Source organism: Bacillus sp. S/N-304-OC-R1, assembly GCF_019749375.1.
In the GTDB taxonomy this organism is placed as follows: Bacteria; Bacillota; Bacilli; order Bacillales; family Cytobacillaceae; genus Cytobacillus.
In genome coordinates this window covers 634387-749729 of record NZ_JACWFE010000001.1, presented here as the reverse complement: position 1 = coordinate 749729, position 115343 = coordinate 634387, and the positions used below count along the sequence as shown (strand labels likewise).

117 protein-coding genes, 1 tRNA gene, 1 pseudogene and 1 other annotated feature (2 of these 120 only partly in view) are annotated in these 115343 nt (G+C 36.2%); of the genes and pseudogenes, 86 read left to right on the top strand and 33 right to left on the bottom strand.

Going from position 1 to position 115343, the window contains the following annotated elements; genetic code table 11:
- The 4 genes and pseudogenes from H0173_RS03710 to H0173_RS22605 all read left to right on the top strand — a co-directional run.
- Positions 1–276: the 3' portion of a metal-sulfur cluster assembly factor gene (locus H0173_RS03710; RefSeq protein ID WP_221844622.1), read on the top strand. It extends 33 nt beyond the left edge of the window; 276 of the gene's 309 nt are visible here — the last part of the coding sequence; the start codon falls outside the window, past its left edge; it ends in the stop codon at positions 274–276.
- 12 nt (positions 277–288) lie between these two features.
- A complete protein-coding gene (locus H0173_RS03705; RefSeq protein WP_221844620.1) occupies positions 289–627 on the top strand; it encodes a DsrE family protein in 339 nt (112 codons plus the stop codon).
- A gap of 213 nt (positions 628–840) precedes the next feature.
- A pseudogene (locus H0173_RS22610) lies at positions 841–1116 on the top strand (radical SAM protein); the annotation flags it as partial.
- Between the two features lie 56 nt (positions 1117–1172).
- On the top strand, positions 1173–1316 hold the full coding sequence (locus H0173_RS22605; RefSeq protein WP_221844616.1) for a hypothetical protein: 144 nt from the start codon (positions 1173–1175) through the stop codon (positions 1314–1316).
- A gap of 34 nt (positions 1317–1350) precedes the next feature.
- Here H0173_RS22605 and ric read toward each other — a convergent pair whose 3' ends face one another.
- Entirely contained in the window at positions 1351–2046 is a 696-nt protein-coding gene (gene ric / locus H0173_RS03690) for an iron-sulfur cluster repair di-iron protein (protein WP_221844614.1), read from the bottom strand.
- Between the two features lie 187 nt (positions 2047–2233).
- On the opposite strand from ric, the gene H0173_RS03685 reads away from it, so the two are divergent.
- A complete protein-coding gene (locus tag H0173_RS03685) occupies positions 2234–3499 on the top strand; it encodes a molybdopterin molybdotransferase MoeA (RefSeq protein WP_221844607.1) in 1266 nt (421 codons plus the stop codon).
- Positions 3487–4017 (top strand): molybdopterin-guanine dinucleotide biosynthesis protein B, encoded by a 531-nt coding sequence (mobB, locus tag H0173_RS03680; protein ID WP_221844605.1) that lies wholly within the window; start codon positions 3487–3489, stop codon positions 4015–4017. The genes H0173_RS03685 and mobB overlap by 13 nt, the downstream gene beginning before the upstream one ends.
- Positions 4018–4075: 58 nt before the next feature.
- On the opposite strand, the gene H0173_RS03675 is transcribed toward mobB, so the two are convergent.
- Complete coding sequence (locus tag H0173_RS03675) at positions 4076–4768, bottom strand: Crp/Fnr family transcriptional regulator (RefSeq protein ID WP_221844603.1); 693 nt, start codon at positions 4766–4768, stop codon at positions 4076–4078.
- A gap of 228 nt (positions 4769–4996) precedes the next feature.
- On the opposite strand from H0173_RS03675, the gene argC reads away from it, so the two are divergent.
- From argC to clpB, 7 genes are all read left to right on the top strand, one after another.
- Positions 4997–6028 (top strand): N-acetyl-gamma-glutamyl-phosphate reductase, encoded by a 1032-nt coding sequence (gene argC / locus H0173_RS03670; RefSeq protein WP_221844601.1) that lies wholly within the window; start codon positions 4997–4999, stop codon positions 6026–6028.
- Positions 6029–6041: 13 nt separating this feature from the next.
- Positions 6042–7274, top strand: a complete 1233-nt coding sequence (gene argJ / locus H0173_RS03665) for a bifunctional ornithine acetyltransferase/N-acetylglutamate synthase (RefSeq protein ID WP_221844599.1) — start codon at positions 6042–6044, stop codon at positions 7272–7274.
- Positions 7275–7286: 12 nt separating this feature from the next.
- A complete protein-coding gene (gene argB / locus H0173_RS03660) occupies positions 7287–8060 on the top strand; it encodes an acetylglutamate kinase (protein ID WP_221844597.1) in 774 nt (257 codons plus the stop codon).
- Entirely contained in the window at positions 8057–9214 is a 1158-nt protein-coding gene (locus H0173_RS03655; RefSeq protein WP_221844595.1) for an acetylornithine transaminase, read from the top strand. The genes argB and H0173_RS03655 overlap by 4 nt, the downstream gene beginning before the upstream one ends.
- A 175-nt stretch (positions 9215–9389) precedes the next feature.
- A complete protein-coding gene (gene argF / locus H0173_RS03650; protein WP_221844829.1) occupies positions 9390–10343 on the top strand; it encodes an ornithine carbamoyltransferase in 954 nt (317 codons plus the stop codon).
- Between the two features lie 253 nt (positions 10344–10596).
- Entirely contained in the window at positions 10597–10776 is a 180-nt protein-coding gene (locus tag H0173_RS03645) for a YjzC family protein (protein ID WP_221844593.1), read from the top strand.
- A 102-nt stretch (positions 10777–10878) separates the two neighbouring features.
- Complete coding sequence (gene clpB, locus H0173_RS03640) at positions 10879–13494, top strand: ATP-dependent chaperone ClpB (RefSeq protein WP_221844591.1); 2616 nt, start codon at positions 10879–10881, stop codon at positions 13492–13494.
- A 16-nt stretch (positions 13495–13510) separates the two neighbouring features.
- Here clpB and H0173_RS03635 read toward each other — a convergent pair whose 3' ends face one another.
- A complete protein-coding gene (locus H0173_RS03635; RefSeq protein WP_221844589.1) occupies positions 13511–13702 on the bottom strand; it encodes a DUF2929 family protein in 192 nt (63 codons plus the stop codon).
- Positions 13703–13922: 220 nt separating this feature from the next.
- Between H0173_RS03635 and H0173_RS03630 the strand changes: the two genes are divergently transcribed.
- The 4 genes from H0173_RS03630 to H0173_RS03615 all read left to right on the top strand — a co-directional run bounded on the left by H0173_RS03630 (position 13923) and on the right by H0173_RS03615 (position 16884).
- Positions 13923–14663: a lipase family protein gene (locus H0173_RS03630; RefSeq protein WP_221844587.1), complete on the top strand. Its 741-nt coding sequence runs from the start codon at positions 13923–13925 to the stop codon at positions 14661–14663.
- An 84-nt stretch (positions 14664–14747) separates the two neighbouring features.
- The gene (locus tag H0173_RS03625) at positions 14748–15569 is read left to right on the top strand and encodes a Rossmann-fold NAD(P)-binding domain-containing protein (protein ID WP_221844586.1); all 822 of its coding nucleotides are present in this window, start codon (positions 14748–14750) and stop codon (positions 15567–15569) included.
- A 139-nt stretch (positions 15570–15708) separates the two neighbouring features.
- Positions 15709–16668, top strand: a complete 960-nt coding sequence (locus H0173_RS03620) for a BMP family ABC transporter substrate-binding protein (RefSeq protein ID WP_221844584.1) — start codon at positions 15709–15711, stop codon at positions 16666–16668.
- A 24-nt stretch (positions 16669–16692) separates the two neighbouring features.
- Positions 16693–16884: a ComZ family protein gene (locus tag H0173_RS03615; protein WP_221844582.1), complete on the top strand. Its 192-nt coding sequence runs from the start codon at positions 16693–16695 to the stop codon at positions 16882–16884.
- 43 nt (positions 16885–16927) lie between these two features.
- Here H0173_RS03615 and H0173_RS03610 read toward each other — a convergent pair whose 3' ends face one another.
- Complete coding sequence (locus H0173_RS03610; protein ID WP_221844580.1) at positions 16928–17284, bottom strand: hypothetical protein; 357 nt, start codon at positions 17282–17284, stop codon at positions 16928–16930.
- A gap of 308 nt (positions 17285–17592) precedes the next feature.
- Here H0173_RS03610 and H0173_RS03605 point away from each other — a divergent pair, with 308 nt between their 5' ends.
- The 9 genes from H0173_RS03605 (at position 17593) to H0173_RS03565 (ending at position 28035) form a co-directional block, all read left to right on the top strand.
- A complete protein-coding gene (locus tag H0173_RS03605; protein WP_221844578.1) occupies positions 17593–18525 on the top strand; it encodes a beta-ketoacyl-ACP synthase III in 933 nt (310 codons plus the stop codon).
- A gap of 147 nt (positions 18526–18672) precedes the next feature.
- Positions 18673–19911 (top strand): beta-ketoacyl-ACP synthase II, encoded by a 1239-nt coding sequence (gene fabF, locus H0173_RS03600; RefSeq protein WP_221844576.1) that lies wholly within the window; start codon positions 18673–18675, stop codon positions 19909–19911.
- Positions 19912–20072: 161 nt separating this feature from the next.
- On the top strand, positions 20073–20852 hold the full coding sequence (locus H0173_RS03595) for a DUF2268 domain-containing putative Zn-dependent protease (protein ID WP_221844574.1): 780 nt from the start codon (positions 20073–20075) through the stop codon (positions 20850–20852).
- A 450-nt stretch (positions 20853–21302) separates the two neighbouring features.
- Entirely contained in the window at positions 21303–22286 is a 984-nt protein-coding gene (locus H0173_RS03590; RefSeq protein ID WP_221844572.1) for an ABC transporter ATP-binding protein, read from the top strand.
- Positions 22283–23305: an ABC transporter ATP-binding protein gene (locus H0173_RS03585; RefSeq protein ID WP_221844570.1), complete on the top strand. Its 1023-nt coding sequence runs from the start codon at positions 22283–22285 to the stop codon at positions 23303–23305. The genes H0173_RS03590 and H0173_RS03585 overlap by 4 nt, the downstream gene beginning before the upstream one ends.
- A 141-nt stretch (positions 23306–23446) precedes the next feature.
- The gene (locus H0173_RS03580; protein ID WP_221844567.1) at positions 23447–25120 is read left to right on the top strand and encodes a peptide-binding protein; all 1674 of its coding nucleotides are present in this window, start codon (positions 23447–23449) and stop codon (positions 25118–25120) included.
- A gap of 142 nt (positions 25121–25262) precedes the next feature.
- Positions 25263–26213 (top strand): ABC transporter permease, encoded by a 951-nt coding sequence (locus tag H0173_RS03575; RefSeq protein WP_221844559.1) that lies wholly within the window; start codon positions 25263–25265, stop codon positions 26211–26213.
- A 12-nt stretch (positions 26214–26225) separates the two neighbouring features.
- The gene (opp4C, locus tag H0173_RS03570) at positions 26226–27140 is read left to right on the top strand and encodes an oligopeptide ABC transporter permease (protein ID WP_221844557.1); all 915 of its coding nucleotides are present in this window, start codon (positions 26226–26228) and stop codon (positions 27138–27140) included.
- Positions 27141–27288: 148 nt separating this feature from the next.
- Entirely contained in the window at positions 27289–28035 is a 747-nt protein-coding gene (locus H0173_RS03565) for a YjbA family protein (RefSeq protein ID WP_221844555.1), read from the top strand.
- 43 nt (positions 28036–28078) lie between these two features.
- Here the strand turns inward: H0173_RS03565 and trpS are convergent, their stop codons facing one another.
- On the bottom strand, positions 28079–29068 hold the full coding sequence (gene trpS / locus H0173_RS03560) for a tryptophan--tRNA ligase (protein WP_221844554.1): 990 nt from the start codon (positions 29066–29068) through the stop codon (positions 28079–28081).
- 110 nt (positions 29069–29178) lie between these two features.
- Positions 29179–29390: a binding site (T-box leader), on the bottom strand.
- 600 nt (positions 29391–29990) lie between these two features.
- On the opposite strand from trpS, the gene H0173_RS03555 reads away from it, so the two are divergent.
- The 5 genes from H0173_RS03555 (at position 29991) to H0173_RS03535 (ending at position 35781) form a co-directional block, all read left to right on the top strand.
- Complete coding sequence (locus H0173_RS03555) at positions 29991–31637, top strand: peptide ABC transporter substrate-binding protein (RefSeq protein WP_221844552.1); 1647 nt, start codon at positions 29991–29993, stop codon at positions 31635–31637.
- A 145-nt stretch (positions 31638–31782) separates the two neighbouring features.
- Positions 31783–32718 carry an ABC transporter permease gene (locus H0173_RS03550; RefSeq protein ID WP_221844549.1) on the top strand — a complete coding sequence of 312 codons (936 nt, stop codon included), beginning with the start codon at positions 31783–31785 and terminating at the stop codon, positions 32716–32718.
- A 3-nt stretch (positions 32719–32721) separates the two neighbouring features.
- The gene (locus tag H0173_RS03545; protein ID WP_221844547.1) at positions 32722–33636 is read left to right on the top strand and encodes an ABC transporter permease; all 915 of its coding nucleotides are present in this window, start codon (positions 32722–32724) and stop codon (positions 33634–33636) included.
- Between the two features lie 140 nt (positions 33637–33776).
- A complete protein-coding gene (locus tag H0173_RS03540; protein ID WP_221844545.1) occupies positions 33777–34844 on the top strand; it encodes an ABC transporter ATP-binding protein in 1068 nt (355 codons plus the stop codon).
- Position 34845: 1 nt separating this feature from the next.
- Positions 34846–35781 (top strand): ABC transporter ATP-binding protein, encoded by a 936-nt coding sequence (locus H0173_RS03535; protein WP_221844543.1) that lies wholly within the window; start codon positions 34846–34848, stop codon positions 35779–35781.
- Between the two features lie 208 nt (positions 35782–35989).
- Here the strand turns inward: H0173_RS03535 and H0173_RS03530 are convergent, their stop codons facing one another.
- Positions 35990–36175 (bottom strand): hypothetical protein, encoded by a 186-nt coding sequence (locus H0173_RS03530; RefSeq protein ID WP_221844540.1) that lies wholly within the window; start codon positions 36173–36175, stop codon positions 35990–35992.
- A 496-nt stretch (positions 36176–36671) separates the two neighbouring features.
- Here H0173_RS03530 and spxA point away from each other — a divergent pair, with 496 nt between their 5' ends.
- The 5 genes from spxA to pepF all read left to right on the top strand — a co-directional run bounded on the left by spxA (position 36672) and on the right by pepF (position 43116).
- A complete protein-coding gene (spxA, locus tag H0173_RS03525; RefSeq protein ID WP_221844538.1) occupies positions 36672–37067 on the top strand; it encodes a transcriptional regulator SpxA in 396 nt (131 codons plus the stop codon).
- A 342-nt stretch (positions 37068–37409) separates the two neighbouring features.
- A complete protein-coding gene (mecA, locus tag H0173_RS03520) occupies positions 37410–38072 on the top strand; it encodes an adaptor protein MecA (protein ID WP_221844536.1) in 663 nt (220 codons plus the stop codon).
- A 161-nt stretch (positions 38073–38233) separates the two neighbouring features.
- Positions 38234–39751, top strand: coding sequence for a cardiolipin synthase (cls, locus tag H0173_RS03515; protein ID WP_221844535.1), 1518 nt, complete (start codon positions 38234–38236; stop codon positions 39749–39751).
- Between the two features lie 116 nt (positions 39752–39867).
- Positions 39868–41061, top strand: coding sequence for a competence protein CoiA (locus H0173_RS03510; protein ID WP_221844533.1), 1194 nt, complete (start codon positions 39868–39870; stop codon positions 41059–41061).
- Positions 41062–41298: 237 nt separating this feature from the next.
- Positions 41299–43116, top strand: coding sequence for an oligoendopeptidase F (pepF, locus tag H0173_RS03505; RefSeq protein ID WP_221844531.1), 1818 nt, complete (start codon positions 41299–41301; stop codon positions 43114–43116).
- 54 nt (positions 43117–43170) lie between these two features.
- Here pepF and H0173_RS22600 read toward each other — a convergent pair whose 3' ends face one another.
- From H0173_RS22600 to H0173_RS03485, 5 genes are all read right to left on the bottom strand, one after another.
- Positions 43171–43335 (bottom strand): hypothetical protein, encoded by a 165-nt coding sequence (locus tag H0173_RS22600; RefSeq protein WP_396021176.1) that lies wholly within the window; start codon positions 43333–43335, stop codon positions 43171–43173.
- A 316-nt stretch (positions 43336–43651) separates the two neighbouring features.
- Positions 43652–44533, bottom strand: coding sequence for a ClpXP adapter SpxH family protein (locus H0173_RS03500; protein WP_221844523.1), 882 nt, complete (start codon positions 44531–44533; stop codon positions 43652–43654).
- Complete coding sequence (locus H0173_RS03495) at positions 44533–44937, bottom strand: globin domain-containing protein (protein ID WP_221844521.1); 405 nt, start codon at positions 44935–44937, stop codon at positions 44533–44535. The genes H0173_RS03500 and H0173_RS03495 overlap by 1 nt, the downstream gene beginning before the upstream one ends.
- A 262-nt stretch (positions 44938–45199) precedes the next feature.
- A complete protein-coding gene (locus tag H0173_RS03490; protein WP_221844519.1) occupies positions 45200–45844 on the bottom strand; it encodes a lytic transglycosylase domain-containing protein in 645 nt (214 codons plus the stop codon).
- Between the two features lie 15 nt (positions 45845–45859).
- Positions 45860–46450, bottom strand: a complete 591-nt coding sequence (locus tag H0173_RS03485) for a CYTH domain-containing protein (RefSeq protein ID WP_221844827.1) — start codon at positions 46448–46450, stop codon at positions 45860–45862.
- Positions 46451–46636: 186 nt separating this feature from the next.
- Here H0173_RS03485 and H0173_RS03480 point away from each other — a divergent pair, with 186 nt between their 5' ends.
- From H0173_RS03480 to H0173_RS03465, 4 genes are all read left to right on the top strand, one after another.
- The gene (locus H0173_RS03480; RefSeq protein ID WP_221844517.1) at positions 46637–47008 is read left to right on the top strand and encodes a UPF0738 family protein; all 372 of its coding nucleotides are present in this window, start codon (positions 46637–46639) and stop codon (positions 47006–47008) included.
- A gap of 98 nt (positions 47009–47106) precedes the next feature.
- A complete protein-coding gene (yjbM, locus tag H0173_RS03475) occupies positions 47107–47736 on the top strand; it encodes a GTP diphosphokinase (protein ID WP_221844515.1) in 630 nt (209 codons plus the stop codon).
- A 68-nt stretch (positions 47737–47804) separates the two neighbouring features.
- Positions 47805–48599, top strand: a complete 795-nt coding sequence (locus H0173_RS03470) for an NAD kinase (RefSeq protein WP_221844513.1) — start codon at positions 47805–47807, stop codon at positions 48597–48599.
- A 40-nt stretch (positions 48600–48639) separates the two neighbouring features.
- Entirely contained in the window at positions 48640–49536 is an 897-nt protein-coding gene (locus tag H0173_RS03465) for an RluA family pseudouridine synthase (RefSeq protein ID WP_221844512.1), read from the top strand.
- 43 nt (positions 49537–49579) lie between these two features.
- Here the strand turns inward: H0173_RS03465 and prpE are convergent, their stop codons facing one another.
- Positions 49580–50314, bottom strand: coding sequence for a bis(5'-nucleosyl)-tetraphosphatase PrpE (gene prpE, locus H0173_RS03460; RefSeq protein WP_221844509.1), 735 nt, complete (start codon positions 50312–50314; stop codon positions 49580–49582).
- 273 nt (positions 50315–50587) lie between these two features.
- Here prpE and mgtE point away from each other — a divergent pair, with 273 nt between their 5' ends.
- From mgtE to H0173_RS03445, 3 genes are all read left to right on the top strand, one after another.
- Complete coding sequence (gene mgtE, locus H0173_RS03455) at positions 50588–51967, top strand: magnesium transporter (RefSeq protein WP_221844508.1); 1380 nt, start codon at positions 50588–50590, stop codon at positions 51965–51967.
- Between the two features lie 25 nt (positions 51968–51992).
- Complete coding sequence (locus H0173_RS03450; RefSeq protein WP_221844507.1) at positions 51993–53855, top strand: monovalent cation:proton antiporter family protein; 1863 nt, start codon at positions 51993–51995, stop codon at positions 53853–53855.
- 166 nt (positions 53856–54021) lie between these two features.
- Positions 54022–54579, top strand: coding sequence for a CotO family spore coat protein (locus H0173_RS03445; RefSeq protein ID WP_221844506.1), 558 nt, complete (start codon positions 54022–54024; stop codon positions 54577–54579).
- A 45-nt stretch (positions 54580–54624) separates the two neighbouring features.
- Here H0173_RS03445 and H0173_RS03440 read toward each other — a convergent pair whose 3' ends face one another.
- The gene (locus tag H0173_RS03440) at positions 54625–55125 is read right to left on the bottom strand and encodes a CotY/CotZ family spore coat protein (RefSeq protein ID WP_221844505.1); all 501 of its coding nucleotides are present in this window, start codon (positions 55123–55125) and stop codon (positions 54625–54627) included.
- A 133-nt stretch (positions 55126–55258) separates the two neighbouring features.
- Here H0173_RS03440 and H0173_RS03435 point away from each other — a divergent pair, with 133 nt between their 5' ends.
- The 7 genes from H0173_RS03435 to spoVIF all read left to right on the top strand — a co-directional run bounded on the left by H0173_RS03435 (position 55259) and on the right by spoVIF (position 59023).
- Entirely contained in the window at positions 55259–55615 is a 357-nt protein-coding gene (locus tag H0173_RS03435; RefSeq protein ID WP_221844504.1) for a DUF1360 domain-containing protein, read from the top strand.
- Between the two features lie 426 nt (positions 55616–56041).
- On the top strand, positions 56042–56518 hold the full coding sequence (locus H0173_RS03430) for a YhcN/YlaJ family sporulation lipoprotein (RefSeq protein ID WP_221844503.1): 477 nt from the start codon (positions 56042–56044) through the stop codon (positions 56516–56518).
- Between the two features lie 12 nt (positions 56519–56530).
- On the top strand, positions 56531–57010 hold the full coding sequence (gene spoVAC / locus H0173_RS03425; RefSeq protein WP_221844502.1) for a stage V sporulation protein AC: 480 nt from the start codon (positions 56531–56533) through the stop codon (positions 57008–57010).
- Positions 57010–58026, top strand: coding sequence for a stage V sporulation protein AD (gene spoVAD, locus H0173_RS03420; protein ID WP_221844501.1), 1017 nt, complete (start codon positions 57010–57012; stop codon positions 58024–58026). The genes spoVAC and spoVAD overlap by 1 nt, the downstream gene beginning before the upstream one ends.
- 18 nt (positions 58027–58044) lie before the next feature.
- On the top strand, positions 58045–58401 hold the full coding sequence (gene spoVAE / locus H0173_RS03415) for a stage V sporulation protein AE (RefSeq protein WP_221844500.1): 357 nt from the start codon (positions 58045–58047) through the stop codon (positions 58399–58401).
- A 122-nt stretch (positions 58402–58523) separates the two neighbouring features.
- On the top strand, positions 58524–58652 hold the full coding sequence (locus H0173_RS03410; RefSeq protein ID WP_221844499.1) for a YjcZ family sporulation protein: 129 nt from the start codon (positions 58524–58526) through the stop codon (positions 58650–58652).
- A gap of 116 nt (positions 58653–58768) precedes the next feature.
- Positions 58769–59023, top strand: a complete 255-nt coding sequence (gene spoVIF / locus H0173_RS03405) for a sporulation-specific transcription regulator SpoVIF (RefSeq protein WP_221844498.1) — start codon at positions 58769–58771, stop codon at positions 59021–59023.
- Positions 59024–59078: 55 nt separating this feature from the next.
- On the opposite strand, the gene H0173_RS03400 is transcribed toward spoVIF, so the two are convergent.
- Positions 59079–61379: a UvrD-helicase domain-containing protein gene (locus H0173_RS03400; RefSeq protein ID WP_221844497.1), complete on the bottom strand. Its 2301-nt coding sequence runs from the start codon at positions 61377–61379 to the stop codon at positions 59079–59081.
- A gap of 148 nt (positions 61380–61527) precedes the next feature.
- Here H0173_RS03400 and H0173_RS03395 point away from each other — a divergent pair, with 148 nt between their 5' ends.
- Positions 61528–61797, top strand: a complete 270-nt coding sequence (locus H0173_RS03395) for a hypothetical protein (protein WP_221844496.1) — start codon at positions 61528–61530, stop codon at positions 61795–61797.
- A gap of 32 nt (positions 61798–61829) precedes the next feature.
- Here the strand turns inward: H0173_RS03395 and H0173_RS03390 are convergent, their stop codons facing one another.
- From H0173_RS03390 to H0173_RS03380, 3 genes are all read right to left on the bottom strand, one after another.
- Entirely contained in the window at positions 61830–62252 is a 423-nt protein-coding gene (locus tag H0173_RS03390; protein WP_221844495.1) for a GNAT family N-acetyltransferase, read from the bottom strand.
- 9 nt (positions 62253–62261) lie between these two features.
- The gene (locus tag H0173_RS03385; protein WP_221844494.1) at positions 62262–62774 is read right to left on the bottom strand and encodes a YjcG family protein; all 513 of its coding nucleotides are present in this window, start codon (positions 62772–62774) and stop codon (positions 62262–62264) included.
- Positions 62775–62924: 150 nt separating this feature from the next.
- A complete protein-coding gene (locus H0173_RS03380) occupies positions 62925–63650 on the bottom strand; it encodes an alpha/beta hydrolase (protein WP_221844493.1) in 726 nt (241 codons plus the stop codon).
- A gap of 386 nt (positions 63651–64036) precedes the next feature.
- On the opposite strand from H0173_RS03380, the gene H0173_RS03375 reads away from it, so the two are divergent.
- The 4 genes from H0173_RS03375 (at position 64037) to H0173_RS03360 (ending at position 67882) form a co-directional block, all read left to right on the top strand.
- Positions 64037–65050, top strand: coding sequence for a TAXI family TRAP transporter solute-binding subunit (locus tag H0173_RS03375; protein WP_221844492.1), 1014 nt, complete (start codon positions 64037–64039; stop codon positions 65048–65050).
- 168 nt (positions 65051–65218) lie between these two features.
- Positions 65219–65740 (top strand): DUF1850 domain-containing protein, encoded by a 522-nt coding sequence (locus tag H0173_RS03370; RefSeq protein WP_221844491.1) that lies wholly within the window; start codon positions 65219–65221, stop codon positions 65738–65740.
- Positions 65727–67679 carry a TRAP transporter permease gene (locus tag H0173_RS03365; RefSeq protein ID WP_221844490.1) on the top strand — a complete coding sequence of 651 codons (1953 nt, stop codon included), beginning with the start codon at positions 65727–65729 and terminating at the stop codon, positions 67677–67679. The genes H0173_RS03370 and H0173_RS03365 overlap by 14 nt, the downstream gene beginning before the upstream one ends.
- 131 nt (positions 67680–67810) lie before the next feature.
- Positions 67811–67882 (top strand) — tRNA-Val (locus H0173_RS03360).
- Between the two features lie 125 nt (positions 67883–68007).
- Here H0173_RS03360 and H0173_RS03355 read toward each other — a convergent pair.
- Positions 68008–68832, bottom strand: coding sequence for an aldo/keto reductase (locus H0173_RS03355; protein ID WP_221844489.1), 825 nt, complete (start codon positions 68830–68832; stop codon positions 68008–68010).
- 239 nt (positions 68833–69071) lie between these two features.
- Between H0173_RS03355 and H0173_RS03350 the strand changes: the two genes are divergently transcribed.
- Positions 69072–69623, top strand: a complete 552-nt coding sequence (locus H0173_RS03350) for a cysteine hydrolase family protein (RefSeq protein WP_221844488.1) — start codon at positions 69072–69074, stop codon at positions 69621–69623.
- Between the two features lie 54 nt (positions 69624–69677).
- Here the strand turns inward: H0173_RS03350 and H0173_RS03345 are convergent, their stop codons facing one another.
- Positions 69678–69830, bottom strand: a complete 153-nt coding sequence (locus tag H0173_RS03345; RefSeq protein WP_221844487.1) for a YpzG family protein — start codon at positions 69828–69830, stop codon at positions 69678–69680.
- A gap of 375 nt (positions 69831–70205) precedes the next feature.
- Between H0173_RS03345 and H0173_RS03340 the strand changes: the two genes are divergently transcribed.
- The 5 genes from H0173_RS03340 to H0173_RS03320 all read left to right on the top strand — a co-directional run bounded on the left by H0173_RS03340 (position 70206) and on the right by H0173_RS03320 (position 76524).
- The gene (locus tag H0173_RS03340; RefSeq protein ID WP_221844486.1) at positions 70206–71759 is read left to right on the top strand and encodes an ATP-binding protein; all 1554 of its coding nucleotides are present in this window, start codon (positions 70206–70208) and stop codon (positions 71757–71759) included.
- A gap of 163 nt (positions 71760–71922) precedes the next feature.
- Entirely contained in the window at positions 71923–73284 is a 1362-nt protein-coding gene (locus tag H0173_RS03335) for an alkaline phosphatase family protein (protein ID WP_221844485.1), read from the top strand.
- Between the two features lies 1 nt (position 73285).
- Complete coding sequence (locus H0173_RS03330; protein WP_221844484.1) at positions 73286–74578, top strand: MFS transporter; 1293 nt, start codon at positions 73286–73288, stop codon at positions 74576–74578.
- Between the two features lie 285 nt (positions 74579–74863).
- Complete coding sequence (locus H0173_RS03325; RefSeq protein ID WP_221844483.1) at positions 74864–75292, top strand: helical membrane plugin domain-containing protein; 429 nt, start codon at positions 74864–74866, stop codon at positions 75290–75292.
- Between the two features lie 50 nt (positions 75293–75342).
- Positions 75343–76524, top strand: a complete 1182-nt coding sequence (locus H0173_RS03320; RefSeq protein WP_221844482.1) for an NAD(P)/FAD-dependent oxidoreductase — start codon at positions 75343–75345, stop codon at positions 76522–76524.
- 42 nt (positions 76525–76566) lie between these two features.
- Here the strand turns inward: H0173_RS03320 and pepT are convergent, their stop codons facing one another.
- Positions 76567–77802, bottom strand: a complete 1236-nt coding sequence (gene pepT / locus H0173_RS03315; RefSeq protein ID WP_221844481.1) for a peptidase T — start codon at positions 77800–77802, stop codon at positions 76567–76569.
- A 185-nt stretch (positions 77803–77987) separates the two neighbouring features.
- On the opposite strand from pepT, the gene H0173_RS03310 reads away from it, so the two are divergent.
- Positions 77988–79127 carry an amidohydrolase gene (locus tag H0173_RS03310; RefSeq protein WP_221844480.1) on the top strand — a complete coding sequence of 380 codons (1140 nt, stop codon included), beginning with the start codon at positions 77988–77990 and terminating at the stop codon, positions 79125–79127.
- 91 nt (positions 79128–79218) lie between these two features.
- On the opposite strand, the gene H0173_RS03305 is transcribed toward H0173_RS03310, so the two are convergent.
- The 5 genes from H0173_RS03305 to H0173_RS03285 form a co-directional block, all read right to left on the bottom strand.
- Positions 79219–80310 carry a GerAB/ArcD/ProY family transporter gene (locus H0173_RS03305; protein ID WP_260630983.1) on the bottom strand — a complete coding sequence of 364 codons (1092 nt, stop codon included), beginning with the start codon at positions 80308–80310 and terminating at the stop codon, positions 79219–79221.
- Between the two features lie 20 nt (positions 80311–80330).
- Entirely contained in the window at positions 80331–80564 is a 234-nt protein-coding gene (locus H0173_RS03300) for a hypothetical protein (protein WP_221844479.1), read from the bottom strand.
- A complete protein-coding gene (locus H0173_RS03295; protein ID WP_221844478.1) occupies positions 80564–81769 on the bottom strand; it encodes a Ger(x)C family spore germination protein in 1206 nt (401 codons plus the stop codon). Before H0173_RS03295 ends, H0173_RS03300 begins: the two co-directional genes overlap by 1 nt.
- A 25-nt stretch (positions 81770–81794) precedes the next feature.
- Entirely contained in the window at positions 81795–83312 is a 1518-nt protein-coding gene (locus H0173_RS03290) for a spore germination protein (RefSeq protein WP_221844822.1), read from the bottom strand.
- Between the two features lie 85 nt (positions 83313–83397).
- Positions 83398–84135 (bottom strand): YqjF family protein, encoded by a 738-nt coding sequence (locus H0173_RS03285; RefSeq protein ID WP_221844477.1) that lies wholly within the window; start codon positions 84133–84135, stop codon positions 83398–83400.
- A gap of 141 nt (positions 84136–84276) precedes the next feature.
- On the opposite strand from H0173_RS03285, the gene H0173_RS03280 reads away from it, so the two are divergent.
- Positions 84277–85689, top strand: a complete 1413-nt coding sequence (locus tag H0173_RS03280; protein ID WP_221844476.1) for an FMN-binding glutamate synthase family protein — start codon at positions 84277–84279, stop codon at positions 85687–85689.
- 23 nt (positions 85690–85712) lie between these two features.
- Here H0173_RS03280 and H0173_RS03275 read toward each other — a convergent pair whose 3' ends face one another.
- Both H0173_RS03275 and H0173_RS03270 read right to left on the bottom strand, forming a co-directional pair.
- Entirely contained in the window at positions 85713–85904 is a 192-nt protein-coding gene (locus tag H0173_RS03275) for an alpha/beta-type small acid-soluble spore protein (RefSeq protein ID WP_221844475.1), read from the bottom strand.
- A 408-nt stretch (positions 85905–86312) separates the two neighbouring features.
- A complete protein-coding gene (locus tag H0173_RS03270; protein ID WP_221844819.1) occupies positions 86313–86549 on the bottom strand; it encodes a helix-turn-helix domain-containing protein in 237 nt (78 codons plus the stop codon).
- A 164-nt stretch (positions 86550–86713) separates the two neighbouring features.
- On the opposite strand from H0173_RS03270, the gene H0173_RS03265 reads away from it, so the two are divergent.
- Both H0173_RS03265 and H0173_RS03260 read left to right on the top strand, forming a co-directional pair.
- Complete coding sequence (locus H0173_RS03265; RefSeq protein ID WP_221844474.1) at positions 86714–87448, top strand: protein-glutamine gamma-glutamyltransferase; 735 nt, start codon at positions 86714–86716, stop codon at positions 87446–87448.
- A gap of 144 nt (positions 87449–87592) precedes the next feature.
- Positions 87593–87838, top strand: coding sequence for a spore coat protein (locus H0173_RS03260; protein ID WP_221844811.1), 246 nt, complete (start codon positions 87593–87595; stop codon positions 87836–87838).
- Positions 87839–87907: 69 nt separating this feature from the next.
- On the opposite strand, the gene H0173_RS03255 is transcribed toward H0173_RS03260, so the two are convergent.
- The gene (locus tag H0173_RS03255; protein ID WP_221844473.1) at positions 87908–88213 is read right to left on the bottom strand and encodes a hypothetical protein; all 306 of its coding nucleotides are present in this window, start codon (positions 88211–88213) and stop codon (positions 87908–87910) included.
- Between the two features lie 338 nt (positions 88214–88551).
- Between H0173_RS03255 and H0173_RS03250 the strand changes: the two genes are divergently transcribed.
- The 5 genes from H0173_RS03250 to H0173_RS03230 all read left to right on the top strand — a co-directional run bounded on the left by H0173_RS03250 (position 88552) and on the right by H0173_RS03230 (position 91896).
- Positions 88552–89076 carry an NfeD family membrane protein gene (locus H0173_RS03250; protein ID WP_483862190.1) on the top strand — a complete coding sequence of 175 codons (525 nt, stop codon included), beginning with the start codon at positions 88552–88554 and terminating at the stop codon, positions 89074–89076.
- Positions 89077–89091: 15 nt separating this feature from the next.
- A complete protein-coding gene (locus H0173_RS03245) occupies positions 89092–90615 on the top strand; it encodes a flotillin lipid rafts scaffold protein FloT (protein WP_221844471.1) in 1524 nt (507 codons plus the stop codon).
- Positions 90616–90793: 178 nt separating this feature from the next.
- On the top strand, positions 90794–90901 hold the full coding sequence (locus H0173_RS03240; RefSeq protein ID WP_221844470.1) for a YjcZ family sporulation protein: 108 nt from the start codon (positions 90794–90796) through the stop codon (positions 90899–90901).
- Between the two features lie 30 nt (positions 90902–90931).
- Positions 90932–91069: a YjcZ family sporulation protein gene (locus tag H0173_RS03235; RefSeq protein ID WP_221844469.1), complete on the top strand. Its 138-nt coding sequence runs from the start codon at positions 90932–90934 to the stop codon at positions 91067–91069.
- A gap of 224 nt (positions 91070–91293) precedes the next feature.
- Complete coding sequence (locus tag H0173_RS03230) at positions 91294–91896, top strand: cell wall hydrolase (protein WP_221844468.1); 603 nt, start codon at positions 91294–91296, stop codon at positions 91894–91896.
- A gap of 103 nt (positions 91897–91999) precedes the next feature.
- Here the strand turns inward: H0173_RS03230 and H0173_RS03225 are convergent, their stop codons facing one another.
- Both H0173_RS03225 and H0173_RS03220 read right to left on the bottom strand, forming a co-directional pair.
- Entirely contained in the window at positions 92000–92398 is a 399-nt protein-coding gene (locus tag H0173_RS03225) for a YkvA family protein (RefSeq protein ID WP_221844467.1), read from the bottom strand.
- 73 nt (positions 92399–92471) lie between these two features.
- Positions 92472–93347, bottom strand: coding sequence for a metal-dependent hydrolase (locus H0173_RS03220; protein WP_221844466.1), 876 nt, complete (start codon positions 93345–93347; stop codon positions 92472–92474).
- A gap of 193 nt (positions 93348–93540) precedes the next feature.
- Between H0173_RS03220 and H0173_RS03215 the strand changes: the two genes are divergently transcribed.
- The 7 genes from H0173_RS03215 (at position 93541) to H0173_RS03185 (ending at position 104084) form a co-directional block, all read left to right on the top strand.
- Positions 93541–95121, top strand: a complete 1581-nt coding sequence (locus H0173_RS03215) for a peptide chain release factor 3 (RefSeq protein ID WP_221844465.1) — start codon at positions 93541–93543, stop codon at positions 95119–95121.
- A 256-nt stretch (positions 95122–95377) separates the two neighbouring features.
- Positions 95378–96757, top strand: coding sequence for a Na+/H+ antiporter NhaC (gene nhaC / locus H0173_RS03210; RefSeq protein ID WP_221844464.1), 1380 nt, complete (start codon positions 95378–95380; stop codon positions 96755–96757).
- A gap of 148 nt (positions 96758–96905) precedes the next feature.
- Entirely contained in the window at positions 96906–99980 is a 3075-nt protein-coding gene (locus H0173_RS03205) for an efflux RND transporter permease subunit (protein ID WP_221844463.1), read from the top strand.
- 155 nt (positions 99981–100135) lie between these two features.
- Entirely contained in the window at positions 100136–100609 is a 474-nt protein-coding gene (locus H0173_RS03200) for a hypothetical protein (RefSeq protein ID WP_221844462.1), read from the top strand.
- Positions 100610–100784: 175 nt separating this feature from the next.
- Positions 100785–102035 carry a DUF5667 domain-containing protein gene (locus H0173_RS03195; protein ID WP_221844461.1) on the top strand — a complete coding sequence of 417 codons (1251 nt, stop codon included), beginning with the start codon at positions 100785–100787 and terminating at the stop codon, positions 102033–102035.
- Positions 102036–102159: 124 nt separating this feature from the next.
- Entirely contained in the window at positions 102160–102915 is a 756-nt protein-coding gene (gene sigI / locus H0173_RS03190; RefSeq protein ID WP_313770603.1) for an RNA polymerase sigma factor SigI, read from the top strand.
- On the top strand, positions 102912–104084 hold the full coding sequence (locus tag H0173_RS03185; RefSeq protein WP_221844459.1) for an anti-sigma factor domain-containing protein: 1173 nt from the start codon (positions 102912–102914) through the stop codon (positions 104082–104084). Before sigI ends, H0173_RS03185 begins: the two co-directional genes overlap by 4 nt.
- A 73-nt stretch (positions 104085–104157) precedes the next feature.
- Here the strand turns inward: H0173_RS03185 and H0173_RS03180 are convergent, their stop codons facing one another.
- Complete coding sequence (locus H0173_RS03180) at positions 104158–104355, bottom strand: alpha/beta-type small acid-soluble spore protein (protein ID WP_221844458.1); 198 nt, start codon at positions 104353–104355, stop codon at positions 104158–104160.
- Between the two features lie 248 nt (positions 104356–104603).
- On the opposite strand from H0173_RS03180, the gene H0173_RS03175 reads away from it, so the two are divergent.
- A complete protein-coding gene (locus tag H0173_RS03175; RefSeq protein WP_221844457.1) occupies positions 104604–105968 on the top strand; it encodes a TrkH family potassium uptake protein in 1365 nt (454 codons plus the stop codon).
- A gap of 45 nt (positions 105969–106013) precedes the next feature.
- Here the strand turns inward: H0173_RS03175 and H0173_RS03170 are convergent, their stop codons facing one another.
- The gene (locus tag H0173_RS03170; protein ID WP_221844456.1) at positions 106014–106364 is read right to left on the bottom strand and encodes a DUF3905 domain-containing protein; all 351 of its coding nucleotides are present in this window, start codon (positions 106362–106364) and stop codon (positions 106014–106016) included.
- A 171-nt stretch (positions 106365–106535) separates the two neighbouring features.
- On the opposite strand from H0173_RS03170, the gene H0173_RS03165 reads away from it, so the two are divergent.
- Both H0173_RS03165 and H0173_RS03160 read left to right on the top strand, forming a co-directional pair.
- Entirely contained in the window at positions 106536–106697 is a 162-nt protein-coding gene (locus tag H0173_RS03165) for a hypothetical protein (RefSeq protein ID WP_221844455.1), read from the top strand.
- Positions 106697–106834, top strand: coding sequence for a hypothetical protein (locus H0173_RS03160; RefSeq protein ID WP_221844454.1), 138 nt, complete (start codon positions 106697–106699; stop codon positions 106832–106834). The genes H0173_RS03165 and H0173_RS03160 overlap by 1 nt, the downstream gene beginning before the upstream one ends.
- Positions 106835–106874: 40 nt before the next feature.
- Here the strand turns inward: H0173_RS03160 and H0173_RS03155 are convergent, their stop codons facing one another.
- The gene (locus H0173_RS03155) at positions 106875–108623 is read right to left on the bottom strand and encodes a B12-binding domain-containing radical SAM protein (RefSeq protein WP_221844453.1); all 1749 of its coding nucleotides are present in this window, start codon (positions 108621–108623) and stop codon (positions 106875–106877) included.
- 245 nt (positions 108624–108868) lie between these two features.
- Here H0173_RS03155 and ccpN point away from each other — a divergent pair, with 245 nt between their 5' ends.
- From ccpN to H0173_RS03125, 6 genes are all read left to right on the top strand, one after another.
- Complete coding sequence (ccpN, locus tag H0173_RS03150) at positions 108869–109501, top strand: transcriptional regulator CcpN (protein ID WP_313770592.1); 633 nt, start codon at positions 108869–108871, stop codon at positions 109499–109501.
- A 22-nt stretch (positions 109502–109523) separates the two neighbouring features.
- Complete coding sequence (locus tag H0173_RS03145) at positions 109524–110339, top strand: pyruvate, water dikinase regulatory protein (protein WP_221844451.1); 816 nt, start codon at positions 109524–109526, stop codon at positions 110337–110339.
- A gap of 3 nt (positions 110340–110342) precedes the next feature.
- The gene (ppdK, locus tag H0173_RS03140; RefSeq protein WP_221844450.1) at positions 110343–113012 is read left to right on the top strand and encodes a pyruvate, phosphate dikinase; all 2670 of its coding nucleotides are present in this window, start codon (positions 110343–110345) and stop codon (positions 113010–113012) included.
- A 129-nt stretch (positions 113013–113141) separates the two neighbouring features.
- The gene (locus tag H0173_RS03135) at positions 113142–113858 is read left to right on the top strand and encodes a (Fe-S)-binding protein (RefSeq protein WP_221844449.1); all 717 of its coding nucleotides are present in this window, start codon (positions 113142–113144) and stop codon (positions 113856–113858) included.
- A 17-nt stretch (positions 113859–113875) separates the two neighbouring features.
- Positions 113876–115297, top strand: coding sequence for a LutB/LldF family L-lactate oxidation iron-sulfur protein (locus H0173_RS03130; protein WP_221844448.1), 1422 nt, complete (start codon positions 113876–113878; stop codon positions 115295–115297).
- Positions 115297–115343, top strand: the start of a protein-coding gene (locus tag H0173_RS03125; protein ID WP_221844447.1) for a LutC/YkgG family protein. The gene runs 673 nt beyond the window's last position; the window shows 47 of its 720 coding nt (coding positions 1–47); the start codon lies at positions 115297–115299; the stop codon falls past the right edge of the window. Before H0173_RS03130 ends, H0173_RS03125 begins: the two co-directional genes overlap by 1 nt.

Below are 115343 nucleotides of genomic sequence, written 5' to 3'. Positions count from 1 at the left end.
GCACTTGAGCTCGTTGTTGACCCTGAACTTGGTGTGGATATCGTAAATCTTGGATTAGTTTACGATGTAAAAATGGATGACGCTGGAACAGTAACTATCGATATGACACTAACATCAATGGGCTGTCCTCTAGCTGGAACAATTGTTGATAATGTTAAGAGTGCTTTGGCTGATATTCCGGAAGTAAAGGATACGGAAGTTAATATTGTTTGGAATCCGCCATGGTCCAAGGATAGAATGTCCCGATATGCGAAGATTGCATTAGGGGTTCGGTAGAGGTGAATACTGTTGAAGAATAAAGTCATTCTTGTAAGCTCAGATCAGCTTGGCAAAGGTGATAAAGAACTAGGTGAAGGAGTTCTTGAAACTTTCTTTACTTTACTTAAGCAGAGAGAGGAATTGCCTGTGGCTATCTTCTGCATGAACAGCGGTGTTCTTACATTAACTGAAAAATCTTTTGTTTCTGTTCACTTGAAAGAACTTGAGGAAAAGGGCGTAGATGTAATTGCTTGTAAAACATGTGTTGATTATTACGATGTTGAAAATCAATTAATCGCCGGCAAAATTAGCGGGATGCCTGTATTCCTCGATTTGGCAGCGAAATATGAAGTGATCACAATTTCTTAGACAGCAGGGGCTCAAATGTCCTGCTGTTTTTTGTTTCATATTAGCTTTTGGAAAACAATAGTGAAAAATCTCACTATTGTTCTCGAATATTTCACTTATAATACGTTATAAGAGCGATTTAACAGTATTGCCTTCTAATTAGGGCATACTAAAAGCAGGAAATAAATTAGTTAGATTGCTTATAATGGTCACTCTTAATTTGGAGCTGATTGGATGGAAAAAACAATGATAAAAGATCAATTAAACAGGACACTAAGAAATTTACGGATTTCTGTAATAGATCGCTGTAACTTTCGATGCACGTACTGTATGCCTGCTGAAAAATTTGGTCCTGATTTTGCATTTTTGCCGAAAGGCGAGCTTTTAACATATGAAGAAATTGAACAGCTTGCGAAAGTATTTGTGGAGCTTGGTGTAGAGAAAATTAGACTTACTGGCGGTGAACCGCTTCTTCGTAAGGATTTGCCTACTCTAGTTAAAAAGCTGGCAGATGGAAAATTTTCACCTGCTTATTTAATGGGGAAGGTCATGATATAAAAGGGTTTATGAGAAATGGAGCTACAGAGAATGACATAAAACAGAGAATAATTGATATTTGGAGCAAGCGAAATGATCGCTATTCAGATGAACGTACCGAGGAAACGGCACAAAATCGAAAGAAAATTGAGATGTCCTATATTGGCGGATAGTTGCCTCAGTTTGGCTCAGAGTTTCGTATTTAATCTATATATACCTAGGAAATAATATATTATTTTCTAAATGTACATGCATAAATGTTTGTTCCTCCAGCATTTCAAGTCGCTTATAAACAAGAGTATAAGTACCACAAGAAGCGTAAGGAAGCTTATAGTCAGAAGTAACCGATCTAAGAGCTTTTAATAGTTCACCAGCATGGTCATGTTCATTTTCGAGTTCTTTAATATATCGGATCATCTCGTCTGCATTATCAATCGTAGAGTCTTCTAATTTTTTTAACATTGGAAAGACAATGTCCTCTTCTTTTGATGTATGCTCAATCATTTCTTTTTTGAATTCAAAAAATAATTCATTTACCTTGATTAATTCGGGATGGAGGTCTCCATGTACTTTTGTCACCTTGGTCACATAAGGACTAAGCTGAGCAAGTTCATCTAATAGAGGACGGTGATAATGCTCCTTCACATGATTAATAATTTCTTCTGTAGAACTATCAGTCCACACTTCTACATCATCCTTTTGATTTTCCTCTTTATGATATATCCCTTGTAAATCTGCCATCAATTTCTCAATATTAACAGACTGGGCAGCGACAGCTGTAATTAAAGGTGTGTTACCACCACAGCAAAAATCTATCCGATAGCGTTTAAAAACATCACTTGTTTTAGGCTGTATATTAACGATATCCTTGACTAATGTTGTTTCAGAAAAAGGTAAGCTCATGTAAATAATCCCCCTTCAATTAATTTGTAAACTTACAATATAATCATAATGAATTTCTTGATAAGACATGGTGACCGGCATCACACTTTTAGATTTTTTTTAGTAAAACATGAGCACCTTATTTTGTTGAATCATTTTCCATACACCTATAATATAAAGATAGAGTAGTCCTTAGGAGCTGATCAAATTGGTTGAGAGAAGAACGCCAATTCCTGTTGGAGAAGCTGTTCAGCGGGTAATGAAATTTCAAAAAACAGGCCAAACAGAATACGTTTCAATAAATGACAGCTTTGGCCGGTATTTAGCGAAGGATATTACAGCAACAAATGATGTGCCTCATTTTAATCGGTCCCCATATGATGGGTTTGCTGTGAGGGCAATTGACACGAAGGAAGCCTCACAGAATCATCCTGTTGAGTTTGAAGTGATTGATCACATCGGTGCTGGTTCAGTTACAGGGAAAAAGGTTGAGGCCTTTCAGGCAGTTAGAATTATGACTGGAGCACAAATGCCAGAAGAATGTGACGCTGTTGTGATGCTAGAATTAACTAATGGGTATGAAAAAGACGGAAAACCATATATGTCGATTAAACGTTCATTTAATTCGGGGGATAATATTTCGTTCCGAGGTGAGGACGCTAAAGAAGGCGATATCCTTATTACAAAGGGAACGAAGATCAATCCTGGCGTCCAAGCGATTCTTGCGACTTTTGGCTATGCAAAAGTACCGGTTGCCAAAAAGCCTCTTGTTGGATTATTTGCAACAGGTACAGAGCTGCTAGATGTGGATGATCCTTTGGAGCCAGGGAAAATTAGAAATAGTAACTCCTATATGATTGCTGCACAAATTGAACGTGCAGGTGCAGAAGTTCAATATTTTGGTAAACTTCCAGATGAATTCGAAACTTGCTTTAGCGCACTTAAAACGGCTTTAAGCAAGGTAGATATGTTAATTACGACCGGCGGGGTGTCAGTGGGGGATTTTGATTATCTTCCAGCCATTTATGAGAAATTGAATGCAGAAGTTCTATTTAATAAAGTGGCAATGCGGCCAGGCAGTGTAACGACAGTAGCGCAGCTGAATGGCAAGCTATTATTTGGCTTATCAGGCAATCCATCAGCATGCTATGTTGGTTTTGAGCTTTTTTCAAGACCAATCATTAGAAAAATGCTGTTTGCAAATAAACCTCATTTACGGAAAGAAACGGCAGTACTTATGGCTGATTTCCCAAAGGCGAATCCATTTACTCGTTTCGTGAGAAGCGCTTTAACAATTAAAGATGGAAAAATAATTGTTGCTCCAAGCGGAGTGGATAAATCCAATATTGTGATGAGCCTTGCGGGAGCTAATTCGCTCATGGTTCTTCCTGGTGGAACAAGAGGCTTCGAAACGGGCAATGAAGTAGATGTTTTGCTTCTTGAGGATTTTGATGGCAGCGAATGGCCATGGTAAAAGCCCCTTTTGTGTATCAAGTAGTCGGGTATCAAAATAGCGGCAAAACGACAATTGTAAATAAACTTATTCAACACTTAGCTTCACATAAATTGCAAGTTGCAACAATAAAACATCATGGACATGGGGGAAGGCCGGAATTAATTGAATCGAAGGATTCCAGTCAGCATATCTCCTCTGGAGCACTTGCATCAATTGTTGAAGGGGACGGCAGATTGCTTCTTCAAGCGGAAAAAAATCATTGGACGCTTCAAGAGCATATCGCCATTTTATATCAATTTAATCCAGATATTATTCTAATTGAAGGCTTTAAACAAGCTGATTTTCCGAAGACTGTCATTTTGAAGGATCACAAAAGCAAAACGCTTTTAACGTCATTAACGAACATAAAATCCATTTTGTATTGGGATGAAGCAACAATTAGGGAAATACAAACTTCAATCCCTTGCTTCAATATTCATGATCATTCAGGTGAAAACTGGGTGACAAATTATATCATGAGCGAGTATAGCAAATAAATATATAGGTAAAACCGCTTAGAAAAAAACTCTCTAAGCGGTTTATCATGTTTTATAATCATTCAATATTACAAACTTCAACAGGGCAGTTTTCACAGTCTATTTCATTTTTTAAATACGCTAGGTTATGAATCGTAATAATTCCCTTCTCAACAGAAACGATTTCTTTTCTTCGAAGCTCACCTAGCATTCGATTAACAACCTCTCTGGAAGTACCGCAAAAATTAGCAAGCTCTTGATTAGTCAAAGGAATGTTAATTGTTATTCCTAGTTCGGAAAACTCTCCATAACTATTTGATAATCTAATTAGAGTTGAATATAATGCTCCCTTTTTTCCGTGGAGAATGAGGTCTCTAAATTTTGTTTGGGCTTTCCGATATTGAAGACTTGTCCATTTCATTAACTCAATTGCCAGCTGATGCTCTTTCTTTAATCTTTCCTCGAGTTCATATTGTGAAATGACAGTAACCTCTCCGCTTTCCATAACTTTTGCGTTCAGCATATATTTTGGTGATGAACAAAAAAGAGCTAATTCACCAATTAAATCCCCATTAGAACACATTCTCAAAGTAAGCTCCCTGCCATCAGGAACTATTTTGCTAATTTGAATTAACCCGCTTTCGATAATAAATAGTTCATTAGCTTTCATTCCTTCCTGAAAAAGGAAAGTGCCTTTTTCTACTTTACGTTTATGATTTTCAGTCAACAATAACGCTTGTAGTTCATTAGAAAACTCTGACAAGGCCTCCATATGTTAATAAACCACCTTTTCCCGTATTCTCTGTCCGTGGGAAAAACGAACTAATTATGTTCATTATAAAGCAATCTAAAGGGATAATATCACTATTATTTTGTAAAGTTTAAAAACTTCAAGAAAAACAGTTGATTTTATTTTCTTAACTTTCTATAATAAGAGAAATAAAATTTATATTTATAAATAAAAATGATTAAATATACAAAGATGAATGAGGGAGAAGCGATGAAGGTTTCGATTATTGGAACAACGGGGTATGGAGGAGCAGAGCTGCTGAGAATATTGCAGCGTCATCCTGAATTTCATATACAATCTATACATTCAACTAAAGAAGATATTCCAATATGGACGGAATATCCTCACCTTTATGACATTATTGATCACAATCTACAAAACATAAATACAAGCAAAATAGCTGAAAGCTCAGATATTGTTTTTCTTGCTACCCCTTCAGGAATATCCGGAAAATTAGCTGCTGAATTTGTAAATGAGGATATGACCGCTATTGATCTATCGGGAGATTTAAGATTACCTGCAGATACATATGAAACCTGGTACAAACACGAACCAGTCAATACAGAACTATATGAAAGGGCAGTGTATGGACTATCTGAATGGTATAAGGAAGAAATTAAAGGTGCTAAGCTTATCGCTAATCCTGGCTGTTACCCGACCGCCGCGCTGCTTGGTCTTGCCCCAGTCGTTAAAGAAAAACTCATCAATCCATCCAGTATTATCATTGATGCAAAATCAGGAGTTTCCGGTGCAGGAAGATCATTAACACGGAATACGAGCTTTGCAGAAGCAAATGAGAATTTAAGAGTGTATAAAGTAAATGAACATCAGCATACACCCGAAATCGAGAGTCAGCTTCTTAAATGGAATGAACAGATTAATCCAATTACTTTTACAACACATCTGCTCCCGATTACAAGGGGAATTATGACAACTGCGTACGTTCAGGTACCAGAAGAACTGAATACCGCTCAAGTGCTTGAGCTATATAAAGAAACTTACAAGGATAAACCATTTATTCGCATCAGACCAGAAAGTCACTATCCTTCGATTAAGGAAGTTTCGGGTTCTAATTACTGTGATATTGGATTGCATGTCGATTCACGAACTGGAAGATTAACAATTGTCACAGTCATTGATAATTTAATGAAGGGTGCAGCTGGGCAGGCTGTGCAAAATGCAAATATTATATGTGGGTTTAATGAAACGACAGGTTTAGATTTTATTCCGATGTATCCATAAGGGGGAAACAAAAATGCAAGTAATTTCTCAAACTGTACCCATTAAAGAAGATAAAGAAGGAAGTATTATTTCTCCAAAAGGCTTTTTAACTGATGGGGTTCATGCAGGGCTACGATATTCAAAAAAAGATATAGGAGTTATTATTAGCGAAATTCCAACAAATTGTGCAGCGGTTTATACAACTAGCCATTTTCAGGCAGCACCGTTAAAAGTGACTCAAGAAAGTATAGCAGTTGAGAAAAAGCTGCAGGCAGTCGTTGTGAACAGTGCATGTGCAAATGCTTGTACTGGGGAAAAAGGAATAAAAGATGCTTTTCAAATGCGAAAGTGGACAGCAGATAAATTTGGATTAAAGGAGCATTATGTGGCAGTAGCTTCTACAGGGGTAATTGGCGAATATTTGCCAATGGATAAAATCGAATCAGGAATTGAAAATCTTCACCCAGACAGAGATTCCGTACATTCTAATAGCTTCCAGACAGCTATATTAACAACTGATATTGTAATGAAAAATTGCTGTTATTCTACTGTAATCGATGGATTGACTGTAATGATGGGCGGAGCAGCAAAAGGCTCAGGTATGATTAACCCAAATATGGCAACGATGCTTGGATTCATAACGACAGATGCAAATATTGAGAGTGAGCATTTGCAAGCTGCTTTAGCACAAGTAACAGAAACGACATTTAACCAAATTACAGTGGATGGAGATACTTCAACAAACGATATGGTCCTTGTAATGGCGAATGGCTTAAGTGGCAACCAGTCTCTATCACCTGAGCACCCTGAATGGGATGCATTTCTTCAATTACTAGGAAAAACATGTGAAAGTCTTGCTAAGCAAATTGCAAAGGATGGAGAAGGTGCAACTAAGCTAATTGAAGTAGAAGTAAAAGGTGCTGCTAGTGATCTTGATGCAAGAAAGGTTGCAAAGCAAATTGTCGGTTCAAACTTAGTGAAAACAGCTGTGTATGGAGAAGATGCGAACTGGGGAAGAATTATCGGAGCAATAGGACAATCAGACGTATGTGTGAACCCTAACTCTGTTGATATTGCCATAGGCCCAATAACAATGCTAAAGAACAGTGAACCGCAAATGTTTTCAGAGGAAGTGGCTAGCGAATATCTTCGAAATCATACAATCCAAATTTTTGTTGATCTTCATCAGGGTGATGGAATCGGGATGGCATGGGGCTGTGATCTAAGCTATGATTACGTCAAAATTAACGCAAGCTATCGGTCATAGGGGGAATTACTCATGAAAACCATTGTCATTAAATGTGGCGGAAGTGTCATGGATGAGTTAACCCCTGCATTTTTTGAAAGCTTAGTAGAATTAGAGAATCAAGGCTATCGGCTAATATTTGTACATGGCGGTGGGCCAGATATTAATCGGATGCTTGATCTTTTTCAAGTGCCACATGAATTTGTTGATGGGCTCCGAAAAACAACAGCTCAAGCGATGGAAGTAGTTGAAATGGTTTTATCTGGCCAAACGAATAGGAAGCTTGTTGCAAAGCTTGAGTCTTATGGATTAAAGAGCTTTGGTTTGAATGGAAGCGACGGCGGTTTTTTGCATGCAGATTTTATTGATGAAGATAAGCTGGGCTTTGTAGGCAATGTGACAAAAGTGAATAAGGATGTTATTACAATGCTTTTACAAGAAAAATTTACACCAGTCATAACCCCTATTGCTATCACACAAAATGGAGTCAAATTAAATATTAATGCAGACTTTGCTGCTGCTGCTGTTGCAAATGCCCTTGAAGTGGAACACTGTATTTTTGTTACAGATGTAGATGGAATATTAATTGACGGTAAGCTCGTCCACCAAACTGATATAAGTGAAATTGATAAATATATCGAAGAGGAAAAGATTACGGGTGGTATGATCCCAAAAGTAAAATCTGCTATGGCATCCATCGAAAAAGGAATTAGCAGCGTCATGATCGTTTCGGGTAAGAAAAAGTTCTTCAATGGATTACAATGGATCGGTACTGAAATCAATGGTAAAGAGAGGGTTTTAAAATGAGCCACTTATTTCCGACATATGCCCGATGGGAGGTTGAGCCAGAAAAGGCTGAGGGCTGTTTTATTATTGGAAAAGACGGAAAACAATATTTGGATTTTACATCTGGAATTGGTGTATGTAACCTAGGTCATCGGCCAGAGGCTGTGCAAAAGGCGATATCTAGTCAACTAAATCGTTTCTGGCATGTTTCCAATCTATTTATTCAGGGGGAACAAGAAAAAGCTGCAGAATTATTGGCAAACGCTGCTAAAATGGATTTTGTGTTTTTTGCGAATAGTGGAGCTGAAGCTAATGAAGGGGCAATTAAGCTTGCTCGAAAGACTACGGGCAGGAAGAAAATTATTACTTTTACGAACTCATTCCATGGGCGAACTTTTGCAACTATGTCGGCAACGGGGCAGGACAAAATTAAAACAGGCTTTGGGCCAATGCTTGAAACATTTATTTACTTGCCTTTCAATGATTTAGACGCATTGAAGAAAGCAATCGATCACGAAACAGCTGCTGTCATGCTTGAAATTATCCAGGGTGAAGGTGGCATTTATGTAGGGAAACCAGAATTTTTAGAAGGAATTCAACAATTGTGCAAACAGTTTGGAGCACTGTTAATAATAGATGAAATTCAGACCGGGATTGGTCGTACTGGTGCACCTTTTGCATTCCAGCATTTCAATTTATCTCCTGACATTGTCACTTCTGCCAAGGGGTTAGGAAATGGGTTGCCTATTGGTGCTGTAATTGGTACAAAACAACTTGAAAAAGTTTTTGGACCAGGAAGCCATGGATCAACATTCGGGGGAAATCCTCTTTCGATAGCAGCAGCTATTGCGACGATGGAAACGGTTTTCCAAGAAGGGTTTTTAGAGAATGTCGAGACTGTCAGCCACTACTTAATTGAAAAATTGAATAATACAATTGGTGCACTGCCGGAAATTATTGAAATTAGAAATGTAGGATTAATGATTGGAATAGAGACAACGATTGAGTTGCCTCTATTATTAAAGAAACTTAGAGAAGGTGGCTTATTAGCATTACCTGCAGGTAATAATGTCTTGAGGCTGCTGCCTCCATTAACTGTGTCAGAAGCAGAAATTGATCAAGCAGCAGAAATCATTCAATCAGTTGTAAAAAGTTTTTCAAAAACAGCCGTCTAGGCTGATTCTTTTTAAAGTATAATGCATAAAAATGAATATACTTAAATAAATATTCATATATATTAGCATTTTTCTTTAAGAATCACGTGTTTTTATTGATCTATTTATGAAAAGATTGCTTGGGAAATAATTTGTTGTAAAAAATTGTAAAAGAAAAGGAGTGATTGAATTGGCTATTTCAATTCAAACAGCAGATAAAAAACTAAATATTAAAGGAAATGATTTTCTAGCATTAGCAGATTTTTCACCGGAAGTAATTAGCGGACTGCTTTTAAAAGCAAAAAAGCTTAAAAATGCAGCATTGCTTGGCGAACATATTGCTCCCTTACAGGGTAAAATTTTGGGAATGATCTTTGAGAAATCTTCAACACGCACAAGAGTATCCTTTGAAGCAGGAATGATTCAGCTTGGTGGCCAGGCATTATATTTAAATAGTCAAGACCTTCAATTGGGGAGAGGAGAAACGATTGCAGATACAGCAAAGGTTTTATCTCATTATGTAGATGGTATTATGATTCGTACATTTTCTCATAATACAATCGAGGAACTCGCTCATCACGCAACTATTCCGGTGATCAATGGGCTGACAGATTTATTTCACCCGTGCCAGGCGTTGGCTGACTTACTAACATTACAGGAAACAAAGGGTGAATTACGCGGATTAAATCTAGCGTATGTAGGGGATGGAAATAATGTGGCTCATTCACTTATGATTGGTGCAGCGAAATTAGGTGTAAATATTGCTATTGCCACCCCTTCAGGATATGAGCCAAATGAAGAAATTGTGAAAAGAGCAAAGGAATTTGCAGCATTTAGTGGATCGAAAATTATTATTACAAATAATCCTGTCGAAGCAGTAGAAGGTGCAGATTCCATTTATACAGATGTCTGGACCAGCATGGGGCAGGAAGCTGAAAATGAAAAAAGACTAAAAGCATTTTCAAGCTTTCAAGTTAATGATGGACTTGTTCAAAACGCAAAGAAAGACTTTACATTCCTTCACTGTTTACCTGCGCATAGAGGGGAAGAAGTGTCAGCTGAAGTGATTGATGGTCCAAATTCTGCTGTATTCCAGCAAGCAGGAAACCGCCTCCATGTACAAAAAGCACTGCTCTCAGAAATATTATAAGAATTGAGGCTCACCGTTTGCCCCGCGGAAAGCGAAGCGTCTGGAACGGAAATCAACGAAACATGTTAATAAGGCCAAACAAAAGAGGGTGTCCCTAAAAGAGTTATACTTTTGGAACCCCTCTTTTTTGCAACTTTGTAAAGAACTTCAGGAAGAAAAAATGTGAAACTAACCATATGGTAAAAAGTCCCTTCATGATGATTTTTTTAGGTGGAAATAATAACAATGATTCTTAAAATAAGGGGGTATCGAAATGGGCCAAAATCGTCAATTCAAGGCAGGTCAACGAGCACCAAATAACGGTATTTATATTGAAATCGGCGAAACAGGAAGCAATGTGAATAATCCGCAAAGACTTAAGCTTAGGGCAGGAGATAGATTTCCAGAAAACTCCAATCACAATCGTGTTTGGACATACGAACGTAAGCCGTAATTCATTATTTTTTTGTAAACTTAAGCCATCCAATTTGTGGATGGCTTTACATATTGCTATAATATTTCCAAAGGTCAATAAAGGTCAGAACGGAGGGCAGATATGGATCTAAATAGAATGACTGAACGGATGCAGGAAGGATTTATTGAAGCTCAAAATATAGCAGTAAGACAAAAACATCAAGAAGTAGATGATGTTCATTTACTACTAGCTCTGCTAAGACAAGATAGCAGTCTAATTGTCTCAATTCTAGAAAGACTTCAAGTATCCGTTGAAAGAATAGTTTCCGGTTTGGAATTAATTCTTAAGAAGAAACCGCAAGTTTCTGGGAGCGGCATTGAAAAGGGGAAGCTTTATATTACAAGCAATCTTCAACGAATTCTTGCTGAGGCAGATGCTATTATGCGAAAGTTAAATGATGAATATCTTTCGGTAGAGCATGTACTGCTAGCTATAGCTGAATCCTCTTCAGAGACAGCACAGATACTAAAAAATGAAGGTGCAAATAAACAGAAGCTAGAGGCTGCTATTAAGGAAATAAGGGGGAATCAAAGAGTGACATCGCAAAATCCTGAAGCAACATATGATGCTTTAAAGAAATATGGGAGAGATTTAGTAGAAGAAGTAAAGGCAGGGAAAGTCGACCCTGTCATTGGCAGAGATAGTGAGATCCGTAATGTAATTCGAATACTTTCTCGAAAAACGAAAAACAATCCCGTTTTAATTGGAGAACCAGGAGTAGGGAAAACAGCGATAGTAGAAGGGCTGGCCCAAAGAATAGTAAGGCGGGATGTTCCAGAAGGATTAAAAGATAAAACGATCTTTTCACTCGATATGAGCTCACTTATTGCTGGAGCCAAGTTTAGAGGTGAGTTCGAAGAGCGTCTGAAAGCAGTTTTAAATGAAGTGAAAAAAAGCGAAGGAAGAATTCTTCTCTTTATTGATGAAATTCATACGATTGTAGGTGCAGGGAAAACAGATGGGGCAATGGATGCAGGGAATATGCTGAAGCCTATGCTTGCCCGCGGAGAGCTGCATTGTATTGGTGCGACTACCTTGGATGAACATCGGAAATACATTGAAAAAGATCCTGCATTAGAAAGACGTTTTCAGCAGGTCCTTGTACAGGAACCCGATGTAGAAGACTCTATCTCGATTCTAAGAGGATTAAAGGAAAGATATGAGGTTCACCACGGAGTCAATATTCATGATAGGGCTCTTGTTGCAGCCGTTACCTTATCAGATCGATATATTACAGATCGTTTCCTGCCTGATAAAGCAATTGATTTAGTCGATGAAGCATGTGCAATGATCCGAACAGAAATTGATTCAATGCCAACAGAACTCGATGAAGTGACAAGACGAGTGATGCAGCTTGAAATTGAAGAAGCGGCTTTAAGGAAAGAAAGTGATGAGGCGAGTAAAGAGAGATTATTGATCCTGCAAAAGGAATTAGCTGATCAAAAAGAAAAAGCCCACGCCATGAAGGCTAAATGGCAGCAAGAAAAAGAAGGAATTCAGAAGGTGCGCGAAAAAAGAGAACAGCTGGAAAAGCTTCGCCGCGAGCTGGAGAAGGCAGAAAATGAGTATGATTTAAATAAAGCAGCAGAGCTCCGTCATGGAAGAATTCCAAGCTTAGAAAAAGAAGTTAAGCAGCTAGAACAAGAAGTAAATGAGAAGGATGGAGACCGTCTATTACGGGAAGAAGTGACGGAAGAGGAAATTGCAGATATCGTAGCAAGATGGACAGGCATTCCTGTTGCCAAGCTCGTTGAAGGCGAACGAGAAAAGCTGCTAAGGCTCGAGAGTATATTACATGAAAGGGTAATAGGGCAGGTTGAAGCCGTTGAACTTGTATCTGATGCCGTACTTCGTGCTAGAGCGGGGATTAAAGATCCTAATCGTCCAATCGGTTCCTTTATCTTCTTAGGACCGACTGGTGTTGGGAAGACTGAATTAGCGAAGGCTTTAGCGCAAAGTTTATTTGATAGTGAAGATCATATTATTCGAATTGATATGTCTGAATATATGGAGAAACATGCAGTATCAAGATTAATTGGCGCCCCTCCAGGCTATGTTGGCTATGAAGAAGGCGGGCAGCTGACAGAAGCAGTTAGAAGAAATCCCTACTCTGTCATATTATTAGATGAAATTGAAAAAGCTCATCCCGAAGTGTTTAATATTTTATTGCAAATGCTCGATGACGGAAGAATTACAGACTCGCAAGGAAGAACAGTAGATTTTAAAAATACAGTGATCATTATGACCTCAAATATCGGCTCTCAATACTTGCTTGAACGCGTTAACGGAGAAGTGAATATAAATGAAGAAACTCGGAACAAAGTGATGGGGCATTTAAGAGGTCATTTCCGCCCAGAGTTCTTAAATAGGGTTGATGAAATCATATTATTTAAGCCGCTCGATTTGAAAGAAATAAAGGAAATCGTTTCAAAATTAATTAAGCAGCTGCAAGAAAGAGTATCTGATCAGCATATTAAGCTCAATATAACGGAGGAAGCAAAGGAATATATAGCTGAAAACGGGTTTGATCCGGTTTATGGCGCTAGGCCTCTAAAGCGGTTTATCCAAAGAAATGTTGAGACGATATTAGCTCGGAAAATCATTGCTGATGATATTAAAGATTACAGCGAAGTATCCATTTCGGTAGAAAATGATGAAATCAAGTTGAACATTCAATTTAAAAAAAGTGACTCCTAGGAGTCACTTTTTTAACTTAATGAATACTTTCTTTTTCCGCTGGTCCTTCAGGAATGATTGCGGAAACAACGAAAATTAAGATCGTTGTACCGATTGCTAAAATGGATCCAGTTTTGAAATCAAAAGCTACGGCAAGCATTGAGCTAACTACATACGTTAACATTTGAACTAGAAGAAACGTCCAAAAGAAAGTCCAAAAGAATCTCATCGAATTCACCTCTGCATATTAAAATCCCCTATCATATTACCATAACAAGAAGGATTAATAAATGAAACAAATTGAAAAATCATGTTAAACATGTGAATAACCTTTCTTTTAGGGCAGTACAGTAAATAGTTTCCTCTTTATAAACTAGGCTTTCCCCTTATCATTTCATTTGAAGTATCATACATTATTATGAATTAAGAAACAAAGGAGTTTTTTCATTATGGAAAGCCGGAACTTTCAATTGGATACCGAATGGAATATGCTTCATTATCCTGAAAAGCCAAGCGGTTTCGGTATCCTAATTATAGGTGATGACAGGCATTATGTTAATGAGTATGGAAGCTTTTGGACTCAGAATGAAGGAAAGGCAGCTCTAATTAAGACGCTAAAGGAAGAGGGCTATACAATTTTTTATTCAAACCTTTACGGGAAAAACTGGGGTAATGAAAAAGCAGTTAGGCTTGCTAGAAGATTATATGAACATATTATCCGAACAGAGATAATAAATGGGAAAATTCATTTGATAGCAGAAGGAATGGGCGCTTTAGTTGCATTAAAACTTTTGGCTGAAATGGGTCCTATGCACATTCGAACTTGTATTTTCATAAATCCAATCTTATCAATAAAAGATTATATTGAATTAGAAAAGGAGCATAAATTTTTTTATAAGAAATTACTGAAAGAGCTTGCTCAGGCATATGAGATCGATATAAAGCAGATAGAAGCTGAAATCGATACATTTAAAGAAAGCTTTGATAGTACAGTGAATATTCCAATAAAAATTATCCATTTTATGACTGGCGGCAAGTCTTATAAAGAGGCTAAACAAGTAAGGAATCAAACAACTGAACGAAAGGAATCAAAAAGTCCAATCATTATTTGTTACTTACTCCCAGAAAAAAAGCAAGGTATTGGCATCCAAATCGTTCATTTTATGAAGTGTTATGAAACAATTTTATAAGGACTACATTTGTACAGTTTAAAATGAAATAAATGTAAATCAATTTGCATAGGATACACTGAGAATGGTAAGGGAGGCCAGAAAATGGACAGGGCAGTAATTTTTGGGGCATTTCAATTTATTGGTTATCAATTTTGCCGTTCATTGCTAGAACAAGGATTAGAAGTTATTGGGATTCATTCGAGTGATGATGACATAGACGCATATCTTTCTGAAAAGCGGCTTGAAATTGGCCGTAACGCGAACTTTAATGAAAGAAGTCCAACACAATGGATGGATGAAGAAGAATTTAACGGTCGAACAATTATTCTTTTTGATTATTATGAAACTGATATAAATAATCTTCAAGCCTCTATAACAAAAAACTGTTTAATTGAGGAGTTTCTAAATAAAAATCGAGAAAAAATAGATAATATGGATACGAAAATTGTTTCCCTTTTTCCTATTCAATTTTTTGTGCAGCTTAACGATAGGATCGAGCAAGCAAATTCAAATTACAGTCACCGTTTTTTTCTCCCAACTATTTATGGCCCTTGGCAGCCAAATACCTTTTTATTTCAGCAATCCCTTTTAAAAACCATTTTTCCTGATCAGCACATTGTAACTAATGAATGTGAGTGGATCCACGATACACTGTACATTGAAGATATTGTGGATCCAATTATTGAGCTTACAGAGAATAATTGCCCTCAAACGTGGATTTTAAAAAGCGAAACTGTAAATCATTGGGGAAAATGTGCAGATTATCTATCCATCCCTATTGAAGTGATAGAAAAAGTTCAACACAAAGAAATAGTTAATGGACGTATGGTAAACAACACTATTGTGAAAAGCTGTACACATTTTACGGAGGGGCTTGAAAAACAGAAAAGGCAGATAAGGTTGTTACATGATGGATGTATTTAGTAGAATAGGGATAGGGCTTTTCAAAACTTGCTCATTATGGTTAGAATAAAAACAGCAGGATATAGTATATTTGGATATTTTTGGTTTGAATTATCTTAAAATAAGAAGCGGCTTTTATGGAGAGGCGGAACAAAGGAAGATGCAGAAAATTTTTGTTCGGTTTGGGATTCTTCTTTTAAGCCTTCTTTTATTGGTCTCCTGCGGACAAGCAATGTCTTCTGGTAAACTAAAAAAAGCAGGATTACTAGTTCCTGATACGATCAATGATCAAGTATGGGGAACAAAGGGCTATAAAGGAATGTTAAAGATCCAATCCCATTATAATATTGATGTTTACTATAAAGAGGGGATGAATTCAAAGCTAGTAGTTGAAAGAGCTGTTAAGGAGTTTAATCAAAAGGGAGTTAATCTTATTTTTGGTCATGGTAATGAATATGCTGAATATTTTAATGAGATTTCACCTCAATATCCGGATATTCACTTCGTAAGCTTCAATGGAGATGCGGAAAATTCGAATACTACTAGCTTGAACTTTGAAGGGTACGCAATGGGATTTTTCGGTGGTATGATCGCGGGTCATATGACAAAATCTAATTCTATTGGTATTATTGCTGCATACGAATGGCAGCCCGAAATTGAAGGATTTTATGAGGGTGCCAATTATGAAAATCCCAACGCTGATGTAATGATTGAATATGTTGGGAATTGGGATGATGACAAAAAAGCCATTGACCTTTTAGATAAGATTATGGCAAAAGGGGCTGATGTAATTTATCCGGCCGGCGATGGTTATAATGTTCCGGTAATTGAAAAGGTTAAAGAAAAGGGCCATTATGCTATTGGATATATTTCAGATCAGTCTGATCTAGGGGAATCTGCGGTTTTAACTAGTACGATTCAGCATGTGGATGTTTTGTATGAAGTCGTGGCTGATATGTTTAATAAAGGGGAGTTGAAATCTGGGAATTTGTCGTTCGATTTTCAGGATGGTGTCATAACACTAGGGAAATTTAGCTCCCACGTTGATCAAAAATTTATTGATAAAATCAATGCAGCCATTGATGAATATAAAAAAACAGGGGAACTTCCCAATAAATAGCGCTCAGGAGGAATTACATAAGATATGCAATCAGACAAAACAATGCAATTTATGCAAATCGCCATGAAGTATTTGCCAGAGGCGAAACAGCAATTAGACGACGCAGGTGTTGAATTATCTTTAGAAATGATTCAGCCGTTTATGAGCCTTTTTACAAAAGTAATGAGTGAAGCATATGAAATGGGCAAAGCAGATGCATTAGCAGAAAAAGAATAAATTGACAAAAACCGGTCTTTCTTAGAAGACCGGTTTTTTGAAATTAATTACTTTTTTTAAAAAGCTGCTTAATCATTGGAGTAACTTTACTGTATATTGGTTTAAATTGTTGAGCAGATTGCTTAAGGGCGTCTATATTGTCCATAAGAGCGATAAAATCAATATTATTAATGATCTGATTGATTTGGTCATTGATAGCCTTATTTTTTGTGCTCTCAGGTTTCCTTTGATTTCCAAATAGCCAATCGTCTAAAGAAGAATTGTTCAATTTCTTATTCTCTGTAGAAGATTCAACCGGTTCTCTTTTCAAATCTGTATTCCGTTGATTGGGACCAAACATGAATAATGAAAATGGGTCACCTGCAGAAATTTGTTCTTCTTTTTTATCCTCAGGATTCAATCTTTTCCTCCTCCTTTATAAAGTAGCATTTATATTAATTTATGTTACTGAATTTTCCATGTTTAGACAGAAGCGGATAAAACTTTTTAATATTAAGATTCAGAAAATCTTGCTTATCTGCTAGTTTATTTGATAAAATTAGTACCAAGTCATAATAATTGATAATAAAGTTAAAAATCACTTATAATTGATATTGCCATCTCTATAATTGATGATAATTTAGTTTGTAAACTGGACAATAAGCTAGTGTTTCCTTAAACTGCTGGCTATTTGAATTCAGAATAGAAAGATGATAAGGGGTGCACTCCATGAATGCTGGAATAATTGGAATTGGCAGATGCTTGCCTGAAAAGAAACTAACAAATGCAGATTTAGAAAAAATGGTTGATACATCAGATGAATGGATCAGAACTAGAACCGGTATTCAGGAAAGAAGAATTGCAGATGAGAATACAGATACTTCTGATCTAGCTTATGAAGCGGCAGTGAAGGCGATAGAAAACGCAAATATTTCACCAGAAGATTTAGATATGATTTTAGTAGCTACTGTTACACCTGACAATCCATTCCCATCTGTTGCCTGTATGCTTCAAGAGAGATTAGGAGCAGTAAAGGCAGCGGCTATGGATATTAGTGCTGCATGTGCTGGGTTTATGTATGGAATTGTTACTGCAAAGCAATTCGTTGAAGCTGGCACATATAAACACGTGCTAATTGTTGGAGTTGAAAAGCTTTCAAAAATAACAGATTGGGAAGACCGAAATACCGCTGTATTATTTGGAGATGGTGCCGGTGCTGCTGTTATTGGCCAAGTTTCAGAAGGAAGAGGAATATTATCTTTCGAGCTTGGTGCAGATGGAACTGGAGCAAAGCATTTATACCAGGATGAGTACATCATTATGAATGGCCGGGAAGTATTTAAATTTGCTGTCCGCCAAATGGGGGAAAGCTGTGTAAATGTGCTAGAAAAGGCTGGTCTCTCTAAGGAGGATGTTGATTTCTTAATTCCTCACCAAGCAAATATTCGCATCATGGAGGCTTCTAGACAGCGACTTGATTTGCCAGAGGAAAAGATGTCAAAGACGATCCACAAATATGGAAACACTTCTGCAGCTTCTATTCCCATTTCAATTGTCGAAGAATTAGAAGCTGGAAAAATTAAAGATGGAGATTTAATTGTTATGGTAGGCTTTGGTGGCGGTTTAACATGGGGGGCTATTGCCATGCGCTGGGGCAGATGAGGCATAACTTTACAATTCATCCAATTTCAGTGACAATTAAAATGAAATTTTTTTAAGTGAATTTTACAATGATTAGCCGAAAATGTGATTCTCTAATTTTTATGGAATAAAGCTTGTAACTATTAGAGTAAAGGAGATAAAAATAGAATGACTAAACGAAGAGTTGTCGTTACGGGTATTGGAGCTGTAACACCGCTAGGGAATGACGTAGAAACAACATGGAAAAATATCCTTTCGGGGGTTTCTGGAGTTGGCCCATTAACAAGAGTAAATGCAGATGAATATCCAGTGAAGGTTGCTGCCGAAGTTAAGGAATTTAATGTTGAAAACTTCATTGATAAAAAGGATGCCAGAAAAATGGACCGCTTTACTCATTATGCGGTTGCAGCTTCCCTTATGGCAGTAAAGGATGCAAATTTAGCGATAAATGAAGAAAATGCACACCGTGTAGGCGTATGGATTGGTTCTGGAATTGGCGGAATGGAAACATTCGAAAATCAGTTTGAAACTTTTCTAAATCGTGGATACAGACGGGTTAGTCCATTCTTCGTTCCAATGATGATCCCAGATATGGCAACTGGTCAAGTATCTATTACTTTGGGAGCAAAAGGATTTAATTCATGTACTGTAACGGCATGTGCTACAGGAACCAATTCTATTGGTGATGCTTTTAAAGTTATTCAGCGTGGCGATGCAGATGCAATGGTTACAGGAGGAGCAGAGGCACCGATTACGAAAATGTCTGTTGCAGGTTTTTGTGCTAATACAGCATTATCAACAAATCCTGATCCAAAAACAGCAAGCCGCCCATTTGATAAAAATCGTGATGGATTTGTTATTGGCGAGGGCGCTGGTATTGTCGTTCTTGAAGAGCTTGAGCATGCACTAGCACGCGGAGCAAAAATTTATGCCGAAATCGTTGGGTATGGTGCAACTGGAGATGCGTATCATATTACAGCACCTGCACCTGAAGGAGAAGGCGGAGCGAGAGCAATGAAAATGGCCATCGATGATGCTGGACTAGCGCCAGAGGACATTGATTATATTAATGCTCATGGAACAAGTACTGATTACAATGATAAGTATGAAACAATGGCCATTAAACAAGTATTTGGTGATCAAGCGTATAATCTAGCTATAAGCTCAACTAAATCTATGACTGGCCATCTTCTTGGCGCAGCAGGCGGTGTAGAAGCAATTTTCACCGTTTTAGCGATGAAGGAGAGCGTATTGCCTCCAACTATCAATTATGAAACACCAGATCCTGAATGTGATCTTGATTATGTTCCAAATGAGGCAAGAAAAAAGGAAATCAAAGCAGCAATCAGCAACTCATTAGGATTCGGCGGACATAACGCAACAATCGCATTTAAAAAATACGAATAAAACAATTCAGTAAGGGCAAATCAAAGGATTTGCCCTTTTATATTTCACTAAACGAACATTAACATTAATTAAACATAGACTAGAAAAGAAATAAATTTTCAAGAAATCCTCTAGGAAAAAGGTGGTGAACAGCTAATGGGGTAGTTAGAACAGATTTATGGATGGAAACAGACTTTTATCACCTGGAGAAAATTTGTGAAAGACTTTCTAGAGATTTTTATAAGGACAGGCCGGATAAAATTTATCATTACTTAAGCCAGTTTGGCATGTATAAACCAAATAGGCAAACATATGAAACTTTTAAAGCATTAAAGGAAAAGAAATATTGGGAAAAGACAGAAAAAATATTCAGGAAATATAAAAAGGCATGGAATGGTCCGGATATTGATATTTATATTTTTCCAATAGCAGCTAGAAACACCTTATTTTCTAGGGTAAATGTGAATAAATCAGGTGTGGCATTTGAAGGGCAGTTATTTTTATTTATTACACCATCGATAGATGATAAGGAATTAGAAGCCCTCTTTGTTCATGAATATCATCATACATGCAGACTTCAAAAGAAAAATATTAAATTAGAAGATGCAACTCTCCTAGATTCTATCATTTTAGAAGGGTTAGCTGAGCATGCGGTATATGAATGCTGTGGGGAAAAATATACTGCAGAATGGTGTCGTTATTATAGCGAAAAAGAAATCATCCACTTTTGGAATACATTCCTAAAGAGTAAATTGCATACAAAAAAAATGAGTAAGGAACATGATGAAATCCTTTATGGGAGGGGAGGATATCCTAAAATGACTGGGTATGCAGCAGGGTTTGTAATCGTTTCCATGTACAAAGAGAAGAACAAATTTTCTTTGCGTGATTCATTTAATTTGCCATCGGAATCCTTTATATCAAGTCTTTCCGGTGAAAAAAGAACAGGAAAATCTTCATAAAAGGCTGGATCCAAATAGATCCAGCCTTTTATTTTTTTTTGCAGATGTACAATAAAATTTTGGATGATGACTGTTGTAATTTTGACATAAATCTTTTAAAAAAATAGAATTTTTAAAAAAATTCTTGAATTCGTAATCTTTCTGTAATAATATACAATTAAATACTCAATAAATTCCAAATTAGAAAATATTTATAAAAAATGTAAAATGATATTCTTGTATATTAATTTGGAATTTTTTGTAGGCTCTTTTCTAAAGCTGGTTGCAAGTATAAATGTCATTTCTAGTTTAATTTTTAAAACTTTTAATAGAATACTTATGACCTAAAAATTACGAAAATTATGCTAATTAAAATTTTTATTAATAATGAGTCCAATTTATTTGAAAAAGTGGTATACAAGCAACGCTTTGGAAATAGCCATTACTAATGAAATATGGACGGAGGGTAATATGACAGCATTATTGGAACTAAAAAACTTAAAAACATACTTTAAGAAAAAGAAAGTAAATATTCCTGCCGTTGATGGTGTTGATTTAAAAATACATAAAGGGGAGACAGTGGCATTAGTTGGAGAATCTGGATCTGGAAAAAGTATTACATCCCTTTCCATTATGCGCCTAATACCTAGCCCTCCCGGAGAGATTGTAGACGGCGAAATTCTTTTTGATGGCAAGGATTTAGTCAAACTATCGGAAAATGATATGTGTAAAATTCGCGGTAATGATATTTCAATGATTTTTCAGGAACCGATGACATCCTTAAATCCAGTCCTAACCATCGGTGAACAGATTATTGAAGTATTAATGTACCATCAAAAAATGTCAAAGAACGTTGCAAGAAATCGAGCAATCGAGATGCTTGAATTAGTAGGTTTTTCCCGTGCTAAAGCTCTTATAGATGAATATCCTCACCGGCTTTCAGGCGGTATGAGGCAGCGTGTTATGATTGCAATCGCCATGAGCTGTAATCCAAAGCTTCTTATTGCAGACGAACCGACTACTGCCTTGGATGTAACAATTCAGGCACAAATACTAGACTTAATGAAAGACTTGAGTGAGAAATCTGATACATCTATTCTAATCATTACTCATGATTTAGGAGTCGTATCAGAAATAGCAGATCGTGTAGTTGTTATGTATTGCGGCCAAGTAGTTGAAGAAGCTCGTGTCGATGATTTATTCGATGAACCACTTCACCCGTATACAATTGGCCTAATGGGTTCAATACCATCGCTAGAAGGAGAATTGGATCGGCTTTATTCAATCGAAGGAACTGTTCCGCCTCCAGAGCACTTTCCTGCAGGGTGTCGCTTTGCACCTCGATGTCCGCATGCGTTTGATCGATGCCATAATGAAGCACCTCAACTTGTTTCACTTAAAGGCACAAGATCGGTTCGCTGCTTTTTACATGGAGAGAAGGAGGCAACAAAATGAGCTCTACAACAACTGTGGGATTAAAGAAGAAATCCATTGATAAAGAATCGGACTATATTTTAAATGTAATAGATTTAAAGAAACACTTTTCTATTAAAGCAGGTTTCTTACAGAAAACAGTTGGTTCAATTAAAGCGGTGGATGGGCTAACCTTTAATGTCAAAAGAGGCGAGACGATCGGAATAGTTGGTGAATCAGGCTGTGGAAAATCAACTGCAGGACGTACGCTTATTAGGCTTTATGAACCAACTAGCGGAGATATTATTTTTAAAGGCCGGAATATTTCAGAAATGTCTGAAGGGGAGCTTCGAAGAACAATTCGGAAAGATATCCAGATGGTTTTCCAAGATCCATATGCATCCCTTAATCCACGGAAAACCTTAAAGTCAATCCTTAGTGAACCGATGATTACACATAATTTATATAGTTCGAGGGAACGAGAAGAAAAAATTCAAGATCTTTTAGAAAAAGTAGGATTAAACCCGTTGTTTATTAATCGGTATCCGCATGAATTTTCAGGAGGTCAAAGACAAAGGATTGGGATTGCTCGTGCGTTGGCACTAAATCCGGATTTAATTATTGCTGATGAACCAGTATCAGCTCTGGATGTTTCCATCCAGGCACAGATTATCAATCTAATGGAAGACCTTCAAGAAGATTTAGGACTTACCTATGTGTTTATCTCCCATGATTTAAGCGTTGTCCGCCATATAAGCGACAGAGTAGGTGTTATGTACTTAGGAAAAATGATGGAGTTCGCTGGCAAGAATGATCTATATGATGATCCTTTACATCCATACACTCAAGCACTCCTATCAGCTGTACCTGTTCCGAAGAAAAAAGGTGTACAGGCAAGAGAAAGAATTATCTTAAAAGGTGACTTGCCTAGCCCGGCAAATCCTCCTCAAGGCTGTGTGTTCCATACCCGATGCCCAGCTGCAACAGAAATATGCAGTCAAATGGTGCCGGAATATAAAGAAATCAAACAAGATCATTTTGTTGCATGCCATTTATATTAATTGTTATTAGATGCTGCGAATACCCACTTTTATGGGACAGAGCATTTAGTATAAAAAGCTTTGAAGGGGGGCGGTACATCCGATAACGTTCTCTGATTAAAAAGAATTGGATTTACAAAATAAAACTAAGGGGGAAATTGAATGAAAAAGCCAGCATGGTTACTAGTAAGCTTCATGCTAGTATTATCTATGTTTCTAGCTGCATGTTCAGGCGGATCGCAAACAACGCAGACAGAAACAGAAAAGCCAAAAGAAGAAACTCCAGCTACTGAAGAGAAACCAAAGGATGAAGGCCCAACTCAAGGAGGGGACCTAGTTGTTGGTTCAACAGGGTCACCTACAATGTTTAACCCACTATATTCTAACGATGCTTCAAGTTCTGATATTGAAGATATGCTATTTGATTCATTAATGGGTTCTGATATTGAACTTAATACAGTTAAAGAAAATGGGTTAGCAGAAACATATGAAGCTTCAGAAGATGGAAAAGAATTTACTATTAAAATTGTTGAAAATGCGAAATTCCATGATGGTGAGCCATTAGATGCAGATGATGTTGTATTTACATACAGCATTCCACTTCATCCGGATTATGATGGAGTTCGTAAATCGTATTTTGAAAATATTGAAAAGATTGAAAAAATCGATCAATACACAGTTAAATTTACATTAAAGCAAGTTGATGCACAATTCCCAGTAGTAAGCCTTGGATTTGGTATTCTTCCAGAACATATTTTAAAAGATGTTCCAGTCGCAGAATTGGGTGAGAATCCATTTAACACTAAAACTCCAATTGGTTCAGGTCCATTTAAATTCGAAGAATGGAAAGATGGGGAGTATGTAAAGGTTGTTGCCAATGAAGATTATTGGGGTGGCCGACCATACTTAGATTCTGTTACTTACAAACTTGTTCCAGATGCTAACGCAATTCTTGCTCAGCTTCAAGCAGGAGACATTGATTATTATGCAGGTGTTCCACAACCAGACGTACCAACAGTTGAAAGCTTTGCAGATGCTGCTGGATTACGTTTAGAGTCTGGTTTAGCATTATCATATACTTATCTTGCTTTCAATCAGCGTGACGATAAGTTCAAGGATAAAAAGGTTCGTCAAGCAATTACTCATGCGATTGACCGTGTTGCAATCGTTGATAACGTAATGGCTGGACTTGGTGAAGTTGCGCACGTACCGGAAAGTCCATTAAGCTGGGCATATAATCCAGATGTTCCTAAGTTTGAATATGATCCTGAAAAAGCAAAGAAAATGTTAGAAGAAGCTGGCTGGAAGCCAGGTGCTGACGGCATTCTTGAGAAAGACGGCAAGAGATTCTCTGTAGAGGTTAAAACGAACCAAGGAAACAAAGTTCGTGAAGATATCGTTGTTATTCTTCAACAGCAGCTTAAAGAAGTTGGTATTGAAATTAAGCCACAAATTGTTGAATTTAGTTCATTAATTGCTGATATTGATCCAGGTGTTTGGAACTTTGAAGCAATTGTACTTGGATGGAGCTTAGGTATCGATCCGGATCCAAGTGGTATCTTCCATACTAAGGAAATTGAACAAGGACTTAACTTTACTGGCTACTCAAACCCAGAGCTAGATAAGTTAATGGATGAACAGCTTCAAGAGCTAGACAAAGATAAGCGTAAAGAAATGATCGGGAAAATTCAAGCAGGTCTTGCCGAGGATCAAGCTTATACATTCTTATACTATCCTAAGGAATTCCGTGCAATGCCTAAGAACCTAGAAGGCTATGAATTCCATCCAAAGACTCAATTATATAACATCCACAAATGGTGGTTGAAACAAGAATAGTATCAATAAAATCAATACTATTAAAAAAGTAGGGGATTAGGTACCCTTTTCCCTTACTTTTTTTTAATACTGAAAATTCTACAGGTTAATATTAGCCATGTATTTTGTATAAACTGAAAATTTAAGAAAGGGAGAATAGACGATGGTTTCATACATTTTTAGACGAACATTAATGGCTATTCCCTTACTACTTGGAATTACCATATTATCCTTTGCCATCATTAAGGCAGCACCAGGTGGTCCAGTAGCTATGCTTATGGATCCGAAAATGAAGCCGTCTGATAAGGTGAAATTTGAAGAAAAATATGGATTGAACGATCCAATTCCAGTTCAATATTTCAAATGGCTTGGAAATATGGCTAAAGGGGATTTTGGGGAATCACTAATTAAGCGTGGAACCCCTGTAAGTGAGCTTATAATTAATAGGCTTCCAAATACCTTACTACTTATGGTTGTATCATTTATTATTGCAGTAATGATTGCAATTCCAATTGGAATTTATTCTGCGATGCGACCCTATTCACCTCTTGATTATACCTTTACAATTGGTTCATTTCTTGGAGTAGCCACTCCAAACTTCTGGTTTGGGTTAATCCTAATCATGTTTTTTTCAGTTAACCTTGGCTGGTTCCCAACAGGTGGAGTTGCTACATTGAATGCACCATTCAGTATTTGGGACCGCATACATCACTTGATTCTTCCGGGTTTAGTTCTTGCCACTGCAGACTTAGCTGCACTGACACGTTATACTAGATCCTCTATGTTGGATGTATTAAAGCAGGATTATATTCGCACTGCAATGTCAAAGGGTTTTAAAGAGAAAAAAGTTGTTATTAAGCATGGTGTCAGAAATGGCATGATTCCAATAGTCACTCTATTTGGATTAATGCTACCTTCCTTCATTGGCGGAGCTGCTATTACCGAGAAGGTATTTGCATGGCCGGGTCTTGGGCAATTATTCATTGATTCCGCATTTCAGCGTGACTACCCAGTAATAATGGCGCTTACTGTGATTTCGGCAGTTTTTGTTGTAATAGGAAATTTACTAGCAGATATTTTGTACGCGATTTTTGATCCGCGTATTGAGTATTAAGGAGGGGTTTACTTGTCACAAACAAATTTAGAAATTACTCAAGAGGATTTACAGTTAAACCCCAATTTAAAGAGTAAACCTGAAACATTAACGAAAATATTCATTAGAAAATTTTCGAGAAACAAACTTGCATTAGTAGGGGCAATTATTTTGTTCCTAATCATTGCATCTTCAGTACTGGCACCGCTTATTGCACCGTATAAATTTGAGGATATCAATCTCTTGGACAAGCTTAAGCCGCCTAGTGAGGAATACTTACTTGGAACAGATCGATATGGAAGAGATATTTTTACTCGTTTATTATATGGCGGCCGGATTTCTTTGCTTGTAGGATTTGGTTCGGTAGCAGGTGCTCTAGTCATTGGCGTAACTGTTGGTGCACTAGCAGGATATTTTGGTGGAATCATTGATGCCATGTTAATGAGATTTGTTGACATCGTCATCTCTATTCCAAGTATCTTTTTACTAATTACAGTTGTTTCAATTTTTAAACCAAGTACGGGTAATTTAATCTTAATTTTTGCTGTTATCAGCTGGACAAGTACTGCACGTCTTGTAAGGGGAGAGTTCTTGTCTTTAAGAACAAGGGAGTTTGTACTTGCTTCCAAAACAATTGGTACAAAATCCCATAAGATTATTTTTAGCCATATTTTGCCTAATGCAATGGGACCAATTATTGTATCTGCAACATTACTTGTAGGTCAAGTAATTCTGACGGAGGCGGCACTAAGTTATTTGGGACTTGGTATTCAACCTCCAACTCCAAGCTGGGGTAATATGCTTCAGGATGCACAGAATTACACAGTAATGTTAACGGCTCCATGGTATCCATTTTTCCCGGGATTGCTCATATTGTTAACAGTCCTAAGCTTTAACTTTATCGGTGATGGACTCCGGGATGCATTAGATCCAAAAACAATAGATTAAAAAGCATAAAGGTCTCTGTCTATAAATGAAATAGCAGAGGCTTTTTATTTTTGATTTATTTCCTGCACGCATTGCTAATTTAGGAATAATTTTACTCCGCTCTGCCAATACTGAGTGACAAATAGCTTGTAGAAGCGGGGGGTAAGAGATGTTATATCTTCATGATGTTTGGGTGAATTGGTTTGAAGGAGAAGAAAATGGATATAATGTTTGCCACTTTCATGAATGGCGTAAGGATGATGGAGTAGAACTGTTGGACCAAGTGCCATTGCTCAAAATTGATCCCGTCTTATTTAATTACATTGAAAATGATTTGTCAGAGCTGCCACAACAACTGTTAGATGATATTTATCAAAAGGCTTATTTAAGAAAAAACCATGAAAGAATTCAGTTAGACTATTGTTTTGTAGTATCTGATGGAGAGGGAATATTAGCTGTTGATACGATCGGCTATAATATTCCGATAAGAAAAAGCAGACTTATTCCAAGACAAGAACAGCTTGCCTATGAAATGCTGTCAAATCAGGAAGCAGTAGCTTATACTTTCAATGACCAGCGTGCATTAAAGAATTTCCATATTCTTTCGCCACCACCAGAACTGATGGCAGGGCTGACAAGAAAGGAAAGACAAATAAAACAATTAATGTTTATGGCCCTTGACCAATTATATTCTTCTAAGAATGTAGCAGAAGTCCGTTATTGGTATACAGAATGGAGTCCGGAAAACTATTCAAACATACAGCAAATGGATTTTGAAGAAGCATGGCTTCAGCTCTTTGAAGAGAGTAAGTATGGATGGACAAGCAAGCATGAGCAATTTTGTGAAAACATAATTAAAGGGCAGCCATTTTTTGAGAAGCTTTGGGAACTAGAGCATGGTCCAAAAGTGAATTAGAACAAAAAAATCTATCACCAAGTGATAGATTTTTTTGTTGCTCTTATTTTCTTTTTCTGCCAAGACCCATTGCGTTTTCCATTTTTTTCAGCATTTTATTAGCAACTTTTCTTGCCTTTTCAGCGCCTTCATCAAGAATATCATCAAGTTCTGTAGACTCCATTAATGCATTATAGCGATCTTGGATAGGCTTAATTTCATTTATGACGACTTCAGCTAAATCTGATTTAAAATCTCCGTATCCCTTTCCTTCATACATATTTTCAATTTCACTAATTTCTTTACCCGAGAATATAGAATAAATGGAAAGAAGATTAGAAATGCCCGGTTTATTGTCTTTATCAAATTTCACTATACCTTCAGAATCTGTTACAGCACTCTTAATTTTCTTTTCAATTTGTTTAATATCATCTAGCAGTGTAATGGATGCTTTTTTATTCGGGTCAGACTTACTCATTTTCTTTGTTGGCTCCTGCAATGACATGATTCGAGCACCAACTTTAGGAATTCTAATTTCAGGAATTGTAAATATCTCACTATATTTGTTGTTAAATCTTTCTGCTAAATCCCTTGTTAGCTCTAAGTGCTGCTTCTGATCTTCACCAACTGGCACAAGATCTGTATTATATAGAAGAATATCAGCAACCATTAACGGTGGATAGGTTAGTAATGCAGAAGGGACAGCATCTCTTCCAGCAGATTTGTCTTTAAATTGGGTCATTCTTTCAAGCTCACCAATATATGAAATGCATTGCATCATCCATCCAGCTTGAGCATGCGCTGGAACTTCAGATTGAATAAACAGAGTCGCTTTTTCAGGATCAATTCCTACGGCTAAGTAAAGGGCAGCCAAGCTTCTAATATTTTTTCTAAGCTCAAGTCTATCTTGTGGAACAGTAATCGCATGTTGATCCACAATACAAAAATAACAGTTATATTCATTTTGCAGTTCTACAAACTGCTTTAGGGCACCTATATAATTCCCGAGGGTAATCGTGCCGCTTGGCTGGATGCCGGAAAAGATTGTTTTCATTTATTTTTCCTCCTTTTATGGCCGAAAGAGTTGTACGAATGGGGAATAGCAGCTAATGAATTTCTTGTTTATAATAATTTTGAACATAAAAAGACCATTCATCCCTATTTAATAGGGACGAATGGTCCGCGTTGCCACCCTAATTACTCAATGTCGAGTCTCTTTGTACTATGCCTGAATTTGCACAGTTCCTCTATAACGTGAGGAAACGTCGTATTGGAGAGCTCAAAAGTCCATTCGATTTACATAGTTACCTGTTCTCACCAGCCACAGGCTCTCTAAAACTAGAGGTAAATGTACTACTCTTTCTCATCGCCTTTGTTTTTATTATATTAAATTTAAGAATATAACATTTGAAGAAAAAAATCAATAGTCTGTAGCTTGGAAATCAGAAAAAATTACTATTTTCAGAAAGTTCTTTTTTGTAAATTGTGAAAATATACATACAAATCCAGAAGAAAATAGCGTTTTTTTAATTTTTTTATTGGTCTAAAAACTCATATTTTATAAGTATTTTTAGTAAATTTGGAATGATAGATTGCTATAAACCCGATAAAACCTACTTGCAATAATTTTTTTATAAATTTATAATTAATCTATCAAACGAATTCTTTACGAAAATGTTACGAAGGTTACAGAGTGATTACAGTATAACTCGTTGGATGTTTTACTATACTATAAAAGTAAGTTATTATCTAATAAATAGAGATGATATATTCCTTTTGTATGAAAAGTTTTCAGAATATAGGGATAATCATACTAATTAAGAGAATTAACTTTCTTTATACTTTTTTAGTTTGTCTGTTTATTAAACTAAGTTAAATTTACAGACTTTAATAGTAATCCGCTGGTTATGTATACTTGTGTTTTTTTGTAACCAATCTAAAGAAAACGTTTGCAAAAAAAATAGGGGGTAAAAACCGTGAAAAAAAGATTATCCATCCTTTTTAGTATGCTGTTAGTGCTAAGCATGTTCCTTGCTGCTTGCGGCGGAAAAGATAATGCTGACAGTGGCGACAAAGGCGGAGATAAAGGCGAAACAAAGTCTAATGTTCCGCAAGAATTAAGAGTAAATATCAATACTGAACCACCATCATTAAATCCAGGATTAGCGAAAGATTCAACTTCTGGAACTGTACTTCGTAACACTTTTGAAGGTTTAACTCGTATTGGTAAAGATGGTAAACCTGAAAATGCAATGGCAGAAGATATTCAAGTTTCTGAAGATCAAAAAGTTTATACATTCAAATTACGTGATGCACAATGGTCAAATGGTGACCCTGTAACTGCAAAGGACTTTGAATATGCATGGAAATGGGCGTTAGATCCTAACAATCAATCAGAATATGCATATCAATTATATGTAATCAAAGGTGCTGAAGCTGCAAACACAGGCAAAGGCTCTTTGGATGATGTTGGAATTAAAGTTGAAGATGACAAAACACTTGTGGTTACATTAGAGAACCCAACACCATACTTCAATGAGTTAACTGCATTCTACACTTATCTTCCAGTTAACAGCAAAATTGCTGAAGCTAACCCTAACTGGGCAAATGACGCTGGTGACAACTATACTTCTAACGGACCTTTCGTAATGAAGTCATGGGCACACAGTGATAAGATCGTTTTAGAAAAGAACGATAAATATTGGGATAAAGATTCTGTAAAATTAACTAAGATTGAAATGATCATGATCAATGATCCAAACACTGAATTATCTATGTTTGATAACGGCGAACTTGACTGGGCTGGGGCTCCAACTGGTGCACTTCCAACTGATGCAATGCAAGCTCTTAAAGATGATGGCCGTCTAAATACTAAGCCAATTGCTGGTATTTATAACTACAAATTCAACACAACTGTTGCGCCATTCAACAATAAAAACATCCGTAAAGCATTTGCAATGGCAATTAATCGTCAAGAAATCATTGACAACGTAACTCAAGGTGAACAAGCTCCAGCAATGGCGATTGTACCACCAACAATGTTCCCTGAGAATGAAAAAGGCTATTTCAAAGATAACGATGTTGAAAAAGCAAAAGAATATTTACAAAAAGGTTTAGAAGAGCTTGGTTACAAAGATGTTTCTGAGTTACCAGCTATTACACTTTCTTATAATACTTCTGAAGGACACCAAAAAATTGCTCAAGCTATTCAAGATATGTGGAAGCAAAACCTTGGTGTTGAAGTAACACTTGAAAACTCTGAATGGGCAGTATTCCTAGACAAAATGCATTCACTTGATTTCCAAGTTGGACGTATGGGCTGGTTAGGAGATTATAATGACCCAATCAACTTCCTTGACATGTACCGTGATGCTAAAGGCGGAAACAACGATACTGGTTGGGAAAGTCAAGAATATAAAGATCTTCTTGCAAAATCTGCAACTGAGGCAGATCCTGAAAAGCGTCAACAGATTTTAAAAGATGCAGAAGCAGTATTTATGGAAGATATGCCAGTACTACCAATTTATTTCTACACTGAAAACTGGGTACAAGCTGACAACCTAAAAGATGTTGTTATCTCTGGTCTTGGTGATGTTCAGTACAAATGGGCATATTTTGAATAATAAAGTCATGTAAACGTAAGGTATATAGAGGGAGCATAATCCATTCTATATACCTTCGTTTCTGCTTTTAGATCAAAAAGTCAGATAATTTCAAATGCCGCATTATGTCCTAAAGTTTTCAGTATTAAATTGGAGGTGTAGAACAATGGCAAAATATATAGGAAAACGCTTAATATACATGCTTGTTTCTTTATGGCTAATTGTAACTGCCACGTTTTTCTTTATGCGCATTGCACCAGGAAACCCATTTACCTCAGAGAAAAAATTACCTCCCGAAATTGAAGCTAATCTAAATGCACACTTCGGATTGGATAAACCTTGGTACGCACAATATGGGGAATATTTAGTCAGAATATTAAAATGGGATTTTGGACCGTCTTTTAAATATAAGGCACAGTCAGTAAATGATTTAATTAATGAAGGTTTTCCAGTATCTGCAATGCTTGGTGCTGAAGCCATTCTTTTAGCAGTGGCAATAGGTATTATTCTTGGAATCATTGCTGCGTTAAAGCATAATAGATGGCAAGATTATACGGCAATGATTATTGCTGTGTTAGGTATCTCCGTACCGTCCTTTATAATGGCAACATTCCTGCAATATTTCCTTGCTATTAAAATGGGTCTGTTTCCAGTAGCGCGTTGGGAGACATTTATGCATACGGTTCTTCCTGCATTGGCGTTGGCATCAACTCCAATGGCATTTATTGCGCGATTAACCCGCTCAAGTATGCTAGAAGTACTAAGTAATGATTATATTAAAACTGCAAAAGCTAAAGGCTTGAGCCAAGGAGTAATTACAGTAAGACATGCTGTTCGAAATGCTCTTTTACCTGTTGTAACCTATATGGGACCATTAACAGCTGGTATTCTAACTGGAAGCTTTGTAATTGAAAAAATCTTTGGTGTTCCTGGATTAGGTGCACACTTTGTTACAAGTATCGGAAACCGTGATTATACCGTTATTATGGGTGTAACAGTGTTTTATAGTATTCTGTTACTCGTATCTATTCTCCTTGTTGACATAGCATACGGAATCATCGACCCACGCATCAAACTTGCCGGTGGGAAGAAAGGAGAGTAATTTATGCAGATTTCGAAAGATAAATTTCAACTCGTTGGAACTAAGGCTACAGATGCTGAAAAAATTTCAAAACCAAGTCTGTCGTTCTGGAAAGATGTATTTATTCGATTCCGAAAAAACAAGCTTGCTCTGTTTGGATTAGTGCTGCTAATATTACTAATCATCATGGCTATCATAGGGCCTCACTTGACTCCATATGATTATGCGACAAATGATTTATCAAATAAAAACCAAGCACCTTCATCTGATCACTGGTTTGGTACAGATGATCTTGGCCGCGATGTGTTTGCCCGTACTTGGGAAGGCGCGCGTATTTCCATCTTTATTGGTGTCGCTGCCGCGTTAATCGACTTATTTATTGGTGTTCTATGGGGCGGTATTTCCGGTTATAAAGGCGGAAGAACAGACGAAGTCATGATGAGATTTGCAGATGTTCTTTACGGTGTACCATATTTACTACTAGTTATTTTATTAATGGTAGTGTTAGGACAAGGGCTTGGAACAATGATCCTTGCAATGACGATCACTGGATGGATTAATATGTCCCGTATTGTCCGTGGCCAGGTGCTATCTTTAAAAAGTCAAGAGTATGTTCTTGCATCAAAAACACTTGGAGCAAGTACAAGCAGAATTATGGCAAAGCATTTAATTCCAAATGCAATGGCTCCAATTCTTGTTACAATGACGTTAACAATCCCAAATGCAATTTTTACAGAAGCGTTCTTAAGTTATTTAGGATTAGGTTTAAGACCGCCGCTTGCCAGCTGGGGAACAATGGCCAGTGATGGACTGCCGGCAATTCGCTACTATCCATGGCGTTTATTCTTCCCTGCAACATTTATCTGTTTAACAATTTTTGCATTTAATGTTGTTGGTGACGGTTTACGCGACGCTCTAGACCCAAGACTTCGTAAATAATTCTGAAAAGCGGAGGCGGCTTGCAAGGGGCGACAAGCTTAAGGGCGAGCTGACTTGAAGACTTGTTCTTTAGTCTTCTTGGCAGATTGAATTAAGACCTCGAGACCCTAGACGCCGGAGCTAGACAAGGGAGTGAGAATATGGAAAAAATACTTGAAGTAAAAGATTTGGAAGTCTCATTCCAAACATATGGAGGCTCAGTAAAAGCTGTTCGTGGTGTATCCTTTGACCTTCATAAAGGTGAGACGCTTGCCATCGTAGGTGAATCGGGATCCGGTAAGAGTGTTACCTCTCAAACAATAATGAAATTAATTCCAATGCCACCAGGTAAAATAACTGGAGGACAGATTCTTTTTAACGGTGATGATATTGTCCCTAAATCAGACAAAGAAATGGAAAAAATCCGAGGAAAAGAAATCAGTATGATTTTCCAAGATCCTATGACTTCTCTAAATCCAACGATGAGGGTTGGTTATCAGATCATGGAAGGTCTTATGAAGCATCAAAATATGTCAAAAGATGCTGCAAAGAAAAGAGCAGTTGAAATGTTAAGTCTTGTTGGAATTCCAATGCCAGAAAAGCGTGTGAATCAATATCCACATGAATTTTCCGGTGGTATGAGACAGCGTGTAATGATTGCAATTGCACTTGCAGCGAATCCGAAGCTATTGATTGCGGATGAGCCTACAACAGCACTAGACGTTACAATACAAGCGCAAATTTTAGAGTTAATGAAAGACTTACAAAGTAAAATGGATACTTCCATCATTTTTATCACTCATGATCTTGGAGTAGTTGCAAACGTTGCGGATCGAGTAGCTGTTATGTATGCTGGACAAATTGTTGAAATGGGTACAGTTGACGAAATTTTCTATGACCCTCGACATCCTTATACATGGGGACTGCTTGCATCAATGCCAAGCTTAGAAAACGATGATAAAGAAGAATTGGCTGCTATACCTGGAACACCTCCAGATTTAACAAATCCTCCTAAGGGAGATGCTTTTGCTCCAAGAAATAAATATGCATTAGCAATTGATTTTGAAGAAGAACCGCCAATGTATCAAATTTCTGAAACTCATTTTGCCAAAACATGGCTGCTGCATCCAGATGCACCAAAGGTTGAGCCGCCGGAAGCTGTTACAAGACGGATGCGTCAATTATCCTCCAATTTTAAACAACCGGTTCTTGTGAAGGAGGGTAAATAAGATGGCTGAAAAATTATTAGAAATTAAAAACCTTAAACAGCATTTCAATGTTGGGAAGCCTAATATGGTTAAAGCAGTTGATGGAATCACTTTTGACATTTTCAAAGGTGAAACCCTAGGTCTTGTTGGGGAATCAGGCTGCGGAAAATCAACAACTGGCAGAACAATTATCCGCTTATATGATGCTACCGATGGACAGGTCCTTTTTAATGGAGAAGATGTACACGGGAGAAAATCAGCAAAAGAATTAAAGAAATTTAACCGAAAAATGCAAATGATTTTCCAGGATCCTTATGCTTCTTTAAATCCGCGAATGACAGTAGCCGATATTATTGCTGAAGGAATCGATATTCACGGACTGGCAAAAAGCAAAAAAGAACGCATGGAAAAAGTATATGCGCTGTTAGAAACAGTGGGATTAAATAAAGAGCATGCTAACCGTTATCCTCACGAATTCTCAGGCGGTCAAAGACAACGTATTGGAATTGCTCGAGCACTTGCGGTAGATCCTGACTTTATTATCGCAGATGAACCAATTTCTGCATTAGACGTATCTATTCAGGCTCAAGTAGTTAACTTGATGAAAAAGCTGCAGCGTGAAAAAGGATTAACTTATCTTTTCATCGCTCATGACCTTTCAATGGTTAAGTATATTAGTGACCGTATAGGTGTTATGTATTTTGGAAAGCTAGTTGAACTTGCTAGTGCGGAGGATTTATATAATAATCCGATTCATCCGTATACCCAGTCTTTATTATCGGCTATTCCACTCCCAGACCCAGACACAGAGCGTACTCGTAAACGGATCACATATGATCCAAAGATTCATAATTATAATGAAGATGAGAAGCTTGAAATGCGTGAAATCACTCCAGGTCATTTCGTTTATTGCTCGGAGAAAGAGGAAAAGCAATATAAACAGCAATATGCTAAATAACAAAACGATCTCTCAAATGAGATCGTTTTTCCTTTTATCAAAATAATAAAAAGGTCACATACACTTTTATACTTTTATGCTTTCGTTAAATAAAGAACCGTTTTTTAATATCATACAACATTTCAATTAAAATTACTATTAATAATTTTTTAAATATTATTATTTTGAAAAAAGAGACTGAATGGTTCAGTCTCTTGAATACTTATATTTATTTCTTTTTTCCACCAACTGATTTCCAGCCTGTTTGGAACTTTGCGCATTGATCAACAAATTCATTTTTGTTTTTCCTGCCAAACAGTCTTTCGCCAAGTCCGTTTGTGAATACGCCTAGCGTAGCTGTTAATCCAATTATAAGCAATGCTACAAGAGTTAAATCAAATATGTATTCTTTCATCATTAGCCCCCATTTCCCTTTTTGCAAAGCGAAAGTATAATACTAACCCCATGTTCTTATTGTATTAAAAGTTAAGGTGTATTTAAAGGGTAAATAGCAATTATCTCCAAAATTTACAGAATAAAAAATACATATTTTATCCTATTTAGTTTATTAGTAAAAGAATAGGGTATATATTAGAAAGCACCTTGGAATAAATTATTTAAAAAGTGTACATTTTGTGTCAAATAAAAAAGTTATTAAATTAATGAAACTTTTCCAACACTCAATCGTCTTATATACTAGATTGGAAAAGTTGGTTTGTATAATGAATATTGTAGGCTCTAATCTAGTTTTAAAAAAATATATCCAAACACTTATTCTTAGTGTATAATTATTGATACAAATTACTTTGTTAAAGTAATTTTAAATTACGATTAGCTTATATTCATTAATAAACAAATATACAATCAATTATTGATTTGATGTCTAAATTTTAAGGGAGTGAAATTGTAAAATGGTCACATTATACACTTCACCAAGTTGTACTTCTTGCAGAAAAGCGAAATTATGGCTAGAAGAGCATGATATTGCCTATAAAGAAAGAAATATATTTTCTGAACCATTATCAATAGATGAAATAAAAGAAATACTTCGTATGACTGAAGATGGAACAGATGAAATTATTTCTACTCGTTCAAAAATATTTCAAAAGCTTGATGTTAATTTAGAAGCCATGCCGCTTCAAGATTTATTCGAGTTAATCAAAAAAAATCCAGGTTTGCTGCGCCGCCCAATCATTATTGATGAGAAGAGATTGCAGGTTGGATATAATGAAGACGAAATTAGACGTTTTCTTCCTAGAAAAGTCCGTACATTTCAGCTTCGTGAAGCTCAGCGCTTAGTAAATTAATCGGACAGGACCCTTATTTCTTAGAAAAAGGGTCTTTTTAATATTTTAAATGGAATACATTTGTGAAAGGGAAAGAACTTTGTTAAAATGTTAGGACAACTTAACAAACTGCCTATTCCTATTTTACAGAATGTAATAGGCGATTAATGGTTTTTTTAAAGTTGTGACATTTTAATTCCCTTTATTCCCTTTTTGTCATAAAATAAAAGTACAAGGTGCAATATCTAATACCTTCTATAAATAAATGGGAATGGGTTTTTATTGTTATGCAGTGCAGAGATATATTCTCTGAAGGTGCTCATTTTTTTATGCACTAACAACTCCAGAAGGGAGAGTTGCAAAATGGAAATTGAAAGAATTAATGATAATACAGTTAAGTTTTATATTTCTTACGTTGATATAGAAGAAAGAGGCTTTGAACGTGATGAAATTTGGTATAACCGTGAACGCAGCGAGGAACTTTTCTGGGAAATGATGGAGGAAGTACATGACGAGGAAGAGTTCACTGTTGAAGGTCCCTTATGGATTCAAGTACAGGCATTAGATAAAGGATTAGAGATCCTAGTTACAAAGGCACAACTTTCAAAAGATGGGCAGAAATTTGAATTGCCTGTTCCAGATGAGAAACTGAAAGATCTGCCTGTTGATGAAAGAATTGAGGAGCTTCTTGACCAGCACTTTAATCCGAATGCAGACGATGTTCTAGAGTACGAGGAAAATCTGGATTTTCTTTTAACGTTCAGAGATTTTGAAGATCTTATTTCGTTATCAAGGCAGCATGGACTTGATTCAATTCCTACAAAATTGTATTCCTTTGAAGGAAGATATTTTTTATTTGTTGAATTCCCTGAAGATACTTTCGATGAAGAAGATATTGACAATATGCTATCTATTTTATTGGAATATGGGATGGAAACACAGATAACAATCCATCGTGTTGAGGAATATGGGAAATTGATCATTGCTGAGGATGTATTTGAACAATTACGAACGTACTTTAAGTAGAAATCCGATTTCAGTGCTGAAATCGGATTTTCTTGACTATATAGATTTTTATGGAGTATTAATTCCTATTAGAAAAACAATTAATAAACATAGCTTCGTAGTAAAGGAACTTGGTTAATGCCAAGTTTTTCTATTGCAATAGGAAATATGGTGGTGTGACAGTGAAAAATACAGTCAGGGTTATTTTATTTCTCGGTATTTTGGCGGGAGGAATTTACTTATATGATCGTTATGTCATGCAAACAGGTGGATATTTAGGGTATATAAGTATTTTGATGTCATTATCTGTCATTTTTATTGCCTTTGTGATTTTCCTGGAGAACAGGCATCCTGCTCAAACATTGACATGGTTAGTTGTCTTGGGAAGCTTTCCGTTAGTTGGATTTATTTTTTATATTCTGTTTGGACGAAATTATAAAAAAGAAAAAATGTTTAGAAAGAAACATATTCATGATAAGCAAGCTTTCTTAAGGGTTGAAGGTGAAATTGATCCAACAAACAGAGAGAAGATCAAGCAGCTTGGTGATCACCAGAGAAAACTATTTTATTTAGCTCAGCATTTAGGAAATAGTCCAATTTCATTTGCGACTCAAACAAAGGTATTAACGAATGGAGAAGAAACCTTTCAGCAAATTATAGATGCTTTACAAGAAGCAACACATCATATCCATCTGGAATATTATATTGTGCGTCATGATGACATTGGACAAGAAATTAAAAATATTCTTATTCAAAAAGCAAAAGAAGGAGTCAAAGTCCGGTTTCTCTATGATGCTGTCGGATCTTGGCAACTTTCGAAAAAATATATTACTGAGCTTAAACAATCCGGTGTGGAAATGATCCCGTTCGGACCTGTAAGATTGCCATTCCTCAACAGCAAAATCAATTTCAGGAACCATCGCAAAATTATTGTCATAGATGGAAGTGTCGGTTTTGTAGGAGGTTTAAATATAGGGGATGAATATTTAGGACGGGTTAAAAGCTTTGGTTTTTGGCGTGATACTCATTTAATGATGAAAGGTGAGGCTGTTAGAAGTCTTCAATTAATTTTTCTTCAGGACTGGTTTTACATGACTAATGTAAGTATTGCATCACCTGAGTATTTATCGCCTGATCTGGAAGAGAATAACCACGGAGGGGTACAATTAATAGCTGGTGGGCCAGATAATGAATGGAGTGTAATAAAAAACATTTTCTTTTCCATGATTACTGCGGCTGAAAAATCAGTCTGGATTGCATCACCATATTTTATTCCGGACGATGATATCTTTTCCGCATTAAAGATCTCTGCATTAAGTGGGATTGATGTAAGACTTTTAGTCCCGCAAAAGCCTGATAAGAAAATCGTATTTTATGCTTCCAGATCTTATTTTCCGGAACTATTAGAAGCAGGAGTAAAAATATATGAATACGAAAACGGCTTTATGCATAGTAAAATCATTATTGTGGACGAGGAGCTTGCCTCGATAGGGACATCCAATATGGATATGAGAAGTTTTCATTTGAATTTTGAGGTAAATGCCTTTTTGTATCGTACTAGAAGTACGCAAAAGCTGGTAACTGAATTTTTAAATGACATCAAATCCTCGAACGAAATAGAATTACAAACCTTTAAAACAAGGCATATTGGATACCGGCTTGTTGAATCAACATCAAGGCTGTTATCCCCATTCTTATAATGGAGCTGTTCTTAGATGCTTCCTGCATTGTACAGCTCCTTTTATTTTAATAAAAATATAAAAAGGATTATGTACCATCATGTCGAATGATTCCCTTTAGAAGGGAGATGATATATTTGTTAATTTCAAAAACAAAGCATGGAGAATGGATAAGTTTAGCTAGCAATCGCAATCTTCAGAAACTAAAAGAATTAAGGAAGCTAGAAAGCTTTTATTGCCCAGAATGTGAGGAGCCGGTAATCTTAAAAGCTGGAACCAAAAAAATACCACATTTTGCCCATCTCAGAGGATCAGCCTGTACAGAAAGCTTTGAAAGAGAATCAGAGTATCATTTAAAGGGAAAGTTTGCTCTATTTACATGGCTGAAATCACATGGTCTATCCCCAGCCTTAGAGCCTTACCTTAAGACAATTGCTCAGCGCCCGGATATAAGCTTTAATTATAAAGGTATCCAATATGCGATCGAATACCAATGCTCCACCATTCCTCAGGAACTCTTTCAAAAGAGAACAGAAAACTACTTTAAAGAAAATATATCCCCCATATGGATAATGGCAGGGAAAAATGTAAAACGAAAAAATAATAATGTAATTACACTTTCTAAGTTTGACTATTTATTTTTGGCCGAAACCCCTTCAAATACTTTGTATATCCCCGCTTATTGTCCAATAACGAATTCACTTATAACTATTCAGCATATTCTTCCTATTAGTGTGAAAAACACTTTATCTAACTTATCTGTCAAGAGTTTAAATTCTGCAGGAGTGATGGACCTTATCCATCCGAATAATGTCCGGCCTTATTTCCTTCGAAATTGGATATATGAAACGAAGAAAACAAAAAACATCACAATCCCACTCTACGGATCTATTCATAATAAATTCCTTCAGGAGCTCTATTCTCATGGAATAATTCCTTCATTACTTCCCCATGAAATTGGTTTGCCTGTTCCTAGCATTCATTATATTGAAACGCCTGCGATAGAATGGCAAAGCTATATTTATATTGATATTTTGAAATCTGGAGCAACAATAACTGTCGAGAACATCATTCACTCTTTTCAAAGAAGGGTTCGAAATCAAGATATAAGACTCAGATCTCTCCCCTTACTCCCTAATAATGACGGCTTGATTGCAGTTAAAGAGTACATTAACTTATTAATAAAAATAAACGTACTTCAGCCGATTGAAGAAACTAAGTTGAAGGTGAACCATTCATATTTGAAACTTGACAACATACAAAACTATCTTGAAAGTGAACAAGCTTTTTATAATAAATATGAGAGGATCATTAGTGAAAGTTTGAGATAAATCAAGAAGCTTATTAAAGTTGGGGGAAAATAATGACTATGTTAAGAGGGAACAATTTAGTTAACTTTTCTAGGAAAGGGTATTATAAAAATAAAGCCGCAAAAATAATTTGAACTAGAAGGGAAATAAAGTCTATATATCGAATTAAATCATGATACCTTTTCGGTACACGAAATATTATAGGGCTATAAAGATAATATTTTTCGGTACCAAAATATTGGAATGGAGGATGTACAAATGTCAAATGAAGCAGCTGTTAAAAAGCTTCCAAATAGAAGTGAAATAAATGTAGAAGATACTTGGAAGCTAGAAGATATTTTTTCTAATGATGAAGCATGGGATAAAGAATTTACTGAAGTGAAGGGATTAATCCCTAATGCAGGAAAGTATCAAGGAAAGCTTGGAGAAAGTGCCGATTTACTGTATGAGGCGCTGCAGTATCAAGACCATTTACTTGAACGTCTAGGCAAGCTGTATACATATTCACATATGAGATATGATCAGGATACAACAAATTCACATTATCAAGGTATGGACGATCGGATTAAGAATCTTTATTCTCAAGCAGCGAGCATTCTTGCTTACATTGTTCCGGAATTGCTTTCTGTTGATGAAGCGAGAATTAATGAATTCCTAGCAGAGAAGAAAGAACTGCAGCTTTATAAGCAATCATTAGCAGAAATAAATTTACAGCGTCCTCATGTGCTTTCTGCAGATCAGGAGGCATTGCTAGCACAGGCTTCAGAAGTATTTGCAGCATCAAGCAATACTTTTGGAATGCTAAATAATGCAGATTTGGAATTTCCGACAATTAAAGACGAAAATGGGGAAGAAGTAGAAGTAACGCATGGCCGCTATAGCCGTTTTCTAGAAAGTGATGATTCAAGAGTTAGACATGACGCGTTTCAAGCTGTTTACGATACCTATGGGAAATTCCGCAATACGTTTGCAAGTACATTAAGCGGAAACGTAAAAATGAATAATTTTAATGCGAGAATTAGAAATTATGATTCTGCATGCCACTCGGCTTTAGCAGCAAATAATATTCCAGAATCTGTGTATGATAATCTAGTTCAAACAGTCAATGAAAATCTGCATTTATTGCATCGCTATGTAAAGCTTCGTAAAAAGGTTCTTGGTCTAGATGAACTGCATATGTATGATCTTTACACACCACTTGTCAAAGATGTGAAAATGGAAATTAGGTATGAAGAAGCAAAGGACATCATCATAAATGGATTGGCTCCTCTTGGAGAAGAATATTTAAATGTGTTAAAAGAGGGCTTTGAAAACCGCTGGGTTGATGTTTATGAGAATAAAGGAAAGAGAAGTGGCGCTTATTCATCCGGTTCATACGGAACAAACCCGTATATCCTTATGAACTGGCAGGATAATGTGAATAATTTATTCACACTGGCACATGAATTCGGTCACTCTGTTCATAGTTATTACACTAGGAAAACTCAACCCTATCCATATGGAAACTATTCCATTTTCGTGGCAGAGGTAGCCTCAACATGTAATGAAGCTTTACTAAATGATTATTTATTAAAAACAGTAGATGATGATAAAAAACGTCTATATTTATTAAATCACTATTTAGAAGGATTTAGAGGCACTGTATTCCGCCAAACAATGTTTGCTGAATTCGAGCACTTAATTCACCAAAAGGCGCAAAATAATGAGGCATTAACAGCTGAGTCATTAACATCAGCTTATTATGAGCTTAATAAGAAATATTTCGGTGAAGAGAATTTAGTAATTGATAAGGAAATTGGATTAGAATGGTCCCGAATTCCTCATTTCTATTACAATTACTATGTATATCAGTACGCAACTGGTTTTAGTGCTGCGACTGCATTAAGCAAACAGATTTTAGAAGAAGGGCAGCCGGCAGTGGATCGTTATATTGAGTTCTTGAAGGCAGGAAGCTCAGATTATCCAATAGAAGTCCTGAAGAAAGCAGGAGTGGATATGACAAGCTCCAAGCCGGTAGAGGATGCATGTAAAGTATTTGAAGAAAAACTCGATGAAATGGAAAAATTACTCGGTTAATGGAAGAGGAGAATGCGGGGAACCCCATTCTCCTTTTTTTGAAGTCATCTTACATCAAAATCCCTTAAATTTTTTCCTGTCATTGATCGAAACAATCAAAATCAATATGGATAAAAATAAAAGAGGCGAGCTTATATAAAGCGGAAACATTTTCATTAGTGCAAAGAAATTTAAGATAAAAGAAAACAATATAAAAAGGAACATAAGTACAAAAGGCATCTTCTTCACTTTCGTCTCCTCCTGAACTATGTTTACTTGCCAATTTTTGCTGAAAGGTGTTTGTATCATTATATTCAGTTGTCCATTTATTATGAGGTGTATTTGACAATATTGTGAAGAAATACACAAACTTATTGTTTGCTTATAATATTCATGTTATATTACAGACATGAAATTGATCACAGCCAAACACTTACCCCTTGTTTGAGTGACAAATTTCTCCCATCCCCTTTTTTTCGTAATAATATAGAAAAGACCATGCAACTAACCCGATTGCATGGTCTTTTTCACGTTATAAAAAAGTATAAGTTCATTACTAATCCATTGAGTTAAACTTCCAAAACATTCCGTACTTTACTGGTATTTGTTCAACAATCTGTTTTAGCTGCAGTTTCTTCATTTCACGATCTACATCACTGATTGACATATTGTAAACGACAGCAATTTCTTTTGAAGCTACAAACTTAAAATACCTCAAAAATACTTCTAAAGGAGGGAGAGCTGATCGCTCAGGCTTTTCTAACAGCATTTCCTCTAGTATTTGTTCATACACTTCATACGGGTAGTAGCCGGTAATTTTAATCCCTTCATCTTCAATATTCTCATTAAAAAAGACGAGTGTTGGAATTTCTTGTACATCCATCTCAGAGGTAATTTTTAAGTCGCACTGAAAGGCTTTAGCTGCACTTTCTGAATGAATGTCAGAAAGAAATTCAGCAACATCTAATCCGACATTTTCAGCACATTCTCTTAACACTTCTAAGCTGGATACATTTTGTTTATCCAAGAATAAAACCTCTTGTAATTTCCTTAAAAATCGTATTCCAGCTTTTCTCCCTTGAAGCTCAGCTGCTTTAATTGCAACAGATGCAAGATGAGGCGAGGATATAGGATTTTCAAACCAAAGATTCCCATCACATGACATTCCGGTTCGGTTTGCTGTCTTTTCCCATAATTCTGCCATGCTCTCATAACTTTGCTTCCTGCCAATATTTAAGGTTGCCAGTCTCCCGCTTAAAACATGCTTAACCGAAAAATAGCGGCCATATTCAATCATAAGCTTTTTTAATATCGGTTCAAGAGCCCAGCATTCTGGACAAAGAGGATCAATGAACAAGTACAATTCAATCGGCTTTTTCTCACTGCCATGACAATGAGGTGATGGCGACTTTAATTCGAATGATTCCTGATTGTTCACTAGTTCTCACCTTTCATCATTTCATTTTCCGATGTATTAATCATATGCTGTGCCGTTAAAAAGAGTCTGTCGTAAAGATATTCTCTTATCTGACCATCTAGTCCAACTTTATCCATGGCTTCTGACATGCAGGATAGCCATGCCTTTGCTCGTGTCTCGGTTATTTCAAAAGGCAGATGCCGCGCTCTCAGCATTGGATGCCCATGCTCCGATGTATATAACGGAGGTCCTCCAAGATATTGGGTTAAGAATTGTATCTGCTTTCTAGCCGTTTCAGAAAGATCACTTGGAAAAATAGGAACGAGATCAGGATGTTGCCCAACGCGATAATAAAAGGCTTCTACGAGCTGATGGAGTTTTTCTTCTCCAATTGCGTCGAACGGAGTATGCATTTTCTCGACCATTATAAAAGTCTCCCTTATATGAGTTATACAAAAAGCAAATTTCACTTTTAAAGAGTTTCATTTTGATTATTCCAGACTATTCAATAACTGTACAAAGTGGAATCTCTTTATATATTCTATCAATGAGTGATTTTTAACTCAAACAAATAGCTTCTAAAACTTTTTGAGAATCCATTTTTAGTGAAGAAATCAAACTTCTCTTTAGTTTTGCACAAAAAAAATGTCTATTGCAAGCAATAGACAGAAGAATGAATAGGTAATATTAGGAAAGGAATGAGCTCTTTATTTTTTGGACATAATTAATCGTTTCTTTAAATGGTGGGATACCGCCATGTTTATCTACATTTCCTGGCCCTGCATTATAAGCTGCCAAAGCTAGTTCAATATTTTCATTGTATTTAGTAAGCATTTGACGTAAATACTTTGCTCCGCCCAAAATATTATCTTGTGGGTTAAAAACATTTTTAACTCCTAGTGATTTTGCAGTCTCAGGCATTAGCTGCATCAACCCAGATGCTCCTGCGTAGCTTACTGCATTAGGGTTAAAGTTTGACTCTTGCTTAATGACGGATTTAAGCAGCTTTGCTGGTATTTCATAAATCTCTGATGCTTTTTCAATGATATCATCATAAGACTGATTAGAACCTGATCCGGAAAGCTTTGTAAGCATAAATGGAGGCAGTGCCGGACTATTAATTGGAGCTGAAGGGATATTCCCTATTTTATCCTGATCATTGTCTGCCTGATATGGGCTTTCACTCTCAGATGAATACGCCATTTTTTGATCTTGCAATAAATTATTTAGAACATCCTGAAATAATTGGCTGTTTTCTTCAGCGGAAGAGGAGCTTCCGAAGTTCTTGATTGCCTGCAGGTCTAACATTATTTTTAATTGCTCAACATTCATGTGCGTTTCTCCTTTTTAAAAACGATCTTGCTGATTGTACTTTTCTAAATAAAAACGCATAATTTTATTTTCGGTTTTCCGTAGTGGTATACGTAATTGTGTAAGAAGGGAGGAAAATACTTCTAGACCTTCCTCTCTATTACTTACTTCATATTCTATCTCATAATCCTCTTTATTTAAATAGAAACTATGATCTAAAACAATTAGCCCGTTATTATATTTAGTTTCCGCACGGCGGGTAGTTAATGATCCAAAATATTGCATATTTGCCGGATCAATATTCATTTCTCTTATGAGATTCTTTATAGATTGACTAATGATTTCCCCGGATTGAAACATTTTTTCAGCGGTATGTGCTTCAATATATTCATTTGTTTCAAGCAGACCTTCATTGTGGGGCTGCTTTAATGTTAGTTCAAATTGATTGTTCTTCTGTCTGATTCGAAGTGCACAGCCAGCTTTTTTTAAGGCAAAATCTTTTGTGTCAAAATAATGATTTTCTTGACTGAAAAAATCTTCTTCACAAAAGTTAAAATATTGTATAAGGCTATTAAATTCTTCTTTTGTTACGATATTTTTTAACTCAATTTCTATATGCTGAAACAAATTATTCATTCCCTTCAAAAGATCATACCCTTTATTATCTCTTCCTCGTGCTGGATCTGCAATTATTATAGTATTGCAAAGGCCACTATTGGCGGGTTTTCTTTAGAAGAAGATCTAAATAATGATGTTAGGGTTTTATTGCCCGTTAATCTGCGTTAAAATAAAATAAGTTTGGAGGTTGAGAAAATGAACAAGAAAATACAAATTATAGATGCAATTTTTAGAGAGATTGAAAAGGAAATAGAAATAATAGCTGAAGAAGGGCTTTCAGTGATAGATTTAAAGCCAATGGGCCAAATGCTAGTGGATTCAGATAACCTTTCTTTTATTTACATAACAGACATCAATGATGAGTATACATATGTATCAATTCCACATACTGTCTGGTCTGAGCTCAAGAAAGCGGTTGATGGGGATGCAGCGGTATATTTAACAGATCATAAAGAACGAATACTTCTTCCAGCGTTTATAGAGGAGTTAAATTATCTTACAGATAATATTAAAGGGAATAGTAATTATGGGGAAGAAATGGTTGAAAAGGTTGAAAGCATTTTTTAAATTGCAAAAGAATCATCCGCCAATGCAAAATCTAGCCTAATTTATTTTTAGGAGCGATTTCACTTAGACTAATAATTTCGGATGAGGTGTTGTATGACGTGAAAAATTGGGATCAATTTTTAGCTCCATATAAGCAGGCAGTCGAAGAGTTAAAAGTAAAGCTAAAGGGAATGCGTAAGCAATTTGCACAAGAGGGAACTCACTCGCCAATCGAATTTGTAACGGGTAGAGTAAAGCCAATTGCCAGTATATTAGATAAAGCAAATCAAAAGAATATACCATTGGACTTATTGGAAACTGAAATGCAGGATATTGCAGGGATGCGTATGATGTGCCAGTTTGTTGATGATATAAAAAAAGTTGTGGAACTGCTTAGAAATCGAAATGATTTTGAAATTATTGAAGAAAGAGATTATATTTCTCATAAGAAAGTTAGCGGCTATCGTTCTTACCATGTTGTCATTCGCTATCCAGTCCAAACAATTAATGGGGAAAAACAGATATTAGCAGAGATTCAAATTCGGACTCTCGCCATGAATTTTTGGGCAACCATTGAACATTCGCTAAATTATAAATATAAAGGCCAATTTCCTAAGGATATTCAGATGAGACTTCAAAGGGCAGCTGAAGCAGCTTTCATGCTTGATGAGGAAATGTCACTGATTCGTGGAGAAATTCAGGAAGCCCAAGCTTTCTTTACGAGAAATAAAGAACAGCAGCAGGAATAATCGTTATACATACTGCAGGTGTTTTTGTTAAGGATATGATTAACCATCCATAAAGGAGAATTATTGAGATGAAATTTGCCATTACCTCGAAAGGCGATAATAAATCAAATACACTCATGCATAAAATGAAAACGTATTTGTTGGATTTTGATCTAACATATGATGAAGAGAAGCCCGATATTGTTATTTCAATAGGCGGGGATGGAACTTTATTATATGCCTTTCACCGCTATACTGGCCGTCTGGATAAAACTGCATTTGTTGGGATCCACACTGGACATCTTGGTTTTTATGCGGATTGGGTACCAGAGGAAATTGAAAAGCTCGTGATTGCGATTGCGAAGACTCCTTTTCAAGTTAGTGAGTATCCTTTGCTGGAGGCTATTATCCGATACCAGCACGGGGGAAGAGAAACACGCTATCTCGCTTTAAATGAATCTACCGTTAAAGCAGTTGATGCTACCCTTGTAATGGATGTAGAAATTCGCGGTCAGCATTTTGAACGGTTTAGAGGAGATGGTTTGTGTGTATCCACTCCTTCAGGAAGCACTGCATATAATAAAGCATTAGGTGGAGCCATTCTTCATCCGTCTTTATCAGCTATCCAAATTGCAGAGATGGCATCAATTAATAATAAAGTTTTCCGTACAGTCGGTTCTCCGCTTGTATTGCCTGCACATCATACATGTATGCTAAAGCCTGTAAACAAACCGGATTTTCAAATTACGATTGACCATCTAAACCTCCTCCATAAGGACGTAAAATCAATTCAGTACCGTGTGGCAGATGAAAAAATCCGCTTTGCACGTTTTCGACCGTTCCCATTCTGGAAAAGAGTGCATGATTCGTTTGTTGCTGATTAATAGAATGCAAAGGGAAATAAGAATAGGTGGACAGGGATAAATGGCAAGTTTCGAACTAAGATGGCAGATTACCGCTGAAAATGAAGGGAAAATCATAAAAGAGTTTCTAAAGGAAAATGAGATTTCGAAAGCTGCTTTGACTGATATTAAATTTAAAAATGGCTACATTACTGTAAATGGGAATGAAGAAACAGTCCGCTATTCCTTGAAAAAAGGGGATATGCTCATTATTGGGTTTCCTGAAGAGACACCAAGTGACGGGATGAAAGCGGAAGAACTTCCACTCGATATTCTATACGAGGATGAGTTTATTATAGCAGTCAATAAACCAACAGGGATGAGTACGATTCCTTCGCGAGAGCATCCAAATGGAAGCTTAGCAAATGCCCTGCTTGGCTATTACAGAAGGATTAGGTTAAAGACGACTGCCCATATTGTTACACGGCTTGATCGCGATACATCCGGCATTGTTCTAATTGCAAAACATCGGCATATTCACCATTTGTTCAGCAAACAGCAAAAATTGGGCAAAGTAAATCGGGAATATGAAGCACTGGCAGAAGGGATCATAGCTCAGAACTTTGGAACGATAAATGAGCCGATTTCAAGAAAAAAGGATAGTATTATTGAAAGAGAAGTTAATCCAGATGGACAATATGCTTGTACACATTTCGAAGTTATTAAAAGATATAAATCATTTACACATGTAAAGCTTAGACTTGAAACGGGACGTACCCACCAAATCCGTGTGCATTTGTCATATTTAGGCCATCCCTTGGTTGGGGATGATCTTTACGGGGGAAATAACAACTTCCTTTCACATCAAGCCTTGCATTGCAGGAAGGTATCATTTTTTCATCCTATTATTGAAAAAGAAATGACTTTTATAGCAGAAGTGCCAGCGGATATGATGAAGCTTATGAAGGGAGAAGGGTGACTATTTGTTCAAGTCACCCTTTTCTTTTCGGATATAGTTTTTACTAAATTTTTCTGAATTTCTCTTCCACAAGCGGCATAGATGAAGCGACCGAGACGATCTCCATTTCAGGATATTTAAGTCCAGTTAACTTATTGCCGAAGACAGCTCCTGTATCAATATTATATGTATTGTTAACAATGCGCACATTCTTTACTGGTGTGTGACCATATACTATTATTGCCTTTCCTTGATAATGCTGTGCCCAATCCCTTCTTACCGGTGAGCCGTCAGGATTTTTTTCTCCCGTAATGTCTCCGTAAAGGACAAAGGTTTTTACCTTTTCAGAATGTTTCCCAATATAGTCTTCCCGAATTCCTGCATGGGCAATTACTAATTTTCCTTCATCCAGCACTGCATAGAGTGGTGCATTTTCATAGAGCTTCATAAACTTTTCCCGAATTGCTTTTTTATCTTTTCGATCAAGTAAATCATATTCTGCTGCAGTTGTTTCAAGACCATGAGTGAGCTGGACCTTATTGCCTAAAAAGAAACGGTAAAGCTTGTTGCAATGATTCCCAGGTACGTAATAAGCCAGGGTTTCACTTACTAGTTCACATACCGTTTCTGCCACTCTTAAAGACTGTGGCCCTCTGTCTGTCAGATCGCCGACAAACGCCAATCTTCTTCCCTCTTTGTGAACTGGAATTCCTGTTTCCCAGGTATAGCCTAGCTTAATTGTTAGCTCCTTAAACTCTGCAAAGCATCCATGGATATCACCAATAATATCAAGCTTCATAGGTTACTCCTTTTTTCTTTTTATCATATCAATTTATATTGTTTTTATCCTGTTTTTGAATTGCTGTTTTATGATACACCTAACATTGAAAGGTTAAGTGTTGATATGAAATGGGTAAAGAGGGGAAGGTAAAGATAAATAACATGAAAAATTCCCTGGGAGAAAAATAGTAAAATTGTTATGATTTTGTAAAATAAAGCGACAAAGATGGAGAGGTTTGCTAGTATTATGGGATATTAAAAGATTTTTTAATTGGTGAAAGGAGGTATGCACATGGAAGAAGCATTAAATGAAAAGGCAGCCCCACATATAAATAAAGAGCTGCTAATCGATTCTTTACAAAATGAAGATATGGAAACATTCCGGGATGAATTTTTAGAACTTCATCCGTATGATCAAGCTTCATTTTTTAAGGAATTGGATGAGGGAATGAGAGAAAGAATTTATCACTACCTTTCTCCAGAAGAAATGGCAACTTTATTCGAAAACTTAGAAATGGACGATGAAAGCTATCAGGTTGTTTTAGCGGAAATGAATCCAAATTACGCAGCTGATATGATATCAAAAATGTATGTCGATGATGCAGTTGATGTCCTGAATGAGCTTGAAAAAGATCAGGTTGTCAGTTACCTAACCATTATGGACGAGGAAGCTGCACAGGAAATTAAAGATTTGCTTCATTATGAAGAATATACAGCTGGAAGTATAATGACGACTGATTTTGTCTCCATTTCGGCAAATCAGACTGTCAGGTCCGCGATGTATATTTTAAAGAAGGAAGCGCCTAAGGCTGAGACCATTTATTATATTTACGTAGTGGATGATGAAAGAAGGCTTGCAGGTGTTATTTCTCTCAGAGATTTAATTGTAAATGATGACGATACGATGATTTCAGAAATAACGAACGATCGAATTGTTTCAGTTTCTGTTGGGGAGGATCAAGAGGAAGTTGCTAGAAAAATGAAGGATTATAATTTCCTGGCACTCCCTGTCGTTGACTTCCAAAATCATCTCTTGGGAATCATAACAATTGACGATATTGTCGATGTTATGGAGGAAGAAGCATCCGATGATTACTCGAAGCTTGCAGCCGTATCAGATATGGATACAATTGACCGCAACCCGATTTCAGCCGCGCGAAAGCGGCTTCCTTGGCTCATTATTTTGTTATACCTTGGAATGGGTACGGCAAGTCTAGCGGCACGATTTGAGGAGACACTTGAAAAAGCAGCGATTTTAGGTGCATTTATTACATTAATTGCAGGGATGGCTGGAAATACAGGTACACAGGCACTTGCTGTTGTAGTTAGGGGAATTGCAACTGGTGATCTAGAAAAAGAGAATAAACTAAAGCTTATTTATAGGGAAGCAGGAACAGGATTAATTACTGGAACAATCTGTGGAATTCTTGTGACGATTACTATTTTTATTTGGAAAGGTAATTTATTTTTAGGGATTTTAGTCGGAATATCGATTTTTTGCACGCTAATTGTGGCCACACTGGCTGGTGCAATTATTCCATTAGCTATGCACAAATTTAAAATTGATCCAGCTGTTGCATCCGGACCATTTATAACAACGATTAATGACATTATTAGTATCTTAATTTATTTTAGCATAGCCAATATCTTTCTAGGCTTTTTGCCGAAATAGATACTCTTCTAAAAGGAGGTATTCGATGGAAGAACATGGTGTTTCTGTCGCATCATTAGTCATAGTGATCGTCATAGCATTTTTGACTCCAATTTTATTACATCGATTAAGAATTAATTTCATCCCAGTAGTAGTTGCGGAAATATTAATGGGACTAGTGATTGGAAAGAGCGGTTTTAATGTTGTACACCCGGATATGTGGCTTGAAACATTGTCCACATTGGGTTTTATTTTTCTTATGTTTTTAAGCGGATTGGAAATAGATTTTTCAGCTTTTTCAGGAGGGAAAAAGCGTAATAAGCTGCCAAGCGGTAAGCTAGAACCAAATTCTTTTACAGTTTCCTTTATTATTTTTGCAGGAATCTTTGTTGTTTCATTAGGTCTGTCGTATTTGTTTGTTTTAGCAGAGTTTATCGATAATGCATTTTTAATGACGTTAATTATTTCAACTATTTCTTTAGGTGTTGTCGTCCCAACGTTAAAAGAGGCGCATTTAATGAAGACAGCCATTGGTCAGATTATCTTGTTAGTAGCGGTTATTGCCGATTTAGTTACGATGATCCTATTAGCTGTTTTTGTTTCTTTATATGATGGAGGGAAGGGCAATGTGTGGTTACTGCTCATTCTTTTTGCAGCGGGAGTGCTGCTATATTTTGTAGGGAGACGATTTAAAAACGGTAAATTTTTCGAATCGATGTCAACAGGAACAGTTCAAATAGGGACTCGAGCTGTCTTTACACTAATTATTCTTCTTGTAGCTTTATCTGAATCAGTTGGTGCAGAAAATATTTTAGGTGCTTTCCTCGCCGGAGTGCTTGTTTCTTTACTTGCACCAAACCAGGAAATGGTTCATAAGCTTGATTCCTTTGGCTACGGCTTTTTGATCCCGATATTCTTTGTTATGGTCGGTGTGGATCTTAATATTTGGTCATTGTTCAGCGATCAAAAAATGGTGATGCTCATACCGCTTCTCCTTATAGCGTTACTAGTTTCCAAGCTAGTGCCAGTTTATTTGTTAAAACGCTGGTATGAATTCAAAACTGTATTAGCTTCAGGTTTTCTCTTGACCTCAACTTTGTCTTTAGTTATTGCCTCTGCAACTATTGGTGAAAGAATTGGAGTTATTACGGCAGAAATGAGCGGTACATTAATACTTGTAGCTGTAATAACTAGTGTATTCACCCCTGTTGTCTTTAAAAAGTTGTTCCCAAAGGAAGAAGTTGCAGAAAAATCAGTAAAAGTTGCCTTTATTGGAGCTAACCAGCTGACATTACCAGTTTATCGAGAGCTTAACTCGAATATATATAAAACAACACTTTATCATAAAAAACAGGAAAAGGCTGATAAAAACATTGCTGATTCTTTGTTTGATATTGTGGAATTACATGATTACTCCATGAAATCTCTAGAAGAAAACGAAGTCTTGCAATCGGAAATAGTAGTAATCTCGACTGGTGATGAGGATTTAAATGCAACACTTGCTATAGATGTAAAAGAACATGGAATTGAGCGAGTAATTTGCCGTCTTGAAAGCCCAGATTTACAGGAAAGCATAAAAGAGCATGATATTGAAGTTTTTTCTGTACTCCTTTCACAAAAAACATTGCTTAGAGCTTTAATCGAAACGCCAAGTGTAGTGGATATTTTAACTAATCAGGAAAATTCACTGTATGAAATTGAAATGCTTAACAATCAATTTGAGGGAATGACTCTACGAGAATTTCCATTTACTGGTGATGTTATTTTTGTTCGAATTTTTAGAGGGCATGATTCCATTGTTCCTCACGGGGAAACCGAACTTCAATTAAATGATCGATTAATAGTTACAGGGACTAAAGAATATGTTGATGAGTTAAAGGGAGAATTGGAATTTTGTGATTGGTGTTAACAAAGTTTTTTTATAGTTATTATGCCTGTGTCTATTTCTTTTAGATGCAGGCATTTTTGTGTACAGCTCCTATTGATAAAAGTAGGAAAGCTTTACCTTTTGGAAACCAAAGCACGCAGATTGCATACATATAAATGAACCCATTTGTATGTGGAGGTAGAGGATAATGCCAAGTAAACAAAAAGAGCCTTTTTTTTATATTTTACAGCCTAAAATTAATTTTCCAGAAGCAAATATGCAGGAGACTTTTTCTTTCAAAAAAGAGAATCAAAAGGAATTAAATTCTTCATCCATTGATTCACTAGGTGAAAATATCAATTTGGAGGAGAATAGAAAATTGCCTGAGGGTCAGCCAGATAAACAAAATGAAGAGTTAACACTGGACGCAGAAGAGGCAACAGAAGTAATAATAAATTATCAAAATGAAAGCACAGAAAATAACAAAGATTCTAAGGAACAGGCAAATAGGAAGCATAGTTCTTCTTTTAATCGCGTTAAAAGTTTCAAGGAAATGAACACAATAGAACGATTAGATTATTTAGTTCATTTTCCAAAACAATTGCCTCCAGTACCGTGTATTTTTGATACTGAAAATAAATCAGTGAGAGGAACCTTAATTGGAAAAATGGATGAACTCATTGAAATAAAATTATTTAATGGAGAAACTGTAGAGCTTCACATTGAAACTATTAAGGAGGTTAAGATGATTGGATTAATTGGATAAAAAAATAAAAGCCAGCCGATCAAGACTGGCTTTTTCAATTGCTCCTTAGTCTTCGCAAATACCAAGATGAACATCATCGATACATTGAATAGCGCAGAAGCAGCTTAGGTCTACAGTGACACAGCTATTTGTTGCTCTATAGTGATTTACTCTGCAAACCTCACTTAGGTTAATGCAGCATCCCTCAGCTAAAGGTACTGTTTCATTAGAACCATGTTCTCGTTGAACTGGCTCAAGTACACGCAGGACAGCACAGCAATTATCAAAGACTTCCTCTACCCTGAAGAAGATTGAAACACATGGACCACAATCACGAGTAAAGAATGCATGGAATGGAGAGCCGTCTGCTGTTTTTAAGACAAAAACACGAGTGTCTGGGTGTTTTTGTCTCTTAGTAGTAGGTGAGATTTGCCCAAGCGGCTCTAAAAAGCAGTTAGAAGGGCATTCACATACATTTTCTGCATTATCTTGAATATCTTTTATCGCACGGACTACTTCACATATACAGTTGCCGCCTCTGAAGTCGTCTTTTTTTCCACAACCCATTTTAGTTTCCTCCTTAGTTTGATTCTTGTGATACTACACTAATAACATATTGCTGAAGTGCACTATGGGTTACGGACAAACGCCTTGTTTTACTAAAAAATAGGCAATTTTTTTATGAAAGGCAGGAAGGGGAATGGAATTATCCTTTATGGAACTTTTGGTATTAGCCCTGGCAAGTTTCAGACTGACAAGGTTAATCGTTTATGACAAAATAACTGAAAAAATCAGAAGCCCATTTTTTGATGAATTAGAAGAGGAAAATGATGATGGTGAAAAAGAGGTGTATCTCATTCCTAAAAAAGGAGGAATTCGCGGATTTATCGGGGAGCTTTTAAGCTGCTATTGGTGCACAGGTATTTGGACGTCTATCTTTCTTTGTATCATCTATATTTTTTATTCTTCCAAGTCAGTTCCTATAATTGTTATTCTAGCCGTTGCGGGTCTGGCGGCTATTATTGAGACAATTTTACAAAAAATATTAAATGAGTGAATCATTTATTAATAAGTGAAACTAGGTACTTGATTACACAAGCTTTTATATTCCTCATATATTATAAAAACAGTTATCAATGTGCAAAGAGAAAAGGGAGTGTATCAATATGAATATGAATATGAGTAAAAAATATACAAAACAGCAAAAAAGTGAATCAGATCAGCCTTCGAAGAAAAAGAAAAAAGGCTGTGGATGCGGGAAAAAAATGAAAAAGTCGAATGAATAGCCGGGAAATCTAGAAGTTTTTTTTTCAAAGCTCGCCTTTTGGCGAGTTTTCTTTTTGGTTTAGGAAATAATAACATTGCTTGATTTATGTAATTTCATACATTATTTGGTTTTTGATTCAATCATCCTCCATTCATAAATTAGCATTTAATCGAGGACAATATAAGTAAATAAAGGATAAACGAGGAAGGGAAGTTTATGAGGACAAAAAGGTACATCATGATAGGTCTATTGACTGCATCATTAGCAGGATGTGGTATGGGTGGAGATGATACTAAAGACAGCGATCTGGCGCTAATCAAGACAACGAATCCAAGTCCCGCATTACTAGGGAAAAATACGAAGGAAAACCTTGAACTAGTTGATAGTATTAAAAAAGACATTAGTTCAATGAAGGAATTATATGATGTTGCGGTTGTAAAAGGAAATAATGATACTCTTGTAGCCTATAAGGTGAAGCATCTGCATCGATTCAAAATGAAAAAAATTGAAAAAAGATTAAACGAAATGCTTGAGAAGAAATATCCTGATGAAAATTTCACCATTTCAAGTGATTATAAAATCTTTCTTGAGGCTGTAAAGCTGAATGAAAAAATGAAGGATCCTAAGTATCCTGATAAAAAGGCAAATGAAAAATTGAAAGAAATTATTAAGCTTAAAAATGAAATGACCTGAAAGGAGAAAATCATGGGGAAGGAACAAAAGAAGAAGCTGACACCTGAACAACAAAAATATCAAGTATTGCAGCAAAAACACGAGTTAAAACGCCCTGTTCTAAAAAACTGCCTTAGGGCCTTTTGGGTAGGTGGCCTGATTTGTACAATCGGACAAGCTATTACTTATTTTTATATTTATTTCTTTAACTTTACAGAGCAAACTGCAGGCAATCCAACGGTTGCAACTATGGTGTTTCTCTCTATGCTCCTAACGGGTTTCGGAATTTATGATCACATTGGACAGTACGGAGGAGCAGGTACAGCGGTGCCTGTAACAGGATTTGGAAATGCAGTTATTTCTGCAGCAATTGAACATCGGACAGAAGGTTTTGTCCTTGGTGTAGGCGGAAATATGTTTAAGCTTGCCGGCTCAGTTATTTTATTTGGAGTTTTTTCTGCCTTTGTTGTGGCATTAATTAAAACGATATTATTTCAATGGGGTGTTTTGTAATGCTTAAAGGAAAACAATCTTGGGTATTTCAAAATCGTCCTACTATAGCTGCTACTGGAGTAACGGGGGGTCCCTTTGAAGGGAACGGCAAGCTGGCAAATGATTTTGACATCCTGCATGATGATTTATGGATGGGCCAGGACTCATATGAAAAGGCACACCGCGTGTTAATTGAAGAAGCCTGTGACACAGTGCTAAAGAAAACAAACTTACTGGAATCTGATATTAACTTTTATATTGCCGGAGACTTAATAAATCAAATTACGCCAACCAGCTTTAGCGCTCGAACAAATCAAATCCCTTATTTTGGTATTTTCGGGGCATGCTCGACTTCCATGGAAGGATTGGCTCTAGCCTCATTTATCGTTAATCATGGGGGAGCAAAACATATAATTACTGGAGCTGCCAGTCACAATGCTTGTGCGGAAAGACAGTTTAGATATCCAACGGAATATGGCGGACAAAAGCCGCCAACAGCACAATGGACAATTACTGGAGCTGGTATGGCTCTAGTAAAGGTAAATGAAGGCAATGGGAATTTGCCAGTTACCACAACTGCTACTATAGGAAAAGTGGTAGACATGGGGATTGCAGACCCATTTAATATGGGGGGAGCAATGGCTCCAGCAGCTGCTGAAACGATTATGGCACATTTTAAGGACTTGCAATTAGATCCGTCATATTATGATTTAATCGTGACCGGCGACTTGGGTCAAATCGGTCAAAGCACGACTTATGAGCTATTAATAAATGCAGGGTTAAAAATTGAAAAGGAAAAGTTTCAAGATTGTGGACTGCTTATTTATAAGGACGATCAGCCTGTCAATTCTGGAGGAAGCGGTGCAGGTTGTTCAGCCACTGTTCTTTACGGACACTTGCTTAATCAAATGAAGCAAGGTGTTTACAAAAGAATACTTTCGGTAGCGACAGGTGCGCTTTTGTCTCCTTTAACTGTTCAGCAAAACGAAAGCATTCCATGTATTGCTCATGCAGTTTCCATTGAAATGGAAATTTGAAGAAGGGAGGAAAAATCCGTGCTGGCAATGTTTTTTTGGGCATTTGTTGTTGGAGGATTCATATGTGTGATTGGTCAATTATTATTTGATGTTGCAAAATTATCCCCAGGCCATACGCTTAGTCTTCTCGTTGTAGTTGGTGCAATTTTAGATGGTGTTGGATTATATGAGCCACTGATAGACTTTGCTGGTGCTGGTGCAACTATACCAATTACCAGCTTTGGCAGCTCCCTTGTTCATGGTGCATTACATGAAGCGGATATACATGGAATTGTTGGAGTTCTAACAGGGATGTTTGAGGTAACGAGTTCCGGAATTTCGGCAGCGATTGTTTTCGGATTTATTGGTGCACTCATTTTTAAACCTAAGGGATGAAAAAAAGGGAATAAGATATGATTTTTTTATAAATAAAATTAGACAGTCTTAGGAGCTTGCCTACACATCTCATATATGTTTTTCATATTGTGTAAAAGACTTAACAAAGTGAGGTGATAGGTATGTACGGGTTCTGTGGATATGGCGGCTACGGTTACGGTGGCGGATATGGCGGCGGCTATGGTTCAACTTTCGTATTAATCGTGGTTCTGTTTATTCTTTTAATTATTGTCGGTGCTAGCTTCTATTAATAATTTCATTAAAACAGGCAAATGTTATCATACGATGGCATTTTGCCTGTTTTTTTCACATTTTATGCCCATTTTCATACTATATAAAATAGCTTAGAAAGGGGCGCGACATGAACATGGATAATAATTTTTTTAAGAATATTGAAAAGAAAACAGGCGTGAATATGAAGGATATTTTTGAATTAGCTAATTCATTGCAACATGCCGATTTTAAAGATGAAAAAACAGTTAGAAACGTAATTAGAAGAGTATCACAAATTGCGAATAAGCCTGTTCCGAAAGAAACAGAGGATAAAATCGTCCAATCAATTATTAATGATGGAAAACAGCTGGATTTTGGCACCATTTCACAAATGCTTAATAAAAAATAAGATTTTAAGGGACCTGACATTTGTGCCAGGTCCTCGTTATTATGGTATTAATTTTTCAATATAAATTTTGTTTTTGTATTGATGAAAGAAACCTTGAAGGGGATGCAAGTCTGCCTCGTCTTCTTTCTGGAACAGATATATATAAATACTCCATCGCTCTTGTGATGGCTACATACATGAGTCTTCGTTCTTCTTCAATAACCGAATAATCATTATTGCGGCTGGCTTCCAATGCATATTCGTGAGGAAGGCCCCCATCAACTGCTCCTAATATATAAACAACTTTATATTCAAGCCCCTTAGATCTGTGTATAGTACTTAAAGTAATAGCATTATGATTTTTTTTGCTGAATTCCTTCATTTCTTTGTTCATGGCTCTCATATGATCTGCATGGTTTAACAGCTCAATGATTGAAGGAAAGTTTTTGGCAGCAACCTTTAAGTCTTTAAGATCATCAGATCCCTTTTCAATTTTATTCCCGTCATTTCCCCGCTTTTTTAAAAAGTCCTGGAAGTTTAGTTCCTTCTCGATTGCTTCTATAGCAGGAAGAGGTGACATTCTTGCAATGGATCGAGTCACTTTAATGACTTTTTTTAACTTAGCTTCTTGGAAAGCAAAGCCTGTTTTAATATATTTCAATCCTTCAAGCAGTGAACAGTCTTTTAAGATACTCTCCGCCATTAAATCCTTCATTACTGATTGTTTCACGAATAAAGCGGGAAGAATATTCTTAATCGCTGGTTGATCATCTTCGTTTAAAGCCAGCTGTAAAAAGGAAAGCATACTTTTCACAATAAATCTGTCATAAAATGACTCGGCATCCATATCAATTCTGAAGGGAAGGCTAGAATTTGTTAATCGTTCAAATATGGCACGACTCCCAGTATTAGTTCGGAATAAAATAGCAAAATCCAATGGATCGAAGCCTTCAGAAATTTTCTCATGAATATCAGTAACAATTGCTGTTGCCTCTTCCTCTTCATCATACGGATAAAAAAGAACAGGTGACAGCTTGCTTGAATGCATAGCATGCATGTTCTTTACATGGCGAACTTTATTCTGTGCAATAACTAAGTTGGCTGTAGAGACAATTTCATGCCCTGACCGATAATTATTGCTTAGCTTAACCGTTTCCGCATTATGAAAATCTTTATTAAAATCGAGCAGGAATTGAGGATTGCTGCCTCGAAATGCATATATAGACTGATCGTCGTCTCCGACAGCACATACATTCTCCGTCTTTGCAGACATCATTTTCACTAATTGGTATTGAACTTTATTTATATCCTGAAACTCATCAATTAAAAAGTATTTAAAACGATTTTGATAAAGCTCTAGAATACCAGGATCATTTTTTAATAATGTATAACAACCTAGCAGCATGTCATCAAAATCAAATAGTTCCTCTGCTGACTTTGTTTCTTCATAATGCTTATACAAGAGTGCAGCTTGTTCCTCCCAAGAGGATTCCGGCCTTACTTCATTCGGGGAAATGAGAGAATTTTTCCAAAAACTAATTTGCTGCAAGGCTAAGTCATATGCAAATTCCTTTTCATCCAAATTCAATGCTCTTCCCGCCTGTTTGATTAGCTGATCTCGCTGCCAGCTTTTACTTAATAGTTTATTGGAAGCCCATTTATCGGGAGCATGGTGATTCAAAATTCGATAAAAAAGGCTATGAAATGTGCCGGATACGATCTGCTGAATTTTTCTTGTATCCATATTTGGATAGGAGGCAAGCCTTTTCTTCATTTCGGCGGCTGCCTTCGCCGTAAACGTAACGAGCATAATGGATTTTGGGTCAATTCCCCTTTCACAAATCATAAAAGCAGTTCTGGCAGTCAAGACTCTCGTTTTACCGCTGCCTGCACCTGCTAATACTAGTAGAGGTCCATCAACACGTGAAACAGCATTAGCCTGTTCATTATCAAGCAGCACTCCCGATTTCGCTAATTCATTTAAATAATCGAATGGATAAATAGGCTGATTTTGATTTTCAGCGGTGAAGGGAACGGTAATTTTTACAGTTTGGGTCTTTTTATAGGGAATTTCTGGATCTTTAATAGCTGTAATGGAGCGGGAGACAGGAATTTTGAATCCATTTTGTTCTTTATAATCCACGTTTTTGTTAGAATTGTCCACTGGAGCGTCTATTACATCTTTACACTTCTTATTTTGATTATTCATATGATAGAAGTGAAAGGGTTTTTCAATTCCTATGTAAAAACGAACCTTTTCACCGCAGTCGGGGCAATGTAAGTTTCCTTTTTTGCCGTTTTCATAAATCGATTGAAATGTTTCTCTAGGCAATCTATCAACATGTATTAAATTATTATTCAGCTTAGCAGTCTTCATCTTCATTCCTCAACTTTGCCTTTAATTAGACAAACTCTATCATATCAAAAAAACACAGCCTATAGAAATTTTTTTAGAAAAGAAGGACATAAACATTCGTTGATTATCGTATGTTTATACGAAAGCAAAATAGAAAGGAGGAGAAGAAGTGGGGTATATTGCACCAATAAATCATTATGATTATAGTCAATATGCAGAACGGGAGATAATTAAAAAGTATGATCCATACCGATTTGTACCAATTAAACCAATAAAAACTGCTGCTTATCCTCCAGAGTGCCAATCATTAAAAAGCCCAGAATCCATTCAAAACTTCAAAAAAGCCTCAAAGAAAAATCAGCATGTCCATAGGTCTAAAGTAGACAAACTATATGGAGAGATAACAGGGAAGGGACTCTTATATAGTGATTATGCCTAAGAAAAAACTTCTGCCTTTAAGACAGAAGTTTTTTATATCTTTTTTTGCATGGTTCTGTGGGGAATTCCCGCATCTAAAAATTCTTCAGAAATAATTTCATAGCCTAAGCCGCTATAAAAAGGTATAGCATGTGTTTGAGCATTGAGTTTAAGTTTTTCAATTCCATGCTCTTTTGCATAGCCTTCGATTTTCTTCATAATTTGCTTTCCAGCCCCCGTTTTTCGGTGCTCTTTAAGGACGCAAATTCTTTCTACTTTTCCAACCCTGTCAATAGTTCGAAATCTGCCCGCACCAATTGGTTTAGGACCGTCATATTGAACGAAATGGACAGCTGTATCGTCATATTGATCAATTTCCTCTTCTTCAGGTACATGCTGTTCATGAATAAAAACCGTTTTACGGATGGAAAAGGCATCTTCTAATTCTTGGTGATTTTCGGTGACTTTAACGATCATAGTAATTTTCTATTCCCTTCCAAGACGAAATGTTTCATATACAGTCCAAGAACCGTTTTCTAATTGATATAAAAGGTGAAAGCGATCTACTGTATCTTCATACTGAAATTGATTCATTCTTAAAGTTCCATATACATCAGAGTGCTCATCATTAGATAACTTCTGACCAACTGTAATATGAGGAACAAAGGCATATTCTGGGTTTTCAACATTAATTCTTTCAATTACATCCTTTTGAAGGTCAATTAACTCGTCAGAACCTTCTATTTTTAGATAAATAACGTTATTAACAGGTGTAAATGAACTGAATTTGGTTGTTTGGATTTTAAATGGGTGATACTTGTTTGCAATTTCCTTTAATGTATCAGTCAGTTGTTCCATTTCATTTTCTGAAACGTCAAATGCAGGTTTTAATGTGATATGAGGAGGAATTAAGGAATAATTCGGATCATACCGTTTACGGTAAGAATTAGCAAAGTCCTGTAGTTTTTTCGATGGGAAAATAACAATACCTAATTTCATCATATAACCTCCATTTTCAAAATATTAATGTATACCATTATATAATAAAAAGTTAGTAAATAAAAAATATTTTATATTATTATAACAAATATTCTTAAAATAAACAGACGGATAGCTAATTGCAATCATAACTCAATACCAAAGTTAAACTTACGAAAACATCTTTATTAATGCTTGTTTAATATCTTTCTGCCAGTAAGTCCATGTGTGATTTCCACTAAATTCTTCATAAAAATATGGGAATTTCTTTTCAAATATAACCTTTGATAATTCCCTGTTCGGTGTTAAAAAATCGGAAATTTCATTTGACGTTGTTTTAACAGCGGTTTCTTCTTTGCCGATAACATGGTAAATATTTAGTAGGTGAGGCTCCTTTGCTTCTTTAACAGCCTTTAATACATGGTCATTTACCATTGGAGATTGCATAAGAACTTTACCAAAAGTATGAGGGTATTCAACTGCTGCCATAAGGGAGACAGTAGCACCTAGTGAATCTCCTAATAAAGCACGGCCCATGCCCATCTGATAGGTTGGAAATTCTTCATCCAAAAACGGTACAAGCTCATGTGCCAGAAAGCGAATATAAGCTTGATGCTGCTCTCCTTCTGGATGATACTTTCTTCTGCGGTCTTCAACATTTTTATATGGAATCCCAACAATAATAATATTATCTATTTCATTATTCTCTAACAATTCATCAGCAGTCCGGCCAATTCTTCCAAGCTGAAAATAATCCCGTCCATCCTGAGCAATGATAATAGAATACTTATATAATGGAGAAAAGGCAGCTGGCAAATAGACCAAAAGCTGAATATCTTCCCCTAATTCCTTACTCGAAAAAGTATAATCCTTTATTGTTCCTCTCGCATGACTCATGGTTGTTCCTCCAAATTCATATATGTATATCTTTCATAATATTTTAACACACGCTATTATAAAATTCTTTTTTCATGGTTTGTATTTTTTTATTTAATTATAAGTTGATTGACAGCTTAATTATCCATGAATCCTTAACACTTGTGGAGTGACAGAAGAAAAGAATACATCTATTTTAATATGGGTCCTTTTCTAATTTTCATGCTTATTGAAAATATATTCTTCTTTAAAAGCATAGGCTAATAAGGGTATATCAATTGGAATATGTGGAAAAAAATAAACTCTAAGGAAAAATAAAGTTAATATTATTGTTATTGACAATTATGTTAAGCATTGTGTTATTATATAATCTGAAAACTCTAAATCTACAAAAAGGGGGAAAAAATATGAAAAAGAAAAGTTTTCTGCTTGCGACAATTTTATTGTTAACGCTTTCTATGATTCTAGCGGCTTGTAGCGGAACAAAAAAAGAAGAAGGAAGCGCAAAGCCTGAAGGCGGAGATAAAGGGACTGAAACTGCTAAAAAACCAGAATACATCAGCATTCTGACAGGCGGTACTGGTGGTACATACTTCCCGCTTGGTGGATCATTCGCTAACATCATTTCTGATGAAACAGGAATTAAGGCAAATGCTGAAACTTCTGGTGCATCTGCTGAAAACATGACAACTTTAAAAGCTGGAGATGCTGAAATCGCATTTACACAAACTGACATTGCTTCTTATGCTAAAGAAGGAAAGTTAATGTTTGATGGAAATAAAGTTGAAAATGTTAGCGCAATTGGAACATTATATCCAGAAACTGTTCAAATTGTAACAACTGCAAAATCTGGTATTAAATCTGTTGAAGATTTAAAGGGTAAAAAAGTGTCTGTAGGTGCTCCTGGATCAGGTACAGCAGCTAACGCACAGCAAATCCTTGAAGTACACGGCATCTCATTCGATGATATTAAGAAACAAGATTTATCTTTTGATGAGTCAACTTCTGGTATTCAAGATGGTACTATCGATGCAGCATTCGTTACAGCTGGAACACCAACAGGAGCAGTTGAAGGTCTTTCTGCAACTGAAAATGTCGTAATCGTTCCAATCGCTCAAGATAAAATTGATGCGATCATTGAAAAATATCCATACTATGCAAAAGAAGAAATTCCTGCGGGCACTTACAAGCTTTCTGAGCCAGTATTAACAGTAGCAGTTCAAGCAATGCTTGTTGTGAGAAACGATCTTTCTGAAGATGTAGTTTATGATATTACAAAAGCTATTTTCGAAAATTTAGACAAAGTAACACACGCTAAAGGAAAGTTAATTAAAGTTGAAAACGCTCTAAATGGTGTTGGTATTGATGTTCACCCTGGTGCACAAAAATACTTTGACGAAAAAGGCGTTAAAGCTCAATAATTAAGCAATTGGCCGGTAGCAGAACCTTTCTTTTGGTGTTGCTGCCGGTCAAATTCTCTTTTAAAGAGAAAAATAGGAATATCTATGAAACTTTGGTATATTTTTGGGTTTTATTTATAGTTAATAGGTAAACCAGATTAATAGATACATTTTCAGGCGGGATCCAATATGGGAAATAGAAAGTCAGTCATTGTGCTGCTCCTCATCTTATCATCCATCGTATTATTATTTTTCATTCCATTTAGGCAAGTGTTAGCTTTTGAGTACCAGGATTCAGGAAGGTTACTTGCCTACATCCCTTTGACAAAGGAAGAAAAGTTTAAGATTAAATATACCCATTCTATCCATTTAACCGATGTAATAGAAAGCTACCAAATGACAAAAAATGGCGAAATTAAGCAGTATGAATTAATGTATGAAGACTTTTCGATCGGTATGCCGGAAAATGCAGGGGAAGGTGAAATATTCGAACAAAAAGACGGGAAATATTATTTGAAAAATATGAACCGTGTTTTTCCGTATTTTGACCTTAGGTTAGGACAAGTCAGGGCGAACCATACAGCTATTTATAAGGATAGAGAGTATCCGCTTTCCAACTATATTAAACCTGGGACATGGATCCGCATTAAGATCGAAAAAATGAATCTATTTCAGCTATCGAAAGGAGTGAACATCCTTGAGTCAACATGAAACGTTATCTCAAGAACAACAGCAGGAACTTTTAGAAAAATATGATCCAGAAGCTGGCACAAGGAAACTTGGTGGATGGATTGGCTGGGTAGTCTTTTTGGGATTGCTGTCATTCTCATTATTCCAGCTCTATACAGGGGTTTTTGGAATTTTGACAGCGCAGCTTCAGCGTTCAATACACTTAGGCTTTGCATTGGCACTAATTTTCTTGTTGTTCCCTGCTAGAAAGAAAGACAAAGGTTTTAAGCATAAACCAGCTTGGTATGACTATATTCTTGCACTTGCATCTGTTGCAGTAGGCGCTTATTGGCCGCTAATGATCGATGAACTAGTATTACGAGTTGGAATGTTAACAGATCTTGATTTCTATATCGGATTAACAGCCATAATCCTTGTATTAGAAGCAACACGCCGTGCGGTAGGATTACCGATTACAATTATCGCAGGATTATTCCTGATGTATGCAATTTATGGACCATATATGCCGGGATTCCTTGCTCACCGTGGTCTAGATTTAAAGAGACTTGTCCAAACAATGTTTTATACGACTGAAGGTATTTTAGGTACTCCTCTAGGTGTATCTTCGACGTTTATTTTCCTATTCTTACTATTCGGTTCTTTCCTAGTAAAAACAGGGGTAGGACAATACTTTAATGACTTAGCGCTATCCATTGCAGGTAAAAGAATTGGCGGTCCTGCAAAAGTGGCAATCTTCTCAAGTGCTTTACAGGGAACGATAAGCGGAAGCTCTGTTGCGAACGTAGTTACTTCTGGATCATTTACTATTCCAATGATGAAGAAGCTGGGCTATAAGAAAGAATTTGCCGGCGGAGTAGAAGCGGCAGCTTCAACAGGAGGACAATTGATGCCTCCGGTAATGGGAGCAGCAGCATTCTTAATGGTAGAATTTATTGGTGGAATTTCTTATTGGGATATTGCTAAAGCAGCAGCCATTCCAGCTTTACTTTATTTCACCGGAATTTGGATTATGACTCACTTTGAAGCGAAGCGAGTAGGATTAAGAGGCTTAAAAGATGAAGAAATGCCAAAACGTAAAGAAGTATTAAGTAAAATTTATTTACTTTTACCGATTCTTGGTGTCATTATCTTATTAATGAGTGGAATGAGTGTTATTCGTGCAGCTCTATGGTCCATTGTTATTACTGTTGGGGTAAGTGCGATCCGTAAAGAAACACGTATTAGTTTTAAAGATGCCGTTGACGCTCTTGTAGATGGAGCACGAACAGCTCTTGGTGTTGCGTCTGCTACAGCAGCAGCTGGTATTATCGTAGGTGTTGTGACAAAAACAGGTCTTGGTCTTAAGCTCGCAAACGGATTATTAGATCTTGCTGGCGGGGCTTTAATTCCAACTTTAATGTTAACAATGCTTGCTGCATTAGTTCTTGGAATGGGTTCACCAACAACTGCAAACTATGTTATTACATCAACAATTGCAGCTCCAGCTATTATTCTATTAGGTGTTCCTGATCTTCCTGCTCATTTATTCGTATTCTACTTTGGTATTATTGCGGATATTACGCCTCCAGTAGCGTTAGCGGCGTTTGCAGCTGCTGGTGTATCTGGTGGAGACCCAATTAAGACAGGTGTCAGCTCAGCAAAGCTTGCCATTGCTGCATTTATAATACCGTATATGTTTGTTCTTTCACCCGAGCTATTAATGATCGATACAACATGGTATAACCTAATATGGGTTGTTGCGACAGCTTTAGCTGGTATGACAGCTATCGGTGCTGGAGTAATCGGCTACTGGTACAGAAAGCTAGTTTGGTATGAAAGAATTATTGCAATTTCAGCTGGTCTTCTTCTAATTGATCCAAATGGATTTACTGATATTGTTGGTTTAGGATTATTTGCTATTGCGATTGCTCTTCAATTTATTTTCAAACGCGGAAATACTTCAAAACCACAAGTCGCGTAAAGTTAAGGAGGGAGCTCTTATCAAAGGAGCTTCCTTTCTTATTTCGATTTGTTCTCATTAAGAAAAAAGAAAGTTAATATAATTGACATTTCCGATAATATAAATATAATAATATATATACTTTCATTTTCGATCTGATAGTTCAGCGGGAGAACACTACCTTGACAGGGTAGGGGTCGGGGGTTCAAATCCCTCTCAGATCATAGCAAAGGCATACTTCTCTTTTGAAGTATGCCTTTTTTCAACGAAAATCAAATTAGGTATTCACAACGTTGCAAAAATGAAAGGCTGCATTCCTTTTCAGGGATGCAGCCTTCGCATTACTGAATTATCTCATATTAAATTCGCTTGGCTTTGGACCTTTACGTTCATTACGATTAAGCTTGTTAATTTGCTCCATTTCATTGGCTGTTAACTCAAAATCAAATACATTAAAGTTTTCTTCAATTCGAGCCGGAGTGACTGATTTTGGAATCACAATTGTATTGTTTTGTAAATGCCAGCGAAGCACAATCTGTGCAGGCGTTTTTCCATGTGCAGAAGCGATGCTTAAAATTGTTTCATCCTTTAATACTTCTCCGCCTTGATGAAGTGGGCTCCACGCTTCAACGAAAATATCATGCTTTCCGCAAAACTCTTTTAACTCATGTTGATCAAGATATGGATGGCACTCGATCTGATTTAATACCGGTTTTACCTCACATTCATTTAGAATGCGTTCAAGATGTTCGATATCGAAGTTACAAACGCCAATTGCTTTAACTCGTCCATCTTTATAAAGTTTTTCTAAAGCTTTATATGTATCTACATATTGATCATATTGGGGTGTCGGCCAGTGAATTAAATATAAGTCAACATAGTCAAGCCCAAGTCTTTCTAAGCTCTCCTCATAGGCACGTAAAGTGTTGTCATAACCTTGATCAGTATTCCAAACCTTCGTTGTAATAAAAAGCTCCTCACGAGGAATACCAGATTCCTTAATCGCTTTACCAACGCCATTTTCATTTTTATATATCATAGCCGTATCTATCGATCTGTAACCAGCTTCTAAAGCTTTTGCTACAGCTTCGGCTGCTTGATTATCTTCTACTTGCCACACGCCGAATCCAAGCTGAGGCATTTTTAAACCATTATTTAAAGTAACAAAATTCATCATTCACTTCTCCCATCGCTTCATAATTAATAAACATTTATTATGATAACAATATATAAAATTATTATCACATTTATTGTAATTAAAATAATGATTAATTACCAATTTATTGCTCCTAATTAAAGATAGTGATCGAGTGAGCCTAAATCGTATAAAAAGGGAAAAAATGTTGTTTGTTTAATATTAATAGTAGGTTTATTACAAAATAATAAAATGCAGATAAAGAGGAGATGTGAAAGATGGCTAAAAAAGCGCTAATAAATGTAGATTATACAATCGATTTTGTAGCTGAGAACGGAGCGTTAACTTGTGGACAGCCTGGCCAGGCAATAGAGCAAAGGATTACGGAGATAACAAGGGAATTTATATCAGCTGGTGACTTTACGGTGTTTGCTATTGACGTTCATGAAAAGGGTGATCAATTTCATCCAGAAACAAAGTTATTTCCTCCCCATAATTTACGCAGTACAGAGGGAAGAGAACTTTATGGCTCATTAAAAGGAGTGTATGAACAAATCAAGGATGCTGAACATGTATATTATTTAGATAAAACAAGATACTCGGCATTTGCTGGTACTGATCTTGAAATTAAGCTGCGCGAACGCGGCATTACAGAAGTTCATATAGTTGGTGTTTGTACAGATATATGTGTTCTTCATACAGCGGTAGATGCCTATAATAAGGGGTTTCAAATTGTAATTTATCAAGATGCGGTTGCTTCTTTTAATGAAATGGGACACCAATGGGCTTTAGGACATTTCGAAAATACATTAGGGGCAGTCATTAAATAAGATAAGGAAAAGGCAGATCTTTGCCTTTTCCTTATTTACGTTAACAAACATCCTTTACCAGCGGTGTGCTTTTGCATTACTCCTCACAATAATAGTATTATGTGTGACTTGTGTTTGCCCATTCACTTGCGAATTCGTATGCTTACGTCTTGTCCAAGTGTGGTGGAAAAGCTCTGAGTGCGGATCAAGCTGACCTCTGTAACTCATTACATCACCTCAGGAATGGATTTTTGTAACGCTCGATATTCTAGAAAAGAGAATATCAACTTTATGATTTAACAGCCAGCCGAGAAATATACATCAAAAATATAATCTATGATTATCATAGAAAATTAAATCTTTTAAGGAACATCTCTTTCAAGTGGAAAAGATATGAAAAAGTAGTAAAGCCTAACCACATTTAATTTCAATTCAATGCCGAAAAAAATTACCTTTTAAAAAATCTTTATCTAAAAATAGAATATTTAAACAGTTTTTTTGTTCCAAATGTTGTTTTTTTTAGTAAACTGTTCTTAATGGTTTAAATCAATGTTTTTCCCTTACGCACTTGAAACGGCAGTCCTAGAAAGGAGTCTTAAAATAATGAATTCAAATAATAATGGACACGAAGAGCGAGGGAGTGATACCCATTTAAGCCAGTTAGCTTCTGTAGGACAAATTGCAGCGGGTATTGCTCATGAAGTTAGAAACCCATTAACAGCGGTTAAGGGATTTTTACAACTCCTCCAGCAGGAAGAAAAAAAGGAATATATTGATATTGCACAATCAGAGCTGGAGAATGCACTGACAACATTAAATAATTTGCTTCAGGTTTCTAAACCAGATTTGGAAGATGAGGAAAACCAGGCGATTTTTCTAGCAGTGGAACTGGAATCAATATTAAATTTATTCCAAGATAAAATGTACAATATACATATTATTACTGAGTTTATTGATACAGACACAAAGGTTTTTGGGAAGAAAAATCAATTTAAAAAAGCGTTTTTCAATTTAATTAAAAATGCTTTTGAATCCATTGAGGGTGAAGGGACAATCAAGATAACACATGCTTCGGTTGATCATGAAGTAATTGTGACAATTCAAGATTCAGGAAAGGGCATTCCACAGGATAAACTAAAATTACTCGGAACACCATTCTTTACTACGAAGGAACAGGGAACTGGAATGGGGTTGGCTCAAGTGTTTTCAACCATTTATCAGCATGGGGGAAAGATAATTGTTGATAGTCAAGTGCAGCAGGGAACTACATTTACTATTAAATTGCCGAATCAGCAGAAGTTAACAAACATTGGAGTGAGAAAATTGAATTTACTTTATGCTGACGATTATTCTATCAAGGATTATCTTTTTGAAAACCGTGCTGGATTTGAAGAGAGATTACTTGATGAAGCAATCAATGTTAAAGACAAAATTGAAGAGATACATAAGGTTGGAAGAATCAATTTATTAAGTAACGCTCATAAATTAGTGTTATTTGTAGTAGAGGGCAGAGAACATGAACTAATTTCATTTGCCAAGCAGGAGGGGGTCGCTTGGGCGAAATATTCATTAACTCTTGCATTTAAGATGGACTGGATTCAAGCAATTCGCAGAACTCTATGGGATTTCTTATATAATTACGACCTTCTAAGCAATAGTGAAAGTAACCGAGAGTCCTTCTTTTCTATGGAGAAAAATATTAATGAACTATTAGATCAATTTTTAACCCACTTCTTTATTAGTTATTCCAAATATAAGGACGAGCTACTAGAAGGTCAACGTCGTCTTGTGGAAGATCTTTCTGTTCCAATCATTCCAATTACTACAGAAATCAGTATTCTGCCACTAATCGGTTCCATTGATCATGTTCGAATAACAACCATTCAAGATAAAGTCTTTAATGAGATTGGTACCCGTCAAATTCAAAAGCTAATCATTGATCTATCTGGTGTAGCCCATATGGATCAAGAAGTCACTACATATTTTAAAAAATTTATAGAAGGTATTTATATGATGGGCTGTGAATCAGTATTAACTGGTTTACGTTCGGAAATAGTGAAGAAATTAATAAATTCTGAGGTTGTCATTAATCATGCAGCACAATTTAAAGGGACTCTGCAAATAGCGTTAAATGATATTGTATTCAATAAGGAATAAGAAAAAGTAATAGGTGTTCTTCCGTATACATATTAAGGCATCTGCTCTGAAAAAAAGCAGATGCTTTTTTAATATTGAAAATTTAGAAAAAATTAATACTACTGATCTCCATATAGAGTGTACAATGTAAATAAAGGGAAATTTATTATTGGAGGCTAATTGAATGACGGCTTTATCAAAATATATGGTTGTGATCTCATTTGATTGCCTGTCTTCTCTAGACATTGATTTGCTGAAAACATTGCCCAATTTTCAGCGTTTTTTCCAAATTGGCTCTTTTGCAAGTCGGGTTGAAACGATATATCCTTCCTTAACCTATCCTTGTCATGCAACGATTGTTACTGGTAAATATCCGATTCATCATGGAATTATTAACAATACTTTATTGCAGCCAGGCTACCCATCTCCTGATTGGAACTGGTATCGAAGTGGTATTAAAGGAACAACATTATTCGATGAAGCCAATCGAGCAAATTTAACAACTGCTGCATTACTATGGCCAGTTACGGGAAAAGCAAAAAGTATCCAGTATAATCTTCCGGAAATATTCCCAAACCGTCCTTGGCAAAATCAGCTTTTTGTTTCCCTTTTAAACGGAACACCTTCCTATCAATGGGAGCTTAACAAGCTTTTTGGCTATATTCGTCATGGATTAAATCAGCCGGAACTGGATGATTTTGTCCTAGAGTCAACTGTCCATACGATTCTAACGAAGAATCCAAATTTGCTGCTTGTTCATTTTACTGATTTAGATACGCAACGTCATCAATTTGGAGTGTTTTCAAAAGAGGCAGAAGCGGCTATCCGGCGTCATGATCATAGGCTAGGACGGATATTAGATGCTCTTGAAAAAAGCGGAAGATATGAAGAAACATCCATTGTTGTTCTAGGGGACCACAGTGCTTTAGATGAGAAAAAGGCCATTCATTTAAATGTTATTTTAAAAGAAAAAGGACTAATTTCTCTAAATAAAAAGGGGAGATTGATTAATTGGCAGGCCTACTGTAAGAGCTGTGATGGTTCTGCGTATATTTACTTAAAAAACCAGGAGGATAATGAGACAAAAACGACACTTAAACACATATTGAAAGAACTCAAGGAAGCTCCAGAGAATGGGATTGAAAGTGTTATTTCTGGAGAAGAGGCTGGTAGAAAAGGAGCAGATTCCAAATGTCTTTATATGGTAGAGGCACGGAAGGGGTATTATTTTCATGATGCTCACAATGGTCCATTTATTAAACATATAAAGGATGAAGATGTCAGAAAAGGAACATATACGTATGGATCCCATGGGTATTCTCCAGAAAAACCAGACTATGCTACTGTATTCTTTATCATGGGAAAGGGGATTCAAAAAAAGGCTGAGATCCCTTACATGCGTCTCGTTGATATTGGTCCAACTTTAGCAAAGGTACTTGGCTTAAGTTTAGGGAAAACGGATGGAGAGGTGATGTTGAATTTTCTTGATTTGCAGCCGAAAATAAATGTCAAATTTAACGACACTGAATCAAAGGGGGTAGTGTGATATGGCGAAAATGACAAAGCCAGAAAAAAGCTGGGCTTTTTATGATTGGGCAAACTCTGCATATTCGATTGTTGTTGTTACTGCCATTTTTCCATTATATTTTAAATCTGCAGCATCAGATGCAGGGATTTCCGCTTCAGCTTCTACCGCGTATTGGGGCTATGCCAATTCGTTTGCAACATTAATTGTTTCCATTTTAGCTCCATTGCTTGGATCCATTGCTGATTTTAGGGGATTTAAGAAGAGATTCTTTACTTTTTTTGCTGCTTTAGGGGTTATTTTTACACTCATGTTAGCGGTAGTTCCTAGTGATCAATGGCTAATACTATTAGGGTGTTTTGTATTAACTTCTGTTGGATTTGCGGGAGCTAACATCTTCTATGATGCTTTTCTTGTAGATGTAACAAGTGAGGACAGGATGAATCGCATTTCTTCAAATGGATATGCACTAGGGTATATTGGAAGTACCATTCCGTTTATTATATCAATCGCTATCATAATTTTATCACAGCAGGAAATTATTCCTTTGTCAGTTGGGATAGCGAGTCAGTTAGCTTTTGTCATAACAGCATTATGGTGGGGGATATTTACCATCCCTATGCTGAAAAATGTGGAACAGAAATACTATGTGGAGAGAGTTCCAAATCCTGTATCGACAAGCTTCAAAAAGCTGTTGACTACAATGAAAAATATAAAAGCATACCGGGGGTTATTTCTCTTTTTACTAGCCTTTTTCTTTTATATTGATGGAGTTCATACGATTTTAACTATGTCAACAGCATATGGATCTGATCTTGGAATTGATTCCTCTACCTTATTAATCGTATTATTTTTAGTTCAAGTCGTTGCTGCACCATTCACAGTATGGTTTGGGAAACTGGGACAAAAATTTAGTGAAAAAGCTATGATAATTGTCGCGATATTTGTTTATATTTGTATTTGTATCTATGCTTATTTTCTTACAACTGCACTCGACTTTTGGATTCTCGCAATGCTTGTTGCAACTGTACAAGGCGGAATTCAGGCACTGAGCCGGTCATATTTCGCAAAACTCATTCCAAAAGAATCTTCTAATGAATTTTTTGGTTTTTATAATATTTTTGGGAAGGTAGCGGCCATTGCTGGACCAACTTTAGTAGGTGCAACTGCACATATTACAGGGAATACGAGCAGTGGAGTATTCAGTCTTATCATACTATTTATTATTGGGGGAATTATTTTACTTCGAGTTCCGAATGAAGTGAATTTCACTGCAAATCATACATCTTCAACAGGCAATCAAATCAGTAAATAGTATGTCGGAAAAGGCTGTTCTTTCTTTTTTTGAAAGTGCAGTCTTTTTTTAGTTAATTATGTTCCTCCTATTAATACCATTTTAGCTATGAATATATGAAAATTAGCAATTGATATTATCGTAAATTAGGCGTATAGTAGTTTTGGGATAACTGGAGGTTTAGGCAGGGGCTTTAAGTAAACCTTGACTTTTTATATTTTGTTTTGTGAAAAACCACACAATACAGAAATTTCCTTCAGTTTGGTAATTAATAAAATATTTTCAAATTGTAAAGGGGTAGAGGACATGACTGCAACGCTTACTCAACAAAAGCCTGAACAAGAACAAGTGTCATTAACTCAAGAAAAACTTGATATTCTTGATCAGCTTTTAAAACCTGAGGTACAGGAATCCTTAACAACATTAGTAGAGCAGCTGCCAAAGCTAACTGAGCTTGTGACTATTTTAAATAAGTCGTATGACTTTGCTCAATCAGTTGCAACTGACGACGTATTAAAGAATGATACCATTAGTGCCATCTCTGAAATTGCAGAGCCAATTAAGGAAACTGTAAAGAGTATTGCTGCTACAGCAATTGAAGCTAAAGATCGTGCGGATGAAAGCCATGAAGTAATTGGTCTTTTTGGCGTTCTAAGAATGTTGAAAGATCCTCAAGCTCAAAAGCTTTTCCGTTTCGTAAACGCTTACCTACAAATTACTGCAGAAAAGAAATAGTCAAAATTAGTTTAGTTCTTTTAATACAACTAGTAAGGACGGGATAGAAGATGTCAAAACACATTGTGATCTTAGGAGCGGGTTATGGCGGAGTTCTTTCTGCTTTAACTGTTCGTAAATACTTAAATAGTGAAGAAGCTTATGTAACTGTAGTAAACCAATATCCAACACACCAAATCATTACTGAGCTTCACCGTCTTGCAGGAGGAACAATCTCTGATAAAGCGATTTCAATTCCTTTAGACAAATTATTCAAAGGCAAAGATATTAACATCAAAATTGCCAAGGTTGAATCTTTCAATGCAGATCAAAAGTCAGTTAAGCTTGACGACGGTTCAACTTTAACATACGATGCTCTTGTTGTTGGATTAGGAAGTAAAACTGGCTACTTTGGTATTCCAGGACTTGAAGAAAACAGCATGGTATTAAAATCAGTTGATGATGCGAACAACATTTTTAATCATATCGTTGGCCGCATTGAAGAATACAGCAAGACTAAAAATGAAGCAGACGCAACGATTGTTATCGGCGGCGGTGGCTTAACTGGTGTTGAGCTTGTTGGTGAAATCGTTGATAACATGCCAAAGATTGCAAAAAAATATGGTGTAGATCCGAAAGAATTAAAAATCAAGCTTGTTGAAGCTGGTCCAAAAATTCTTCCAGTGCTTCCAGACCATTTAATCGAACGTGCAACTGCTAGCTTAGAAGCTCGTGGCGTTGAATTCTTAACGGGTCTTCCAGTTACAAATGTAAATGGCAATGAAATCGATCTTAAAGATGGTACAAAACTTGTTGCTAATACGCTTGTTTGGACAGGCGGTATTCAAGCACTTCCAATTGTTGAACAATCTGGACTTGCTTGTGATCGCGGACGTGCAACTGTAAATGAATATCTTCAATCAACTTCACACCCTGATGTGTTTGTTGTTGGCGACAGTGCTGTTGCTTTCCCTGAAGAGGGTGGACGTCCATATGCACCAACAGCTCAAAATGCTTGGCAAATGGGTGAACTTACAGGCTATAACTTATTCGCACTACTTCATAACAAGACGTTTGAAAAGTTTGCTCCTGTAAATTCCGGTACACTTGCAAGCCTTGGCCGTAAAGATGCAGTAGCTACAGTTGGGGCTAACGAAACATCACTTAAAGGTCTTCCAGCTTCACTAATGAAGGAAGCAAGTAATGTTCGTTACTACTCACATATCAAAGCTTTATATACATTAGCTTACTAAAATGAAAAGAACCAGCGGGGTATAACCAGCTGGTTCTTTTCATTATTCTCCTTTTTCTTCAAATAGCTTAATAATATTCACAATCACATTCACTGCTTTTTCCATATTGTCCACTGAGATATACTCAAACTTGCCATGGTAGTTCTCTCCGCCTGTAAATATATTCGGGGTAGGCAAGCCCATATAAGATAGCTGGGATCCATCAGTTCCCCCGCGAATTGGTTTAACTATTGGAACAATATCCAGCATCTCCATTGCTGTATGGGCAATGTCTACAATTTTCTTAACTGGCTCAATTTTTTCCTTCATATTATAATATTGATCATTCATTTCAAGAATGATATTGTCTTCACCATATTTTTGCTTCAGTTCTTGAACGATCGATTCGATTTTTGCTTTTCTTTCATAGAAGCTGTTTCTATCAAAATCACGAATTATGTAGCTCAGCTTTGTCTGTTCTACATCTCCATTTACAGACAGAAGGTGATAGAAGCCTTCATAACCTTCAGTATACTCTGGAGCTTCTTCAGTTGGGAGCTTTGAATTGAATTCCATAGCTATTTTGGCAGAGTTGACCATTTTTCCTTTTGCTGTTCCTGGATGAATGTTATTTCCCTTTATTGTAATCTTTGCTGCGGCTGCATTGAAGCTTTCGTATTCAAGTTCACCGAGTGGACCGCCATCCACAGTGTAGGCAAATTTGGCGTTAAAGGCTGCCACATCAAATTTATGGGGACCTCTGCCAATTTCCTCATCAGGCGTAAAGGCAACTCTCACCTTGCCATGTTTTATTTCAGGATGATTGATTAAGTAAGCCATTGCTGTCATAATTTCAGCAATTCCCGCTTTATTATCAGCGCCCAATAAAGTCGTTCCATCTGTTGTAATTAAAGTATGGCCTTTATACTGAGCTAAGCTAGGGAAGTCGTTTGGTGATAGTACAATGTTTAGATCATTATTTAAGATAATGTCATTTCCATTATAGTTTTCATGAATTTGCGGTTTTACATTTGCTCCTGTGAAATCCGTTGCTGTATCTACGTGGGCTAAAAAACCAATCGTTGGAACAGGCTTTTCTGTATTGGCAGGGAGAGTAGCCATTACATATCCATTTTCATCAATCGTAACCTCTGCCATGCCGATTGCTTTCAATTCCTCGACTAATAAATTCGCTAAAGTTAACTGTCCTTGTGTGGATGGGCATGTTTCATTAGCTTCGTTTGATTGAGTATCAATTTTTACATATGTAGTAAACCTTTTTATGATTTCTTCTTTCATGAATCCACATCTCCTTTTTATGGTACTATTGCCATTTTATCATATTTACAATAAAACCATTGCATATGAGTCATTCAGAAAATAATCAAAAATAAACAAACAAAAATGGAATTGGTGTATAATTGTTGAATATTTAGATTTTAATTTATCTTTTAATATTTATTACAGCTAGGGGGATTTACCTAATGAAGCAAGAGGCAATACAAATAATTGATCAAAATCGAGAGCAAATTCTCAATACTTATCAGGAGCTTCATCAGCTTGCAGAACCAAGCTGGCAGGAAGAGAAAACTTCAGCTTATATTCGTGAAAAGCTGATTCATGCAGGTCTAAATGTAAAAACCTTCGAAGATCATTATGGAATGATAGTGGAATTAAAAGGTGAGTTAGAAGACGTTATTGCTCTTCGTGCAGACATGGATGCCTTAGTCCAAGAGGTAGATGGTGAAGTTCGCGCCAATCATTCTTGCGGACATGATGGCCATAGTACAATGGCACTTTTTTCTGCTCTTGCTTTAGCCCAATCTGGCCAGCCTTTGAAACATACTGTCCGATTTATATTCCAGCCTGCTGAAGAAAAGGCTGAAGGTGCTTTAAAAATGATTGAATCCGGAGCTTTAGAAAATGTTAAATTTCTTGGTGGAGTACATGTAAGGCCAGCGATAGAGATTCCATTTCAAAAGGCCGCTCCTGTCATTTTACACGGGTCAACTGCAAGTATAAAAGGAGTTATTAAGGGAATACCGGCTCATGCTGCGAGGCCGGAAGAAGGCAATAACCCAATTGAAGCTGCAGCATCACTAATTCAGGCAATTCGGCAAATTAGATTAAAGGATGCACATAAATATTCCATTAAAATAACGGAACTGCAAGGTGGAGAGGCATCGAATTTAATTCCGGAAAATGTTCATTTTACATTTGATCTAAGAGCGGAAACAAATGAAACAATGGATAAATTAATTGAAAAGGCTAAGTATATAATACAAAAAATTGCAGAGTTAACTGAAACGGAAATAAATTATCATTTATGCGAGTATTCACCGGCAGCTGTAAGAAATTCTAAAGCAATGAATCTTGGTAAAAAAGCAATTATTTCTGTACTTGGGGAAGAAAATTTTGTTAGTGAATGCCCATCACCGGGAGCAGAGGATTTTCACTTCTATACATTAAAAAAGCCTGATGTTTCAGCTACTATGATCGCTCTAGGCTGCGACTTAAAACCTGGTCTTCACCATCCAAATATGTCCTTTAATTTAGAAGCACTTATTTATGGGACGAAAATATTAACAACCCTTTTATTAGAAGCCGATCAGATGACATGGTAAAAAATTTTATAAATAACAGTTAAAAACCTCAAACCAGAGGTTTTTTTTCTATACATAATAAGGGATCTTAAACTGTTATTAGCAGTAGTATTTAACTTCCTTTATGTTTTTTTCTTATAAAGGCAACCGTCAGCAATAATATCGGCAGCATTGTTTGGATGGCAGCTGCGTACAGTGAGAAGTAAGTTTTACTATGTTCATTAAAATAAATCATATTAGGCATAGACCAATAACTAAGCTCAATAAGTAAAATTCCAATTGGCCAAACGAACGGACGATAATCAGTTAAGTTCAGTAATTGGGCTGTTCCTAATACTACTGCATAATAAAATACAGAAATTTTTATAAAAGCGCCTAATATCCAAACAGCCATTGTGATTGAATCTAAATTTTCAAAGAAATCTGCATAGCTTATGTATCTGCTTACATTCATTAACGGATATTGCTTAGAGGAAGTTGTTAATCCAAGTACAAACAGAACCGTTAAATTGACGAGTACTAACGTAATCATGACTCCTAAAATTGATAACATCCCATATTTCAATCCTTTTTGTTTATCGGTTAAATATGGGAGAAGAAAAATAATAATGAATACCTCTGTGAACCATCCGCTTAGCGGGTATGCTCCTTTTAGCGGAGGCATTATCCCTTTTTCTAAAATGGGAAGTATATTTCCCACTTCAAAAAAAGGGGATAGCAATAAGATTAAAAAGAAAAATGGCAAGATAAATAAAGGAAAAAGTATTTGTCCAACTCTGCTTAATGCTTCTAGACCTGCATGAACCATAAACGCACAAAGCGCAACCATGGATGACATAATTACAATTAGTGGAGTCTTATATAGGAATGAGCTGACAATAAATTCACCATAATCTCTAATAATAAGACCGCTCGTTTGCATATAAAATAATATGAAAATAATGCTGACGATTTTTCCGGGAACTTTTCCAATAATGATTTCATTAAATTCAATAATTGTTTTACCAGGAAATAATTTGTGTAACTTATAGGCAACAAGCATTGTAACAAATCCAATAGTTGATGCAATAATTGGAGAAAGCCATAAATCCTGTTTAGCAAAATTGGCAGTAATACTCGGTACAGAAAGGATGGCTGTTGCAAGTATAGTAGGATACATTAACATCGCCATTTGCAGGGATGAAATTTTAACTTTCTCCATCATAATGAAAATCATACTCCTTCTTACTTAATTAATTCTTTATTTACAAAATTAACGAATGGCTGCAATACATATTGAATCCATCTTATTGGTCCTTCTATATAAGGAAGATTGAACAGTGATAAACATAAACTAAAAATGATAAGAACAATAAAAGCTGTTTTATCTTTTTTAGGATAATTTTTAAGTTTAGGCCATTCATATAAAACGATCATTCCAATAATACATGCTGTGGCAAAAAATATTCCCCAGTTCATTATTCATTTCCCTTTTCCAATCTAATTCTAGTAGGTTTGTTAATATATCCTTCTCTGCGAATATGAGCAGTAACAACAAAATTTATTTTCACTTCTGGAAAGACATTGTCCCAATTGTTTTCAACCTTGCTCCAGTTCTTTGGATATTTGCGATGGAACTCTTTGGAAAATCCCAAAATATCAGCATTTAAATCCTTCTGAGCTTTATCTATTAACTGTCTTAGACGTTTTTTTATAACTTCCTGATATGCTTTTTCTACAGTCTGCAGCTGACTTGTCACAGATAGGTCAATGTCAGTGTCGTTTTGCACAACAGTTCCCTCTGTTTCAATTTTAATATTCATTATCCAATTAGGACCATTAATTTGAGGGGTTAAATTCACCTTGGCAGTTACCGGACTCAATGAGATTTGACCGTTCTTTTTTTTAGGTTCAATAGTCACTGTATAACCTTTTACTTCATCTCGTATCCATAAGAGACCTCTTGTTTCCTTATCAGAAATAAATCCAGTCATTTTATCCTCTTTGAAGATAGCAGATCCGATAATTTTCGGAAAATGGTATGGATCTATTTGTTTTTTATCTGTTGCAATTTTTATAAATGGAAGGGCAGCAGCCTGAGCTTTGCTAGTCAGGGTTTCATTTAGATCCTGGACGGTAGTCTTAACTCCAATATTTAATTCAACCAATTCCCGCATTGTTTCAGCTGAACTACGCTCAAGTCTTGATTGTAACTCTAAGATCTTTTTTGCTTTTCCATCGCTTACAAAAACATAAGCCCTTTCTCTAGGCTCAGGATGCCGTAGAAGAAAATCTAAATGATCTTGAATTCCTTTTTTTGCTGCTTCCTCTCCAAAAATAAAGATTTTGCATTGCCCCCAAAAAACTCTTCGAGGTAATTCTGCTTGCACCTTGGAGAGTGCATCTGCCATATTCGCCCCTTTATGAGTTTTAACTAAGGTTATTAATCCGTCACCCGATCCACTTCCGCCTTGGCCGCCACCTGAGCTTATTGCTTTAGGAATAAAGATTTGTAAGCTTAGTTCAATTTGATCATCTCCCTTTTGGTCAATAGCAGCAGCTGTCACTAAGGCTAAATCATTAATTTCCCACCTGTCCCAGCAGCCTGATAATAGGGCGGTTACAGCACTGAAGGAGAGTAAAAGAAGTATTTTTTTAAGAAAGCGGCTATTGCTATTTATCAATGTTTCCCCTTCTTTCAATAATAATTTAATTTTCTCCTTTATCAGGCCCGGGTTTTTGACCTTGGATTTGTCTATATGTGTTGGTTTCCCCAGTTAAATGTGGTCTTGTATCCATCTTCCATAACGGGGCTCTCCACAGTAAATCTTTCAATTCTTTTGGTTTTAAAGGAGCTAACGGAGCTAAGTATGGTTCACCGAAAGAACGAAGAGTACTAAGATGGATAAGTATTGCCAGAATGCTCATCATGATCCCTAGTAATCCTAAAGTTCCTGCAAGAAAAATAATAGGAAATCGAATTATTCTAATAGCTATTCCTGATATGTAGCGAGGAATCATAAATGACGCAATACCTGTTATCGCTACAACAATGACCATGGGTGCGGAAACTAATCCAGCTTGAACAGCAGCTTGTCCAATTACAAGAGCCCCAACAATACTTACAGCTGCTCCAACCTGCTTTGGCAAGCGAATTCCTGCTTCCCGAAGTGCTTCAAATGTAATTTCCATGAGAAGCACCTCGACAAATGCCGGAAAAGGTACATTTTCTCGGGCTGCAGCAACACTAAGGAGTAAGGCAGTTGGTACCATTTCCTGATGAAAGGTAGTAATTGCAACATAAAAGGATGGAAATAAAAGAGATGCACCTAAGAAAAGATACCTGAGCCAGCGAATAAAAGTACTTATTATGAATCGCTGATAGTAATCTTCCTGAGATTGAATTAATGAAAAAAAAGAAATTGGTGCAATTAAACAAAACGGGGTACCGTCTATTAAAACGGCAAATCGACCCTCAAGCAAATTTGCGCATACAATATCTGGTCTTTCAGTTGATAAGATTTGCGGAAAGGGGGAGTATGGATTATCTTCAATCAATTCTTCAATATACTCACTTTCCAATATTCCATCAATTTTTATTCGTTTTATTCTATTATTTAGCTCTTCAATAAGTGTTTGATCAATAATGCCTTCTATATATACGATGGCAACGCTGGTATTTGTATATGTTCCAACTTTCAACGTTTGGATTTTAAGGGAGGGGCTTTTTATAATCCTTCTAATTAATGATGTATTAATCCCAATAGACTCTACAAAACCTTCTCTTGGCCCTCTAATCGAACCTTCTGCTTGAGGTTCTTCAATACTTCGTTTATCCCATTTTGATAGCCCTAAGGAAATTCCTGAATCCTCATCCTCTAACAGAAGAATGGGATTTCCAGTTGAAATTGATTCAATACATTTCTCGAATGTTTGTACGATTTCCCATTTGGAGATAAATAGTTTTTCATTAAGAATTTCATTTACTGTCCATAATGGAGAAGATGATTCCTGCATAAGAGGGAGTAAAACACTCTTTTCAATTCCTTCAACATCCGATAGACCTTCAATATAAATAATGGCGGCCTTTTTATTTCCGAACATAATAAATTCACGAAAAATAACATCAGAACAATGATTATATATGGAATGAAGTGTTTCGATATTAAGATGAAAGCTTTTATTAAGGAAATTATTCGTGTTAGGTTCTTTAGTAAGATCTTGCATTGCAGTGTTCTTTTGTTTTTTTTTCCTCAATAATTTACTTACATTTCGAATCACAGCAGATCCCCCTGTAAATTTAGTAACACATTTATATTTTTTTTATATTCCAAAATAGTGAATCAATGCCTTCTGAAAAGTGTACAATTGGCTGTTCTGATATTTCAATGTTATATGGAGCAAGCATAGTGTTTTCAAATATTTCAATTTTTGCTTCCTGCAAAGCCCATGGAGGATGGTGAATTTCACCTGCATAAATATGACCACGATGATCTGTGCTATAAAAGCAATATCTTTCGGTCAGCCAATGTTCTAACGTTTCTTTACCAGGTGTAAAGGTATTCACATTAGGTGTGTAGATTCCATTGCAAAGAATTGGATTTAATTCGCTTTTTCTTCTTAGACTTTCGAAATAAAAAGTGTTCTTCCTTTGCTTCAATGAAATATTCGCCGAGTGGTAGGGGAGATGGTACCATTTTTTTGCTAAAGTAAAGGACGCCCAATCACCTACATCAAGAGATAAAAAATGTACCCCTGGCTTTCCTTTCCATTTTACATATGTTCGTACATTGATTTCTGGGAACGGAGAGGTTATAGAAATAAAAGGGAAGCCTCTAGGATAAATCCCTTCCATTTTAAATATAACGATACTTATCCATGCCAACTCATCAAAAGTATCTAGCTGTAAAGAAGGATGGATATAATTTCGAATTCTTTCTGGGGAAATCGGCAAATGAATAAATAATATATGACGCCATGCTTGCCGCATAATCCATTTTCCCGAGGATAATGGATAGGGGCGATGCTCAGTCTCATGTATAATTTTCATTTAACTCCCCCGTTTAAACATTTATTCACTGCTTATAGTCTTTTCTTCATGTGTACATTTATGCACTCAGTTAACATAAATTTACTTCTTTTGGAAATAATGAATATAAAACATCGAATTTAACACTAATGGGGAACTATCATGCAAATTATATTAATCTACACGATCGCAATTATGATTTTTTTAATATTTCTCGTAGCTTTTTTAATGCTTATATTCTGGAAAAGAATCATGAAAGGAATGGTTCAAAAGGTTGGAAAAATAATAATGACAGACAGCTATCAAGAAAATATTATGGAAATATTGCCTGGTCTCCGACATATGGGTATTCAAAATTGGCTTGAAAACAGCCTGCGAGGAGAAAGTGGGGATGTTTTACATCGCCCTCTTGGTTCATCAAAAAAGTGGCCACATTTAGATGCGATTACCTTCATACCTGCCCAGACGACACCGTTTGCGGTAAGTGGAGAGGAAGAAGTAGATATAAGCGTTACTATTGGACCGAAGGCAAAGAAACCAATGAAAATAAAAATCCCTCTTATGATAAGCGGAATGGCATATGGGATTGCGCTTAGTGAAAAGGTGAGACTTTCTTTGGCTGAGGCTGCTAAAAAAATGGGAACAGCGATTAATTCCGGAGAGGGAGGAATTTTACCTGAGGAATTAGATGCTGCAGAAAATTATATCGTTCAATTTTCAAAAACAGAATGGTCAAAAGACGAACACCTTTTTAAACGTGCAAATGCAATTGAAATTAAGCTAGGTCAAGGTGCAACGTTAGCAATGGGGACAAAAATATCACCAGAAAATCTAACAGGCAGGGCTCGGGAAGTTATGGAACTTAAAGAAAATGAAGATGCCACTATTCATGAGCATTTTTTCAATGAACAAACAATAGCAGATTTGAAAGAGCTTGTAGATGAGCTGCGGAAAATATCAGGAGGTGTTCCTATTGGGGCAAAGATAGGGGCGGGAGGAAGAATTGAAGAAGATATTGACCATCTTATAGAAATGGGTGTTGATTTCATTGCGATTGATGGCGGGCAAGCGGCTTCCCTTGGAGCACCGCCCATTTTAGCAGATGATATGGGCATACCAACATTACATGCTATAGTCCGTGCTAGTAATCATTTGGAAAAAAGACAGATGAAAGGTCAAATTAGTTTAATTGCGTCAGGCGGATTATTAGTTCCTGGTCATTTTTTGAAAGTTCTAGCGTTAGGGGCAGACGCTGTATATTTAGGTTCAGCTGTGCTCTTTGCAGTTTCACATAGTCAGTCTCTAAAACCCCTCCCTTTTGAACCGCCAACACAAGTAGTATGGAATAAAGGGAAGTTTAAGGATCAATTCGATCAAGAGAAAGGTGCAAAGGCAACAGAAAAGTTTTTAATAGCGAGTACAGAGGAAATGAAAATGGCATTAAGAGCAATGAGCAAGCGATCTTTAAAGGAACTTTCAAGAAAAGATTTAGTTTCATATGATGAATTAACGGCAAGAATGATTGGAATACCATATTCCTTTCAGCCAATTGAAAATAGTAAAGAGACCCAATAGTAAAGGGTCTCTTCGTACGATTATTATCCTTGCTGATTTTTCAATTGTTCCTGTCCCATGGCTACAAGACGTTTTGTCATTTCACCGCCGACAGATCCATTTGCTCGTGCGGTCGTATCTGCACCAAGTTGAACTCCAAACTCGTTGGCGATTTCGTACTTCATTTGCTCCAATACATTTTCAGCACCTGGAACCAAAAGTTTGTTTCTAGCCATGATACATCACTCCCACCACGATAATTTGAGCAAATAAAATTGCTCATTATTAATGTAACCGAACGTAATTCAGTTAATTCATTTGGTCAAAATTGGATGAGCCTCATGGTAGAATATAGGGGGGAATTAAACGGTTATAGAAGTAATATGTTTAAAGTCAGAAGTATGAGAATTCATTGAATAAAGGATTGCTCCATCGGAAACGGCATTGAAGAGCCGAATGCTCTAGGAGCATCATGATTGAAATAATAAGCATATGGAAATGTAGGGGACATAACTCCTTTATTTATGGTAATGCTTCCCTAAAAATATGTAGGATTTGAGAAGTGACACCGATTTAGCCTAAGCTAAAGTCCAAGTCATGCAGCTGAAGGTGAGTTTATAAAATATATATGCTAATAGCGGTAATTACATAAATGGAGGTACACCCTTACTAATTTCCGATACAAGTGAAGCAATGGACTGAATTTGCTGGTCATCTAAATCAAAGGCTGCTTTTATTTTATTTTCTAAGTCTGCTGTAACCCTTCGCTTTCCTACCTCCACTAAAGCGATAAGTGAAAAGCTGCAGCTTACAATCTTTGCAAAATCCCTTTGATTCATTTCATAGCTTTTACGAATAAATTTAATAATTTCTTTATCCATTCTCATGTTCATACCTCCAATCTAAAAATCATATTATTTTAATAAATTACCTTGAAACCTTTACTTTGTAAAGTAAATTATATTGAATAGATATGAAAAATTATGTTCCTGAAACATTTTTTTCCTTCTTACTGAATAGTTCTATCTAGAAAGGAGGGATTGAAATGATCTATCTGCAAGGGTATAGTCAAGCTCCTCTTAATAGTAAATTTCAAGGTACTCAGAAAGAGATTTATTTCTCCTTGGAGAACAGTTCTGAGGTTCATCATTATGATACAATTCAAGAATTCTTCTTTGATATTCAATTAAGAGAGAATATCATTAATGCAGCAAAAGAGCTCAGTAAAAGTACTGTCAAGTTTGCTCCTTTTCAAACCTCAAAATTTAACCCGAAAATTTGGACGAAAATCAAATATGGTTATTTACTCAACCCATTAATACAGCCTTCGGATGCAATAAATGATGTATTTGAAAATGGTAATGAATATGCTTTTGAATGCTCCACTGCTATTATCATTATTTATTATAAGGCAGTTCTTCAATCGATTTCATTAAGTTATTTCAATACATTATTTCAAAGGCTGCTAGTTTGGGACTGGAACTATGATCGAGACCTAAGTATTATAACTGAAAAAGGGAGTAACTTTATCCCGGGAGATGTCGTTTACTTCTACAATCCAGATTTTAATCATCCAGTATGGATGGGAGAAAATGCAGTATTTCTAGGAAATGATTTATTTTTTGGTCATGGAATTGGGATAAAAACAAAGGAAGATATGATTAAAGCACTAAATACACTTAGAAAGGAAAAAGCGAATACATCTGCATACCTAATTTCCCAGCACAGCAGACTTAACTATAAATATTTATCTCAATTTGCCAAGTCTAGTTACTATTAAAGAATGTGTGGTTATGTTTTTATCAGTTCTTTATAAAGAAACATTTAAGAAAACTTCCTCGCTTAGGTGTTAACCCAAGAATTTAGGCATTCGATTGAATACTATTTAATGGGCACAAAAATTTGAGGAGGGGTAAGGTTGAATATGAATGTAGTCCCACATTCTGTAGATTATAATGAGGAAAGAATCCGTCCATTTGGCTTTGGCAGACCAGGCTTTGGATTTGGAAGGCCATTTGGTTTTGGTTTTGGCAGACCTTTCGGCTTTGGCTTCGGTGGCTTTGGACTTCCATTTTTAGGAGGTTTAGCTCTAGGCTCAGCTTTAGGATATGGCTTTAGCTATCCATATCCATATTATTATCCCCCATATCCATATGGATATTGGTATTAATACAAAATTAAACTTTATGGGATAGACTCAGCAGAACTCATTTAAAGCTTCTGGGGCTATCCCTTTTCATCAGTCTTCCCAATCTTCATACAGAACAATTCCGCCTGTCAGATCGAGCTCGTTTCTCTCGCCTTTATAATAAAGCCTTCCATCCTCATTCACGATTAAGTTCTCATAAGTGAAAATCTGGTCTCCAGAAGGCAATTCAATAATGATTTTTTCACCAAGTTCTTTTTTAGGAGCTTCAATTATTATTAAGCTTTTAGAATAATAATATAACCCAGCAATAATAGCTATAAATAAAATAGGAGCAAGAAAGTATCGTTTTTTAATGAAGCGTGATGATTTTAATGAATACTTTTCAGACCTGGACATTTCTTCGTTTGTACCTCCAAAAAAATTAAGATTAATCTTCAAAGTATCGTATGCTCGCAGAATTTAGTTGATGACTAAAACAGGCTAATCATGAATGTTTACGCTTAAAGTTAAAATTATAAATTTTTTCAAAAATTGAAACATTTTCTTATGTAATCCGTAAATAGAAGTGAGCTTGAAAATACATATATTAAAGGGGGGCATATGGCTATGAAACTATTTATTTTTAGGAGATATTCCATTAAGGAAGGTCTTAATCTTAAAGGGCCATTAAGCAATGTATATCAGGTTAAATACACAATGATAAATAGTAAATTTAGGAAAGGACCAGTGTGATGATTGAGTTATTTGGAATTGGCATTCAGACTATTTATTTATATACCCTGATCATTTCCGGCAGCTTAATTATCTTATATTTATTTTTTGGCGATGTCGTTGAAGGATTATCGGAAGGTACTAATTTTCTTAATCCTGTTTTAATTCTTGCATTTTTAACCTTCTTATCATCTATTGGCTACTTATTAGAGGCACTAACTGCCCTTAATAGTTTTCTCATTTTGGTCATTGCAGCAATTTTTTCGATCATATTGGATACTTTGTTAAATGTTTTTGTCCTAATTCCTTTATCAAAGTCTGAAGAGTCACTTGTATATACAGAGGATTCTTTAAAAGGGAGATTAGGGAATGTCATTATCCCAATCCCTGAAAATGGATTTGGGGAGGTTTTGATTGAAAGCATAAGTGGAAGGATTTCAAAACCTGCCGCTAGCTTCGAAAATAAAAATATAGAGGAAGGAAAACAGGTTTTAGTGATTGATGTAAAAAATGGAGTAATTTATGTAGTACCACATAAACAATATTAGATTGGGGGAGAGTATATGCTCACGATTTGGATTGTTATTGGAATTGTAGCATTTTTATTAATTGCTTTATTAGGAGTTTTTATCTCAAAATATAAAACGGCTGGCCCAGACGAAGCATTAATTGTAACCGGCAGCTATCTTGGCAGTAAAAATGTACATGTTGATGAATCAGGGAACAAGATAAAAATTATCCGCGGAGGCGGTACTTTTGTACTCCCTGTGTTCCAGCAGGCTGAGCCGTTAAGTTTACTATCAAGTAAATTAGAGGTTTCAACACCAGAGGTTTATACAGAACAGGGCGTTCCTGTAATGGCTGATGGTACAGCCATTATCAAAATTGGCGGTTCAATAGGTGAAATTGCTACAGCTGCAGAACAGTTCCTCGGTAAATCTAAGGAAGACCGAGAAAATGAAGCGAAAGAGGTTCTTGAAGGACATTTAAGATCGATTCTTGGTTCTATGACAGTAGAAGAAATTTATAAAAATCGTGATAAGTTTTCCCAAGAGGTACAAAGGGTCGCATCACAAGACCTTGCGAAAATGGGACTTGTTATTGTATCTTTCACGATAAAAGATGTACGAGATAAGAATGGCTATTTAGATTCCCTAGGAAAGCCGAGAATTGCTCAAGTAAAGCGTGATGCTGATATTGCAACAGCCGAAGCAGAGAAGGAAACGCGGATTAAAAGGGCAGAAGCAGATAAAGATGCGCAAAAGGCTGAATTAGAGAGAGCAACAGAAATAGCTGAAGCAGAAAAAGAAAATCAAATGAAAATGGCAGATTATCGCAGAGAGCAGGATATTGCAAAAGCTCGCGCTGACCAAGCATATGATTTAGAAACGGCACGTGCTAAACAAGAGGTAACAGAGCAGGAAATGCAAATTAAGATTATTGAACGTCAAAAGCAAATTGAATTAGAAGAAAAAGAAATCTTAAGAAGAGAACGGCAATATGATTCAGAGGTGAAGAAAAAAGCTGATGCTGATCGCTATGCAGTAGAGCAGGCAGCAGAAGCAAATAAGAAAAGGCAAATGGCAGAAGCGGATGCAAATAAATATTTAATTGAAGCTCAAGCCCGTGCTGAAGCAGAACGTGTCCGGGTAGACGGTTTGGCAAAAGCTGAATCACAGCGTGCGCAAGGGGAGGCAGAAGCAGAAATTATCCGCCTGAAAGGACTTGCAGAAGCTGAAGCAAAACGTAAGATAGCCGAGGCTTTCGAACAATATGGCCATGCAGCTATTATGGATATGGTATTAAAAATGCTTCCTGAATACGCTAAGGAAGTTGCTGCTCCACTTTCGAATATTGATAAGATTACCGTTGTTGATACTGGCAGTGATGGAAAAAATGGCGGTGCTAATAAAATTACCGGGTATGCCACCAACTTAATGTCAACCATGCAAGAAAGTTTAAAAGCTTCCTCAGGCATTGATGTGAAAGAATTAATTGAGAACTTTTCTGGGAAGGGAAATATACGTCAAAGTGTAAATGAGTTAACAAATGAAATAAAGAACCAGAAGGATGCTGAAGCTGAATAAGACTCCATGATTTAGCAGTGATCGAATTTTGATCACTGTTTTTTTATTGTTTATGGAATATATTCGATAAATGAAATAAATTTCTGGTGTTAGTACCCAAAAATTGTGCATTCGTCTATCGCACAAAATGGATAAATTGAATAGGATATATGGAATCAAACAAAGGAGGTATTTGAAAATGGCAGATGGAGCTGTTGGATACGGTGGAGGCTTCGCTCTACTTGTTGTCTTGTTTATCCTTTTAATAATTATTGGTGCATCTTGGGGATATGGCGGTTTCTACTAATAAATCATAAATAAGAGGGGAGATGATTTCATGTTTGGATATGGCGGCTATGGTTATGGCGGTTGTGGCTATGGATATGGCGGCGTAGGATTTGGAGGCGGCTTTGCTTTAATTGTTGTCCTGTTCATCCTGCTGATCATTGTTGGTGCAGCTTGTTTTAGATGGTAATAAAAGGGGGCAAGAGAGCGAAAACTCTCTTGCTTTTTTTATTTTCTCATTTTTTAATTGATGAATGAATAATGCATCTTAATATTCCTGTTAGAAATTCTTACTATAACTTTCCTTACATTCCATGGAAATAATTAAGGTGTGGTGACAATAAATATTCTATGTTACGGTAGTACATGTTGATCACGTAACTTGCAAAACCTATTAAAAAGGGAGGAGATATAATGAAAAAGCTAGCAACAGCCATTCTTGCTGCAGTCATGATGCTCTCACTCCAATTTATCCAATCGAAAGAAAATCGCATTTATGCGGAAACATTAGATCATGTTCAAATTTATACGGTTCAAAAGGGTGATTCCCTTTTTAAAATTGGAGTGAAACACGGAGTATCAGAACTGGAATTAAAGAAAGGAAATTATTTAAAATCTAATACGATACATCCTGGACAAAAACTAATTTTGCCAAAAACGATTACAAACAGCGAAAAGGACTTATTAACTAGACTTGTTCATGCAGAGGCTAAAGGAGAGCCGCATGCTGGAAAAGTTGCTGTTGCTTTAGTTGTTTTGAATCGTGTCGATGATAAGAGATTCCCGGATGATATAAAAAATGTCATTTATCAAAAAAGACAATTCCAGCCTGTCGATAATGGAGCTATTAATGAGCCTGCTGATAATGATTCAAAAAAAGCGGTGATGGAAGCTTTAGCTCTAAAAGGACAAGGTGATCAGTCAGTATTTTTCTTTAATCCTGATGAAACGAGCAGCACTTGGTTAAGATCAAGGACTGTAACGACTGTCATTGGGAATCACAGATTCGCTAAGTAAGACAACAAGAGGGTGACTCAATTCTAATAATAACCGAAAAATTCACATTCAAGTCATTCATATTAAAAAGGGTCACCCCTTGCTTAATTTTTTCGTTTTAAATTTAAACTTCCTTATGCCTCTTTTCCTTCCATGACTCATACTTTTCGAGTTCCCCTGATATCTGTTTAATGGCATATCCAAGAACTGCAGCATCATCTACGATTCCTATTCCAATAAGAAAATCAGGTACTAAATCAATTGGAGATATAAAATATAATATGGACGCAATGATAAATACGATAGATTTTTTGGAAACATCCTTGTACTCCCCTTTAGACCAGGATTTCATTAAATCCATTAGAAGCTGGAGATTTTTCCATATGTCTTTTAAAGTTCCTCTGTTTCTTGCTGCCTTTTTCATTGTTTTCTTAAGTAATTTATCGGTTTTTTGGGGATTTTGGGCATATTTGTATGCAGTAGATTCAAATTTTTTATAGCCTAGCTTGATGTCCTCTTTCATTTTGTTCACCTTCTTTGAAATTATTAATATTTATAATCTGCCCTTCATAATAAAAAGATGAGGAATTTTTGCCTCATCTTTTTGTGTTTTTCTCGATATATTCAAATAGAAATGATTGACCATTGCGATAGAAACGAGGATCGTACAATCCGAAGACTTTTTCGTCGTTTACGAGAACAACGAAAGGAGCCCACTCATAGAGTGTTTTTGCTTCTGGTTTTTGTTTAAATAATGCATTTAAATCAGCACCCTCAGCAGACTTGAGGACATATTGCACTTTTCTTTCTTGAAAAACATTGTCTTTAAATATTGTTACATCCTGATCCTTTTTTGTAATAACCGAAAAGGTCCATGGAATAAAACCGGCAGAGAGTGCTATTTGGTCATAATGGCCGTCATATTGTTTATAAATGATGTACCCCTGTGACGTTTGTACAATAAGATGTATAGCAATAAATGCCCATGCAAGCTTAAAATAATATGGGCCCTTTTTTTTGTTGCGTCTTGAAAAGAAATAAGCTGTTCCTAAAATTGTCCAGAAAACTAAATCAACAATAGGGATCGTTCCAAATGTAATTCTTTTTGAAGAGAAGGGCTCTAAATAACCTGTTCCCCATGCATTAAACAAGTCGCTCGTATCATGTATAAATACAGCGAGCCAGCCGAGGAAAAATAATTTAATATCTTTCACTTTAAAAATGAATAGGAAAATAAGAAAAAATAGAAGTGCCCATATGGGGGTTAAGTATACAGAATGGGTAATCCCTCGATGCCACATTTGATAAAGACCTTCAGTATCCCAGAACCTGGATATGACATCAATATCCGGAATTAAACTTGCACCGACGGCAGTCACAAGATACGCCTTTTTATGGCTATTATCTAAATTTTTTTTATCAATAGCTCCATACAATGCGAGCCCGAATAAAGTATGTGTAATCGAATCCATCATAATCACCTCCAGCATATGATGCAAATGGGCAAAAACTTACCTTTATTATAGTCATAATCTTCCTGCAAAGCTATTTTAAACGATTCCAAAAATAGTTAAGCTTAATGGGAATATGCAGTATTGCATTCTGTTTTTCTTAAATGATAAAATTAAAGGTATGATTAAATTTGAGAGTCAGCGAGGAAATAACATGGGTAATAAATTTCAAGAAGAAGTACAATCACGCAGAACGTTTGCGATTATTTCTCACCCTGATGCAGGGAAAACAACTTTAACAGAGAAGCTCCTTCTGTTCGGTGGTGCCATTCGGGATGCGGGAACTGTAAAAGGAAAGAAAACCGGTAAATATGCTACTAGTGACTGGATGGAAATAGAGAAGCAGCGGGGAATCTCAGTTACATCGAGTGTCATGCAGTTTGACTACAATGGGGCTAGAGTTAATATTCTTGACACCCCTGGGCACCAAGATTTTAGTGAAGATACGTATCGAACATTAACAGCAGTGGACAGTGCGGTTATGATTATTGACTCTGCGAAGGGGATTGAAGAGCAAACATTAAAGCTTTTTAAAGTTTGCCGAATGAGAGGAATACCCATTTTTACTTTTATCAATAAGCTAGATCGCCAAGGAAGAGCTCCTTTAGAGCTGCTTGCTGAGCTTGAAGAGGTTATGGGAATTGAGTCTTATCCTATGAATTGGCCAATCGGTATGGGCAAAGAATTCCTTGGTATTTATGACCGTTTTAATAAACGGATCGAACAATTCCGTGTCGAGGAAAAGGATCGCTTCATTCCATTAAATGAAGATGGCGAAATTGATGGGAACCATACGATTAAGACATCAGGTCTTTATGAACAGACACTCGAAGAAATTATGCTGCTAAATGAGGCTGGCAATGAGTTTTCTCTTGAAAGAGTGAAAAAGGGGGAGCTTACACCTGTTTTCTTCGGCAGTGCATTAACAAATTTTGGAGTGCAAACTTTTTTAGAGTCTTATCTGCAGTTTGCACCACCGCCACAAGCACGTAATTCAACAGCTGGAGAAATTGATCCTTTATCTGAAAACTTTTCAGGCTTTATTTTCAAAATCCAAGCGAATATGAATCCTGCACACCGTGACCGGATTGCCTTTTTAAGAATATGTTCAGGGAAATTTGAGCGTGGAATGTCTGTTAATATCCCTAGACTAGGAAAACAAATAAAACTGGCTCAGTCAACACAATTTATGGCAGACGATAGAAGTACAGTTGATGAAGCAGTCAGCGGAGACATCATTGGAATATATGATACCGGAACATACCAAATTGGTGATACCTTAACCTCAGGTAAGGATAATTTCCATTTTGAGCGTCTTCCGCAATTTACACCAGAGCTTTTTGTAAAAGTGTATGCGAAGAATGTAATGAAACAAAAGCATTTTCATAAAGGTATCGGGCAGCTCGTACAAGAAGGAGCAATTCAGCTATATAAAACAGTTAAAACAGATGAATTACTGCTTGGAGCAGTTGGACAGCTACAATTCGAAGTGTTTGAACACCGCATGAAAAATGAATATAATACTGAAGTGATAATGGAAAGAATCGGTTCGAAAATTGTCCGTTGGGTAGATGGCGATAATGTAAATGAAAATCTTTCAAGCTCAAGAAGTCTTCTCGTTCATGACCGATTTGATAAAAATGTCTTTTTATTCGAAAATGATTTTGCTCTTCGTTGGTTCCAAGAAAAAAATCCAGACGTGAAATTATACAATCCAATGGATTCAGAGCATTAATTATATGAAGAAACATAGTTGAAGCGGCTTCTAACAAAAGAAGCCGTTTTTATTTTGATATAATTTATTGGAGTTTTCAAACAAAAGCGAAATTAATAAATATAATAGGTTAATCAATGCTTTTCTTGACATAAATATATATTAATATTATAGTAATATCATAAATTAGCGCTTTAATACTAAAAAGCGTCTAAGTGTAATAGTTTATTATTTTAGTGAACTGCAATTGCCTTAGGCAATAAGGAGAAAAGTAAACATGGAAAAAATACAATCAAATATTACTCTTAAGCCTATTGAGGCATTTGTTATTACCCTTTTTCTATTAGGTGGAATCAGCTCTGCCATTATATTTGCAGGAGTAGTACCACATATACCGATTGTATTGGCAATCATGTGTTTAATAGGATTTGGGCTCTATAAAAAAATTAGTATTAAAGAATTAGAAGATGGATTAACGAGTGGAGCCAAAACCGGCCTTGGAGCAGTATTTATATTTTTCTTTATTGGCATGCTTATAAGCAGCTGGATGGCTAGCGGAACCATTCCTACTTTTATTTATATGGCGTTAGATGTTGTTAACGGTAAATTTTTCTATGCGATTGCTTTTGCTGTTTCTTCCATTATTGGTTTGAGTATAGGGAGTTCTTTAACTACTGCAGCAACGATTGGGGTTGCATTTATGAGTGTGTCCTCTGCACTAGGATTATCAGAAGCACTGACAGCTGGAGCAGTTATATCAGGTGCATTTTTCGGGGATAAGATGTCTCCTCTTTCTGATACAACGAACTTGGCATCTATGATTGTGAAAGTTGATTTATTTGACCATATTAGAAACATGGCTCTTACTACAATTCCTGCATTTATTATTTCGTTCTTCCTTTTTGCTATTTTCTCTCCTGGAGAGGCAGCGGCCAATTTTTCAAACCTTGTTCTACTCAAGGAGACATTAGTTAAAGAAGAGTATGTTCATTGGTACTCCCTAGCTCCATTTTTAATTTTGGCCTATTTAGCAATAAAGAAGGTTTCAGCCATTACGACTTTATCTGCTAGTATTTTGTCTGCATTATTGATTAGTTTTTTTGTTCAAAAGAATTTTGGTCTGGAAAAAATGATGAACCTTTTATACTTTGGGTTTAAATCGGATACTGGAGTGCAGGAAGTTGACTCATTATTAACAAGAGGAGGAATGGAAAGCATGATGTTCTCCATTTCTCTAGTCCTATTAGCTCTTTCAATGGGGGGACTGTTATTTAAATTAGGTATATTGCCTGCATTGTTAGAAGGAATGAAGAAATATTTGAATAGTGTACCGGCATTAATTACCTCAACTGCCGGAACAGCTATCGGCATCAATTTTCTTCTTGGAGAGCAGTATCTTTCAATTTTACTCACAGGGAATGCTTATCAGGAGTCATATGATAAGGCTAGTTTACATCCAAGGAATCTCTCCAGAGTTCTTGAGGATGCAGGCACAGTGATAAATCCACTAGTACCATGGGGAGTTTGCGGTGTTTTTCTAACAGGCGTATTAGGGGTTGAAACGATCAATTATTTACCATTTACGTTCTTTTGCTTATTATCTCCAATATTAACGGTCATTTATGGTATGACGGGCTTTACAATTACAAAAAAGTGAGAAGGCAGCTTGAATTTAGCTCCTTTCTCACTTTTTTTGTTTTGGTATATGCTTGCATCGCGATATCTGCTTTCATTTAGTTGGGTCGTACTGGTATATTAAGTTAAAGTTAACTAAATATAGTAGTTAGATGAAGGGAGATATATTATTGAAAATTAGTTATTTCGCAATAAATAGACCTATTTTCACATTGGTAACAATGTTTTTAATTCTAATATTAGGAATTGTTTCATTACTAAATATACCTATGAAGCTTATTCCTGACATTAACCCGCCTGTAGGGGTCATTGTTACTACATATCCCGGGGCAAGTCCTGTGGAGGTAGTTGAAAAAGTGACAAAGCCATTGGAAGCCAATCTTGCTACGCTCCCAGGTATTAAAACGATGACAAGCTCTTCACAAGAGAGTGCCAATTTCATCTTAATGCAGTTTTCTTGGACGACCAATATTGACGAAATTCAAAATGAAGTCATACAGCGCATAGATCAAACCCCAATGCCGGATGGTGCAGACAGGCCTAGGTTTCTTAAGTTTGACCCGGCACAATTTCCTATTATCCAATTATCATTAAGCTCTGAAAATGAAACACACACTTTAAGGCAAATTGCAGATCAGTTAAAGCTTGAACTAACTAAGGTAAATGGAGTAGCAAGTGTTAACCTCTCTGGAACAGCAATTAAGGAAGTTCGAGTAGAGCTTGATCAGAATAAGTTACAGGAGGTTAATTTAAGTCAGGAAGATGCAGTGAATATTATTCAAGCTAATAATATTTCCTTACCTGGGGATATGATTTTAACAAATGGGAAGGAACTTACGACAAGAATAATAAGTACAATAGATTCCATTGATACATTGAAAAATCTTACCGTTTCCATTAATCCAATGAATGGGGAAAAGATCCTTCTATCAGATATTAGCAAGGTGGAGCTTGTTAATCAGGATGATCGGACGATAACAAGAACGAATCAATCACCATCTGTACTGCTTAGTGTATTGCAGAAATCAGATGCAAATACTGCGGAAGTTTCGAAAGAATTTAAAAATCATCTAAATAAGCTCCTTGAAAAAGAAAAATATAAACAAATTCAGTATGATATTTTGTTTGATCAAGGTGATTTTATTGGATTAGCAATTGGAAACATATTCAATTCTTTGATTCTTGGTGGACTTTTTGCAATGGGAGTACTTTTTTTCTTCCTGCGAAATATAAAAAGCCCATTGATAATAGGAATCTCGATTCCCTATTCTGTTATTTTTACATTTGTATTAATGTATTTTTCCAATTTCACCCTAAATATTATGACATTAGGCGGATTGGCCCTAGGCATTGGCATGCTTGTAGATAATGCGATCGTAGTAATTGAAAATATTTATCGTCATTTATCGATGGGAAAGGATTCGCGGACTGCTGCAATAGATGGTGCAAAAGAGGTCGGAGCAGCAATCACAGCGTCCACACTAACTACTGTAGCTGTATTTCTGCCTGTTGTTTTTATAACAGGTCTAATAGGAGAGCTTTTTACTGAATTTGCTTTAACGATTTCATTTAGTCTGTTTGCATCTTTAATTGTAGCTCTTACAGTTGTGCCGATGTTAGCAAGCCGACTGCTAAAAGCACCAAAGGAAAATTTGGAGGTAATAAGACAGCAATCAAGCTGGATGAAACTACTTGAAAAATCTATAGAATGGTCACTAAAACATCGGGCTGCAGTCCTTCTCGGAGCAATCATCCTTCTTGGAGCGGGATTGTATGGGTTAACGACAGTGGGTACCCAGTTTTTGCCGAATTCAGATGAAGGCTTCTTTAGTGTTCGGATCAAATTAGAAAATGGGTCCGCCTTAACGGAAACAGAAAAAGTGATAGCGGCAATGGAGAAGGAACTAGAAGGGGAAAGGGATGTAGAGACATTTGTCAGCTTAATTGGTACTACCCAAGAAGGTTCGTTTCGTGGTTCAAAAAATGCAAATATTGCAGAATTATATGTGAAAATGAAGGAATTGAATCAAAGAGAAAAATCAACGTTTGAATTTGTCGATAACGTAAAGAATAAATTAGAAAATGCTGCAAAAAAGGCTAATCATAGTGCCGAAATTTCATTTAGTCTACAGTCTTCTTCAGGTTCATCTCCCAATACATTGACCTTTAGTGTAAGGGATACGGATAAAGCAAGGCTAAATAAGAGCGTTGAAAAAATTTATAAAGCGATAAATGACTTAGCTGATGTAACTGAATTGTCAACAGATCTCATGAATAAGGTGGAAGAAGTTCAAATTACGGTTGATCGTGAAAAAGCATTACAGCATGGACTCGTTCCTGCACAAATAGCGAGGACAGTCAATGATGCAACTCGGGGAAACCGGGCAACACAAATGATTGATGAGCAGTCGAATATTTATAGTGTTTTTGTAGAATATGATGGAATTGTTACGCAGAACCTTGATAAATTAAAAACCTTACTTATTAAAAAAACTGACGGAAGTTATATTGAACTCCACCAAGTAGCTGATATTGAACTCGGAGAAGGGCCAGTTAGAATTCAGCGCATTAATGGGCAAAACGCTGTCCAATTTACATTAAAATATAAATCCACAACAAATTTAGGATCAATTTCTAAAGCAGTAGACAAAAAGATTGCAAAATTGGGTTTGCCGGAGGATACGGAGATTGTTTTCAGTGGAGAAAGGGAGTTACTAGAGTCATCCATTGATGAAATGATTATGGCTTTTGTTTTGGCTATCGTATTTGTATATCTTGTAATGGCGGCTCAGTTCGAATCATTGAAATACCCATTTGTAATCATGTTTACGGTTCCATTAATGGTTATTGGGGTTTCAATAGCCTTAACCTCAACAAGAACACCTATAGGAATAACGGTGATTATTGGAATTATTGTCCTCGCTGGTATTGTTGTAAATAATGCGATTGTTATTGTTGATTATATTAACCAGCGTAAGCTGAACGGAGTCCTAACCTATGATGCGATTATTTCGTCCGTTAAAGATCGTGCTCGCCCTATTTTAATGACTGCTTTAACGACCATTCTTGGGCTGATTCCACTTGCACTTGGAATTGGAGAAGGAACTGAAATCAATCAGCCAATGGGACTTACAGTTATTGGAGGATTACTTAGCAGTACTTTTTTAACTTTATTTGTGATTCCGGTTGTGTATAGTTTATTTGATAGGGATACTAAAATAAAGGCAATAAATAAAATCACATAATAAATATAAGTCTTACCGCCTCTGTTCTAATGAGGGGCTATTTATTAAATTTGTCGAATAATGTAGAAAAAAGGAATGGAAATTAAATGGAAAACAAAAATATTTATCACCATTCAAGTGCAAAATAATAATATTGAAACTGGCTGGTGATGACGATGAAACCTATTACTAAACTGGAAGCAATATTATGGAGTATTGCATTACCAGGATTTAGTCAACTAATATCTGGACACATTTGGAAGGGGACATTTTTCATTGTTCTGGAGTTTATCATTAATGTGTACAGCAACTTTAATACTGCAATTATGTACAGTTTTTTGGGTGAAATTGATGAGGCAATTAAAGTAACAGATTTTCAATGGTTAATGTTTTATCCTTGTCTTTATATGTTTGCGATGTGGGATTCATACCGGATCGCTATGGCGAAAACAGAGGAACTTACCTTTCTTCCTTTTGTTTTTAGTGCTTATTTTGTGACGGTTGGCCTTATGTACTCCACTAAATTAACATTATTTGGGATATTATTTGGTCCTGTATTTTTACCAATGCTTTTTTTAATACCAGGGTTAACAATTGGATTTTTTATTAGATGGTTAATTCTTGCAAATAGAAAACGGAGAATTATTTAAGGAATTTAAAATTTTAATTGAAACTTTTACTGGCTTTAACAACCCGTTTGTTAAGGCTTTTTTTATTTATTATAAAATTTTTTAATATTAAACCCCCAGAAATCTGCTAATCTTCTCCGTACAGTTGTAATGAATCAAGGCGGCCGCTAAGAAATAAATATTGAGGTGAAATTTTATGAAATTTTTATCAGCTAAAGAAATGAACAAAATCGCAAAAGTCACATTAGCATTAGTATTAGCAGGATCATTTACATTCTCTTCGACATTAGCTTCAGCTGCCGAAAAAACGGATCATACAGAAAAATACGAAACAATTGTTTTAGATAATCAAACTTTAAAAAATACATCAAAAACTGATGATAAAGAAAATGCTCAGTTTGATCAAGACCAACAGCAAGAAGCAACAAAGGAAGAGAAGCCATCTCTTGTCCCAGGTAACTTCTTTTACTTTGCAAAAATCGCAATTGAAAAAATTAAACTAGCTCTTACATTTGATGATAAAAAAGAAGCAAAACTGCTTGCAGAATATGCAGCTGAACGACTTGCTGAATCAGAGGCTCTTTTTGCAGACGGGAAAGAAGATCAGGCAGTGGAAGTTATTGACAAGGCGCTTGAGACATTAACAAAGGCAGAGGATAAAACAGTTAATAATCATCAAAAGGGCACTGCAAAGGATGAACCAACTGTTGAAGAGACTGAAAATAAAGAGCAAAATGGAGAAAAAATAGCTGTAACGGAAGAAACCTCCAAAGATAAAGACAATGCTGACGATGAAGTGACAGTTGACCAGCCAGCAGATGAAATGGAAGGACTAATTTCACAAAACATAATAGCACTAAAAGCAGCCCTAGAAAAAGTGAAAAATCCAGTAGCAAAGGCTGCTCTTCAGAAAAATATTGATAAAAGTTATGCAAGATTAGCAAAAAAGCTTGAAAAGTTAAATCATAAACATGAATTAAAAAAAGAGGCTGAGCTTGCAACAAAAGAAGAAGTATCAGATGAACAAGTAAGTAAAGAAGATAATCAAGATGATGTAACAGTAAATACGGATAAAACTTCTCAAGTAGCTGTGAAAAAGGACGAAGAAGCTGTTAGCCCTGAAAAAACTAAACATGAAAATGCAGACAAATTGAAACTTATGAAAAATACAGCAAAAGCTGAAATAAAACAAACTCGTGAAGTAGCTAAAAAGCAAATAAAACAACAACGAGTTGAGGCAAAAGAAGAAAGAAAACAGCAGCATGAAGCAGTGAAACAAGAAGCAAAGCAAGCACGACAAGAAGCAAAGCAAGCACGTGAAGAAGTAAAGCATCAGCGAAAAGTAATGAAGGTAGAGGCATCAATAAAACAAGATGTAAAACATAATGAAAATAAAGGACATCATAAGGGTCAAAACAATCAAGCGAATGGAGAAAATAACCAATAAAAAAATTAATCATGAACAAGTTGAAAAGAGGCCATTTATAAAGGTTCTCTTTTCCTTATCATTTAGCTAACCCTAAAAAAACGATCCTAACGATCGTATGGTATAATGTGTTTTGAATAAAGAGGTGAGGCTATTGCTAAGTTTGTTGTTCATGGCAAAAAAGCGAAAAAGGACAATGGAAGAAACAGTTCATTCAATACAGCAAGGTGATTCAATATTGCAAAATGAACTGATCCATTCATATAAACCATTTATTGCAAAGACTGTTTCATCAGTTTGTAAGAGATATATACATGAATCTGATGATGAATTTAGTATTGGTCTAATTGCTTTCAATGAAGCGATACAAAAATACTCTCCAGAAAAAGGGAGTTCCTTGATTAGTTTTTCTGAGGTATTAATTAAAAGACGGGTAATCGATTATATTCGGTCACAATCCAAGCACCAAATTTTGAAGCTTGATTATAATTCAGCAGATGGTGATGAGGATCAAACGAGTAATTCTATTGAAAATGAGCTGTCCATAGACAATTATATCCGGAAAACAGATGAAGAATTAAGAAGGGAAGAAATCATTCAATTTAGCCAAGTGCTTGAACAATTTGAGCTTTCATTTTCAGATTTAATTGAACAATCTCCAAAGCATGCAGATGCAAGAAAAAATGCAATGATTGTAGCTAAATTGATAGCAGATAAAGAAGAACTTAAACAAATTTTATTAGAAAAGAAACGACTGCCCATTAAGCAACTTGAAAACTATGTATCTATAAGTAGAAAGACAATAGAGAGAAACAGGAAATATATCATTGCTATGACACTAATTTTATTGGGTGATTATGTATTTTTAAGGGATTATATTAAAGGGGTGTTGGAAACGTGAAAACAGGAATAATAATGGAAATAAATGAACGTTTTTTAACACTATTAACCCCAGATGGTGAATTTCTAAAAGCTCAAAAACAGAATAGACAATATCAGATTGGAGAAGAAATTAATTTCTATCCTATCAGTGAAGAAAAGACAAGCAGGAGTGCGTTTTTATCCGTATTTGCAAGCTTTAAGGCAAAAGCAGTATTAATGGCATTCGTTATGATTATTCTAATTTGCTCGTCTATCTTTACTATTAATGGCAATAATGAAGTTTATGCCTATATGTCAATTGATACTATACCAAGTATTGAACTGGGTGTTAATGATAAGTTTCAAGTAATTGAGATTTCTCCTTATAATGAAGAAGGAAAAGAAATAGTTAAACAAATTCCAAATTGGAAGAATAAAAGTGTTAAGGAAGTTACTGCTCAAATAATAAGGCAGATAAAAAATCAAGGATATACAAAAGATAATTATGAGATCGTAATTGCCACAGTAAATACTCAAAAAGAGAACAAAGCTCTTGAAACGAAATGGGAAAGAGAAGTAACAGAAATAAAGGAAACAATTCAAAATGAACAGTTAGCAGTAAAGGTTATGGATGCCACTCCAAAGGAAAGAGAAAAAGCAAAAGAGAATGGTCTTTCGGTCGGTTCATTTAAAGAGACAAAATTAAAAAATGAGCCAGACAACGTATCGGGCACTCAAAAGCCGAATATTAATGAGAACAAGAAGGTTTATCAAAAAGACGATTCAAAACATAGTAAAGATGATCAAAATCAAGCTGAGTATAAGAACAAGGGGCATAATAATAATAATAATAATAATAATAATAATCGTCCAGCTACACCACCAGGTCAGGTTAAAAAAGAGCAAAACTTAAATCAAACTAATGGTGGATATAAACAAGGAAACCAGCAAACAGATAAAAAGATACCACCTGGGCAGGAAAAAAAGCAGGAACGTATAAATAACCAAAACGGCAATAACTTGGAAAAATATCATAAAAGTAATAATGAGAACAAATTAATAAATAAAAATCAAAGTAATTACGATGATAAATTCCCTCATGGAAATGGAAAAGAAAATTCTAAGTGGAATAATAAGAAGCATAATGAAAAACAAAATTCAAATCAAAAAGGTAAAGAAAAAAAGAATCATGGGCATCAAGACGATTGATGAGTAAAAAAAGTCCGATCATTGACCGGACTTTTTTTACGCCAAAGTATTAAATTGTTTTCAAGGACCTTCATTAATGGTTACTTCCAGTCATGCTAGCCTGTGCTTGTTTCACTAATCTCTTTGTAATTTCCCCGCCAACAGACCCATTTGCACGAGAAACCGTATCTGATCCTAATTTCACGCCAAATTCTTCGGCGATTTCATATTTAACTTGATCCAAATATTGTTCAATTCCAGGTACCAATAATTTATTACTGCTGTTTGCCAATTCTTCTCAACTCCTATTATGGTTATAACAGAGGTTATATTCAATTAAATATCTCTGTAATTGTAGTATGTTTAATCATATCCATTTCATAAGTGGTAATATTTTTCGTAATCATCTGTAAAACAATGTATTATAGGGGAAATAGCAATTTAAACAGAGTAATAAAAAATAATGCAAAAATAACTTTCATAATAAAGAATTATTCATTATGATAGAGGATATGAAAAAATTGAAGGGAAATATTATTAATGCTTAGAAGTGTGAGAAATCGGCTTGAAAAACTGTCACCTGCACAAGTTATTTCAGGATATTATTTATTGGCCATAACAATATCAATTCTTTTATTCAGTATTCCTGCAGTCCGTAAACCAGGAGTTGAAATATCTTTCATCGATACAGTTTTTACTGCTGTAAGTGTTGTTAGTGATACGGGCTTAACTGTTTTTGATGTTTCAGAAAAATATAGTGTTTTTGGATATTTTATTATTATGCTTGTACTCCAATTTGGCGGAGTCGGCATTATGGCAATTAGTACATTTTTCTGGATGATTTTAGGGCGAAAAATTGGTTTGCGCGAGCGTCAATTAATAATGGTTGACAATAATCAGTATTCATTATCTGGCCTCGTTATATTAATTAGAGAGATCATAAAGATGATTCTTCTTATTGAAATCATAGGAGCAATCATTTTGGGATTTCACTTTTTGAAATATTATCCAAACTGGAGGGAAGCATTTATACATGGTTTGTTTGCATCAGTAAGTGCTACAACCAATGCTGGGATGGATATAACGGGAGAATCACTTGTTCCATATGCGGGAGATTATTTTGTGCAATTAATTATTATTGTACAAATAATCCTTGGAGCCATTGGATTCCCGGTATTAATTGAGGTTAAAGAATACATTTTTAGGAAAAAGGAGGAATCTCCATATCCATTTAGGTTTTCATTATTTACTAGGTTGACGACACTAACATATGGAATTCTCCTTGTTTCTGGAGCAATTTGTATATTTTTGATTGAATTTCAAAATTATTTTAAAGATATGGTTTGGCACAAAGGATTTTTCTATGCCCTCTTCCAAGCAGTAACTACGAGAAGTGCTGGCGTTACGACTATGGATATTAACGAATTTTCAATGCCAACACTTTTACTTATGAGTGTATTTATGTTTATTGGAGGATCTCCTAATTCAGTTGGTGGGGGTATACGGACCACGACCTTTGCGTTAAATATGCTTTTTATTTATCACTTTGCAAAAGGAAATCGTGATATCAAAATATTTAATCGAGAGTTACATCATGATGATATTATGAAATCATTAGCTATAACTCTGTTGGCTATTGTTATGTGTTTTATTTCCGTCCTCGCTTTAAGTATCTCTGATAGCAAGCATCAACTTATTGAAATCTTTTTTGAAGTTTGCTCTGCATTTGGTACAGTGGGCTTGTCAATGGGAATTACTTCAGATCTTAGCGTTTTTGGAAAATGTGTACTAATGGTTTTGATGTTTATAGGTCGTATTGGATTAACCTCTTTCTTATTTATTATTGGTGGTAATAAGAAGCAGGCGAATTACCATTATCCAAAGGAGCGCGTTATTACTGGTTAATTACAAAAATCCGGGAATAAACCCCCGGATTTTTTCAAGTTTGTTTCAATCTGTTCCTCTGCTGACATCATGAGTTGGATGCATAAAAGGACTACCTTGTGGTTTCTTTTTTCTTTCCAGTAAATCTTGATTTTCAGAGGTATTCCAGCCAATATCATTTGTTGGATGTACCCATTCATCGCCAGCCATGATTTCAGGATCGGTCTCCGTACTCCAATTTTCTAATGGAGAATTTTCAGATGAATAAAGACTATCACCAATAATAACTTCATGAGAATTTTCAAATGGTGCTTCCATTTTGATGCCTGTTCCCTTGAAGCTAGGTGCTTCAATTTGGTGGGGAAGGGTTTCGTTAATGCCAATGCTCTTCCCAACATACTTTTTCTTTTTCTCCATTTTGTTATCATTCCTTTTTTGTTTTGTATAGTTATCTGTTCTTTTATGTTTTGTTGATTTAATGGAATTATAAGCTGCGTTCCATTGAAAATATAAGGGAATATTTTCGATGAATGAAATGGGTCAACAGGAAAACAATAAGAATGTATCATTCCATTAGGAGGGTGCAATATGGCGAAAAGAAAAGCGGAATATGATGCAGCAGTTAAACATACAAAAACTCCAAAGAGAAATTTACAGGAATCTGAATTCTCTGCAGAATTTAGTTATGGAGAAAACCCAATGAAGGGTGCAAATCGAAATTCGAAGCAGGGAAGAAAGGGCAGATCTTAATGAGAGAAATCAGTGAAAAGAATGTTTCCAATGTTGAATTTGGCATGGACTTTGGAGATGTAAATGCAAGTAAGCTTTATGAGGCTGTTAATGATGACAGGGAAAAGAACAATAAGAAGAAACCGAAATGTTTATAAGATCAGCTCGCTGCTTAAGGCAGCGAGCTGATTTTTTCATCTAAGCTTTCGCAGTGAAGATAGTAGATTTTTCTGTTTTTGCATCAAAATAAGTTAATAACACTGTTTGGTTTTTCTTAATTTCACCTGTTGTTAAATATTTATCTAAATTAAAGGTTAGCTTCTCGATTAATGTATGCTTATAGATCTCTTTTTCGTTTAAATAGAGTTCTTTAAAATCTGAGCCTAAACGAGCTGGGTTTTGAAGAAGGTCTTGATAGAATGTTGATCTATCTCCCTTTTCGAAGCTAGACGATGTATTCCACCAAGGTTTTCTTGGCTTATATTTTTGTCGAATTAAATAATCGTATTTCATTAAGCCTTCAATAATATCTAAATCGGCAATTTCCTTACTTTGCAGAAATTCGTAAAGGCGTTTAAATAAATCCTCCAGCTGATGACCAATTCTTGACCAGCCCTTTTCCTCCCAGAAGCTGCCGAATTCTTGGAAAAAGTCAAATGGAGAAGAGAATGCTTTCGAAACAAGATACTCAATCGTGAAATCCATTCGATGGTCATTCCAATATTTCTCCAGTACATCCTCAACTTGCTTAATACGGATAATGTCATCAAAGGACAGAACATTATTTCCAAGCATTTCGTATGGCGAATGGTCCATATAAATATATTGGTGCTGCTCTGCTCTTAATCGTAAGCCTGTCCCTCTCAATAATTTTAGAAAACCAAGCTGGAGCTCCTCAGGCCTCATCGCAAAAACATCATTAAAAGTCTTCCGGAATGAATTGTAATCCTCTTCTGGAAGTCCGGCAATTAAATCAAGATGCTGATCAATCTTTCCGCCATTTTTCACCATTGTCACTGTTCTAGAAAGCTTTTCGAAGTTCTGCTTTCTCATGACAAGCTCATTTGTATAATCGTTTGTTGATTGGACACCGATTTCAAAACGGAACAATCCGGTTGGAGCTTCTTTATTTAAAAATTCAATAACCTCAGGTCTCATAATATCTGCAGTAATCTCAAACTGAAAAACAGTTCCAGGCAAATGTTCATCAATTAAAAATTGAAACATTTCCATCGCATAGCTTCTGCTGATATTAAATGTTCGATCGACAAATTTAATTGTCTTTGCACCATTTTTCATTAGATAACGAATATCGTCTTTAATTTTCTCACGGTCAAAATAACGGACGCCTACTTCTATGGAAGACAGGCAGAACTGACAGCTAAAAGGACAGCCTCTACTCGTTTCAATATAAATCACGCGTTTTGATAGGTGAGGAATATCCTCTTCAAATCTAAAAGGGGATGGCAGTTCACGAAGGTCTAACTTATTCCGCTGCGGATTAATTTTTATTTTCTCATCCTTGCGAAAAGCAATTCCGTGAATTTGATCAATATCTAGATCTCCTTCAAGTCCAGCAAGCAATTGCTTGAAGGTTTCCTCTCCTTCACCAATGACAATGAAATCAAAATCCTTCACTTTTTCCATCCATTCCTGAACATCATAAGATACTTCTGGTCCGCCAACTACGATTTGAATAGTAGGATTAATTTTTTTGATCATACTGATCACTTTGATCGTTTCTTCTATATTCCAAATATAGCAGCTGAAGCCGATAATATCAGGCTTTTTCCGGATTAGATCTGTGACTATATTCATTATCGGATCTTTGATAGTATATTCAGCAATTTCTATATCAAACTCAGGGCTCGCATATGCTTTTAAATACCGAATAGCGATATTCGTGTGAATGTATTTAGCGTTCAATGTGGAACAAATTATTTTCATGTAAGAAACTCCTTTAAGAGTATTGAAATAACAACATATTATTATAACTTATTGTGGACAAAATAGATAGGAGAGAAACCTTCCATCCCCAGATAAATGGGCTAAATATATGATAGTTTTCTATTTTGTTAATTTTTTTTAGAAATGTATAAAAATAAATATGTTATATTATATACAAATAAGTATGACATAATTATAATAGTTATATAAAATATTACATACTCATTTTGTATTAGGGGGTGGCGGTGATTAAATTATCCAATCGACAGGATGAAATCCTTCGAATTGTAAAACGGGATGGACCAATTACGGGGAATGAAATTGCAAAGAAACTCTCGTTATCAAGGGCAGCACTAAGGCCAGACCTTGCAATCCTCACGAGAACAGGGAATATTGATGCAAGGCCGCGAGTTGGATATTTCTATAATGAAGATTTTCAAATTATGCAACAGGCAGAAACATTTATGAATCAAAAAGTAATAGATTTTAAAGCACATCCAATTGTCGTTGAAAAGTCAACATCCGTATATGACGCGATTGTTCAATTGTTTTTGGAAGACGTTGGTACACTATATGCAGTTGATCCTGAAGGACATTTAGCTGGAGTAGTTTCCAGAAAGGATTTATTGAGAGCATCATTGGGAAATAAAAATCTTCAGGAACTCCCTGTTAGTGTGATTATGACGAGAATGCCAAATATTACAACAGTAGGTCCAGAAGAGACATTGCTGGAAGCAGCGAAAAAAATGATTTCTAATCATATTGACTCTTTACCTGTCGTTAAACAAGCTGAAGGGGAAAGAAATAAATATACCTTGCTTGGACGAATTACAAAAACTACGATAACTCGGGCATATGTAGAAATAGGAGAAAATTAAGGGTAAAGGAGCTGCTAAGGAATTGGATCGAAGAGAAGTAGTATATGTTGTTTCTGACTCAGTTGGGGAAACAGCTGAGTTTGTTGTAAAGGCAGTAGCCACGCAGTTTAACGGCAGTGTAATTGATATTCGCAGGAATTCATATGTAGAAGACATTGAAGATATTGAAGATATTATTCTGTTAGCGAGTAGAGATCATTCAATTATTGCTTATACGATAGTCGTTCCTTCTTTAAAAGAGCATTTGGATAAAAGAGCACAGGAAGAAGGCATAGCAGCTATTGATTTGTTAAGTCCATTAATGAATGCATTTATAACAAAGTTTAATAAACAGCCTCATCATAGTCCTAGACTGATGAGGAAGCTAGATGAAGAATATTTTCGGAAAATTGAAGCGATTGAATTTGCAGTTAAATATGATGATGGGCGTGATCCGAGAGGAATTACAAAGGCAGACATCGTGTTAATAGGTGTTTCCCGGACGTCCAAAACGCCGTTATCGATGTATTTAGCTCATAAACGCTTTAAGGTTGCAAATGTTCCATTAGTTCCAGAAGTCCCGCCGCCGGACGAATTATTTCAAATACCACGAAAAAATTGTATCGGCTTGATTATTTCGCCAGACAAATTGAATGAAATTCGGAAGGAAAGACTGAAAGCACTTGGGTTAGGCTCACAGGCGAGTTATGCAAGCTTTGAACGAATATTAGATGAATTGGATTATGCTGAAAAAATTATGAAGCGAGTAGGCTGCCCAGTTATCAATGTCTCGAATAAAGCTGTAGAAGAAACTGCTGGTTTGATTTTAGATATACTAAAAAAAGAGAGGAGCTTCTAAAAGATGGGGAAAGTCGTATATTTATTTCATGAAGGTCAAGGAAATATGAAAGATTTGCTAGGAGGAAAAGGAGCAAATCTAGCAGAAATGACGAATATTGGCTTGCCGGTTCCATATGGCTTTACTATAACAACCGAGGCTTGTAATGCGTATTATGATTCAGGCAAAACTATTACTCCTTTAATAGAAAAGCAGACATTAGAAGCTCTTGCTCAACTAGAAGAGAAAATGGGTAAACGATTAGGAGACTCAGAGAATCCTTTACTTGTTTCTGTTCGTTCAGGTTCTGTTTTCTCTATGCCTGGCATGATGGACACAATTCTAAATCTTGGAATGAATGATGAAACAGTTGTTGGTCTAGCGGATTTAACAAATAATCCACGATTTGCTTATGATTCTTATCGCCGCTTTATTCAAATGTTCAGCAATGTCGTTCTCGAAATTGATACGTATTTCTTTGAACAATATTTAGAGGAAACACGTGAGCGTAAAGGTTATGCATCTGATCCTGAAATGACTGCAGATGATTGGAAGGAAGTCATCTCAGGCTACAAGAAGATTGTAAAAAAGCATAGTAGAAAAGTATTTCCTCAGGATCCTAAAGAACAGCTTTTTCTTGCTATACATGCCGTATTTAACTCCTGGAATAATCAGCGTGCGATAGTCTATCGGCGATTAAATAAAATACCTGATCATCTTGGAACAGCTGTTAATATTCAAAGTATGGTATTTGGCAATATGGGAGAGGATTCTGGAACAGGAGTTGCTTTTACTAGAAATCCGTCTACAGGTGAACATATTTTATACGGTGAATATTTAATGAATGCACAAGGAGAAGACGTCGTTGCTGGTATTCGTACACCACAGCCAATTAGTACTTTGGAAGAAGAACTGCCAGAAGTGTATCAACAATTTGTACAGACATGTCAACAGCTTGAGCAGCATTATAAGGAAATGCAAGATATTGAGTTTACAGTAGAGAGAGGCAAGCTGTATATATTGCAAACAAGAAATGGCAAGCGTACGGCTCAAGCTGCTATTCGAATAGCAGTAGAAATGGTTCAGGAAAGAATCATTGACAAGAAAACCGCTCTCCTTCGTGTTGATCCTGACCAGCTAAATCAGCTACTTCATCGTAGAATTGATGATTCAGCTTCCAAGTTGATTCTGACAAAAGGTTTACCTGCATCCCCTGGTGCAGCTACAGGGCAGGTTGTATTCCATGCTGATGAAGCAGAGCTGCTTGCAAATGAAGGAAAAAAAGTCATTCTTGTCCGTCCTGAGACAACTCCTGATGATATTCATGGGATTGTCGCTTCTCAGGCAATATTGACAAGCCGGGGCGGAATGACTAGCCACGCTGCTGTTGTGGCAAGAGGAATGGGCAAAGCTTGTATTTGTGGCTGTGAAGCTTTAAAAATTGATTTAAAAGCAAAAGTATTCACAGTGGGAGATCAAATAATCAAATATGGAGAAATAATAACAATTGATGGTTCTACTGGCGAAATTATGTTAGGAGAAGTTCCAATGATTGACCCGGAGCTTTCTGATGAATTTCAGCAGCTGCTGAAATGGGCTGATGAAGAACGTGATATTAGTGTGCGAGCAAATGCAGATAATCCAGAAGATGCGAAAAAGGCATATAACTTTGGAGCGGCTGGAATTGGGTTATGCCGTACGGAACATATGTTTATGGACAGTAAACGCGTGCCAATTGTGCAAAAAATGATTCTAGCAGAGAGCTTCTCAGAGAGGATGGAAGCTTTAGAACAACTTCTGCCAATGCAGCAAATCGATTTTGAAGGAATTTTCGAAGCCATGAAAGGCTATCCTGTTAATGTTCGTTTACTTGATCCTCCACTGCATGAGTTTCTTCCTCATAAGGAGGAGCTTCTTGTAGAAGTGACAAAGCTACAAATATTAGAGCCAGATACTTCAGAGTTAAAAGAAAAAGAGCAGTTGCTGAAAAAGGTTCGGCAATTAGATGAGTATAATCCTATGCTCGGATTGCGCGGCTGCCGTCTTGGCATGATATATCCAGAGATTTATGAAATGCAAGCGAAGGCAATTTTCTATGCGGCAGCAAAGCTGGCGAAAAAAGGAATAGAAGTTCAGCCAGAAATTATGATTCCTCTCGTTGGCCATGTAAATGAACTAAAGCAAATGCGTCAGGTTGTTATCGATGCAGCTAGCCAAGTTCAAGCTGAAACTGGGGTAGATGTTTCCTATACGATTGGAACGATGATTGAAATTCCCCGTGCAGCTTTGACTGCTGATGAAATTGCTGAGGAAGCTGATTTTTTCTCATTTGGAACAAACGATTTAACGCAAACAACATTTGGCTACAGCCGTGATGATGCGGAAGGGAAATTCCTTCAGGCCTATATTGAAAACAAAGTTCTTCCGGAAAATCCATTTGCTGTACTTGACCAAAAGGGAGTAGGAAAGCTTGTAGAAACGGGTGTTAAGCTTGGACGCCAGACGAAGCCTAAGTTAAAAACAGGAATTTGCGGGGAGCACGGAGGCGAGAAGAACTCCATTGATTTCTTTTATCGAACAGGATTAGATTATGTAAGCTGTTCCCCATATCGTGTACCGCTAGCAAGATTAGCTGCTGCTCAAGCAACTATTCGTCATGGGGCAAATAAACAAGAAGTTTATACAAATGCATAATCTTACACGACAGTGCCTAGGGTGGTACTGTCTTTTTTCAGTGAACCTAAGTAATACTCTTTCATTCATTAAATAGAATCGCTAGAATAATATTAAGAATAAATAATATTTTCAGAAAGAAGGTTAGCCATGAGAATAAGCTTATTTGCTACTTGTTTAGTAGATATGTTTCAAAGCAGCGTTGGAAAAGCGACCGTGGAAGTACTGGAACGCCTTGGCTGTCAAATTGATTTTCCGAAGAATCAGGTATGCTGCGGACAGCCGGCCTACAACAGCGGTTATGTTAAAGAATCAAAAGAAGCCATGAAGAGGATGATCGAAGCTTTTCATGATGCGGAGTATGTTGTATCACCTTCTGGATCATGTGCATACATGTTCCATGAATATCCAAACATTTTTAAAGGCGATCCAATTTGGGAGCCTAAAGCAATTGAGCTGGCCAATAAAACGTACGAGCTAACACAATTTATCGTTGATATTTTAAAAGTAGAGGATGTAGGTGCTAGATTAGAAGGGAAAGCGACCTTCCATACATCCTGCCATATGAATAGGTTACTAGGAATTAAAGATGCTCCGCTGAAATTATTAAGCCATGTTGAAGGTCTTGAATTTACTGAATTGCCTGACAAACATAATTGCTGCGGGTTTGGCGGAACATTTTCCGTAAAAATGGCTCAAATTTCTGAACAAATGGTGGATGAAAAGGTAGCTCATATTGAAGAAACAGGAGCACAGTATTTAATAGGTGCTGATGGCGGCTGTTTAATGAATATAGGAGGAAGAATTGAAAGGAAAGGACAGCCGATTAAAGTTCTGCATATTGCTGAAGTATTAAATAGCCGTTAAAAAAGGGGGGATTATCAATGAAAATAGGTACGGAACATTTTAATGATAGGGTCAGCTATGGAATCAATAATACGTTTATGAGAGGAGCGGTTTCTGGGGCGCAGGAAAGGCTCCATACAAGAAGATTAGCTGCTGCTGAAGAACTTGGAAACTGGGAAGAGTGGCGTTCCCTTGGTGAGGAGATTCGGCAGCATGTCCTTGAAAATCTTGATTTTTACTTATTCCAATTAAGTGAAAATGTTGCCAAAAGAGGAGGTCATGTTTTTTTTGCTTCTACCGCAGAGGAAGCGAGAAGCTATATCCGTGAAGTTGTTCAAAGAAAAAAAGCGAAAAAGATTGTAAAATCCAAATCCATGGTCACAGAGGAAATTCACTTAAATGCTTGTTTAGAAGAGGCAGGATGTGAGGTCATTGAAACTGATCTCGGTGAATATATCTTGCAAGTGGATGATCATGATCCGCCTTCTCATATCGTAGCTCCGGCATTACACAAAAATAAAGAGCAGATTAGAGATGTTTTTGCCAAAAAATTAAACTACGAACATAGTGAAAAGCCTGAGGAATTAGCACTGCATGCCAGAAAAATGCTGCGTAAGGAATATTTATCAGCAGATGTAGGGATAACTGGCTGCAATTTTGCAATAGCTGAAACAGGTTCTGTTACACTCGTTACGAATGAAGGAAATGCCGACCTTGTCACCTCACTCCCTAAAACACAAATAACTGTTATGGGAATGGAAAGACTTGTTCCAACATTTGAAGAGATGGAGGTCCTTGTCAGTCTATTAACGAGAAGTGCTGTTGGACAAAAGCTGACTAGCTATATCACTGTTCTAACAGGACCTAGGGAGACGGAGGATGCTGATGGTCCGGAAGAATTCCATTTAGTGATTGTCGATAATGGCAGGTCAGCCATTTTAGGCGGTGAATTTCAATCAATCCTTCAATGTATTCGCTGTGCAGCATGTGTCAATGTGTGTCCCGTGTATCGCCATATTGGAGGACACTCGTACGGTTCCATTTATTCAGGGCCAATTGGAGCAGTATTATCTCCACTATTAGGAGGATATGATGATTATAAGGAGCTTCCATATGCATCAACATTATGCGGTGCTTGTTCTGAAGCTTGCCCAGTAAAAATTCCGCTGCATGAACTTCTTCATAAACATCGTCAAGTAATCGTCGAGAAAGAAGGAAAAGCACCAATCACAGAAAAAATGGCCATGAAAGCATTTGGTTTAGGAGCCGCTTCACCTTCCCTATATAAAATTGGATCGAAGATTGCACCTGCAGCAATGAATCCATTTACTGTCGGAGAGAAAATTACTAAAGGTCCCGGACCACTTAAAGCATGGACAGAAATTCGTGATTTTCCTGCACCAAATAAAGAGCGGTTCCGTGATTGGTTCTTAAATCGGCAACCAGGGGGTGAAGAGTAATGACTGGGAATATCTATAATAGAGAGGCATTTTTAAATCAGATTGC

Excerpts from the sequence above, each read along its gene's own strand:
- H0173_RS22605 (WP_221844616.1), top strand. The coding sequence starts at position 1,173 with ATGAGAAATGGAGCTACAGAGAATGACATAAAACAGAGAATAATTGAT.
- ric (WP_221844614.1), bottom strand. The coding sequence starts at position 2,046 with ATGAGCTTACCTTTTTCTGAAACAACATTAGTCAAGGATATCGTTAAT.
- mobB (WP_221844605.1), top strand. The coding sequence starts at position 3,487 with ATGGCCATGGTAAAAGCCCCTTTTGTGTATCAAGTAGTCGGGTATCAA.
- H0173_RS03675 (WP_221844603.1), bottom strand. The coding sequence starts at position 4,768 with ATGGAGGCCTTGTCAGAGTTTTCTAATGAACTACAAGCGTTATTGTTG.
- argC (WP_221844601.1), top strand. The coding sequence starts at position 4,997 with ATGAAGGTTTCGATTATTGGAACAACGGGGTATGGAGGAGCAGAGCTG.
- argJ (WP_221844599.1), top strand. The coding sequence starts at position 6,042 with ATGCAAGTAATTTCTCAAACTGTACCCATTAAAGAAGATAAAGAAGGA.
- argB (WP_221844597.1), top strand. The coding sequence starts at position 7,287 with ATGAAAACCATTGTCATTAAATGTGGCGGAAGTGTCATGGATGAGTTA.
- H0173_RS03655 (WP_221844595.1), top strand. The coding sequence starts at position 8,057 with ATGAGCCACTTATTTCCGACATATGCCCGATGGGAGGTTGAGCCAGAA.
- H0173_RS03645 (WP_221844593.1), top strand. The coding sequence starts at position 10,597 with ATGGGCCAAAATCGTCAATTCAAGGCAGGTCAACGAGCACCAAATAAC.
- clpB (WP_221844591.1), top strand. The coding sequence starts at position 10,879 with ATGGATCTAAATAGAATGACTGAACGGATGCAGGAAGGATTTATTGAA.
- H0173_RS03635 (WP_221844589.1), bottom strand. The coding sequence starts at position 13,702 with ATGAGATTCTTTTGGACTTTCTTTTGGACGTTTCTTCTAGTTCAAATG.
- H0173_RS03630 (WP_221844587.1), top strand. The coding sequence starts at position 13,923 with ATGGAAAGCCGGAACTTTCAATTGGATACCGAATGGAATATGCTTCAT.
- H0173_RS03625 (WP_221844586.1), top strand. The coding sequence starts at position 14,748 with ATGGACAGGGCAGTAATTTTTGGGGCATTTCAATTTATTGGTTATCAA.
- H0173_RS03620 (WP_221844584.1), top strand. The coding sequence starts at position 15,709 with ATGCAGAAAATTTTTGTTCGGTTTGGGATTCTTCTTTTAAGCCTTCTT.
- H0173_RS03615 (WP_221844582.1), top strand. The coding sequence starts at position 16,693 with ATGCAATCAGACAAAACAATGCAATTTATGCAAATCGCCATGAAGTAT.
- H0173_RS03605 (WP_221844578.1), top strand. The coding sequence starts at position 17,593 with ATGAATGCTGGAATAATTGGAATTGGCAGATGCTTGCCTGAAAAGAAA.
- fabF (WP_221844576.1), top strand. The coding sequence starts at position 18,673 with ATGACTAAACGAAGAGTTGTCGTTACGGGTATTGGAGCTGTAACACCG.
- H0173_RS03595 (WP_221844574.1), top strand. The coding sequence starts at position 20,073 with ATGGAAACAGACTTTTATCACCTGGAGAAAATTTGTGAAAGACTTTCT.
- H0173_RS03590 (WP_221844572.1), top strand. The coding sequence starts at position 21,303 with ATGACAGCATTATTGGAACTAAAAAACTTAAAAACATACTTTAAGAAA.
- H0173_RS03585 (WP_221844570.1), top strand. The coding sequence starts at position 22,283 with ATGAGCTCTACAACAACTGTGGGATTAAAGAAGAAATCCATTGATAAA.
- H0173_RS03580 (WP_221844567.1), top strand. The coding sequence starts at position 23,447 with ATGAAAAAGCCAGCATGGTTACTAGTAAGCTTCATGCTAGTATTATCT.
- H0173_RS03575 (WP_221844559.1), top strand. The coding sequence starts at position 25,263 with ATGGTTTCATACATTTTTAGACGAACATTAATGGCTATTCCCTTACTA.
- H0173_RS03565 (WP_221844555.1), top strand. The coding sequence starts at position 27,289 with ATGTTATATCTTCATGATGTTTGGGTGAATTGGTTTGAAGGAGAAGAA.
- trpS (WP_221844554.1), bottom strand. The coding sequence starts at position 29,068 with ATGAAAACAATCTTTTCCGGCATCCAGCCAAGCGGCACGATTACCCTC.
- H0173_RS03550 (WP_221844549.1), top strand. The coding sequence starts at position 31,783 with ATGGCAAAATATATAGGAAAACGCTTAATATACATGCTTGTTTCTTTA.
- H0173_RS03545 (WP_221844547.1), top strand. The coding sequence starts at position 32,722 with ATGCAGATTTCGAAAGATAAATTTCAACTCGTTGGAACTAAGGCTACA.
- H0173_RS03540 (WP_221844545.1), top strand. The coding sequence starts at position 33,777 with ATGGAAAAAATACTTGAAGTAAAAGATTTGGAAGTCTCATTCCAAACA.
- H0173_RS03535 (WP_221844543.1), top strand. The coding sequence starts at position 34,846 with ATGGCTGAAAAATTATTAGAAATTAAAAACCTTAAACAGCATTTCAAT.
- H0173_RS03530 (WP_221844540.1), bottom strand. The coding sequence starts at position 36,175 with ATGAAAGAATACATATTTGATTTAACTCTTGTAGCATTGCTTATAATT.
- spxA (WP_221844538.1), top strand. The coding sequence starts at position 36,672 with ATGGTCACATTATACACTTCACCAAGTTGTACTTCTTGCAGAAAAGCG.
- mecA (WP_221844536.1), top strand. The coding sequence starts at position 37,410 with ATGGAAATTGAAAGAATTAATGATAATACAGTTAAGTTTTATATTTCT.
- pepF (WP_221844531.1), top strand. The coding sequence starts at position 41,299 with ATGTCAAATGAAGCAGCTGTTAAAAAGCTTCCAAATAGAAGTGAAATA.
- H0173_RS22600 (WP_396021176.1), bottom strand. The coding sequence starts at position 43,335 with ATGCCTTTTGTACTTATGTTCCTTTTTATATTGTTTTCTTTTATCTTA.
- H0173_RS03495 (WP_221844521.1), bottom strand. The coding sequence starts at position 44,937 with ATGGTCGAGAAAATGCATACTCCGTTCGACGCAATTGGAGAAGAAAAA.
- H0173_RS03490 (WP_221844519.1), bottom strand. The coding sequence starts at position 45,844 with ATGAATGTTGAGCAATTAAAAATAATGTTAGACCTGCAGGCAATCAAG.
- H0173_RS03480 (WP_221844517.1), top strand. The coding sequence starts at position 46,637 with ATGAACAAGAAAATACAAATTATAGATGCAATTTTTAGAGAGATTGAA.
- H0173_RS03470 (WP_221844513.1), top strand. The coding sequence starts at position 47,805 with ATGAAATTTGCCATTACCTCGAAAGGCGATAATAAATCAAATACACTC.
- H0173_RS03465 (WP_221844512.1), top strand. The coding sequence starts at position 48,640 with ATGGCAAGTTTCGAACTAAGATGGCAGATTACCGCTGAAAATGAAGGG.
- prpE (WP_221844509.1), bottom strand. The coding sequence starts at position 50,314 with ATGAAGCTTGATATTATTGGTGATATCCATGGATGCTTTGCAGAGTTT.
- mgtE (WP_221844508.1), top strand. The coding sequence starts at position 50,588 with ATGGAAGAAGCATTAAATGAAAAGGCAGCCCCACATATAAATAAAGAG.
- H0173_RS03450 (WP_221844507.1), top strand. The coding sequence starts at position 51,993 with ATGGAAGAACATGGTGTTTCTGTCGCATCATTAGTCATAGTGATCGTC.
- H0173_RS03445 (WP_221844506.1), top strand. The coding sequence starts at position 54,022 with ATGCCAAGTAAACAAAAAGAGCCTTTTTTTTATATTTTACAGCCTAAA.
- H0173_RS03440 (WP_221844505.1), bottom strand. The coding sequence starts at position 55,125 with ATGGGTTGTGGAAAAAAAGACGACTTCAGAGGCGGCAACTGTATATGT.
- H0173_RS03435 (WP_221844504.1), top strand. The coding sequence starts at position 55,259 with ATGGAATTATCCTTTATGGAACTTTTGGTATTAGCCCTGGCAAGTTTC.
- H0173_RS03430 (WP_221844503.1), top strand. The coding sequence starts at position 56,042 with ATGAGGACAAAAAGGTACATCATGATAGGTCTATTGACTGCATCATTA.
- spoVAC (WP_221844502.1), top strand. The coding sequence starts at position 56,531 with ATGGGGAAGGAACAAAAGAAGAAGCTGACACCTGAACAACAAAAATAT.
- spoVAD (WP_221844501.1), top strand. The coding sequence starts at position 57,010 with ATGCTTAAAGGAAAACAATCTTGGGTATTTCAAAATCGTCCTACTATA.
- H0173_RS03410 (WP_221844499.1), top strand. The coding sequence starts at position 58,524 with ATGTACGGGTTCTGTGGATATGGCGGCTACGGTTACGGTGGCGGATAT.
- spoVIF (WP_221844498.1), top strand. The coding sequence starts at position 58,769 with ATGGATAATAATTTTTTTAAGAATATTGAAAAGAAAACAGGCGTGAAT.
- H0173_RS03400 (WP_221844497.1), bottom strand. The coding sequence starts at position 61,379 with ATGAAGACTGCTAAGCTGAATAATAATTTAATACATGTTGATAGATTG.
- H0173_RS03390 (WP_221844495.1), bottom strand. The coding sequence starts at position 62,252 with ATGATCGTTAAAGTCACCGAAAATCACCAAGAATTAGAAGATGCCTTT.
- H0173_RS03385 (WP_221844494.1), bottom strand. The coding sequence starts at position 62,774 with ATGAAATTAGGTATTGTTATTTTCCCATCGAAAAAACTACAGGACTTT.
- H0173_RS03380 (WP_221844493.1), bottom strand. The coding sequence starts at position 63,650 with ATGAGTCATGCGAGAGGAACAATAAAGGATTATACTTTTTCGAGTAAG.
- H0173_RS03375 (WP_221844492.1), top strand. The coding sequence starts at position 64,037 with ATGAAAAAGAAAAGTTTTCTGCTTGCGACAATTTTATTGTTAACGCTT.
- H0173_RS03370 (WP_221844491.1), top strand. The coding sequence starts at position 65,219 with ATGGGAAATAGAAAGTCAGTCATTGTGCTGCTCCTCATCTTATCATCC.
- H0173_RS03355 (WP_221844489.1), bottom strand. The coding sequence starts at position 68,832 with ATGAATTTTGTTACTTTAAATAATGGTTTAAAAATGCCTCAGCTTGGA.
- H0173_RS03350 (WP_221844488.1), top strand. The coding sequence starts at position 69,072 with ATGGCTAAAAAAGCGCTAATAAATGTAGATTATACAATCGATTTTGTA.
- H0173_RS03345 (WP_221844487.1), bottom strand. The coding sequence starts at position 69,830 with ATGAGTTACAGAGGTCAGCTTGATCCGCACTCAGAGCTTTTCCACCAC.
- H0173_RS03340 (WP_221844486.1), top strand. The coding sequence starts at position 70,206 with ATGAATTCAAATAATAATGGACACGAAGAGCGAGGGAGTGATACCCAT.
- H0173_RS03335 (WP_221844485.1), top strand. The coding sequence starts at position 71,923 with ATGACGGCTTTATCAAAATATATGGTTGTGATCTCATTTGATTGCCTG.
- H0173_RS03330 (WP_221844484.1), top strand. The coding sequence starts at position 73,286 with ATGGCGAAAATGACAAAGCCAGAAAAAAGCTGGGCTTTTTATGATTGG.
- H0173_RS03325 (WP_221844483.1), top strand. The coding sequence starts at position 74,864 with ATGACTGCAACGCTTACTCAACAAAAGCCTGAACAAGAACAAGTGTCA.
- H0173_RS03320 (WP_221844482.1), top strand. The coding sequence starts at position 75,343 with ATGTCAAAACACATTGTGATCTTAGGAGCGGGTTATGGCGGAGTTCTT.
- pepT (WP_221844481.1), bottom strand. The coding sequence starts at position 77,802 with ATGAAAGAAGAAATCATAAAAAGGTTTACTACATATGTAAAAATTGAT.
- H0173_RS03310 (WP_221844480.1), top strand. The coding sequence starts at position 77,988 with ATGAAGCAAGAGGCAATACAAATAATTGATCAAAATCGAGAGCAAATT.
- H0173_RS03305 (WP_260630983.1), bottom strand. The coding sequence starts at position 80,310 with ATGATGGAGAAAGTTAAAATTTCATCCCTGCAAATGGCGATGTTAATG.
- H0173_RS03300 (WP_221844479.1), bottom strand. The coding sequence starts at position 80,564 with ATGAACTGGGGAATATTTTTTGCCACAGCATGTATTATTGGAATGATC.
- H0173_RS03290 (WP_221844822.1), bottom strand. The coding sequence starts at position 83,312 with ATGCAAGATCTTACTAAAGAACCTAACACGAATAATTTCCTTAATAAA.
- H0173_RS03285 (WP_221844477.1), bottom strand. The coding sequence starts at position 84,135 with ATGAAAATTATACATGAGACTGAGCATCGCCCCTATCCATTATCCTCG.
- H0173_RS03280 (WP_221844476.1), top strand. The coding sequence starts at position 84,277 with ATGCAAATTATATTAATCTACACGATCGCAATTATGATTTTTTTAATA.
- H0173_RS03275 (WP_221844475.1), bottom strand. The coding sequence starts at position 85,904 with ATGGCTAGAAACAAACTTTTGGTTCCAGGTGCTGAAAATGTATTGGAG.
- H0173_RS03270 (WP_221844819.1), bottom strand. The coding sequence starts at position 86,549 with ATGGATAAAGAAATTATTAAATTTATTCGTAAAAGCTATGAAATGAAT.
- H0173_RS03265 (WP_221844474.1), top strand. The coding sequence starts at position 86,714 with ATGATCTATCTGCAAGGGTATAGTCAAGCTCCTCTTAATAGTAAATTT.
- H0173_RS03260 (WP_221844811.1), top strand. The coding sequence starts at position 87,593 with ATGAATGTAGTCCCACATTCTGTAGATTATAATGAGGAAAGAATCCGT.
- H0173_RS03255 (WP_221844473.1), bottom strand. The coding sequence starts at position 88,213 with ATGTCCAGGTCTGAAAAGTATTCATTAAAATCATCACGCTTCATTAAA.
- H0173_RS03245 (WP_221844471.1), top strand. The coding sequence starts at position 89,092 with ATGCTCACGATTTGGATTGTTATTGGAATTGTAGCATTTTTATTAATT.
- H0173_RS03240 (WP_221844470.1), top strand. The coding sequence starts at position 90,794 with ATGGCAGATGGAGCTGTTGGATACGGTGGAGGCTTCGCTCTACTTGTT.
- H0173_RS03235 (WP_221844469.1), top strand. The coding sequence starts at position 90,932 with ATGTTTGGATATGGCGGCTATGGTTATGGCGGTTGTGGCTATGGATAT.
- H0173_RS03230 (WP_221844468.1), top strand. The coding sequence starts at position 91,294 with ATGAAAAAGCTAGCAACAGCCATTCTTGCTGCAGTCATGATGCTCTCA.
- H0173_RS03225 (WP_221844467.1), bottom strand. The coding sequence starts at position 92,398 with ATGAAAGAGGACATCAAGCTAGGCTATAAAAAATTTGAATCTACTGCA.
- H0173_RS03220 (WP_221844466.1), bottom strand. The coding sequence starts at position 93,347 with ATGGATTCGATTACACATACTTTATTCGGGCTCGCATTGTATGGAGCT.
- H0173_RS03215 (WP_221844465.1), top strand. The coding sequence starts at position 93,541 with ATGGGTAATAAATTTCAAGAAGAAGTACAATCACGCAGAACGTTTGCG.
- nhaC (WP_221844464.1), top strand. The coding sequence starts at position 95,378 with ATGGAAAAAATACAATCAAATATTACTCTTAAGCCTATTGAGGCATTT.
- H0173_RS03200 (WP_221844462.1), top strand. The coding sequence starts at position 100,136 with ATGAAACCTATTACTAAACTGGAAGCAATATTATGGAGTATTGCATTA.
- H0173_RS03195 (WP_221844461.1), top strand. The coding sequence starts at position 100,785 with ATGAAATTTTTATCAGCTAAAGAAATGAACAAAATCGCAAAAGTCACA.
- H0173_RS03175 (WP_221844457.1), top strand. The coding sequence starts at position 104,604 with ATGCTTAGAAGTGTGAGAAATCGGCTTGAAAAACTGTCACCTGCACAA.
- H0173_RS03170 (WP_221844456.1), bottom strand. The coding sequence starts at position 106,364 with ATGGAGAAAAAGAAAAAGTATGTTGGGAAGAGCATTGGCATTAACGAA.
- H0173_RS03165 (WP_221844455.1), top strand. The coding sequence starts at position 106,536 with ATGGCGAAAAGAAAAGCGGAATATGATGCAGCAGTTAAACATACAAAA.
- H0173_RS03160 (WP_221844454.1), top strand. The coding sequence starts at position 106,697 with ATGAGAGAAATCAGTGAAAAGAATGTTTCCAATGTTGAATTTGGCATG.
- H0173_RS03155 (WP_221844453.1), bottom strand. The coding sequence starts at position 108,623 with ATGAAAATAATTTGTTCCACATTGAACGCTAAATACATTCACACGAAT.
- ppdK (WP_221844450.1), top strand. The coding sequence starts at position 110,343 with ATGGGGAAAGTCGTATATTTATTTCATGAAGGTCAAGGAAATATGAAA.
- H0173_RS03135 (WP_221844449.1), top strand. The coding sequence starts at position 113,142 with ATGAGAATAAGCTTATTTGCTACTTGTTTAGTAGATATGTTTCAAAGC.
- H0173_RS03130 (WP_221844448.1), top strand. The coding sequence starts at position 113,876 with ATGAAAATAGGTACGGAACATTTTAATGATAGGGTCAGCTATGGAATC.